Source organism: Micromonospora sp. NPDC047074 (genome assembly GCF_040643815.1).
GTDB lineage: Bacteria > Actinomycetota > Actinomycetes > Mycobacteriales > Micromonosporaceae > Micromonospora.
This window is the reverse complement of the sequence record NZ_JBEYVB010000015.1, coordinates 1-115,343: the sequence shown is the minus strand read 5'-3', so window position 1 is coordinate 115,343 and position 115,343 is coordinate 1. Positions and strand designations below refer to the sequence as shown.

Genomic DNA, 115,343 nt, shown 5'->3' with positions numbered 1-115,343 from the left:
ACCTACGCCGGTCACCGGTCGGTCGGCGGCATGAGCGGAAGTCGGTTGTCCCAGCGTCGTGGCTCCCGACGCTGACGGCACATAAGATCGTTTGCGTGCCTGCTGCGTCCGGGAGGTTCCGACCCATCGGTGATGTCCGGCGAGTCTTGTCCACTGATGTCGAGGTGGATTTTGGTGCTGGTCCGAAGCGTCTGGCCCGCTCGACGAGGGTGCTCAACCTGCGCCGAGCCGCTGGCATGGTGTCGGTGGACGGCCCGGTCGACTGGTCACAACTGGATGCGTTGCCACATTGCATGACGGTGGAGTGGGCTGGTCCGGAGCGCGGGATCATCGATGAGGTTGCCGCTCGTCCAGGCATCCGTTTCCTCTACTGGGACGATGCGGTCGGCGACATCGATCTCGCCTCGACCAGCCTCGGCACGGTACGCCTGGAGGGCCCCGGGCTTCGTAGCGTTCGTCTGCCTGAGTCGGTCGAGACGCTGTTGCTCCGCAGGCCACCGGCGGCGCTTCACGTCGATGCGCCCGACATGGGCCACGGGCTGGATCTCCGGCTGTTCCAGTACGCGTCGGACGTGGTGTTACCAGACGGTCTGCGGCGCACGCGCAAGGTCTGGCTCTGGGTCGCGGGTGAGATGTCGGCCGCCGTGTTGGCGGGCCTGACTGACCTGGAGGACCTGAGACTCACGTTCGGCGAGCCTCCCGGTGTCCTGACCGACCTACCCGAGTTACGCAGGCACCACCGGCTGTGCAGCCTCCAGCTTGACGACGCCTATGGCTTGGACCCGGAGAGCTTGCCGGAGTTGCCATCGTTGCGGCATCTCACCCTCAACGGGACCAGACGCACGACGGCCGCCGCGGTGAAAGCACGTTTGAAGGGCAGCGCGGTTACGGTATCGGTCAACGGGGCGAAATCGCAGGCATGGCTCTCAGCCCATATGGACAACCCGTTCCGCGACTGGGTGGAGGACTCCAAGGCATTCGGGCAGGCGGCGTGCGCGGCCTACAACCGGGCACGGCGCGCCGTCGACGCCATCGCACCCGAGGCACCCGATCGGCTGGACGCTGCCGAACGTGCTCTGCGCGGCCTCCTCGCTGACCTCAACGTGGTCAACGACGAGCACGGTCTGATTGACACGATCTACCGCGAGCAGGCCTGGGACACCTTCTGCGACCTGGCAAAACGGCTTCGTGTACCCGAGACCCGGGTCACGAGTTGGTTTGACGAAGGCCGGCGTTTCTGAACCCGGGCGGAATCTCCGGACGGTGCCGGCCTTACGATCCATCGCGCATCCCGGTAGCGATCGGCACCTCCGAGCAGTCAGCCATGAGCGGACGTCCGCCGAGCGGCCAAGCGCGGGGGTGTTCCTCGGCGGTTCGCCGCCGGCCGCGTCACCATGCGCTGGTCCCCGCACGCGCGGGGGTGTTCCGGTGGGCTCGTTGAGGGTTGGCGGATCATCCCCCCGCAATTGGTGACGCCTGCTCCTCGCGCACGCGGGGGTGGTCCCAGGGTTTTGTGCTGGTGGTGCGTGGTGTTGTCTGCTCCCCACGCATGCGGTAACGGGTGTCCCTATGGGTTTCGTCAAGAAGTTCACCACTGTGCGTCTAGCTCGGTGAGGCGTCGGCGGAGTTGGCGGGCGTCGTGCCGAGGCAGGGCATGGATGATGACGTGCAGGATGCGGCGGAGTTCTAGCGGGTCAGGGCAGCACGCGAGGACGCCGCAGCCGTATGCGGGGTCGAAGAGTCGGTGGGCTGGGTCGTGGAGGAACCGGTCCCAGGCGGTCAAGGCCTCGTGTGCGGCTCCTGGCCAAAGTCGCGTGCGTTCGAGCTGGGCGATGCTGGCTCTGCCGCGTGCTGTTAGGCCGGGCAAGGTAGAGACGGCATGATCGAGTCGGCGGTGTGCGGCGGCGCGCACTCTCGCTGGTGACCTACGCGCCATGACCCTTTCTGATGATCGTCATGGCTGACATGGTGACACACCAGCGTGTCGGTCGTGTGTGGCGTGGAGTCGTCATGCAGCGGCTGGTCGGATGTTGTCGCGGAGCATGGCGAACAGGACGTCGCAGCGGCGTCGGGCGAGGCAGATGAGGGCGGCGTAGTGGCGTCTGCCTTCAGCGCGTTTGCGGTCGTAGTAGGACCTGCTGACGGGGTCGGCGAGGGCGGCGAACGCGGCGAGGAAGAGCGCACGCTTCAGGTTTTTGTTGCCGCCTCTGGGTGGGTGCTCGCCGCGGATGCTGCTGCCCGATCGTCGGGTGACGGGGGCGCCCGCGTAGGCGGCGAGGTGCCCAGGCGTGGCGAAGCTGCTGCCGTCACCGACTTCGAGCAGGATCCGGGCTGCGGTCCTGACGCCGATGCCGGGCATCGAGGTCAGGACCGGGGCAAGAGGGTGCGCCCAAGGATCCTCTCGACTTCTTTGGCGACCTGGTCGCGTTGCCGAAGGGTCTCGCGGAGGCTGTCAGCAAGACGGGGCAGGATCGTCTCGGCAGCCTGGGTGCCGGGGACGGTGACGGTCTGTTCGTCGAGGGCGGTCGTGATCTGCTCGATCAGGCGTTCACCCATGCGCGGTGCGTGGACGGCAGCGATCGAGAGCAGGTTGCGGCGGCCGGCCTTGCGCAGACCAGCCGGTCCACCGCAGCGCGACAGCAGCTCCAGCACGGCCTTGTACTGGACTTTCGGGCCGAGGACGCGTTCCAGAGCAGGGTGGATCTGGGTGAGCAGACCCCGGATGCGGTTGGGCACCCGGGTGGCTTCCCCGGCGAGGTCGTCGTCGAAGCCGACCAGGACTTCCAGCTCGGCCAGGGCCTCGTCGCCGGTGTCGACCCGGCGCAGCGTGTGGGGCAGGGTGCGGGCGGCGTCAGCGATGACACAGGCGTCGCGAGCGTCGGTCTTCGCCGAGCCGGGGTGCAGGTCGGCGATTCGGCGCATGGCCATGCCGGGCAGGTAGGCCACCTGATGCCCGGCCGCCCGGGCGACCGCGACCGGCAGGGCGCCGATCGAGGCGGGCTGGTCGACCACCACCAGCACCGCACCACGGCGGGCGAGTTTGTCGAACAGCTGCCGCAGCCGGGCCTCGGTGTTCGGCGCGTCGTGCAGCCGCTTGCCGTCCGGGGCCAACCCGACCGCGTGATGACCGTCCTTGCCGACGTCCAAGGCGAGAAAGACGCCATTTCCGTCGTGCAGATGACGGCATCGGTGCCGATGCCGCGCTGCCGCCCGTGAACGCGGGTAGTACTCAGCGGCTGATGGGCCCCATGGGGAGGCGTTCTGCTCCCCGCGCATGCATCGCGGATCGCGGGATCGCGCCGCCCCGCGTTCGCGTGACGGCCGGTCCTGCTTCCCGCGCACGGGATGCCAACAGTCCGTCGAACTGTCATACCTACCGCTGCACGTCGGGCATACAGGGGTCCTCTCGGACCGGACTCGCCCGATCAGCTACATGTCGCATTCTCGCCGTCGACTGAGGCATCGATCACCTTGCCTGTTGGCATTCCCTACGCTGGTCGTCCACGGCGCCCGAACCGACGGCGCTTGGCCGCCTTGCTCCACCCCGCAGAGACCGCAGGGTTGACCATCGGGTCAGCGGGACGCCGCATCAGGGTCACTCCATCCACATCTACAGGAATCCAGTGATGGTCGTGAGCCACGAACGAGAGCCGCTGTTCCCCGCGAACCTGGAAGACCATCAGCGCCCGGCCCGCACCAGCCATGTCGATAACGCGAGTCCACAGCCTGTCGCGTACGCGGGTGCTCAGGTGCCGACGTACACACCAGCGGAAATCTCAAACAACCGCTGCGTCAGATGCCGTACGTCAGGAGATCCCTTCGTGTCGTGTCGGCCAGCCGTGGCCACTGTCAGCCGCCTCCCGGTGGGCCGACTGGCTGGCCGGTGATGGCCTGCGTCTCCCGCCGGAGGATCTCCTGTATCGGCACGTCGTCGTAGTTGCTGAGGACGACGCCGACCCAACCGGTATCCGGGTAGACGTTCCAGTTGGCGACGCTGCCGCCGTTGGCCCCACCGCGGCCGAACACCCACTGGCGTCCGTTGACGAGGTGGAGCGGGCCCGAGTACGCCTTGAACGACGTGGGCGCACGCCCGGGGATCTTGGCCCCAGTCAACAGCTCGACGAAGGGCCGGTCCAGCACCGTGCCGTCGCGCAGCGCGTGCGCGAACCGGACCAGGTCCGGCGCGGTGGCGAACCCGTCGCCCGCGGCGTGACCGATAAAGGCGCGGCCCGGATTCCTGCCTGGCATCTGCGGGCTCGGACTGCCCTTGTCCAGGTTGCGGACGGCGTCCACCCGGCTGCCGTCGGCCAGCCGCATGTACGAGTGCGCGATGTGCTCGTCTGTAAGCCACTGCGGCCTGGTGTAGAACGCTGAACCGGTCATGCCGCAGCGGCCGAACACGTGCTCATGCACGTAGTCCCAGAACGTCAGGCCGGTCACGGCCGCCACGATCTGCGCCGCGATGGCCAGGCCGGCACCGCCGCCGGCAAGGTGGGCCTGGTCGCCCGAACCGGGGGGAACCACCAGCGTCGCCTGCCGGGTCCACTGCTCGTAGTACGTGTGCACCTCCTCCTTGCTGTTGAAGACGCGTTGCCAGTCCGGCATCGGGGCGTCCAGCCCCGCCGTGACGGTGAGCAGGTGGTGGATGGTCACCTGCTCGGCGATTTCCGTGGCGAAGCCCGTCAGGTGGGTGCCCACCTTGTCGGACAGGCTCACCTTGCCCTGCTGCGCCAACTGCAAGACGGCCACCGCCAGGAACGGCTGGCTCGCCGAGGCGAGGTTGACCGCGACGCCCTCGTGGTTGCGGATCCCCTTCTCCTTGTCGGCCATGCCGTAGCTGCGCGACAACACGGTCCGGCCCCGGTGCGACAGCAGCACCACGCCGGAGAACCTGTCCTCGGCGGCCAGCTGCGCCACGTACCGGTCGTAGGCACCGCCGGGCCGGGTATCCGGCGGGATCCGGTGGTGCCCGGACGGCCCGGGTGCGAGGAGTGCGTCGGAGTCGGTCGGGGCCGGGGCAGCGTGGCCGGGCTCGGCACCCAGCAGCGGTGCGCCGGCCGCCACGCTGGCGGCCGCCAGCCCGCCCCAGCTGACCAGCCGCCGCCGGTCGATTCCACGTACCGAATCCGAATTCATGATCGCGGTCCTTTCCAATCGGCAACCGGACCGTTGCAGGTATACCGGCGACCGCCTGGCGGCGACCGATCGCCGACCCATACGTCACCCATATGCGGTGCTGGGGATACTGACCGGATGCGGGTGCTGCTGGTCGAGGACGAACAGCCTCTGGCCTCCTACATCGCGGCCGGGCTACGCAAGCACGGCTGCGCCGTGGACGTGGTGCACGACGGTCAGCAGGCACTGGACAAGTGCGACATCATCCCGTATGACGTGGTGGTCCTGGACCGGGACCTTCCGGTGGTGCACGGCGACACCGTGTGCCGGCTGTTGGCGCAGCGCGGCAGCGCCCGCGTGCTGATGCTCACCGCGTCCGGTGCCGTGTCCGATCGGGTGGACGGGCTGGCCCTGGGCGCCGACGACTACCTGGGCAAACCGTTCGCGTTCTCCGAGTTGGTCGCCCGGGTGCGTGCGCTGGCCCGGCGCAGCACCCCTGCCCGCCCTCCGGTACTGCGTGCGCGGGATATCGAACTCGATCCGTCCCGGCGCACCGCCGAACGGGATGGTCGGCTGCTGTCGTTGACCCCGAAGGAGTTCGGGGTGCTGGAACGGCTGCTCGCCGCTGACGGCGCCGTGGTGAGCGCGGAGACGCTGCTGGACAAAGTGTGGGACGAGCACGCCGACCCGTTCACCAACGCCGTGCGGATCACCGTCAGCAGCCTGCGCCGCAAGCTCGGCGATCCACCACTGATCGAAACCGTGACCGGCGCCGGATACCAGATCGTCCCATGATCCGGCGACTGACCGCCCGCAGCCAGCTCACCCTGGTGTACACCGGCCTGGTGCTGGCCGCCGGGTCGCTGCTCACGGCGGTGACCTACCTGCTGCTGTTTCGCAGCCTGCAACTACACATCGACGAGGCGATGTCCAAGCTGCTGACCCAGGCCGCACCGGCGCTGTTGGTCGTGACCGCGCTGGCCGGGCTGACCGGCTGGCTGGTGGCCGGGCGGATACTGCGCCCCATCCGCACGATCTCCGGCACCGCGAACCAGCTCTCCGCAGAAAACCTGTCCGACCGGATACCCGTCCGCCAGCCCACCGACGAACTCGCCACGCTGGCCGCCACCATCAACAGCATGCTCGACCGCATCCAGCACGGCATCGCCGAACGCGATCGGGTCCTGAACAGCCAGCGCCTGTTCGTCGCCAACGCCGCACACGAACTACGCACCCCGCTCACCACCATGCGCACCGCCATCGACGTCACCCTCGACGGCGAACCCGACCGTGCCGAACTCGTCGCCATGGCCGGCGACATAGCCACCGCCGTCGAAACCAGTCAGCGCACTCTGGACGGACTCCTGGTCCTGGCCCGCAGCCAGGCCGGTCCACCCCGCCGGACGCCCGTGGACCTGGCCGCGGTCGCCGCCGCGGCCGTTGCCGACGCCGCCGACTGGGCGGCGAACGGGGCCGTCACCCTGCAGGCCGACCTGCGGCCGGCGCCGGCCAGCGGCGAGCCGGTTCTGCTGGAACGGATGGCCGGCAACCTGCTGGAGAACGCGCTGCGCTACAACCACGCCAGCGGACACGTCACGGTGACCTCCGGCACCGCGAAAGGGCACGCGTTCCTGCGGGTCGTCAACACCGGCCCCCCGGTCACGCCAGAGGAGGAGCGACGGCTGTTCGAACCGTTCGTCCGGGGCACCGGCAACGACAACCGCGGGGCCGGGCTCGGCCTGTCCATCGTCCGGGCGGTCGTCATCGCGCACGACGGAGAGATCTTCAGTACCGCCCGGCCAACCGGTGGCATGGACATCACCGTACAACTGCCGCCGGCCATGGCGACCCCTACTTCCATGTGACGCCTCGGCGCAGCTCGTCGAGGCCGACCACAGTCAGCTCAAACACCGATTACGACCCATGCGCGGGCTCCGGACCGACCAGACCGCCCAAGTGATCATTGCCGGACACGCATTCATCCAGAACCTCCGCCGCGGACACGACGAACTCGGGCTCGACAGCCAACCCAAGTTCCAAGTCGCTTCGGCGTTCAGCGAACTCGCCCGGGCCATCTGAGCGGGACCCGACCCGGGCGTGACGCCTCTCTCGATCAGATAATGCAACGGCACCCCTGGGCGGAACGCCAGCGATGCCCGCACCGAAGAATTACAACGATGAGTTGCGTGAGCATGCGACTCGGTTGGCGGTCGAGGCCCGCCGGAACCCGGCGTCCGCGGTCGGAGCGATCCGGCGGATCGCCGGCCAGCTCGGGGTTCATCCGTACGCGGTTGGGTGAAGAAGGCCGAGACCGACGCCGGACGCATCGCCGCTCTCGAACAGAGGTGGTGAGCTGCGGCGGACGACCCAGATCCTGAAGGGCGCAGCGAGTTTCTTCGCGTTCATGCCAGCCTGAGGTGAGTCAAACTTGACAGACTATTGCGGCAATGGCGGGTGTTACGATCGCGCCAGCGAGCTGTCGAAATGATCGCGCGTCACCGGTCAATCGACGTCGACACCCCAATCCGGGAGCGACAAATGGCGACGTTTTCGCTGATCGATATCGTCAGCCCCTACGTTCTTGGTGGCGCAGCCATCGGGGAACCCTTCCATGAGCTGCTCACGGTGCTGTTCGTCACCGAGGTCGAGACGGCCTTTGACGACAACGGCGTGGTGATCAGCGGTATCGCTCGGTTCAGTGCCGACGTCGCGACCAATCCGCCGGTCTACACGCCGCCGGCGTCGATCACGTGGCAGGGCGCCCTCGCGGTGGACCACGACACGGTCCGTAGTCCCGGGGCCTACTGGGACTTCGCCGACATCGCCATCACCTTCCGGCTCAGCGTGCCCCGCCAGTCCTCCCCGGCGGCTGATGCGGTGCTGGCCGGCGGCCTGGGCAATGCCGGGGTCCAGAATCTGCTGACTGGCCTGGGGCAGGGGCAGCCGGCTCCCGGGGTACCCGCCGCCGATGCCCCCGGCACGGTGTTTCACCTGGATCTGCTGCTCGACGCCGCCACTCTCCACCTGCCGTTCCTCACCGGCGCGCGGCTGCTGCCGGACGGTCGGCTTGCGCCGGACCCCGTCACGCCCGAAGTGACAGTGACCCTGCCCAAGATCAAGCTTTCCTTCGCGCAGACCGCGGGTGGTCCGGCCACCGATCCGCAGTTCACCATCGGTCTGGACTCGTGGGCCGCCCACGACATCGACGATCCGGCTGGAGCCGGATACGGCGAACTGCTGCGGATGAATCCGCCATACGCCCTGCTCGGACCGGCCGACTGGTTCGGATTCGGATTCGCCAGCGTGGTGCTCGACCTGTCGGGAACGTCCACGCCACCCGAGTTGATCGCCAAATTCGGTGTCGGAGAAGACTTCCGCGGGATCTACCTGCCCGACGTGCGGGTCTTCCTGCAACCCGGCGGGGCCACCGGCCTGGCCTTCGACGTCTCCGCCCGGGAACTGCTGATCGGCATCGGGCCGGAGGGCGGGGTGTCCGGCATCTTCGGCCTCGACATCGTCAAACCCGACAGCCCGCAGGCCGGCACGGTGACGATCTACGACGAGTTCGGGATGCTGATCCGCCGCATCGATATCCACGAGTCACCCGGCCCCGGCCCCGCGCCCGCCCTCGTTGTCGATCCCACCCCGGTACCGGCGAAGACCACGTGGGTCGTTGACGTCACCGGCGGTCAGCCGCCGTACAACATCAACGTCGACGGACAGGTGCAGACCACTGCGGCGGTCACCGTAACGATCCCCCCGGGCGCCACCGCCAAGACCGTCGAGGTCGTCATCACCGACGTGCACACCACGCAACAACGGCGCGCGAGCTTCCCGCTGACCCTGACGGCAGGATCGCTCACCGCTCCACAGGGATCCGTGCCGGGAGCCCCGCAGGCCGCGACCATCACCCCGCTCGGGCCGGTCCCGGCAGGTCACAGCATCACCATCGAGGACAATCCCGGGGCCGGGCAGGTCACCATCGTCGTCACCCCCGAGGGCACGGCGCCGCCGCCCACCGTCGCGCTCTCCCCAGGCGGGGTCGTCACCCTCGTCGACGGGCGAGCGGTGGTCCCGCTGGCCCATGGCGCGCAGGTCGACGTCACCGCGACCTGGAACCACGGGGCTACCGGCGCCACCACGCAGTCCTTCGACGCACAGTTCCAGTACGACCAGCCGTTGCGCGACAAGAACAATCCGGACGCCAACGAGTACGACCTCCGCTGGTCGGCCTTCGCCTCGGACCCGAGCAACATCCGCACCATCAGGTCCAAGGACGCCCCCGACCCGTACGGCGGCTGGGAGGGTGAGGACAACTACCTGGTCAACAGCCCAGCCTTCATCGCCTTCGTCGACGCGGCCAAGCAAAACCCCGCCGCGACCATCACCCTCACCGGTTCGGCATCGCGGGAGGGCTCGCCGAACGCCCAGTACAACGTCGAACTGTCCTGGCGACGACTCTGGGTGATCAAGGCGCTGCTGCGCTCCGCCGGCTTCGGGGTGACGAACACCGTCAACACCGTCGCCGCCGGCGAGACCGGACCTGGGTACGGCCAGCCGCAGCGCAGTGAGTACCGCCGGGTGCAAGCGGAGCTGACGGTCCCGGGGACCGCGGCCAGCACGAAGACCGTGGGGGTACGGATCGCCCGGCCACCGCGACCCAGCACACCCGTGCCGGTCGTACCGCCGGTGGTCGAGCGAAAGGCGGTCGGCTCCGACGACGCCCGCTTCAAGGAACTGCACATTCGGGTGCAGATCGACCACAACCGGCTGATCGCCGCGGAGGCTGAACTCAAGATCGACGTCCAGACCGTCCTGGAGTCCTACCTCACCAAGGTGAAGACGCAGAACCCCGGCCAGGTCCCGGGATCCGCGAGCCCCTTGCTGCCGGTCGGCAAGCAGGCCGACCCCGATGACGGCCTGCTCGCCATGCGGTTCCAGCTGACCCTGGACGACACCGTCGGCAGATGGCAGCTGCTACTCAGTCTCTTCGAGAACGACAAGGACGGCTTCCTTCAGACGCCGCCACCCACTGCCCCGACACCGCCACCAGACAACTTCCTGCGGGACTTCTTCGGGCTGATGATCGCGCTCGCGCCACTGGTTGACGCCTCGGCCAACGCGGGTACCACCGAGGGCGCGGTCATCGGGCTGGCGCTGGGCGCCGGACTGCCGCTGGCGGCCGCCGCGCTCGGTGTGGTTCATGTCCCGCGGATCACCCTGTACGGCGGGGAACTCAAGGTCGATGATGACCCCACCGGCACGTCGGCGGCGCTGCTGATGGACGTTGAGGTGGCGATCATCGTCGCGCTGCCCCCGATCATCGACACCGACCCGAAGAACCCGATCACGGTGCGGTACAAGGCCGTCGGCTTCGCCCTGTCCAAGCAGCCGGGCCTGCGCGATCTGCTGCCTGTCTTCGACTCGTCCAAGGGCTACACGATCAATGTGCCCAGTTCCGGTGGGATCCGGGTCCCGGATCCGCTCGGCGACATCATCCAGGTGGCGGGAACCCGGATCGCCCGGTCGAATCCCGTCAACATCGAGCTCGACCTGGAGCTGAAGGCCGACCTCGGCGTCGTGACCGTCGATAAGACCACGGTACGCATCCCGCTGGACGGCAGTTCGGCGCCGACCATCTCCGCGCTCGGGGTGCACATCGACGTCGACGGTGCGATCGAGGGCAGCGGTTACCTCGCGATCTTCGACGACGGGTTCGCCGGGCAGCTCGACGTTTCGCTGCCCGGCCTGGGTATCCGGGTGGCCGCGGGCCTGTCCGTGCGGCACGTCCCCTCGGCGCCGGTGCCGCCGGGAGCCAAGGAGGCGACAGCCATCCTGCTCACGCTGGAGGTCGACTTCCCGGTGCCGATCGCGCTGGGCAGCTCGGGACTGGGCATCTACGGCTTCGGCGGCCTGTTCGCGTTGCACCACAAGCGCAACGAGAACGACAACGATCCGGTGCCCGCCCTGGACTGGCTCACCCGGGTCAACGGCAACCCCATGGACATCACCGGGTGGGTGCCGGACATCGATCACTGGGCGATCGGGCTGGGTGCGCTGCTGGGCACAATGGATGCCGGATTCACCCTGAACGTCAAGGGCATGCTGATCTTCGAGATGCCCGGCCCGCGCATCCTGCTGGTGATGAAGGCGAAGCTCATCTGGGTCCGCCCGCCCCGCAAGGGCAACCCCACGGCGACGATCCTGGCCGTCATCGACATCGACCTCGGCCGCGGACGGATCACCATCGGACTCACCTTCGACTACGAGATCAGGCCGCTGCTGGCCATCCACCTGCCGGTGCGCGCGATCTTCCCGTTCAACGACCTGCCGCACTTCGCGATCGACGTCGGCACCTGGTGGAACCCGGGAACTGTCACCTTCTTCGAGATCTTCAAGGCGCGCGGATATTTCATGATCCGCGGACGCGGCATCCCCGACCTCGGGCCCGGCGGTTACGACGCGTCGGCGAACACCCCGTTCCCGCTTCCTGCGCTGGGTGGCTTCAGTATCGCTACCGGTGTCTCCGTCTCCTACATCTGGGGCAATCGCAGCAGCGGCTTGTACATCTCGGTCGGTTCGTCGTTCGACATGGGCATCGGCTTCGCTCCCATCTTCTTCGCGGGCAAGCTGCGGCTCTGGGGCGAACTGCATCTGTGGGTCATCGGCATCGAGGCGTCCGCACAGCTGACCATCCAGGCCGGGCAGGTTCCCGACGGACCGCCGATACCGGACCCGGAGTACCCGGGTGATCCGACCAAGACGGTCCAGCCCACCAAGAACATGGTGCTCATCGACGGCGAAGTGCGCGGCGAGATCGACTTGTTCTTCTTCACCATCTCCGGTTCGGTGCACGTCACCCTGGGCGCCTCCCCCGGAAGCCCGCCGGCACCGCCGCCGCTGGTGACCGGAGTGAGCCTGCAATCGCGGGCTGCCGCCCTGCTGCAGGGAGTCAACAGCGATCGTCCGATCGACGGCAAGCTCGCCGACGCCCATGCCGACAGCGCCGCGATCCCCTCTGCCGAGGCCGTGCCGATCGACTCGATCATCGTCATCCACTTCGACTGCACTCCCCGCGTCGCCGGTGCCACGACCACCTTCCCGATGCCCGGCGGGCCGCACCCGGAGGCGATCGCCGCTCTTCCCGGACCGAGTGCGCCGGCGGTGCGCCGGGGAGAGCCGTACTACACCTACCGGATCACCTCCATCACGGTGGCCGGCCCCGATCTCACCGAAGGCGCCACCCCGACCGTTTGGTGGCCGAACGTGCCGAATCCGGGAGCGGAGAGCAAGCGCGAGTTCGCCCTGCTCACCCGGGTGCCAGACGCGCACCCCAGTGCCGTCGAGCGCAGCAGGCACGCCGAGCACCTCCTGGAGCAGCACTGGGCGAGCATCTGCGATCCGGTCGCCCCCGCGACGCGGGTGCTGTGGACGTTCCACGACGCCCCACTCGGGCCCTCGTCGATCGGCTGGCTGCTCACCGGCATCGCCTGGCCCGATCCGCCGGGCAGCACCAGGGACTCGACGCCCAACCTGCGCCTGGATGTCGCGGAGGTCTGGCGCAGCGGTTCGCTGCTCGCCGACTCCCTGGTCGATGTCGCGCCGGCCCGGGTCATCGGCTCGCTGGTGGCATGTGGGGAGGGCTGCGGGCAGACGCCGCAGCGCGAGGCGCCAGGCCGGGCCGGGGTCGCGGACACCGGTGAGCGGTTGCCGCTGACGGTGGTCGGTGCCGGCCCCATCGCCAATGCGGTGCCGCGGGCCAGCCGCGCCGAACAGTTGGGCTCGCTGGGGCTGGGGCTGGTGCAGGGCCGCACCACCACGGCCACCGCAACCTCGTCGCGGGCGGTGGCCCGTGGCTGCTCCGCCCGGGCCTTGGAGGCGCCGTTCCTGCGCAGCGCGGACCCCAAGGTGCTGACTGGTCAGCATCCGCTGGGCGACCTGCTCACCGATCTGCTCACGCAGGCTCTGGCGCAGGGGCGCCCGGCGCTCGACGACGTGGTGGCGCTACGCACCCGGGAGATCGTCGCCACCCGGATGCTGCTGTGGGTGCCGCGGGTGGCGCTGGGGGTGGGCGCCCTGGTGCTGCGGTTCTTCGCCGCGGACGGCACAGTCCTCGACGAGGTGGTGCTGGATGGCACCGGACCGAGCATCCAGGTCAGCTCACGCAACGACCTGCCCCGGGACTGGATCGACCCCGAGGGCCCTTGGCACTGCCGGGTCGACGAGGTGTGGACGCTGTTCGAGTCGATGGTGCGGACCGAGCGCGGCATCGTGCTGTTGGTCGACACCGCGGTGCCGCAGGGCACCAGCTACCTGCAGTTGGGGTTGCGCGAGGTCGCCGGGCTGCTGGTCGGCGGCCTGACCCGGCCGAGCTACCTGGTGGGCATCGTCGACACCCTCACCGCCGCCGAGGTGCGCCGCGAGGAAATGGCGACGAAGGTCAAGCAGGACACCGTCACCGTCGTCAACGGGGCCCTCGAGGAGATGCCCGATCCGCCCGCGCTGCTGCGACCGAACAGCGAGTACGCCGTCACCGTCGCCTGGGAGTACGCGCTCACCGACGCCGACGGCACCCCGAAGGCCCCGCAGACCTGGACTGCCGGGACCGCGCAGAAGTTCCGGTTCCGTACCGATGGTGAACCGCTCAAACCGCGGGAGATCGCACCCGCCGACGGCCCTGCCGTGCCGATGCCGGTCAGGTTGGACCCCTGGATCCTCACCAGCGACCCGGACGAGGGCGACCGTTTCCGCTTCCACGCGGCCTCGATCAAGATCGCCTTCTCGGTGGACTACCTGCTCACCATGTTCGAAGCCTACGGCCGAGAGCTCAAGGTCCAGGTGCGCGCGGCGTCGTTCAAGAACTCGACCGGCACGCCCACGTACCCGCTGACCGTCGCCGACCTGGTCACCAAGGGCCCGCAGGCCAACGTCAGGCCTCTGCAGGGCACGGCGGTGCTCACGCCGTGGGAGGGGATGATGACCGATCTGTTGGCCGACAAGCCCTGCGTCGACAGCTCCGGCAGCAAGGTACGCCACCAGATCCTCGACGTGAACCTGCTGCTGCAGCCGCGGACCGACTACATCCTCGACATCGAGGTGAAGGACGCTCCACCGCCGGTCCCCGGCACCCTGGCCCGCCCGTTGTTCCGGCGGAACTTCAGCACCTCGCGGTACGCCGACGAGGCGCAGATGTGCGCCGACGTCGTCAGCAGTCGGGTCACCGAGAGCCCGGCCGACGCTGTGGCCATCGCCGGACTCGTCGCGCTCGCGGCTCCCGGTGCGCTGAACCCGGCCGCGCTGGATTCCGCCCTGCGGGCCGCCGGGCTCCGGCCGGTCGTGAACGTCGAAGGACCGGAGGTGGAGGTGCTGTGGACCGCCATCGGCGGGGTGCAGCAGCCCCGGGTGCTCGTCATCCGCACGCCGGAGCCGTTGCTGCGCACCCGCGCCCAACCGGAGAACTACAGCCCACCCGGCAACGACCGGCTCTACCGCGAGGTCATCAGGATGGCGCCCAAGCCCTACCTCGACATCGTCGCCACCCCCGGGGCCGCCGGCGCGGCAGCCATCGCCGTGGTGGGCCAGCCGGGGATGTCCACGATTCTCGTGCTGGTGGAGGACGGACGCGGCAAGCCCATCTCGCTGTCACTGCGCCGGTTCTCGGCGGCCATCCTCGGTGAAAGCAACACCACCACCGATCACGCCTTGTTGTCGCTGAATTTCGACGGCCCGAGCTGGGAGTTGGTGTGATGGCCGATCGTATGCCGCTGCCCGGGGAGCTCTACCTCGATGCCATCCTGCTCGACGAGCTGCGCGGCGCCATCTCGCAGCGCGACACCAACCTCGACCGGTCCGACTTCGTGCGGCCGGAGCCATTCGGTGACGACTGCCTGAGGGCGGCGAAGGAACGCGGCCGGTACGTGTCACTGCGCTGGGTGCTCTCGACGTCGGTGGGCATCCCGCTGGAGCCATTCACCGTGTGGCGGCGCCCGGCGGCCAAGCGTGAACGGGCGACACCGATTCCCAACCTGCGCCGGATCGGCGCTGACACCTGGTGGTGGGACGGGCTCACCGAGATGCTCCTCATCGAGGTCGACCTGTCCAGCCCGGCCACCGTGCACGGGCTGTCCCGGCGCGACGACGACCCGGTCGACATTGAGGTGGTGACGACGGGATCCGGCAGGGTGGTGTTGCAGGCAGCGCCGATGCTCGGCGTCAGGGTGAGTCCGCCGGGGGCGATGCAGGCGATCCGCGGACTGTCCGTGGTGACTGCCAGCAACGGCGACGGCTGGGAGCCGATCGAGCGGGTGGGGCTACCGCTGAACCCCGAGCAACTCGGGCGCAGCTACTACGCCGCCGATCCGCAGGGACCGTTGTCCGCACTCACCGACCCGGTCACCGCCGCCGAGCAACGACTGCGGTACTGGGGCCCGGTGCTCGGGTGGCCGGCGCTGTCCGGTCTGCCGCCATGGGAAGCGCCCGATCCGGCGCGCCTCGTGAAGGAGTACGGCGACACGCTCGTCGACGACCTGGTGGGGGTGCTCGCCGGCAACGGCCCTCCCGATGTCGACAAACAGCGGCTCGCCGAAGCGCCACCCCGTCCGCTGTCTCAGCTGATCCAGCGGTCGCTGCCGACGATCGACCTGAACAACGGCGAACCCAACTACAAGTCGGAGATGATCACGCGGCCGCTGCAGGCGGTGGCGACCGGTGTGTCGTCCGACGCCTGGGCCAGTCTGGCCCTGGGATTCGGGACCGGCGCGCCGATCGGCCAGCAGAGCGAATCGCGGGTGGGCCGCGGGGGTGTGGACGACTTCATGGTCACCGCGCCGTGGCGCGGAATGATGGAGGTCGCGGTGCCGATCGACTGGCCTTTCCCGTGGGCCGACGAGTTCGACATTCCGCCGCCGCCTCCGGTGTTCGTACGCAAGGACGTCGATCGCGAGCTCGCGGCGATCGTGTTGTCGCCCCTCGCGCGGCCCGCCCCCGGTGCGCCGGCTCCCGCCACGCCGGCGATCAATTACCTGGAAGGCGCCTTTCCGGTCGATCACCCCTACACGGCAGCCGTCAAGGTCGAGACGCCGCGGCTGCCCGCGCTACCCGATACCACCCGGGTGAGCGGGTACGCCGTCGCCCGCTTCCACGGCCCTGGCCAGGGCAGCTACCGAATGCGGGCCCGGACGACGGCCGGCGGCTGGGTGCCGCTGGGCACGGCCAGACCGGTGCGGCGCCCGCAGGACACCCCCGACCCGGCGCTCACCGACAACACCGTCATGCTCCGCGACAACGGTCTGGTCCTGCCGATCACCGCACCCCAGCTGTCCTATCAGTACGCCGTCGCCGCAGGCGACCTGTTCGGCCAGTGGTCGACGTGGACTGCCAGCTGGTTGACGGCCGGCCCCGCCGACATCCAGGTCCCGGCGGTGACGGTCGTCCGTGCCACACCGCGACCTGGACCGGGCAACACCGATCCCTGCACGGCGGGGGTGGTCGCGGAGATCGTCTGGGATGCCAGCGAACGCACCTGCAGCCGGCTCTGGCTTACCGTCGACGTCACCGCCGCCCCCGCGCCACCGCAGCAGATTCCGGATCCCCCGGGCGCCCCGGTCGCTCCGGCGGCGACAGCGATCATCGACTTCGACGCCGACGGGATGCCGATCGGGGTACCGGCGGGGGTCACCGTCGCCCCGTTGCACAAGGACGACGCGCCGGTGACCGCGGCCGACCCCTGGGACACCGCCGACGGCGACGACCGCCGCTACCGCGTCACGTTCGCCGCCGTGCCGGTGACGTACACGGGCGCCCGGGAAAAGCTCATCACCGTCTACGTCAAGGGCGAGGAGACCGTCCGTCCCGGGGATTGGTCACCGGTGTGGGGCCACGCGAAGGAGTCGGTGCTGGCGCCCAATCCCATTCCCCCGCCGCCACATGTGCCGCCGCCCGTCGTGTACCCGCGGTGGGCGTCGCTTCCGGATGCCGGGGGTGCCTCGTACTCACCGGTGGAGTGGTCGCCGACCGGCGCCTGGGGGTATCGGGTGTTCGAAGCCACCGAGGCGGCACTGCTGTCGGCGTGCGGCCGGCCGGGTCTGGTGCTCACCCAGGGCTTCGGCGAGCGGATGCAGACGCTGTTCGATCTCTACGCCGTGCCGTCGAACCTCGCGAAACTCAGGGCCGCCTACCGCAAGCTCGGCGACGCGGCGGTGCACCCTCCCGTGGTGAACGGGAAGATGCGCTTTGACGCCCTGCTGCCGCGGGGCAGCAGCCTCATCCACTGCTACGTGGTCGTCGGCGTCACCGAGACGAATGTCATCTCCGACTGGCCGGTACCGGACGCGATCGGACGGCAGGGCTTCCTCGCCTACGCCATTCCGCACCCCGTGCAGCCTCCGCAGCCGCAGATCCGGGCGCGGCTGTCCGCATCGGGCATCCCTGAGCTCAGCGTGACCGTGGCCGGAGCCGCCCCGATCACCACCATCCGCCTGTACCGGGCCACCAACCCGGTCCTGGCCCGGTCGGTGGGGACGATGGCCCGGCTGCCCGACAGCGCGCCCAACCCGGCTGGTGACACCACTGTCCTCGCCGATCCGGCCGCGCCGGTCGGCTGGGACCGCCTGCAGTACCGCGCGGTGGTCGTCACCGCTGACGACCCCGACCACGCCGGGATGGGTCTGGCGTCGGTGCCGTCCAACCCGTTCGCCCTCCTGTGCCCGCCACCGGAGGCGCCAGCACTCACTCTGTCGGAGGTCACCGACAGTGCGAGTCTCACGGCCGCGGTGGTGCGGGTCGTCACCGACGCGCCCGCCGCACCGAAGCAGGTCGGGGATCACGCGCTCGCCTGGGTGTACCGGACCGCGTCCGCAGCGCCGGTCAGCCGGCTACGTGCGCTGCCCGCGATCCCCACGTTCGGCACACTGGCCGGCTTCATCGCCGGCACCGCGTCCGAGGGCTATGTCGGCGGGCAGCTGTATCTCAAACTCGACCGGACAGGCGGCGAACCGGTGTCGGTCGCCGTCGACGTGACGGATCCCTTGGGTCGTTCCCGCCATGCCCTCTTGGACATCCCGGAGTTCGTCCCCGATCCGGCCCCCGAGCTCACCGACGTGTCAGTCGTGCGGCACACCGCGCTGCTGGACCGGGCCGTCTGGTTCGCCGTTACCACGAACGTGCCGCTGCCGCCCGATCCGGCCCACGAGTGGAACGGCACCGTCACCTACCGGCGCGCCATCGGGATCACCGTCCAGGCGACGTTCACCTTCGCGATCTCGGCATTGCCGACCATCACGGTGGTCGGGGACCTGCCGACACCGGCCGTCATCAACGCGCAGCACGTCGTCGCCAGGATCGCCGGCACGGGCACGATCGTCGGCTGGTTCCGTGCCACCCAGCCGATGCGCGTCCGTCTCGCGGTCGCCAACCGCGCCGGGCAATCAGCATCCGAGACGAGGGTGACGACATGACGACTCCGATGACCACCTTCACCGTCGCGGGCCAGAACGATATCCGGCAGCGGCTGAACGCCGATGGGGTGGCCGCACTCGGCCAGACGGCACCGCTCATCGCGCAGGCGTGGACCACTGCCGCGCCTACCGTCGCGGTGAACACGCTGAGCTTCACCACGGCCGCCACCTGGTGGTCGCCACTGCCCGGGATGCTCGTCCCGATCCCGGACGGCGGCGAGCTGGGCCTGTCTGCGCTCGACGGCACCCCCGCGGTGGCCGGCGGCACCGCCTGCGAGATCCTACGCGTCCATCCGCTCGCACGGTTGCGACTGGAGCGACTGATCGTGGCGGCACTACAAGCCCCTGGCGGGCCGGTCGATCGGTCGGTGCGGCCGGTGCCCGCGACCATCCTCATCCGCAACCCGGCGGTGACGGTGGACGTGCCCTGGACCGTAACCGCCGGTGAGCAGGTGCTGCCGGCCGGCGTGGTCACCATGTACGACGAACACGGTCTGACCGTGGACCCGTTCGCTTTCGCCGCGGCGATGGCCGCGGTGCTCACCGCCACGCCCGCCGCCGGTGCGCCAATGCCGCAGGGCGGACCTGCGGGCACCCTGGCCGCCTTCGCCACCGCCGCCGGTACAGGACGTTTCGTCCACGCCGTCGACCTGCATGGGCAGCCCTGGCAGGATCCGGGCGGAACGGGCGGACTCGGGGTGTACCTGGGGGCCGCCGGAAGCCGCACCAAGACGACTGCCATCTCCGACGGGTCTCTGGTGGCGGTTCCGCAGGGGCAGGTGATCGCCTCCGACGGCAACCCGGATGACGCGCTGCCCGCGACCGGAACGCCGGGACTGACCCACTTCGGTTGGCACACCGTCGGCCGGATGGGCGTCGCCGGCCTCGGGTGGCCGGCAGCCGGTGCCCAAGCACCCACCCGTGACACCCTGCGACTGATCGCCAGCGATCCCGGGTTCCACCTGCTGGGCAACCGCGGCCAGACGGCTCGGGCCGGGGTCCCCGGCGCGGACAGTGTCACTGCGGCCGAGGCGGCGCCGCTGATCCGGGAGGGCAGCCCGGTGACGCTACTGGCCGAGGGGCGCTCCGTCCTGGGCTTCATGAATCAGGTGTTCCTCGGACTGCAAGGCGGCAACCCGGCCGGGTCGTTCACCACCGGTCCGATCTTCGCCACGTCGGTCGCCTACGACGCGGCGGACTGGCCGCTTCCGGTCGCACCGGGACCCGCCGGCGCGTGGCCGGTGCAGCCGGCGGCGACCCCGGTCCCGGGCACCGTAGCCACGGTGCTGGGCCAGCTCGCCGCGCTGCGCACCGGTGGAACGGCCAACTGGATCGCCGGCACCAACGACGTACTCGTCACCCTGCCCGTGCTGCCGGTGGGGGTGCACGTGCGGCTGTACCCGATTCAGGTACTGATGAGCGTCAGCCCGGACGAGCAGCCGTTGCTGCGACGCGCCGACGGGCCTGGCGTCATCGTCGCTGGCGGCGACACGCTGCGCCTGACCGATCCGTTCGGACTGGGCGCGACGCCCGCCCGCCCCGCCGACGCGGCGGACCTGCGGATGGACGCGGTGGTGAGCTGGGTGGCCGCGCCGAACGCGGTACCGCAGGTGGTGTTCGTGGCACACCTGGACTGGAAGGTGGGAGCCGACGTCCCGCCGCCGCCCGCGGCACCGGCGAACGTCCTCGGCGCCCTGTTCTGGCGGGGACGGGCGACCAATCCGCTGATCGGCGCACCGCCCCGCGGGCCGTTCCCGCTCACCGCGATTCTCGGCGACCCCGTCGCCTGGGTACGGCAGACCGTGCGCGCGGTGTCCAGCGACAGCAACCCGCGCGAGGCTCCCCGACTGCCGACGATGTCGCGCAACGAGTCATTGTGGGCGGTGCAGATGCCGCCGGGCACGCCCGATCTGTACCGCGCGGTACTAACCGGCGGGTGGCTGACCAGCGAGTCGGACGCCTCGTCCTACCGGCTCGGCAACCCCGCTGGCGCTGGCCGGCACGAGGTGCACTCCCCTGGTATCGCCGCGACCAGTCAGCTCGGCTTCGACCTGTGGGTCGCCGCGGCCCACCGCGCCCGGCCGGTGGTGCCGACCGCCGACGCCGGAGGCGTGCTGGCCGGCGGGCCGAACGCCGGACTGCCGCCGAACTGGGTGCTGCTGCAGGCCAATGCGCTGTCTGCTCCGCCCGCGGCGCCCGCGGCACCCACGTCGGTCTCGGCGGCGGTGCTGCAGACGATTCCCGCCTACGTGGAGACACCCGAGCTGGCTCTGGTGCCAGCGGCGAACACCCAGGATGCGGTGGACTGGGTCACGAACGAACTGGGCAACTGGGTGAGCACACCGAACGACCCCGAGTTGCACCGGCAGATCGGACGGGAGATCCGCAGTGCCAAGTTCGGCCGTCGGGACACCCAGTGGGCGCTGCGCCGGGCCCTGCGCCACGCGCGGGAGCTGGTCTATATCGAGACGCCGCTGTTCGGCGGCACCGCACACAACGACGGCGCACCCGCAGACTCCGCCGCCGCGGTCGACCTGGTGGCGGAACTGGCCAATCGGCTGACGATCGAACCCCGACTGCGGGTGGTGATCCTGGTCCCTCGCGAGACGCCGTTCGTTCCCGGCTACGAGCCGTTCGCGATGTACCACTACGCACGGCGACGGCTGGCGGCGCAGGCCCTGGCACTGGCCGGCGAAACCGTGGACGGCCTCAACGCCCGACGGCCCCGCGTGGTGATCGCCCACCCCATGGGCGTGCCCGGACGCCCCTTGGTGATCCGGTCGACGACCGTGATCGTGGACGACGTCTGGTGCCTGACCGGGGCGTCATCGTTCAGCCGGCGGGGCCTGACGTTCGACGGCTCCAACGACGTCGTGATGACCGACTGGACCATCGATCGCGGCGCATCCGTCGCCATTCGCGCCCACCGCAAGGCGCTCATGGCCATGCACCTCGGAGTGGGACCGCAGCCGGTCGGCGGCGGAGCGCAGGCGTCCCCGGTCGGAGCGCCTGCCGGCGACTGGGTGCGCCTGCACCAGGGCGTCAGCGCACACGAGGCCTTCGCTGACCTGCTGCTGTCCGGGGGCCGGGGCAAGTTGCTCCCCCTGTGGAGCGGTCCCGATCCCAACGCCCCCGACGCGGTGATCCCCCACTCGGCTGAGGTGGCCGACCCGGACGGCCGCGACGGCGCCTCCCTCATCACCTCGGTCATCGACGCGCTCGGCGGCAACGCGGTCATCTGAGAGGGCGGTTCGGAGGTTTAGGTCCTTTTCGGGTAAGGGTGAACACTCCGGGTTCGTCTTCGGTCAGGACGTGGCGGTGACCATGCGTCTCAGAGGAGCTCCGCCGGCGTCGTAGAGACCGACTGCAGCAGGCTGGCGCCCGCGGTGATGGTCGCGAGCCGCCCTTCGGCGTCCCCGGTGAGGTTCTGCGATCCGGCGCCGGAGCCAGGTACACCATTTCTGGTGTCGCCGTCGCTGAATTACGACGTGGCGCTGAATGGGTTCTTCCTTGATCCTCCATGCGGGCGGCGGCGGTGACGACGCAAGCAGGTATGCGCGGGATCTGGCAGGGATCCTGTCGTTTCTGTGGTCGGCGCGGGGGAAGCGGTCGTGGCGGGAGGCCACCGAAGCTGATCACGTCGCCTACCTCGTGTGGCGGCGCCGGGACTCAGATGGGCCGCGCGTGGCCGGTGCGACGTGGGACCGGGAGGTCGCTGCGGTGAACCGCTTGTGAGTTCGCCGAGAAGTGGCCGTGAGTGCCGGCCTGGCCGCACAGGTCTTGCATGGCGACCGTACTTCTCGGCGATGTGCGGCCCGCTGGCAGACGCTGAATAGCGGCGGGCTACAGGTTGTTGATTCGGGCCAGTAGCTCTGCCTCGGTCAGGTTTTCCAGGACCGCGTCCTGCTTGCGGCCCAGGACCGCCAGCAACTTCTCCTTCTCCAGCTTCTTGGCCGCCGCCGCCTTCGCCGCCTGGTCCTCCGTGAGGCGAACGGCGATGACGTGCTTGACGACCTCCAGCTTGGTTTCCAAGGTTGCCTTGGCCGGATTGGCCTCGGTGGCCACGAACGACTCGGTGTCGACGGCCTTGAGCTCGGCGTTGACCGCCTTGGCCACATCATCGAGGCTGAAGCCGGACCTGGCGGTAAGCGGAAGCTCCCACAGCTGTTCCGTGGTCAGCAGTCCCTTGGCCGACGGATAGCGGAACTTCTCCCGTGTGGCCTTCTCGAAAATGCTCACGGTAGCCTCTCTGGAATATCTGGGTAGGGAATCAGAACTGGATGCTGATGAGGCGGCGCCGGCCGCCGGTCATGGTCACCTTGGCGACCACAGAGCTGCGGACCGTGGAGCTGAAGCCGAGGCCGGACAGCTGATCCGGAGACGGCTCGCACTTGGTGCGATCGCCGAGAACCTCGAACACCTTGCGGTGCGGTTGCAGGTCGCTGCGGAGGAACTCGTTGTAGATCCCCCGCGTCGGCTGGTCGTTCACGCACCCCTTCAGGATGAAGAAGTAGTGCCGGTTGCCGACCTCGTTGTCGTCAAAGTAGTTCGGCGAGTACATGATGGTGGACACCGGTACGAACTGTTCGGTGGTGATGCCCCACAACTCCCTGCCCGCACTGCCCGGCTGCACGTCCTTACCCGGCCGGAAAGCGGTGATCACCCCGCCGGCAACCGTCATCCGGCCCACCTCGACGGTCTCCTTGTGGCCGACCGCGCGCTCGTGGCTGTAATGCTCGATCTTCCCGTTGCTCTCGGTCTCGATCACGAAGCCGACCTGGGCGCTGTCCCGCTTGCGGTACTGGTTCACCTCGATCCGGTACTCACCGTCGGGGACACGGTCGGTCCAGGTGACGTTCTCCACCGGCTCGCGGGAGAGCGTCCCGCCGGCGTTCATGTCGACGTCCAGCTTGTTGCGCTTCTCCTGGTACCAGATGTGGTCGCCGTTGGGTTCGTACACATGCAGGTCCAGGTCGTCGTGGTTGAACCAGGACAGGCTCACCCGCAGCTTGCCGCTGACGTTGCCGCCGGCCCGCTTGACCTTCTCCCTGATCGAGTCGGTGACGTTGCCGCCGTACGACCAGCCGAAATCGTTGTCCCACTTGAACAACCGCGGAGCAGCCGGGCACCTGCCGGTGGTGAGGCTGACGAGATGTGGCTCGTAGGTGTTGGCGACCCACAGGTCGATGGTGGCGGCGCCGGGCAGGATGTCCTTCATGAAGGAGACCACGGGAATCTCCTCCGGCTTGGCGTCGCGAAGGCGCACACCTGACGACCGGATGGTGGCCGCCTGCATGAGCAGCCCTTCGATGCCGTCCTTCATCCGTGCCTGGGTGTCGTTGTCGACCCACAGCACGTTGGTGACCGACACGTCGGACAGCCGGGCGAACCGTCGCTGCAACGACTCCTCGATGCCCAGCTCCGCAATGGTCCTCATGGCGGCCTTGACCATGCCCGGGGTGATCAACGCCGTGGGGCGCTGGTAATTCTGCGGCGCCACCTTCGCCTCGAACGACCGGACCGCCTGCTCCAGGTCGACGCCCGCAGAGAGATCCTGGACGAGGGTGCCGATCACTGTGTTGCGGAGCCGGGCCGCCGGGTTCATGGCGTTGGCGAAGACGAAGGCACGTCGATCGGTCGCCTGGGTCCACCGGTTCTGCAGCGAGCGGAACTCGGTCACCGCCCGACGATGCTCCGCGCCGCGGTAGAGGGCGTTGTCGTCGACGAGGTCGACGACGGTGTCCAGAGCGTGCCGGGTCAGCTCGGCCAGGCCACGCTGGAAGACCTGCACCGCGGCGTCGAAGTTGCCCTGTGCCGCGCCGACGTCCTCGATGCGATGCCGATTCTCCACCCGGCCGTGCAGGTGGTGCCACACCTCGACCTGGCCGTCGCGCAGCGTTCGGGTGGTCTTCGTCCCGTACTGCGCCTGAGTGGACCGGAAGATGGTGGACAACGGCAGCGAAAGAACGAACTCGTCCAGAGCGGCGGCGACGACGGAGAAGACCGGGTCGGATGCCGACACCCCGGACCAGAGAGTACGGACCCGCCCATCGTGGATCTCGACGACGTTGCCGAAGTGCTTGATGAAACCGCGGCAGGTCGAGCAGTCGTACTCGGATCGCTCACGGAACCGCAGATTGGTGCCGGCGGGGAAGGAATCGAGAAAGGTGAGCCAGAGTGAGTCCCGGTCGAGGCCGTCGCCGACGACGTACAGCTCGCCCTTGGACATCGTGGACAGACGCGAGGTCACATCCGTCACGAACTGCTGGAAATCGCCCACCGTTTCATCCCCCCTGATCGCCGGAGATCCTACGCAGCGATCGCCAAGCGGAGAAGCGCGTTTCCGGCTGTCCGCACGGTCACAGACGGGCGCCGGTGGCCGGCGGTCAGTCGACCGGAGTGCGTACGGCGGTGGGGTGCCCGGGGAGGCAACCACAGCGTGAACCGGGATGTACTCAACGGCGCCACCGGCCAACTGGCGGAAACTGCTGACGGCCGGGCCATCACCAACTCCTGGCCTCAAGTCCTGAGTTGGCGCGAACTGATCCGCCTCAACCGCCACGTGCCCTCAGCCAGCCCGCAACGGGTTAACGAACGCCGCCAATGCTCCGAGCGGCCACGATCCTTGAAGACCTCTAGCTGTGGTGACTGCGGGGGAAGCAGTCCTATGACTACAAGCGATTCGGTACTCGGAAGTGTCCCTGAGCGCTACTACGTCCACAACGAGGACCGCGGTGAAGCCCTGCACCGATCCGCGGCCGAGGCCATCCACCGCGACGTGACCGCCTGGCCAACGGCGCTTCCCACGCCGGCCGGCTTCATCCCTGACTCCCGCGACAGGAGTCGAACCTGCACACGGCGGCACTGTAGGGCGGGCGTCCCCCGTACATGATGAAGGAGTGTGGCGCGACGACTCCTGGAGATCTCTGCGGTGGGGCCTGGCGGTACTGGCCCTCCTGCTGACCCTCGGCGCCGGGGTGAGCTGCGTGGCGCAGCTGTCAGAGCGGGGGCTGGACCGGGCCGACAAGATCGCCAGCGTCGGCAGCCTACTGGTAGGGATAACAGCGCTGTTGCTCAGCGGGATGGCGCTGCGGTCGGGAGCCCGGACCGACGGTCAGTCCACGTCGGCGACGAACGATCCGACGACGACGTCGGACCGGGCTGTCGCCAGCCTGGCCGAGGCGGTACGGCGGCAGTGGGCCACCGAAGTGGAGCTGCGACAACTGCGCCAACCACACCCGCTGCGACTGCGCTGGTCGAGCAGCGGACGACCGGTGTCACCGCGTCCGGATGTGGTGCTGGGTGGCGGACCGGTCGCCGGCCGACCGACCCGCCTGCGGCTGCACGGCGACCTGGAGACGATGGTGTCCGCGTTCCACCAGTTGCCCCGCCGGCAACTGGTGGTGCTGGGCGAGCCGGGCGCGGGCAAGACCGTCCTGGCCATCCTGTTCACCCTGGGCCTGCTGGACAGCCGACCCCCGGCCGGGCCGGTACCGGTGTTGGTGGCGCTGTCGTCATGGAACCCGGACACCGAGCACCTGTACGGCTGGCTGGCCCGACGCCTCGTCGAGGACTACCCCGCCCTGGGCAACGTGCGCCGGTTCGGGCCGGACGCCGCTGACCGCCTGGTCCGCAACGGGCGACTCGTTCCGGTCCTCGACGGCCTGGACGAGCTGCCCCCGGCCCTACACACCGCCGCGCTCGCGGCGCTCGACCAGGCTCTTAACGACGGTGCCGCGCTGGTACTGACCTGCCGCAGCGCCGAGTACCAGGCAGCGGTGCTCGGCAGCGGCAGGTTCCTGAGCCGGGCCGCGGTGGTGGAGATCGAACCCGTCGACGCTGTCGACAGCATCGCTTTCCTCGCCGCCGCGCAGCCGGTCGGAGACCGACGCTGGAAACCGGTCTTCGACCGGCTCGCGGTGCCGGGTGACCCGCTCGCCCGAGCCCTGTCCACACCGTTGATGGTCTACCTGGCCCGCGTCGCGTACACCCATCCGTCCACTGATCCGGCCGAACTCTGCGACCGCGACCGCTTCGGCACCGTCGCGGCCCTCGAAGGGCACCTGCTGGACGCCTATCTGCCCGCCGTCTACCGCCACCACCCGAACCTGCCGCAGGCGGGTGGCACCCGACCCGCCGCCGTCACCGGGTACCGCCCCGAGCAGGCCCACCGGTGGCTGGCGTGGTTGGCCCGACACCTGCACCACCAGCAGACCGGCGACCTGGCCTGGTGGCAGCTGCACCGGGCGCTGCCGCAGCGCGGCCTCCGCCCGCTCGGTGGGGCCGCACTCGGCCTGGTCGACGGCCTGGCCACCGCGGTCGCGGTGGGGATCGGGCTCGGGCCCGGCGGTTTCGTCGCCGGCCTCGCCGGCGGACTGACAGCCGAGTTCGTGGCCGGGGCGATCGCCGGGCCGCCGGCACAACCCAGGCAGGTCGACACCAGGCTCCGGTGGCGGCAGCGACCAGCGGGGCGTGAGTTCACCGCCGGCCTCACGATCGGCCTGGGAATCGGCCTGAGCATCGGCCTGGTCGCCGGGCTCTCCGGCGGAATCGACGTCCGCACCGGGGTGACCGCCGGGCTGCTGGGCGGGCTGGCGACCGGGCTGACCGGCGGAGTCACCCAGTGGTTGAACACCCCGGCGGACACCATCCGGTCGCCCAGCCCACCGGCCAGCCTGCGCGACGACCGGACCGCCAGCGTCCTGCGCACCTTCGTCGCGGTCTTTCTGACCTGGCTGGCGGTGGGCCTGGTGATCGGGACGGTGGTGCCGGTCGTGGTCGACCCCTACGCCGGGCTCGCGGTCGGGCTCGCCGGTGGGCTGGTGGCCGGCGTCGCGGCCGGTCTCGCCGACCGCCACGCGGCCGGCAACCGGGACGGGTTCTCCGCCGGACTGGTGGGCAGCGGATGGGCCTGGTCACTGGTCAGCCGCAGCTGGCTGGCAGCCACCGGCAAGCTGCCCTGGAATTTGACCGGGTTCCTCGACGACGCCCATCGGCGCGGTGTGCTGCGCCAGGCCGGCGCGGTCTACCAGTTCCGCCACGCGAGCCTGCAGGAGCGACTGCGCACGGGAAGCGACGACGCGCGCCTACCGGACAGCTGACCCGGCTGAGGACTGCCACTGGGCGTACCAACGTCCCGAAGCGCCGACGGTGAAGCGGTGGGCGCTGCGCTATGCCGAGCTCGGCGAGGCCGGCCCGCCTCGACGGTGCATGCGGTGCTGATTCGCTGTCGGGTCAACCGCCTGTCACACATCGACCGGCGCACCGGCGAACCGGTGCGCCGCTACGAACCCGACCAGCCCGGCGACATGCTGCACATCGACATCAAGAAGCTCGGCCAGATTCCCGACGGCGGCGGGTGGCGCTACGTCGGCCACGCCCAGGGCAAACGCCACCGGGAGGCCACCGCCCGCCGCACCGGTTGCCCGCAACGGCCTATGGCAACCACAGGTCGGGACCGCGTTCGTGCACACCGTCGTCGACGACCACTCCCGGGTCGCGTACGCCGAAATCTGCGCCGACGAGAAAGCCGCCACCGCCACCGCCGTGTTACGCCGCGCCGTCGCCTGGTTCACCAACCGAGGGGCGGGACAGCCGCGCTTCTCGAGAGCGGCATGCCGAGGGGGATCCGTGGTTGCGGGTCGTGCTGAAGGTCGTTGCGCGTCGGGAGCCGGGTCAGTCGGTGTGCGCGATCGGCTTTGGTGTGCGCGGTGCGTCGCGGTCGGTCGGCAGGCACCGCGGCGGTCGCCGGGACGGCCGGGTGGTGCGAGTGCGAGCGGCCGCGACGCACCGCGCACGTCGGGGAGTTACGGGGAGAAGGCCTTCACTTCGAGGAGGCCGACCGAGGCGGTCCCGTTGGCCTGCATCACGACACGGAGTCGGGTGGTGCTGACCGGGGAGAAGGTGACGGTGTTGTAGGTGTTGGCATTCGTCGGGTGTCCGCTGGTGGCGGGCACGTCGGCGTAGGCGCTGCCGGTCCAGTACTGGAGTTTCCAGGAGGTGGGTAGCCGAACGCCGCCGTTGTCGTCGAACAGGTAGACCTGCGCCCGGTTCAACGTGAGCGTGCTCGGCCACGTCAGCTCCGCCCACTGTTGGCCGGTTTCCGGCCAGGTGCCCCAGCGGGGATTGGCGGTGTCGTTGGACGAGGCCGGCTCCATGCCGTCGTTGATGGCGTTCACCGATTCCCACGGGGAGGTGTAGGAAGCCGAGGCGACCGCCGTACGGGCCTTGTTGTCACCGGTCGGCGGGGGCGGGGTGGTGCCGTTGATCGCCAGGTCGGCGCTGGGGAATGCGCTGAACGACGGGTTGATGTCAGCCTCACCGCCGGCGCCGTCACACCGGCGGTCCGGGTTGAACAGCAGGTAGGTGCCGGACGAGCAGGCGAACGCCACCTCCGCGTCGCCACCGACCACGACGGTACCGGACAGGTTGGCACCGCCCTGGATGAGGGCGTTGTCCTTGACGACGGCGTTGCCGCCGACGGTGCCGCCATTGACCCAACCGAGGCCTTCGACGCGGGCGTTGCCGGTGACGGTGCCGGCCATCACGGCCGCCGTCGGTCCGACGTACGCGGTGGACGCGACACTGGCGTTGCCGGCCACCCAGCCGCCACCGTTGGAGTGCCAGCGGCCACCGTTGGTCGCGGCCGGCTTGACGTAGCCCGGTTCGAAGCCGGACGGGGTCGCCCCGGAGACCCGGAACTCGTAGGGGAAGCGGCGCGACTTGGTGTAGCCGTCGAGGAAGGCGTAGTGCGGCACCGTGGTCGGCGTGGCGGTGACGACCAGCCACACCTCGTTCTCGCCGGACTGGAGCTGGAAGTCGACCTGCCCGTCGGTGCCGGTCTGCAGCGGCGAGTAGCGCGGCGTACCGTTGCGGACCGCGACCAGGCCGAACGTCCAGCCGGTGGCACCGGTCTCGGCGTGCCCCTTGAGACGGAGCCGAACCATCCCGCCGTCGGCCGACGGGACCAGCTTGATCTTGTTGAAGCCGTAGTCGGAGGGCGCCTGCCGAGGGTTCATCCGGTAGTGGCTCTGCCCCTGGTCGACGGCCTCGACGTTGCCCCCGTTGTAGGCGGTGAGGAAGCCGCGCCCGTACACGTTGTTGATGAACGGCATCAGGGTGGACCGGTTGCCGAAGTCGTAGGTGACCGTGTGGGTGGCGTACTCGCCGAGGCGGCGGTTCAGCTCGGTCTGGGTGATGCCGGCGATCCGCCGGTACGTTTCGAGTGGGTGTTCGGTGTTGCGGGCCTCGTTCCAGATCCGGTTGAACATGGCCAGGCCGTCGCGGTCCTTGATGTACTGCGCGAGCATCCAGGCGCCGTAATGATGCCGGCTGGAGCTGTAGTAGAGATTCTCCGAGCGCAGCCAGCGGGTGAGATCGCCCGCTGCCGTGGTGGGAAGCGCCTGCATGGCCATGAACTCGGCGCTGGCTTCCCAGAAGGTGCCGGCCCAGGCGGCGGTGAACCCGTAGCCGGGTCTGCCGAGGAACGTGTAGTTCTGGAAGACGTGGGCGAGCTCGTGGGCCAGTCCCCACGAGCCGGGCAGGGCCGCGCCGGGTGCCACGTTGATCACGCCGACCCGGCCGTCCACCGAGCCGCCGGTGGCCCAGGCGTTCAGCTCGGTGCGGTTCCAGGTGTTCGTGATGATCACGATGATCTTGTGCTGGGCGAGGAGTCCGGTCTCCGGCGTGAACTGCATGGTGTTCACGTAGAAGTTGTAGAGGTTCTCCAGCTGGGTCAGGATGTTCGCCGGGTCGAAGTTGTAGGGCGAAGGCGCCGACTGCGGGTTGGTACCTGATTTCTCACCCCAGAGCAGGATGAAGTTGGTCGACTCCCGGGTGCGGTTGGCGGCCCACGGCACCTCGCCGGTCTGGGTCCAGCGGGCGGGGATGTAGACGGTCTTGGCAGCCGCGGAGGCCGGGGTGGAGAGTTGCGGCGTGAAGGATGCGCCGGCGAGCAGCGTGATTGCGAGGAGGGCGACCAGCCAGGGGTGCCGTGTTCGCGCACGGGGAAGCAGCATTGTGGTGATACCACCTGTCGGAGAGTCGGTGATCCACGGCGTTTCAGACGTTTCGGTGACCGTCGGATCACGGTTGGCGCAGACATCCGCGACCGTTGGGGTCGCTCAAAATCAATAGTCGGATATCGATGCAGCTACCATGCACCACGAAAACGATTTCGGCAATATTTCGGGGAGCTGACGTCGGGAAGTGCCCGGCCGCCACGTCAGGCTGGTAGCGCGCCGGCCCCGTGCCCGCATCTCCGGTCGGACGCCGAGGGGCGTTGTCCACCCGCGACACGGCTCGCGACGACACCCGGTGAGGAGTGCGGCGACTACCGGTCGTCAGCGAGCTGCAACAGGCCCCGATCCGTCATCAGGCGAGGCTTGTCAGCCGGGGTCCGGCGGTATCCGAGCCGATGCATGTACCAGGCGTCGAGAGCGTCCGTCCGGCTCGTCAGCAGCTCCAGCCTGCTGCTCGCGGTACTTTCGCCGGTCCCTGATCCGGGGCGCGCCAAGCTGTGTGGGCTCGCGATGCACGACATCGGGATCGGTTCGGCTGCCTGACCCGACACCACGGGTGGACGCGGGCATGGAACGGGCTCCCGGCCGTGGCAGCGGGAGCCCCGTTCTCATCACGACCGGGCACGGGGAACACCGCCACTCGAACCCGACCGGATCTATCAACCATCCTTCCCCAGGCCGAGCCCCACAAACCACACCAACGCCGCCGGGGTTGCTTGTCCCAGCGACACTAATCACCGCTCGGTAAACGCCCACTCCACCGAGTAGTTGTCAAGGGGTTCGTCGTGGTGATGGCCTTGGCCGGACTGGCCGCATGTGCGGGTGCGCCCACGGCGACCGAGGCACCCGCCGATGGGCGTGGCCAGGACGAGGATCGCGTGGAAGTGCCTACCGCACGACTTCCCGCCGGCGAAGACGGTCTACGACTTCTACGCCAAGTGGGAAGCAGACGGAGCCACGCAGCGGATCCGTGGCCAAGGGGTGGGGGTCGATGGTGGCTACGACACCGCCGTACGAGCGCACGGCGCCCGCCTCGGCATCGACGTTGAGGCCGTACCCCGCCACGCCCGCAAGGGCTTCCACGTCCAGCCCCGCCGGTGGGGACGCAGCCTGCGCGTTCGCCAGGTTGGGGTGGATTCTCCGGTGAGGTAGCGGCTCATTGTGTAGCCATCATCGCCCGGGCGCGTTGGGAAGGGCCTCGTAGTCACGGACGAGTCGTCGATGCTGCATGAGCCAGTCCAAGGTCCGTTCCACGACCCCCAGCGTTCGACGATGATGTCAGCACTTGTCGATACCTTGACTCATTCCGACCGGATCCTCGCGCCGGCAATGATTTTCCATGTATAGACCTCTGGCGAAACTTCCCTCCAGGCGGGACAGTGAACGGCAACGATGCCTCACTCTGTGGAGCTGCCATGCCCATGACACCGCTGCGTGCCGTCGCCCTCGCGGGTGCCACTGCGCTCGTCCTTCTCGGGACCGCCGCCCCCGCAGGGGCCACCAGGCCGGCCACCGGAGCCAGCACGGTCACCCACGACGAGCAGATCACCTGGCAGGGCTGGTCCGGCCCCACCCTGTCAGCCGGCGCCACCGCCGGCACTACCGTCACCGCCGCCGGGCTCACCCTCGGCACCCCGGCCGGCACCACCGTCTACAAGGACCCGCACACCAGCATCAGGCGGACCTGGGCGTACGGCACCTGGACCTCGCCGCTGACCGAGGTCGGGTTCGGCGCCAGTGAGCTGGTCGCCTCCTGGAACGCCGACACCCCGGCCGGCACCTGGCTCCAGGTCGAACTCCAGGGCACCTACACCACCGGCACCCGCACCCCGTGGTACGTGCTGGGGCGCTGGGCCTCCGGCGACACCGACGTCAAACGGACCAGCGTCGACAGGCAGGGCGACAAGACGTCCAGCATCTGGACCGACACCTTCGCCATCGACAACGCGAGCGCCGGGGTGCTGCTGCGGGCGTACCAGCTCCGGCTGACCCTCTACCGCGACCCGGCGCAGACCGCCTCCCCGCTGGTCCGCTCGGTCGGCGCGATGAGCTCGAACGTGCCGGACCGGTTCACCGTCACCCCCAGCGCCGGCCACATCGCCTGGGGCACCGAGCTGGCGGTCCCGCGCTACTCGCAGAACGTCCACGCCGGCCACTACAGCCAGTACGGCGGCGGCGGTGAGGCCTGGTGCTCGCCGACCTCCGTCGAAATGGTGATCGAATACTGGGGCCGGAAGCCCTCCGCCGCCGACACATCCTGGGTGAACCCCGACCACGCGGACCCAACGGTCGACCACGCCGCCCGGATGACCTACGACTACCAGTACAAGGGCACCGGCAACTGGCCGTTCAACACCGCGTACGCGGCCAGTTTTCCCGGGCTGGAGGCGAAGGTGACCCGGCTGCACTCACTCGACGAGATCGAGCACTTCATCGCCGCCGGCATCCCTGTGGTGACCAGTCAATCCTTCCTCGCCAGTGAGCTGACCGGGGCGGGCTACGGCACCGCCGGGCACCTGATGGTGGTTGTCGGCTTCACCGCCACCGGTGACGTGATCGCCAACGATCCGGCCTCCCCCAGCAACGACGCGGTACGGCACATCTACTCCCGGACGCAGTTCGAGCAGATCTGGCTGCGGACCAAGCGGACCACGGCCAGCGGCGGCACAGGCAGCAGCTCCGGCGGCATGGTCTACCTCATCAAGCCGACCGGGGTGGCCTGGCCGCAGGTGCCGGACTCCACCGCCTGGTAGCGACGGTCGGCACCGTAGCCGTCGGGCACCGACACCGACCCTCCATCGATCGTCCCTTCCGAAGCTCCTGCCGCGCCTGACAGCAGCCGGCAGGTATGTCCCGCCCGCCTCACTCCGGGGAGTTCCCATAGTCAGAGGAAACCTGCGCGTGGTCGCCCTCGCCGGCGTCACCGTGCTGGCCATGCTCGGCAACACCAGACGCGCAAACCGCGGCGGCGGTGGCCCAGGCGTTCGACGGCACGCTGGCCGAGCTCCTCGGCGCCCTCGGCGTGACCGGTGCCGGAGGCGAGGCGGTCAAGCCGGCCGACGTCGCGGATCGTGCGACCGGAGCCGAGCACCAACGCAGCGGCTGGGCGGCGGAACTCCTCGGGTACTTCCAGCACCAGATCGAGCCCGACGCCCCCCGACGACCGCCGGCACCACGTCTACCCCGTCGATCGGTCGTCCGGCTGAGCCGCGGCGACGTACCGGGCGGCCAGGGCCCGCAGGAAATCGCGTAGCTCCGGCGGGTCCAGCACGGTGAACGGCGCCTCGAACTTGCCCAGGTAGGTCACCAGGTCGTGCAGCGAGTCCGTGCCGGTCGCCAGCTCGCACTCGTCGTCGCCGTGGGGCGTGAGCCGGCCCGATGTCGGCGTGCTGCGCTCGGCGATCACCGCGGCCGGCGCGGCGAACCGGACCCGCACCCGGTAGCGGAACGGGGCGGTCGTCACGCCCCGTAGCACGTGCGCGGCGGCGTCGCCGCCCGGCGGCTCCCGCGGTACGAATCGGGGGGTCGGAAGATCCTGCGGCAGCGGCGTGATCCGGTCGGCGCGGAACGTGCGCCAGTCGCCGCGGTCGGTGTCCCAGGCCAGCAGGTACCAGCGGCGGCCCGTGTAGACCAGGGTGTGCGGCTCCACGTCGCGCACGCTGCCCTCGCCGTCGTGCCCGGAGTAGGCGAACCGCAGCCGCTCGTGGCTGTGGGCGGCCGACGCGATGCGGGTCAGCGTGTCCAGGTCCACGGTCGGGCCGCCGCCGGCCGCCGCGACGGTCGTGGACCGCAGCGCGTCGATCCGCGGCCGCAGCCGGCCGGGCAGCGTCCGCTCGAGCTTGGTCAGCGCCCGCAGCGAGGCGTCCTCGATCCCGGCCACGCTGCCGGCCGCTGCCGCCCGCAGCCCGACCGCCACCGCGACCGCCTCGTCGTCGTCGAGGACCAACGGCGGCAGCGCGCTGCCGGGACCGAGCCGATACCCGCCGCCCGGGCCGGTGGCGGCATTGATCTGGTACCCCAGCTGCCGCAGCCGGTCGACGTCGCTGCGTACAGTGCGGGTCGTCACCTCCAGGCGGGCGGCCAGCTCCGCGCCCGCCCACTCGCGCCGCTGCTGCATCAGGGACAGCAACCGCAGCAGCCGCACCGACGTCTCCAACATGTTCCGGATCATAAACGAGTTGAGGAAGCTAATCTTCCGCAACCGTCAGTAGCGTTGCCGGCATGACACTTCGCGGCATGGCCACCGTCAACTACTTCGCCGCCGACTGGGCGGCCGCCCGGGACTGGTACACGCAGGTCACCGGTGTCGAGCCGTACTTCCTGCGGGACGGCTACGCCGAGTGGCGCCTCGGCGATTACCAGGCCGAACTCGGCCTGATCGACGCCCGCTTCCAGCCGGCGGGCACCCCCACCGGCCCGGTCGGCGCGGTCCTCTACTGGCACGTCGATGACATCCACGCCGAGCTGGCCCGCCTCGTCGAGCTCGGCGCCACCGTGCACGAGCCGGCGCAGCACCGCGGCGGCGGGTTCGTCACCGCCTCCGTCGTGGACCCGTTCGGCAACCTGCTCGGCCTCATGTACAACCCGCACTACCTCGAACTGGTGGAGGGCAGGTGAGCCTCGCGTTCGCCACGGTGCGCGAGTGGGACAGCCGCCGGGCCGACGATCTTCTCGTACGACTTCAACCACACGGGATGGCGCGCGGTCCTCGGCAACGACCTCAGCACCGGTGCGGTGCCCGCCGTCGCCGCGCCTGCCCGCAACGACGACCTCGCCGGTCTGGCACCCGCCTGGATCGAGGTCGGCGAGCTGAGCATCTTCCGCGACGAGGACGTGGACTACGCGCGCCGGCTCCGGGCCGCAGGCGTGTCGACCGAGTTGCACGTCCACCCCGGGCTTCCACACGCCTTCGACGTGCTGCTCATCGGCGACGAGGCCGGCGAGCGTCACAAAGCGGAACGCATCCGGGTTCTGCGCGACCTGTGAGGGTCAGCCGGATCGCAGCGCGGCATCCAGCGCCGCCAGATGATCCGCGACCCGGCCGACCGTCAGCGCTCCACTGGCCGCGCCGGCCCACTCCGCCGCCGCCGGTAGCAGCGCCTGCCTGACCCGCATCATGGCGTCCCGGTCACCGGCGGCGATCGCTGCCCGGCCCAGCAGGCACCACAGCGCTTCGGCGAGCAGATCCGCCGGGGGATCCGGCACGTCGGCGAGCCGGACCGGGGGACGCACCCACGGCTCGTACGGGCCCCATTCATCATCCGCGAGGGCGAGCGGCAGACCATGGCGGATACGCAGTCCGAGCAGAGCCAACGGCAACAGTCCGTCGCGCACACCCGGCATCCCCGCGCCCTCCAGTTCGGCCGCCGCCGCCTGGTACAGCCGCTCGGCCCGCTCGGCCGGCACCTGCTCTGCCACGTCGGCGCGCAGCGCCCGGTACCACTGGGTGAACACGCCGACCAGGGGCCGCTCGTGCCGGCCGGCCAGGTCGTCGGCGGCCCGCGCGTGCTGATCGGCTCGGCCGAACGCGGCCACCGCGCAACTCGACTGCAGCCGGATCAGGTGGCCGAGCACCTCCACGCTCGGCAGATCGTGCCGGTTCGCCAGGCCGACCAGCTCGGCGCCGATCCGATCCCGGTCCACCGATCCGCCGGTGCGCCGGCAGCTCTGCATGAACACGCCGTTCAACGCGAACGCCAGCAGCCCGGGGTCGTCCCTCTCGCGGGCGATCGCCTCGGCCTGCCGGGCACACTCCGCCGGCCGCGGGTCGTGGGTGCCGCGCGACTCGATCGCGATGGTGGCCAGCAGCCGGGCCCGGGCCGGATCACGGCTGGTCGGCGGAAGAACCGCGAGGGCCCGTTCCGCGGCGGCGACGATGCCGGCCGCCTGCGCCGCGTCGTCGGCACGGGGCCAGACGGCCGGCACGTCGTAGGCGCCGATCACCCGGGCGGTCAGCTCTGGGTCGCCGAGCTGCTCGGCGGCCGCGACCGCCGCGGCCCGCTGCTCGCGGGCCACCTCCAGACCACCGGCCCCGGTGACCGCGAGGTTGCGCAGCATGCCGACCGCCGACTCCAGCCGCATCCGGGCGCTGCCGCCGACCCGCTCGTAGGCGGAGGCGACCCGGGTCAGCACCTCACCGGCCGGATCCCTACGACCGGGGCCGTCCAGGCCGGGCTCCTGCCGCAGGATGTCGGTCTCCAGCGTGCGCAACGCCGGGCCGGGCTCCACACCCAGGTGGCCGGCGAGCAGCTCACGGGCCCGGCGCAGCACCGCGAGGGCATCGCCCTGGCGACCAGACCGATACAACGCCAGAGCCAGGAGCCGCCATCCCTGCTCCCGCCAGGGGTGCGCGGTGACGTGTCCGTCCAGGTCCGGGACGGCCTCGTCGGCCCGGCCCAGGTCGAGACGGGCCTGCGCCCGCCGTTCGACGGCCTGCAGGCGCAGCTCGGCCAGGCGGGACCGGTCGGCGCGCGGCCAGGCGGCGTCCGGGAAGTCCGCGTACGCGGGACCCCGCCACCAGGACAGCGCCTCGTCCAGCCGGGCCAGCGCGGTGGCCGGGGCCTCCGTTGCGGAGTCGGCGACCGCCTGCTCGAACCGCCAGGCGTCCACCTGATCGGGTGCGCACGTCAACGCGTACCCCAGGCCTCGGGTGACCAGCAAAGTAGCCGGCGCCCGCGCCGGGCGGTCCGGCTCGATCGCCTTGCGCAGCGCCGCCACGAACGTCCGCACCGCGGCCACCGCGCCCTCCGGCGGCGAAATCCACAAATCATCAATAAGATCATTTACGGGTACGACCCGGCCTCGCGCCACCAGAAGCCGGCCCAGTACCGCACGATGCATCGGACCCTTCAACGCGACCGGCCGCCGCTGCGCGTCCTGGGCGATCACCGGCCCGAGAACGCCGAAAGTGATCCGACCGCCGTGCACGCCGCCACGCTATCGCGATTCCCTGGGTCAGATGGTCAGCAGCGTCTTGCCGACAGCCGTCCGGTTCTCGTCGCGGCGTGCGCCTCGGCCGCCTGCTCCAGCCCGAACCTGCTCCTCCGGAGATCCGAAGACACCTCGCTGCACCCGGATCCCACGTCGTGCGGCTCCCTCGTCCGGCACGCCGGGCCAGCCGGCGCCGCCGCTGAAGCCGAAACCGATCATCCGGCCACCCGCGCCGAACAGGCCGAAGAGCAGCCTCGGCGACGGCACCGCCGGCACCGTCCAGGCCCACCTCCACGCCACCCGCCGCGGCACGGACCTCATCGGCCCAGCCGGCGACGCGGTAGTCGACCCACGGCGTACGCACCGAACTCGCGGGCCATCTCCAGCTAGCCTCAGTGTCTCGAAACCCGTGTGATGCCGCGCGGGCTCACAACAGCGTCGTCAGCACGCCTCCGTCGACGCGCACAGCCGACCCGTTGATGGCGGACGCGACAGGGCTCGCGATGAAGGTCACCGCATTCGCGATCTCCTCCGGCTCGATGAAGCGTCCCAGCAGGGACGTCTGGTTGGTGCCGATGATCGCCGCCTTCATCTGCTCCTCAGGGAGAGACTGTGCACTGGCCAGCGTCGTGACCGTCTGTGCGACGCCGTCGGAGTACGTCGGGCCACCCAGCACCGAGTTGACGGTCACCGCAGTGCCCTTGGTGAGCTTCGCCAGGCCGTTGCCAACCGAGAGCATCGCCGTCTTGGACGTGCCGTAGTGGATCATGTCAGCCGGGATGTTGACGCCCGACTCGCTGCTGACGAACACGATCCGGCCCCACCCCCGATCGAGCATCGCCGGCATCAGGCGCCGCGCGAGGCGGACTCCGCTGAGCACGTTGACATCGAAGTAGCGCCGCCAGTCGTCGTCGGAGATCTGCTGGAAGGGCTTGAGCTCGAAGAGCCCGACGTTGTTGATCAGGATGTCGACGCTCGGAATCTGTCCGCACAGCCGGTCGACGTCGTCGGCGACCGCGAAGTCGGCGGGCAGGCCACTGACGGATACGCCGGGCACCTCGCGACGCAACGCTTCGACGGCCTCGATCAACTTCACCGGATCGCGACCGTTGAGGATCACGTCGACGCCCTCGGCGGCGAGAACCTTCGCGGTCGCGTATCCAATGCCTCGACTGGATCCGCTGATGAACGCGGTCTTGCCGGTGAGCTGCAGGTCCATTCGTCCCCCTCGTGACTGGCCGCCGGCCGGAGCCGGGACCTCGTACCCTGCCGGACTGTCCGGCAGCGGTTGGTTATGAGGTTGCCGCGAACGAATGAGCATTCGATGAGCAAGGCTTGGCTACCGAGGTACGTCGAAGCCCCGGGCAGCCGTGGTGTGGGGTAGGACCGCCTCCTTACAGGTCGGCCACCACACCCCGGCGGACCAGGCGGTCACCGAGCGCCGCGAACGCCCGCTCCAGCTCGGCCCGGTCGACGTGGCCCGCCTCGACGCCGCTGGCCGGGTAGCGGCCGTCCGCTGCTGCGCGCCCTGGGTCGGATTCCTGGCCTCGCCCTGCGCGCCGACGTCGTGCACGCGCGGTGCTCGTCCCCGTTACCTTTGGCCGTCCCCGGTCGGGGACTCCTCGGTCGCCCGGCCCGGTATGACTTCCTGCCCCTGTCGTTCGGATGGTCCGGGGGTGTCGTCGCCGGGTCGGGTGGCGTCGGTGGACCGCTGACAGGGACCCGGCCATTTCCTGGTGCGTCTGTCGCAGGCAACCTACGCAGCCGCACCTGCCATCGGGGTCACGGCATGGCCGGGAAGCTGATTTCGACGGTGAACCCACCCCTGGGACGTGCGTGGGCCGTGAGTACGGCGCCGTGAGCGACGGCGATCGCCCGTACGATCGACAGGCCCAGCCCGTGGTGGGCGTCGTCAGCCACCCGCCGCATGCGCTGGAAGGGCTCGAACAGCCGGTCCACCTCCTCGGGTGGTACCACCGGACCCGTGTTCGTGACGGCCAGGAGCGCCTGACCGGCGGCGAGGCGGGTGGCCACCTCGACCTTTCCGTCGGGAACGTTGTGGTGCAGGGCGTCGCGTTTCCAGCGTCGTGGGCGGGGCCCCAGCCGGGGACTCCTCGGTCGCCCGGCCCGGTGATGAGCCTTGGCCCGGGAAGATCCCAGGCCAAGGCCGTTCGCTACCCTAACTCCGTGGTCACGTGCGTGGGCTTTCGGAGCGCCGTCGCACCGCGCTATTCGGCGGTGGAACTCTCCGCCGTATCCGGTGCTTCCGTCTTCGCCTCGGTCTCCCGGGCGGCCCCCGTCTCGGCGGAGGGCTCGACCGCCTCGACGGTCCGCGGGTTGACCCAGGAGAACTCGATCTCGACCGAGAACTCGTCCTTACCCTCTTGCTCGATCTCCAGCTCGCACCGCACCTGGTCGGCGACGGCGATCGTACCCGCAGCGCCGTAGAAGAGGTGCCCGGTGGTCTCCAGTTGGCCCGCCAGTTGGCGAAGCCAGGCGGCCAGATCCGCCCGAGACACGGTCCGGGCGTCCTCGTAGATATCCATGCCGTCATGCTTTCATCCGACAAAGGGCGGGCCGAGTGAGGGGCGTCCCGATCGACCTGGATTCCTCCGCTCGGGCAGAAGGCCCAGTACGAGCGCTGCGGCGGCGAGGGCCGTGACGCCAGTAGCGTCACGCCGTCGGGTGCGGCATCAGCTCTGGTCGACGTTGAAGATCGAACTGGTGTACCGCACTCGTGGCGTACCCGTGACGAGGCGGAGAACACGACCTGGCACACCCACCAGGCTATCGTTCAGCCTGAGCCTGGCGCCGGGTAAACCGACCCTCCGGCGAACCGGGGGAACCTCAGGTCGCCACACGATGGGCCACCAGGTTGGTCGGCGCCTTACGTAGCAGGAAACAAGAGGCGCCGTCATCGCTGGCAGGGAAGACTGCGTGTCGATGAACTGCGATACCAAAGGTTGTGACCACGACTGGCACTACGCCGACCCACGAACGCTGGCGGGGGCGCTGCAACATGGTCTTGGCCGCGGCGCTCATCGAGCCCTGGTCGACCCCACCGCGCCCGAACTCATCGCCGATTGCCTTCGGCGTGACTACCGCTGGTTCTGGCATGTGGATGAGCGGGAGGTGTACCTGGCCCGACTGGTGCGCGACCTGCGGCTCCCGGTTTCCCCGATCACAGCGCGCCTGCACGCAGCCGCTCCCGAGGAGGCAGACGCCCTCTGAGCACCGGTCGGCCCCGACGAAGGACTTCCAGGCCACCCTGATCAGGCTCGGCATGCGGCCGTCGATAGCCGGACCGGGTCGTGCTTCGACAACGCGGTCGCCGAGTCGCGTTTTTGCCAGCCTCGAAGCCGAGATCTGTACCCGCGTCTTCACCAGCCGTGCGCAGGCCCCGCCGCGAGGTGTTCACCTGCATCAATCACGACAACAAAAGGTTGCATTCCGCTGTGAAAATCCACACACCACGCGAAGCACTTATTTGCTATCGTCAATCAATTGCCCTCGCGGCATGAAACTCCGGCGTCCGGCCCCGGGGTGAAACCTCGCTGAAAGGAACGGGGACATGAAGAAGAAGGTTCTTGGCGCCGTCGCCGCCGCCGTCATGCTGGTGCCCGCCCTGGCGGCTAGCCCGGCTCACGCGGCGGGACGTGTCCTGCACGTCTGGGACGGGACCGGCTGGTCAGGTATCTCCGCATGGCTGTACACGGGCGAGGACAACTACTGCACATCCGTCGGTGCGTGGAACGACGGAATCCGGTCCGCTCGCACGGAGAGCAGCGGCACAGTGGAGCTGTGGGAGCACATCAACTGCACCGGCTACTCCATCACCGTTGACAGCAGCGGCTACAGCAACATCGGCCCCTGGGTCAGCGCCATCAAATCCCACAGCTAGCACCCAGCGAAGCTGGCGGACGCCCCCGCACCAGGCCGGTACGGGGGCGTCGTGCCGTTCGGTCAGCGGCGGGCGGTCAGCTCGCTCCTCGGCTCCCGCAACGGAAGGCTGACTGGCCGGCCCGGCCCGTGTTGGGCCGGGCCGGCCCTTGAGGACTATTGCTCGCCAGAGTCACGGTAACGGTGATCTTGATGTGGGATTCAAGGCACCTCGCGAGGGCCGGGTTTGCGGATGACCTGGGAAAAGATGGAGCTGCCAGGCATTGCACATCAACAGCCGTCTTGGCCGTCCCACGGCTCTGTCACCACCGCCGCAGAGGTCAGTGTGTGCACGTATCCGTTGGTAAACGCCGTTTGATCTTGATCAACGTGACTTTCCCGAGAGATAGTCCCCACGGGCCGGCGCAGCCCGGATCAGGCCTTGGCGGTAGTGGCGGGTGTAGGACTCCCGGTAGCTGGCCTGCACCTTCGTCTGGATCACCGTGCGCCCGGCCTTGAACTCCGCCGCCAGGTTCCGCAAGGTCTCCGAGCCGACCAGCGGGAACACCACCTGCCGCACTGTCTCGTCGGGCCGGCGCAACGCGGCGTCGGCAACCTTCAAGAGCAGATTCTCCTTGCCGCCCACCCTGGTGAACTCCGCCGCCAGCTGCCGGAAAACCCTCTTCTCCGCGCGCAGCCCGATCCGGTGCACCGTCGAGATCAGCAGCTGCACCAGCTGGCCGGTGATTTCCTGCCGCCGGGTCACCATCAGCGCGGCCAGCATCGCCGCCTGCACCGGATCCGAGCGCCGGCGCACGTGGCTGGGTGACTCGATCAGCGCAGGTGCCGCCACTCCGCGACCACCTTGGGCGCCACATCGGTGAACAGGCCCGCCGGCAGCGTCTCAGCGCTGCCCAGCGACCCCACCGAGAAGGTCGATCGTGGCCAGTCACCAGATGCCTCCATGGCAGGACCTTGACCCGGCGAGAGCGGCACCTTAACTTCCTGGATCAGGAAAGTTTGTTCACTGTTTCGCATCGCCAACCGCCCGGGAGGGCACATGCGCGGAACGATCCCCCGCCGGCTCGCCACCTTCGTCACCGCTCTGACCGTCCTCGCCGCCGGCATCCCGGTCGCCGCCGCCCAGGCATCGCCGTCCAGAGCGTCCCAGCGGGACGGCTTCTACCAGGTCGGCTACTTCACCCAGTGGGGCATCTACGGCCGGGCCTTCCCGGTCAAGAAGCTCGACACCTCCGGGGCCGCCGCGAGGCTGACCCACATCAACTACGCGTTCGGCGACGTCACCGCCGAAGGGCTCTGCGCCTCGGGCGACGTATGGGCGGACTACCAACGCCCGGTGTCGGCCGAGGAGAGCGTCGACGGGGTCGCCGACGCGGCCGGCGAGTCGCTGAACGGCAACTTCGACCAGCTGCGCAAGCTCAAGGCGAAGCACCCCGGGCTGCGGGTGCTCCTCTCGCTCGGCGGCTGGAGCTGGTCGACGTACTTCTCCGACGCGGCCCTGACGCCGGAGTCCCGGCGGGCCTTCGTCACCTCCTGTGTGGACCAGTTCATCAAGGGCGACCTGCCGGAGGTCGGCGAGGTCGGCGGGGCCGGCTCGGCCGCCGGTGTCTTCGACGGCATCGACCTGGACTGGGAGTGGCCCGGCTCGGCGGGCGAGCCCGGCAACATCATCCGCCCCGAGGACAAGCAGAACTTCACCGCGCTGGTCGCCGAGTTCCGCCGCCAGCTCGACGGCTACGGCCGGGTCACCCGCAAGCACTACGAGCTGACCGCGTTCCTGCCGGCCAACCCGGCCGCGATGGACGCCGGCTTCGAGACCAAGAAGATCTTCGAGGACTTCGACTTCGCCACCATCCAGGGCTACGACTTCCACGGCACCTGGGAGGCGGTGACCAACCAGCAGTCCGCGCTGCGCCGGTCGGCCGCCGCCCCGGACAACCCGGACTTCACCGTCGAACGAGCCATCAACGGCTGGCTCGACCGGGGCGCGCCGCGCGGCAAACTGGTGCTCGGCATCCCCTACTACGGCCAGGGCTGGACCGGCGTGACCGGCGGCGGCAACGGCCTGTTCAAGCCGGCCACCGGCCCGGCGCAGGGCACCTGGGCGCCCGGCAACGAGGACTACAAGGTGCTGAAGAACCTGCCCGCGCAGGGCTACCGGGTGCACCGCGACCTGCGCACCGGGCACGCCTGGCTCTTCGACGGCACCACCTTCTGGACCTACGACGACCCGGCCACAGTGCTGCAGAAGACGCTCTACATCCGCAAGGAGCGCCTCGGCGGGGCGATGGTCTGGTCACTCGACGGTGACGACGACCGGGCCACCCTGACCCGGACGATCGCCGCCGGCCTCTGGACCCCCTGACCCACCCGCACCAACGCGCCGCCGCGCCTCCCCGATCGGGGGACGCGGCGGCGCGGCTTCGGTTGGTCCCGCCTCCTTCGGGTACGAGTCGATCCGTGGGCGGCTCTGCGTCCGGCCCGGGGCTGATCGACCAGGCAGATCGAAGACGCGGACTCGCCGATTGAGCAGCCGGACAGAACGATCCTCACGACTGCCCGGGTAGGCCAACCTCATTGAGTTAGGGGTTGTGAGGTCACTGAACGGTGCGGTGACCGGTTCGGCCGGTGAGCCGGATCCCGGGTGCCCGCTCCGGCCGGGAAGGTGCACCCGGGGATCCGCACGGATCAGAAGGCGGTCCGGCGCAGGCCGGTGATCTGGAGGGCGGCGAATCCGGCGACCACCACCGCCTGCGCGATCACGAGCGCGACGCCGAGGGTGGTCAACGGGAACCAGCCGGCGACGAGCAGCTCAACGCTCGCGGCGACCCAGGCGATGTTGACGGCGATCACGACTCCCACGGCCGGTCGGCTCACCGTCGGCTTCGACGCGAGGACGAGCAGGGCGGCCGCGAAGGCGACCAAGAAGGCGCCTACGGGGTAGAGAAGACCGGTGGGAAGGCCGAACAGCCGGCCGAAGATCGCCGCGGCGGCGAGGTAGACCACGCCGTTGGCGCCTGAGCCGATCGCGTCCTGCCTGAGGGCGAAGCGGAGCAGCTTGGCGTCGTCGGCGGTCCGGATGGTGCTGGCGATGGTGGCCATCTCGAAGTCCCTTCGTGGTGCTGACGTGCGTCTGATCACGAAGCTACGGAGCTGGCGGCCATGCCGAATCCGTCATGGTGACGGTAGGTTGCCAGTCGTGCTGTACGGGCGGGCCGAGGAACAGGCGGAGATCGACCGACTGGTGGACGGCGCCCGGGAAGGTCGCAGCGGCGCCCTGGTCTTCCGGGGTCCGGCCGGGATCGGCAAGTCGGCGCTGCTGGAGTACGCCGCGCTGCGGGCGACCGGCATGCAGGTGGTGCGGGGTGTCGGTATCGAGTCCGAGGCGGCGTTGCCGTTCGCCGCACTGCACCTGCTCCTGCGGACCGGGCTCGACCGGATCCACGCGCTGCCCGACGCACAGGCGAGGGCGCTCGGCGCCGCCCTGGGGCTGCGCAACGCGCCACCGGAGAGCCGGTTCCTGGTGGGCCTGGCCACTCTCAGCCTCCTGTCCGAGCTGGCCGGGGACGGTGGGCTGCTCTGCCTTGTGGACGACGCGCAATGGTGCGACGAGGCGTCCGTCGACGCCCTGGTGTTCGCGGCGCGCCGGCTCGGGGCCGAGGGCGTCGCCATGATCTTCGCCGCCCGTCCGGACCTCCCGGTCACCGGCCTTCCCGCACACCGTCTCGCCGGGCTGGACGACACGGCGGCCGCCGCCCTGCTCCCCGCTGATCTTCCGCCGCAGGTCCGGGAGCGCCTCGTCCAGGAGTCGGCCGGCAACCCGCTGGCGCTCATCGAGCTGCCGGCCGCGCTGACTCCCGAACAGCGGACCGGGCGGTTGTCGCCGGTGGGCGCGATGCCGGTGGCGGTGCGGGTCCAGGAGGCGTTCCTTTCACAGTTGGCCGCGCTGCCGGAGGCCGCGCGCACCGCGCTCCTAGTCGCGGCGGCGGACGGTTCCGGCGAACTCGCGACACTGGTCGCCGGCGGCGCTTCGCTCGACGGTCTGGAAGCCGCCGAGCGGAGCCGGCTGATTGGAATCAACGGGACGGCCGTCGGTTTCCGTCATCCCCTCATCCGGGCGGCCGTGTATCAGAGCGCGTCCGTGAGCCGACGCCTCGCCGTACACCGGGCGCTCGCCGACGCGCTGATCAGCTCGACCTCGCCCGACGCCGCCGACCGGCGCATCTGGCACTTGGCCGCCGCCGCGCTCGGTCCCGATGAGGATGTCGCGCGGCAACTGGAGGAGGCGGCGGGCCGGGCCCGTACGCGGGGCGGCCACGCCGCAGTGGCGGCCGCCTACCAGCGGGCCGCCGAGCTCACCGTCGATCCGGTACGCCGATCCGCTCGGCTGGCGACGGCGGCGCTGGCCGCAAGCGACGCCGGTCTGACCGACCGCGCCGCCGCGCTCGCCGGAAGCGCCACGCCCGACGTGGACGAGCCGGCGATGATCGTGGCGTTGACCCAGGTCCGCGCCCACCGCGAGGTCGAGCTGGGCACCCCGCTGGCCGCCGGCCGGATCATCCTCGACGCCGCCCCCCGGGTGGCGGCGCGCGACCCCGAGCAGGCGACCTGGCTGCTGGTGGAGGCGGTCCGCTGCGCCTGGTTCGCCGGCGACGCGCCGCTGGCCGGACAGGCGGCGACGGCGCTCCACGAGCTGCCGGCGATCGGTTCGCCGCTGGTCAACCAGGCGGTCGGGCTGGCCCGACTGCTGGCCGGCGACCTCGCAGGTGGGCTGCCGTTCACTGGCGACGCGCTGGACCCGTCCGGGCTCGCCGGGCTGGGCGTCCCGGGGCTGACCTTCACTGCCGGCGCCGCCCTCGCGACGGGCCGCGCTGCCCTATGCGAGGAACTCACCGGGCGGGTCGTGGCGGACTGCCGAAGGAGCGGGATGATCGGCTGGCTGGCGTTCGCCCTCCAGGACCAGGGGTTCGCGCAGGGGCTACAGGGCCGTTACGGGGACGCGAGGGCGACCCTCGACGCGGGGCTACGGCTGGCGACGGACCTGGGACACGAGCACCGGGTCATCCACCTCACCTGCTGCCTCGCCTGGGTGCTCGCCCATCAGAAGGACGTGGCGGGGTGCCGCGCGAGGGCCGAGGACGGCGTCCGGCGGGCCGACGACCGCAAGCTGGTCCTCGCGGCGACCCTCGGTCGCTGGGCGCTCGGCCGGCTCGAACTCGGCCTGGGAAACGCGGACGCCGCTCTGGAGCAGTTGGAACGGATCCCGCTGAGCGGGTTCGGGGCGCTCGCCGCCGCCGATCTCGTCGAGGCGGCGGTCCGCAGTGGCCGGCCGGAGCGGGCCGGCGAGCCGCTGGAGTGCTACCTGACCTGGGCGCGGCATGTCCGTCAACCGGCCTCGGACGCGGTCGCCCTGCGCTGCCGGGCCCTGATGGACCAGGACGAGGCGCACTTCGTTGCCGCCGTCCGCGCCCACGACGGCGCCGACCAGCCGTACGAACAGGCGAGGACGCGACTCGCCTACGGCGAGTGGCTGCGACGGGCCCGGAGGCGGGCGGATGCGCGCACGCAGCTCCGCGCCGCGCTGGAGGTCTTCGACCGGCTGGGCGCGGAGTCGTGGGCCCGGCGGGCCCGCGCCGAGCTGCGCGCGACCGGGGACGTCCCGGCCGCGCCGCGCCGGGCCGGCGACCCGCTCAGCGTGCTCACCGCGCAGGAACGCGAGGTCGTGCGGCTGGCGGCTGCCGGCGCCTCCAACCGCGACATCGCCGCCCAGCTCTTCCTCAGCCCACGGACCGTGGGCTACCACCTCTACAAGGCGTTCCCCAAGCTGGGCATCACGTCGCGGGCTCAGCTGGCGACGCTGGCCGGGGTCGCGGCCGCCGAGTGACGACGGCCGCCCGCAGGAGCGGGCGGCGTCCGGGCCGGCACCGGGAGGTGACGGACGGCGGGACCGGTGCGACCCGGCCCCGCCGTCCCCGGCTCGCGGGGCGCGTCCCGTCACGCCGAGAGCAGCGGGAACGTCAGGCAGGGGCGCGAGGTGACGCCGAAGGTCAGCAGCGCCTGCCCGGCGGCCGTCCCCTCGCTGGTGAGCACCGTCCACTGGCCGAACCCGTTGTCGAACAGGGGCCGCAGCGTCAGGCAGCCGTCGGGGGTGAACCGGTACGTCGTCCACTTCTGCCGGTCGTCGTCCGCGGCGCCGGGCAGCATGCGGATTTCGCTGTTGACGAACTCGTCGGCCAGGGCGAGGCAGCGGCCGGCCAGGGCTGAGCCGCCCGTTCGTGACCCGCTTGGTCAGCGGGGTCGAAGATCTACCGTTGCGGCAGGCTCAGCACGTCGCAGTCCGCGCCCCGAATCCGGTACAGGCTGCCGGCGTCCGTAGCGCCGCAGGTGCCGTAGAGCTCCGAGCGCAGCTGAAAAAGCAGCGGCGGGTCCGCGGCCCGCGCCGGGGCGGCCAACACGCCCCCGTCGCGGCCACCGCCACCACCACCGCCAGGACCCTCGCCAACCAGCTCCGTCGCATCACGACAGTCCTCTCCTCGCGGTCATGCCAGGGATACCGCGAGCCGCTGCGGCAACGATGCCGGCCGGCAGCACCGCACCTCGGCGACGACCAACATCCGCGTCGTGGCAGTCAACGGCGTGGTGACGGCGCTCGTCGCGAACCTGGGCATCGCGGTGAGCAAGTTCGTCGCCGCAGCGGCCACCGGCTCGGCGCCGATGCTCGCGAAGGGCGTGCACTCCGCGGCGGACTCCACGAACCAGGCACTGATGCTCGGCGGCAGACGCGCCCTCCGCGGCCCGTGGGCGCCGCACCCGTTCGGGTACACCCGCGAACGCTACGTCTACGCCTTCACCACTGCGATCATCCTGGTCACACTCGGTGACCTGAACGTGCGCTCCACATGACGTGACGGTTACGACGGCACGAGCCGTCGTGGCCATTCAGCGGTTGCCGGTCGACCCAGCAGCAGCCCGGCGTGGGCGTCCCGAGTCGCAGTTCAGCCCAGCCCGGCGAGGTGGACGGCCACGATCACCGTTGCGATCACCACCACCCCGACGGTGACCAGCACCCCGCCGCGCCCGGACGGGGGCAGGTCACCGGCCCGGATCGCCTCGCCTGCGGCTCGGTAGCGCAGGTAGCCGATGATCGCTGTGACGATGCCGAGCGCGAAGATCCCCAACGCCGTCGCGGTCGCCACCGGGCGCGTGTCCGACAGGTGCAGCAGCGCCACTCCCCCGGCCAACATCGTCAGCGCCGTACGCAGCCAGGCGAGCAGGGTGCGCTCGTTGGCGAGCAGGAACCGCACGTCCACGTCCAGGCGTTCGGAGTTCATCGGACCGGTCCCGGCTCGTCGGCGACGCGGCGGAAACCGGTGTTGCCGCTGGTGCTGTCGGGGGTCGACATGGTGCGAGCGGCGACCCGGTAGCGATTGCAGTACGAGCCGTGGCGCTTGTTCACGTGCGGCAGCTTCCGTCGGTGCTCCGGGTCGACGCGGATCGCATCGGTGACGTCCTGGTCGATCTGGAAGTTTCCGGACCGGACCCGCCGTCCCGATGACGTCTCCTCAAACCGTGACATCCGTCCGCATCGCGATCAGCTCGAGCAAGCGCGCGGCCTCGTCCGCGACAGCCGAACGTCCCTGCGCCAGATACTTGCGGGTGTCCACGGTGCCTGGCTCGTCATCCAGGTATCCACGGACCGCACGGGTGAACACCTTGTTCAGGTGGGTAGCTATGTTGATCTTCGTCATGCCCGCGGCCACCGCCGCCCGTAACTGGTCATCGGCCACTCCGGACGACCCGTGCAACACCAACGGGACCGGCACCCGCGCGCGGATGGCCGCCACCAGATCAAGATCGAGGTGGGCCGTTCGACTGGTCATGGCATGCGACGAGCCGACGGCGACCGCCAGCGCGTCCACTCCCGTGTCCGCGACGAACCGCGCGGCGGCGTCGGGGTCCGTGCGTACGCCCGGGGCGTGCACGCCATCCTTGCCACCCACCTCACCCAGCTCGGCCTCGACGCTCACCCCGGCCCCGCGGCACCGCCGCACCACCGACCGGGTCACCGCCCGGTTCGTCTCGTCGTCCAGCCGCGAGCCGTCGAACATGACCGACGTGAACCCCAGGGCGACCGCCTCGTCGACGAGCTGTTCACTCGTTGCGTGGTCGAGGTGGAGGACGCACACGACCTCCGACTGCTGTGCAATCGCCTTTGTGGCCAGCGCGATCGGCGCCAGCGAGCCGTGGTACCGCACCGCGTTCTCGCTGATCTGCAACACCACCGGCAGGCGTGCACGCTCGGCAGCCGCCACCAGAGCCTCGGCATGCTCTATCTGGATCACGTTGAACGCGCCCACACCGCGCCCATCCCGCAGCGCGTCCCGGAGCACCTCGTCAAGCCTTGCCAGCGTCATCTGTCTCCTCGATTCGTACCATTGCCGCCAACCGCGCCGCCTCGACAGGGCGGACCTCGCCCGCGACCCGGCTGAGCACCGCAGCGGCGGACCACCCCACAACCTCACCCATCACCCGCGGCCAGTCGTGTCCCCGCGCGAGCCCGGCGGCGATCGCGGCGACCGCCGCGTCACCGGCGCCCGTCGGGTTGCCCGCCAGCCGCTGGCCGGCGGCGGCGCGGTAGGCCGGCCCGTCAGCGGGCACCACGAGCACACCGTCCGCGCCCAGGGACACCACGACGTCGCGGGCCCCGAGCCGCCGCAGCACCGCCGCGCCGCGCAGCGGCGCGGCGACGCCGGTCACCGCGCGTAGTTCGGCGAGGTTGGGTTTGACGACATCGGGCCCGGCAGCCAGTGCGCGCCGCAGCGGTTCCCCGTCGGCGTCGACGACGCAACGCGCGTTGCGCGCGCGGACAAGCTCGACGATCTGGGCGTACGCGTCGACCGGCGCGCCCGGGGGAAGGCTGCCGGAGGCCACGACGACGTCCGCGCCGGACTCACGGACCAGCCCGTCCAGCCACGACGTAAAGGATCGCCACTCGCCGGCTGTGACGACGGGGCCAGGTTCGTTGAAGATCGTGGCGTCGCCAGAGGCGGTCGAGACCACGTTCACCGTGCGCCGGCTCTCCCCCGCGCAGTCCCCGAACGCGTGACGCACCCCTCTGGCATCGAGGTCCGCGCGGATCGCCGCCCCGGTTCCGCCGCCCACCAGCCCGGTCGCGGTCACGGCGATCCCGAACGTGGAGAGCACCGACGCGACGTTGACCCCCTTGCCACCAGCCCGCTGACGAACCGCGCTGACCCGGTGACTGCCCCACAGCGCCAGGTCGGCCACTTCGTAGGTGATGTCGAGCGCGGCGTTCAGCGTCACCGTGATGATCACAGCGCCTCCCAGGCGAGGCAGGCGGCTCCCAGGCAGCCCGCGCGGTCGCCGAGCGCGGCCCGTTCCAGGCGGGGGCGGCGCTGGAAGGTGAGCAGGTCGTCGACGGCCCGCCGCAGCGGCGCCAGCAGCATGTCCCCGCTCTCGGCCAGCCCGCCCCCGATCAGCACCAGCTCGACACCGGTGATGCTGACCGTCGTGGCGATCGCCCGGGCCAGGGCGTCGACGGCGCGCGCCCATACCGCGCCGGCAAGCGGATCACCGTCGGCCGCGCGAGCGGCCACGACCTCGGCGGAGACCCGCTGCCCGCTCCCGCTGGCGTACTCCCGTTCGACGGCTGCCGCCGAACTGATCGCCTCCAGGCATCCCCGACCGCCGCAACCACACCGCGGTCCGCGCGGATCCGCCACGACATGGCCGAGCTCGCCCGCCCACCCGCCGGCGGCGACCAGACGACCGTCGAGCATCAGCGCTCCGGCGATCCCGGTGCCGACGGGAACGAACACCACGTCAGGAGCGCCGCGCGCGGCACCCAGCCGGGCCTCGGCCAACAGCCCCGCCCGCACGTCGTGTCCCGCCACCGTCGGGACGCCGAGGGCGGCACCGACCGACTCGGCGACCGGCAGGTCACGCCATCCCAGATTGACCGACAACCGGCCGACCCCACGCCGCTCGTCGACCAACCCCGGCACGACGACGCCGCACCCCACCAGCATCGGCCGCACACCCCCGCCGGGAACGCCGTCGAGCAACTCCGACACGACATCGGCCGCCACCGCTCCAACTCGCTGGGCGATGTCGGGCGGCGTCGGGCAGGTCAGTCGGGCCACCTGCCCGAAGGACCGGTCGACCAGTGCGGCCTTGACCCGGGTGCCACCGACGTCGATGGCCGCGACCACCTCGAGGGTGTCGGCCACGCTACCGCCCCGCCGACGGATCGAGGATGACCGAACGGGTCAGGTGCCGGGGACGGTCCGGATCGAGCCCGGCCCGGGCGGCCTTGGCCAGGCACAGCCGGTGCACCCGCACCAACTCCGCCATCGGGTCGATGTCCCGATGCTCGAACCGCGCCCCGGTCGCGCGCACCTGCTCCGCCAACCCGTCCGGAACGGCACCCAGCGCCCACGTCACCCGCCCCGGCTCGGCCACGCTGATCGGCCCGTGCCGGTACTCCATGGCCGGGTACGACTCGGTCCAGCACTGCGCCGACTCCCGCAACTTCAGCGCCGCCTCCTCGGCGAGCCCCACCGTCCAACCCGACCCCAGGAAGGTGATCTGCCCGGCGTCGACCAACCCGGCCAACGCCTGCTCCTCCTCAGCCAGCACCGCCGCCACGTCCGCGACCGCACCGGTGAGGTCCTCCCCCAACGACGCCCGCAGCAGAGCCAGAGCGGAGGTGGCGAACCGGGTCTGCACGACGGACGACTCATCCACCTCGCTGAGCAGGATCACCTGGTCCGCCAGCCGGGTCACCGGCGTTCCGTCGGTCGCCACGATCGCCGACGTCCGCACGCCACGCTCCCGAAGCGATTTCAGAATCTCGATCACCTCGGTCGTCGTACCCGACCGGCTGATCACCAGCACCGCGTCGTAACCCCGACCAAGCCGGTGCTCACTCGCCGCGAACGCGTCGGTCTCGCCCAGCCCCGCCCGCTCCCGCAACGCCGCGTACGCCTGCGCCATGTAGAACGACGTCCCACAACCGACGACCGCCGTCCGAACACCGGGACGCGGAAGAGCGCCGGCGAATTCAGCCACCCGCGACACCACGCCCGACCAGTCGTCCGGCTGACCGAACACCTCGCGGAGAAGATGACATCCCACACCACCAGCCATGACCACTCTCTCCGACATAGAAGATCGACAAACGCCTTGCACATTTCCGGAACTCGGCGGACGGCCGATCCGGTGGACCGGGTGAAAATCGAGACGGTCACTCGCCGACCGGGCCGACCCGGAATCGGAGAGAAATTGTCACTTGCCCATGCCCAGGGTCAGTCCCTCGGTCAACCGCCGGCCGAGCCACACGTAGACGGCGAGCATGGGAATGACGATGATGCACAGCCCCGCGAAAAGGCCTCCCCAGTCGGCACCGCTGTACGTCTGCTGCTGGACGAACGATATGAGTGCAACCGGCAGGGTGTAGTTCTCGGTCGAGTGCAGCAGCGTCACGGACAACAGCGTTTCGTTCCAGTGCCCGATGACCTGGAGGACGAACGCGGTCAGCATGCCGCCCTTCGCGACCGGCAGCATGACCTGCCAGAAGACCCGCGCCGGCGACGCGCCGTCCAGTGCGGCGGCCTCCTCCAACTCCAGGGGCAGCGAGCGGAAGAACCCGGTCAGCAGGAAGACCGTGAACGGCATGGAGAGGCCGATGTAGACCAGGTTGAGACCGACGAGGCTGTCGACCAGCTCTACCGAGTTGAGCATGACGAACAGGGGGATCAGGATGACCTGGACGGGGACCCCGAGTCCCAGGACGAAGAACAGCGTGAGCCCCCGGCTGAGCGAGGATTCCTGCCTGCTCAGGTAGTAGGCGGCGGGGGCCGCCACGGCGACCGTCAGCACCGAGGACACCAGGGTGACCCAGGTGCTGTTCCACGCCGCCGTGGCGAAGTCGCTGACGGTCCAGGCTTCGACGAAGTTCTCGAGCGAGAACGTCTTCGGCAGCCCCCAGGGCGTGGCGAGGATCGACCGGGTGTCGCGGAACGCCTGCAGGACCATCCAGGCGAGGAAGGCGACATTGAGCAGCACGATCAACCACATGAGCCCGGCCCCGAGGCGGCGCATGGGTCCCGTCCCGCTCAGTGAGACGGGACCTCGCCGGCGGGCCCGCCACCGGCGGGTGGACGGGGACGCGGAGGGTGTACGCATCTCGTGCCCTTCAGAACTCGATGACGTCACGACGCATCACGCGCCGGAGCAGGACGACAAGCACGGTCACCAGGAAGAGGGAGACAACCGCCGATGCCGTGGCAGCGCCATAGGCCGGAATGGAGTCGCCGGAGAACGCGGTCACATAGGTGTAGACCGCCGCCGTCCAGGTCTGGGTCGGCGGAACTCCGCTTCCGTTGCTGGCGCCGAAGATCCAGATGATCTCGAAGATCTTCACCGAGGAGATCGTCCACAACACCGCGCAGACGCCGAACACGTCCCAGGTCAGCGGGAGGACGACGTGCCGCAGTCGCTGCCACGCGTTCGCGCCCGCCAGCGCGCAGTCCTCGTAGTAGTAGACCGGGATCCGGTCCACCCCCGCCATCAGGATGGTGGTGTAGTAACCGGTGGTCATCCACACCATGGTCACCATGATGAGCGGAAACAAATTCTCCTGCGCCAGCCACTGCGGCGGGTTGTTGACTCCGAGAGGCTTGAGCAGTGAGTTGGTCAAACCGTCCGGATTGAAGATGAAGCCGACGAGGATGCCGTAGACCAGGGCGTTGACCAGGTGCGGGAAGAAGATGACGGAACGTACGATCTTGCGGCCCGCCATGTCCCGCAGGATCAGCGCCATCGCGAAGCTGAGCACGAAGATCGCGATGCCCACCACGAACAGCAGCTTCAACGTGTTGCCGAGGGACTGCCGGAACAGCGGGTCCTGCACCAGTTGCCGGTAGTTGTCGATCCCGGTCCAGGCCATCGGCCCCGATCCGGCCCACTTGTGGAAGCTGATCCACACCGCCCCGAAGATCGGAATGACGAACAGGACGAGGTAGAGCAGCAGGGCCGGACCCACGAACGGAACCAGCAGGCGCCGTCGCTGATCGGCGAGGGACCCCCCGCGTCGGGCCGACTTCGGACGGGTTTCGGGCGAGCTCGCGCGCGGCAGGACCCTCGTCGCCATCAGCCCTGCGTCTTCCAGTACGCGACCTGCGCGGCCTTCATCTTGCTCACGAACTGCTCCGCCGAGATCTTGCCCAGGAACAGCTCGTCGTCATTGGGGTAGAGGACCTTCTCGTTGTACCCGGGGAAGGCGACCCCATCCACCTGCTGGTGGTACGACGAGGCACCGTCGAGCGCCTTCTTCACGCTGGCCAGCTCGGGCGCGGTGCTCGCGTCACTGCGGATCGGCAGGAACTTGGCCTCGACGCCGCTCGCGTCCTGGTACTTCTTGCTCAGGAAGAACGCGGCGAACTCCTGTGCCAGCTCGGCGTTCTTCGCCTTCTTCGGAACGGCGAAACCGGTGACGTCGGAGCGCACGCTGTCCTGGGTACCGGTGGTCGGGAACTGGAAGGACCCGAACTGGAATCCGTCGGCGGCGTAGCTGGCCGACTCGGTGGGCATCCAGGAGCCCATGAACGAGAGGGCAGCCTCGTCGCTCGCCCACTTCTGCTGCTGGGCCGGCCACTTGCTGGCCTGGTAGCCCTTGATGAGGTAGCCGCCCTTGACCAACTGCTCGACCTTCTTGGCGGCGTCCAGCACCGCCGGGTCGTCCCACGCCGCGCCCGACTTGTCCGACGCCAGCTTCATCAGCGCTCCGGGCCCACCGTTTCGGACCATGAGGGTCATGAAGTAGAAGATGTTGTAGCCGGCCACGTCACCGTCGGCGGCGAGCGGCACCTCGCCCGCGGCCTTGAGCCGGTCCAGCAGGGCGATGAACTCGTCCCAGGTCTTGGGCGGGTTGGTCGTCAACTCGGGGTGCTTCGCCGCGTTGAACCAGATCGCGTCCGACTGGATCTGGTAGGGCAGCATCCACGGCTGGCCGTCGGGGTACTTGATGTTGACGTTCTGCAGCAACTTCGCGGGAAGCAGATCGCCAACGGGCTTGCCGTCGACGCTCGCCGCGTACGCCTCGCCCAGGCCGCGGGCCTGCTCCGTCGCCACCAGCGCGGGGTACATCTTGACGTACGGGCCGTCGACGAGGTCCGGCACGTCGTTCGTGTTGAGCGCGGGCACCAGCTTCTGCAGGTTGGTCCGGCCCTGCCACTGCACCTTGACCTTGACGTCGTGCTGCTTCTCGAAGTCGGCGATGGCGTCGGCGAGCACCGCCTGCTGCGGCTCGCCGCTCTTCCACATGGACCAGTACGTGAACTCCTGGCCCGACTGCTCCCCGGCCGACCCGGAGCAACCGGTCACCGCCAGCGCGACGGCCGTCGCGACACCAGCCGCGAGCATCGCGGACCATCGCGCTCTACCAACTCGGGTTGCCACGAACTACACCTCCCGTACACAGGGCAGCCAGCATGCTGCGGTTCACGAAATGTTCCGGCTCACAAAGAGAGGATTCAAGAAGTAATTCTGCCGACACACGGGCATCGAACCAGCAAGACATTTCTCCGGCCGACGCGCCGGACCTGCCGATTAACGGCCAGAGACGCCGTAACAGGCTTCGGTTGCCCGAGAATGGACAACCAACTCCACACCCTTCAGACCACCCGACGAGGCAGAAACCGCCCAGAAGTCCTTCGCTATTGCGTCTTTAATCCTTCCTCGGATGCGGAGAGAATGGGCGGACGCATGACCCGCGACGACGGGTCCAGGTTCCACTGAGGAGGGGGGCGGGAAACGGCATGACGGCGACGCAACCAGATACCGCTCCCCGCAGAAGCCGGGCGCGCGACGCCGTCACCCGGGACCTCAAGTTCCAGCAGCTCGCCGGCGACCTGCGACGCGGGATTCTGGCCGGGGACTGGGCGGCGGGCACCAAATTGCCGACTGAGAGCCAACTGGCGAGGGACACCGGGCTCTCCATCACCACCGTCCGTCGCGCGTACGAGGAACTGGTCGGGCAGGGGCTCGTCGTTCGCCGGCAGGGTGCCGGGAGTTTCGTGGCCGTCCCCCACCGGCGGGAACCACGTGCCCGGTGGTCCATCGGCGTGCTCGTGCCCGACACCCAGAGCTACTACCCGCGCGTCCTGCAGGGCATCGAAGAGGCCCTGTCCGCGGCCGGCGCCCGCCTCCAGTTGTCCACCTACCACTACGACCAGCGGGAAGAGGAGCTCGACCTGCGGTTCCTGCTCGACTCCGGCGTCGACGGTCTGCTCCTGGTGCCGACGCTGCTGGGGCTCGACGACCCGGGCGGACGGGCCGACCAGCTGATGTCCCTGCCCGTCCCGGCTGTCCTGCTGGAGCGGCGGCTGGCTGACGCCGGCCCCGGTGATCGGACCGAACACGTGTGTTCCGACCACCAGGCCGGTGCCTACGACGCGGTCGCACACCTCCACCGGCTCGGACACGACCGGATCGCCCTCCTCTCGCGCAGCAACAACCCCACCGGGACCGCCGTGAAGGCGGGCTTCGAACGGGGCATGCACGACCTGGGACTGCCGGCCGACCAGCAGCACTGCGCGGTGAAGGAGCGGTGGAGTCCCGGGTTGGCGGACGAACTCGTCTCCAGGTTGCTGGACTCGGCCGTGACCGCCGCCCTCGTCTTCGGCGACCGGGAAGCCACCCTCATCGAGGGCGCGGCCCATCGCCGTGGCCTCCGCATCCCCGAGCAACTGGCGCTGGTCTCGTACGACGACGAGACCGCCGATGTCGCCGAGGTGCCGCTGACCGCGGTGTCCCCTCCGAAGTACCGCGTGGGCCGGATGGCCGCCGAAGTGCTGCTACGCCGGCTGGCTGAGGGGGACGCCTGTCCCCTGCACCAGATACGTCTGCGGCCACGCATCGTCGTCCGCGCCTCCTGCGGCGCCCTCCTGGCCGGGCGCCCATGAACACGATCGCGAATCAAGGAGCTTCATGCGTATCGGGCTGATCGGTGCCGGCGCCGTCGCGAGTCTGCACGCGCACGCCGCCGAGTCCCTGCCACACGTACGTCTCACCGCGGTCTGTGACCTGGTCGAGGAGGCCGCCCGTAAGGTGGCCGCGCCCCTGGGGGCCGCGACCTTCACCGACTACCGGGACCTGATCGGCAGCGGCCTGGTCGATGCCGTCATCGTCAACACGCCGCACGCGCTGCACCGCCAGATGGTGTTGGACGCCGCGGAGCTGGGCCTGCACGTGCTGGTCGAGAAACCGATGGCGACCACGCTGGCCGACTGCGACGCGATGCGGGCCGCGTGCGACAGCGCCGGGGTCACCATGGTCATCGGCCACATCCAGCACTTCCTGCCCGAGAAGGTGGCCGCGGACGCGTTGCTGGCACAGGGCGAGTGCGGCGCTCCGGTGATGGTGCACGACTACCGCAGTACCGATTACCGGCCGGGTGCGCGTTCCGCGTGGTTCTTCTCCTCGGCGATCGCCGGCGGGGGCGCGCTGATGAACATCGGTGCGCACTGTCTGGACCGGTCGGTCTGGCTCGGCGGGGCGACCGCGGTGAGCGTGACCGCGACCACCGCACAGCGTTTCGGGGTCGCGGTGGAGACGGACGGCGTCATCCAGCTCGAGTTGGCGAACGAGCTGTCCGCGTCGATATCGGTGGTCTCCGACGCGCCGCGCAGGATCGACGAACTGATGGTGGTCTGCGAGCGCGGCGTGATCACCGCCGATCCCCGGCGCGGCACCTTCCTCCGTCGGGACGGTCACACCCGCGTGATCCTGGAACCCAGCAGCTCGGACATCCCGAACGCCTTCCGCGCCCAGCTCGCCGACTTCGTGGCCGCCGTGGCCGGTGAGCCGTCCCGCGTCAGCCTCGACCACAGCCGGCACGTGGTCGAGCTGGTCCTGGCCGCGTACGAGTCGGCGATGCTCGGCAGGCCGGTGGCGGTCGCGGAACGGCCCCGCACCTCAGCCGCCCTCGCGTAAGGCGAATCGTGCCGGCGCCCCCGCCTCTCGAACAGGCGCACTCGGTGGGCATCCATCGACCCCCGCGCATCCGGCGCCGAGACGACCGGGGCCGCCGCCGTACTCCTACGGCGGCGGCCCCGGTCGTCTGATCACGCCGGTCGCAGCCGGAACCGCACCCCTTCACCGTGCTGGCAGAGCACGCGAAGGACGGTCGTCGCGGAGACCGACTCGACGGTCACCCGTGGGTGCTCCTCGGTCAGCTGCCAGCGGCCGTGCAGGGTGAGCCGCAGGGGTCGGGGAAGACTCGGCGACCGGCGCCACGGACGCGAGTACGACGTGACCCGGCCCACGAACTGCCCGGACGAGTCGTACTGGTCGGGATCCAGACCGCTGTAGAGCCGCAGGTCCGGGTCGGTGACCGAGACCACGAGATCGGCGTCGTCGTGGTAGGTCAGCAGCAACGAGGGGGTGTCCACCGCCGCCAACCGCCCCTCGGCGAGCCGGTCCTGCGGCTCGAACACCACGTAGCCCGTGATCCCGGTTTCCCGGTCCCAGACGACGTGTGCCTGTTCGTCGGCGCGCAGCACCCGGTACGGGGCCCGGCCCGGGTCGGCCATCCGGAGCGCGAAGTCGGCCATCGTGTCCTGGTCAGCGCGGATGACCATGGCGTACTCGTATGACTTCGCGTCGGGCGCCGTGCCGTGGTCGAGCCATGCCGTGGCGAAGTCCGCCGATCCCTGGCCGGTGTCGCCCTCGTCGGGGCCGGTCTGCGTGGCCCGGGTGAGGGCGAGTCGTTGGCCGGCGGGGAGGTAGTAGCCGATGCCCTGGGGATCGACCATCCAGACCGGCCGGTCCAGGTCACGGACCTCCCGGTAGGGCAGCGCGCGGATCTCGCCCAGTTCGCCGTCGTACTGCGGGGTGGTGGTCTGCGGTAGCAGGGTCTGGAACAGGGTGGTCTCGGTCGGGTGCAGGCCGTCGGTGTTGGTGATGGCGGTGCCGATCGCGACCAACCGGTCGTCGAAGAGGAAGACCGACTTGCGGGCCCGGTGCGACTCGTCGTACTTGGGGTGCTCATGCAGGTCCATGCCGAACACGCCGTTCCGGTCGCCGATCGATCCGGCCCCGGCGAACCGGGAGTCGGACAGCAGCATCTCCTCGATGGTGCCGGTCATGTCCGCCCTGAGCTCGGAGAAGGGCAGGTTGATCGTCGTGGTACCGGGCCACCGGTTCCAGTCCCAGCCAGGTTGCGCGAAGCCACTGCCACGGTTGTCCACCGGGTTGCCGCCGCTCATCACCTGGATCTGGCCGTACGTGACGTAGCGGCCGTAGAGATTGTCGGCCTCGTAGATCTCGGTGCTCCACAGGTACCGGTTGTGTCCCCGTACGGCGACCAGCCAGTTGTCCCGGCGCTGCACCGCCAGGGCGGCATAGTTCATCGCCCAGTTCCCCGCCGGATCGGCCTCCGCCGTCACCCCGGCCGCGGCCAGCTTCCGGGCCAACGCCTGCTGCGCCGAACTCGGCTTCTCGGGTAGCAGGCGCAGGAAGGCGGCCCCGATCTCGGGATCGAGTGCCGAGGAGCCGTCCGGCGAGCCTGCCTCGGTCATCGTCTGGAACGGGGCGATGTTGAGCCCGGTGAGGCCGGTGGGGTGTCGCATGGCGATGGACAGCGGCCACTGGGTCTTGTTGGCGTACACGCGCATCCGCAGCAACGCCTGCTTCCATCGCTCGTGCGCGGCCTTCGAGACGGCGAACGCCGTGCCACCGAGCATGACCAGGGTCGGCGAGCCGCCGGACATGCCGTCCCGGGCGTAGTCAGGGTAGAAACCGACATGGTGGAACACGGTTCCGTCGACCTTGAACCCGTCCTCGATACCCGGCGACGGGGTGAGCGCGTGGTCGAGCCAGTCCTTGAGCAGCTTGAGGTTGGCGACCTGCTCCGCCGGCGTGGGTGCGAGCAGTGCGGTGCCCAGCAGCCCCTGGATCGTCGTGTTGACGATGTCGAAGACCCCACCGTAGAGGTGGCCGTCGGTCCAGTCGTCGCGGAGCCGGCCGAACCCGGTCAACCAGGCCAGGTCGGCCCGGGCGGCATCGAGCAGGCCTGACCCGGCGAGCATGTCGCGCACCAGGTACACGGAGTTGTAGAACCCGCGCGCCTGGTAGCCGACGTGGTGGATCGTGCCCTGCGCGCTGCCGTCCGTCCAGCCCTGGTCGCGGAGGTGGGCGAACATCCGCAGGTAGAGCGCGGCCAGGGTGGCGCGGTGCCCGGCCCCGGTCGCCGCGTCGTAGGCGGTGGCCAACTGGTACATGAGGTCCGTGTACTTGCGCAGCTCCACCCCGTCGACGAAGGTGGTCAGCTCGGCGGCGATCGGCGCGGGATAGACGGCGGCCTGGTACCCGATGATCGGACGTCCCCGCCCGCGCTCACCTCGCGCCGGCACGCCCAGCGCCTCCACCGAAGTGGCGAGGGTCGCCACCGACGCGTCGGTGACCGCACCGGCCTTTCGCACCGCGGCGTAGTAGGCCGCGCGCACCCGGGCGAGGGAGGCGAGTTCGTCTGCGGTGGGCTCGGGCGCGGGCGGCGCGGCGGCCAGGAGCCGGGAGAACCGCAGCAGGCCGAGCCAGTGGTCGTTGTCGGCCTGCGCCGACTCGGCGTTGACGAAGGGAACCTGACGGTCCGGCGTGGGGTGGTCGGGACGCAGCTCGTTGTTGAGGATGAGCTGGTCCAGGTACAGGGTCCCGGCGGGCACCCGCCGCGGTGCGACGAGACGCACCGTGTTCATGCCCTGATGGGGACGCCCCGACAGGTCGTACTGGTAGCGGATCCAGGCGGTACGCCAGCCCTGGAAACCGAGGTGGATCTCGCACCAGGCGTCCACGCCCGAGCCCCGGCCGAACTCGATGCGCAGGACATCGTCGACCGGCTGGTCGTTGTAGAGCCAGAGGGAGAACGTGTCGACCGTCCCCATGAAGCCCTGGTCCCCGCCGCGCTGGTAGGCGCTCGGCGCGTAGCGCAGCGGCGCGCGCATCTCGACGACTCCGGCGGGCTGGTAGTCCCAGCGCAGGGAGTGCTGTCCGGTCCGCGCCACGTCGGCACTTATGCTCAGGCGTGAGCCAGCCCGTGCGCGTACCTGCTCGGGGACGTGTGTCTCGAAGAGAAACACCGGTGGTTCCAGCGCGAGGGCCCGCGACTCCAGCGTCGACGGGTCGACGCCGACGGTGCGGGTCGGCTCTGCGGTCGGCCCGGCTGCCCGGGCAACCGACGGCAGGCCGACAATGGCGACACCCGCCGCGACGGTGGAGAGGACATGACGTCGCGACAGACCCGACGAATGCTCTGGCATCGTTCCTCCTGAAATGAAAGCTCAAAGGCATCACAACCGTTCGGAAAAGGACCATTCAAGAAGGATTTCTGGGAGGACACCGCACATGCCACTGGCCTTCTCGACCCTCGGCTGCCCAGGCATGACGCTGTCGAGCGTTGTCGAAATCGCCGCCGATCAGGGCTACGACGGCGTCGAGCTACGCGCGGGCCCGGACGAGCCCGTACACACCGGTCTGGACGGCCCGCAGCGGCAGCTCGTCTCCCGCCAGCTCACTGCGGCGGGCGTCGCGGCCCTCAGCGTCGCGAGCTACGTCCGCGTCTGCGATCCGGACGCGGACGACGACGGGATCGTCTCGGCCGGGCTCGCCCACGCCCGGCTGGCGCACGACGTCGGCGCCAGCTACCTGCGGGTGTTTCCCGGCGGCCAGCGCGCCCCCGGTGCCACCGACGCCGACGACCTGCGCGGAGCGCGGCGACTGGCGCAGATCATCGCGGCCTCTGCCGGGCTCGGCGTCCGCGTGGCGCTGGAGACGCACGACAGCCACGGCCGGGCCGCCGACGTACGGCGAATAATCGATCAGCCGGGGTGCGCCGAAGCCGTGGTCATCTGGGACGTCCTGCACTCGTGGCTCGGCGCGGAGGATCCGGCCGCCTCGTTCGACCTGCTCGCGGACCGGCTGGCGTACGTGCAGATCAAGGACGTGGTCAGTCGCGCGGACCTGACACCCCGACCGCCCGCCACCGGTGCGCTCCCCCTCGCGGAGGTCGCCGCAGCGATCCGGGACCGCGGATCCGGCGGATGGCTCTCCTGGGAGTACGAGCGGGCGTGGCACCCGCGCGAACCGTCGCTGGCGACGTTGGCGCCGGGCGTCCGGCGATGGGTTCAGTCGCAGCGGTTGCTGCCGTCGTGACCTTCCCCTCGACCGGGTCGCCGCGGCGCTCCCGCTGAAAGGCCGGTGACCGCCTCCCAGCTCGGCGGCAGGAAGGCGGCGGAGGTGTCCCGCCCCACCGGCCCGACCTGCCCGGCTCCGACGACCGGCAGGTGGCGGCCGTCGAGCCGGGGATCCGCGTGCGTGGTGAACCATCCTTCGAGGTCGGCGCGCATCCGGGTGACGACGGCCCGGCTGTCGGGGTCGTCGACCCGGTTGACCCGTTCCCCCGGATCGCGCACGAGGTCGTACAGCTCGTGCGGACCGTCGGGGTAGCGGTGCACGTACTTCCAGTCGGCGGTGCGGATCATCCGCACGGGACCGTACTCGTCGTAGACCACGATCGGGCGGTCCGCGGCGTCGTCGTCCTGGTCCGCTCCGGTGAGCAGCCCCGCGAACGACCGGCCGGGGCCCCGCTCGAACGGACGCGCGTCCAACCCGGCCAGCTCCAGCAGGGTCGCGCCCAGGTCATAGGCCGAGAGCAGTTCTGGCCGTACCTGTCCGGCCACGATCCGGCCAGGCTGGGCGATGATCGCCGGAACCTTCACGGAGGTGTCGTACATGTTCTGCGGGTAGGTGCCGTTGCCCTTGCCCCAGATGCCGTGGTGACCGGTGTTGAACCCGTTGTCGCTGCTGAACACCACCAGGGTGCTGCCGGTCAGCCCCAGTTCCCCGATGAGATCGAGCACCCGACCGATGGCGGCGTCCATCGCGGTGACCGCGGCGAAGTAGCCCACGAGCGCGGCCCGGGTGTCCGCCTCACCCCCGATCGGTACGCCGTCCACCAGCGGGACCCAGGGATGCGGGGACTCCTGGGGACACGACGTGAAGGCGCAGTCCTGGTAGAGGCTCTCGACCTCCGGTGGATGCTGGCCCTTCCACGGCTTGTGCGGGGCGGTGAAGTGCAGCGACAGGTAGAAAGGCTCGGGCCGCCCGGCCTCATCCCGCAGGAACGCCATCGCGTCGTCGGCCAGGACATCGGTGAGGTAGCCGTCCGTCGGTTCCAGCCGTCCGTCGCGGTACATCGGTGCCCCGTGGTACGGGCTGCCACCGCTCTCGTGCGCGTACCAGTGGACGAAACCGGGCCGTGGTCGTTCGTTGGCACCCAGATGCCATTTGCCGCTCAGCCCCAGGCGGTAACCGGCCTGCGCCAGCTCATCGGTGAACAGTCGTCGCGCGGCGAGGTAGTCCACCGCGTCCGGGCCGACGTGCACCCCGTCGAGGTAGTCGTGGACCCCGTGTCGGGAGGGTATCTGGCCGGTGAACAGGCTCGCCCTGGCCGGGGAGCACACCGGGGACGTGCAGAAGAAGTTGTCCAGCCTGGTTCCGGACGCCGCGAGGGCGTCCAGCCGTGGCGTCTGGATCTCGTCGTTGCCGGCGCAGCCCAGGGCCCATGGTCCCTGGTCGTCGCTGAGCACGAAGAGGATGTTCGGTCGCCGAGGGTTTCGGCTCGCCATGAATCACGCTCCTGAGCGTCCCGCTCCGGTGAAGCGGCAATCACCTGCCGCCGGTCAGCGCAGGTCGACGATAGCTGGGCCCGCTGTCGTACCGGGCGTTTTCCGTACCCGTCGGTCCGGGGTTCCCCTGCCGGGACGGGTGCTGTGCGGGCCCGACGCAACTGGGCCGCAGTGGCCAAGAAGACCGTCGTGCGGAGCGAGGAATCAAGCAGGATTCCATGAGCCGGGGCGCGCAAACCTGCCCCGGCTCTTGCCCCCGACCCCTCCGGTCAGCGCGTCGGCCGGCCGGAGCCGGAATCCTGCTGGAATGCTTCCCTCGACAGCGCCGAGACTGGCATCCGAATCACCCGGCCATCACGCTGACCAACGTCAGCGGCATCGGAAAGGATGCGTCGGCCTTGCCCGACCACGCACGTCCCCGCGCCCCGCACCTCCGACCCCTGCCGGATGAAGGCAACTGCTGCACGCCCGGCATCCAGCGGCGGCGCGTTGCCCGGTCGTCCGGAACCCTTCTGACTCCGCACAGCTCCCACCGTTCGCAGGTACGCGTGCCCGGGGGCACGTTCCTGATGGGCGACGCCTTCGCGGAGGGCTATCCCCGAGACGGGGAGGGTCCGGTCCACGAGGTGGAACTGTCGACCTTCCACCTGGACACGACAGCCGTCACCAACGCGGCATTCGCCAGCTTCGTCGACGCGACCGGATACGTCACCGACGCGGAGCGATTCGGAAGCTCAGCGGTCTTCCACCTGCTCGTGGACGCGGCGGCCGACGTGGTCGGGACCGTTCCCGGCGCGCCCTGGTGGGCCGAGGTACGCGGTGCGTGCTGGCGTCGGCCCGGTGGCGGACGCTCCGGCATCGGCCACCTGCACGACCATCCGGTGGTCCAGGTGTCCTGGAACGACGCGCAGGCGTACTGCTCGTGGGCCGGCAAGCGCCTGCCCACCGAAGCCGAGTGGGAGTACGCCGCCCGCGGCACGTTGGCTGGTCAGCGGTTCGTGTGGGGAAACGAGCTGACGCCCGGCGGAGTCTGGCAGTGCAACATCTGGCAGGGCCGGTTCCCGCTCGCCAACTCCGAGGAGGACGGCTTTCTCGGGACCGCTCCGGTGAATTCGTTCAGTCCCAACGGGTACGGCCTCTGGTGCATGGCGGGGAATGTATGGGAGTGGTGCGCCGACTGGTTCGACCCCAGCTACTACGTCACCTCGCCGAAGGTGGATCCGCAAGGACCGGGCACCGGCGTCTCGCGGGTGATGCGGGGCGGGTCGTACCTGTGCCACGACTCGTACTGCAACCGCTACCGGGTCGCCGCGCGCTCCGCCAACACACCCGACTCCTCGTCCGGCAACCTCGGCTTCAGATGCGCCAACAACGACTCCCTCAACGGCTCGGCGTGACCCGCTGTCCTTAGGGTCCGACGCACAAGCACGCCTCGACCCCTGACGAACGGTCCGCTGCGGCAGCGGTAGTGCCACCACTCGCGGTCGTAGTTGGCGAAGCCGCCGTCGGTCATCCGCTGGCTCACCCATGTGACCGGAGAAACCACCGAATTCACAGCCGTAGTTGTGGGTGCATTCCGTGATGGCGCGATGGCGGAAGGTGAGGCTTCCGTACGGTCCGCAGTCCTGAAATGTTGCTGCTGTCGACATAGGTCGATGTCTTGGCGTGGTCGTAGGGGCGGTGGTGGTGGGTGCGGTGGCACACGGCAGCGCGGTGACGGTGGACTGCTTGACCGTCAGAAGGAAGTACGCGGTGAGGTTACGGTTGTAGGTGCGGGTCTCACACTTCTCATCGCCGGGGCTGGCGGCGACGCCGTTGTCCTGGGTCTTATCCACCGTGCCGTAGGTGTCGGAGAACCAGGTTTGGCTGCTGGTGATACGCCATCCTCGGGCAACGTCAACGCCCAGGGCTGTCGCCTTGTAGGTCTTTTGCTCGCGGACGAAGCGGGCGGTGACCGTATCGCCGTTGATGGTCCGTGAGGCAGTCGCTGAAGATCGCCACGGCACGTTGACGGTCTTGGCGACGGGTTTGGTTTCGGTGCCGTACATCTCGCAAATGGCAGACCACCGTGTCGAGCACCCGTCCGAGGTCGTCAACGTGGGTGAGACGGTCACCGTGCAGATCCTCGACGTCGATATCGCGCGCGAGCGGGTATCGCTGTCGCTGAAGGCGCGGCCTCCGCCAGCTCTGAACCGGGCCGGCCGGGACCTGAGCCGCCAGCCTCGCCCTCGAAGACACGTCGTTCCCGCTGATGCAGCCCTGCCCGGCTGCGGGCTGCTGTCCGGCTCAGGCAGAGGCCGACCGGCAAACGGTGCAGCCTAGTACTCCAGCCGCACTTGGCTGAGTCGTTGTCGTCGCTGGTAGTGGCTTGTTCTGGCTCGGAACTGATGGCGGCGCCCCACCATGACCATCGATTGATGTGGTCGCGGGTTCGTCTGTGAGTGATCAGGTGTGCCAGGAGACGTCGAGTCTCGGCGAGGCTGAGGGGGACAAGTCCGCCCGGTCGGCGGTGCCCCTTCTTGAGCCCCGGTGACGGCGAGGAAGGCGTGGGCGCACATAGCGAGGGTTATGTGGCGGTACCAGGCGTCGTAGCGGCGCACCTGATAGTCGCCCAGGCCGACCTGAGGTTCCCCCGACAGCTCGGAGACTTTTGATCATGGCCTGACACACCCGACCAGGAGATTCTCTGTGCTCGCCCCTCGTAAGTATCGCCCCGCGGTCGACCGCACCGTCCGGGTGTCGGTCGGCTGCGGAAATCGTCACTGAACGCCGTGGTCGCGGCGGTGCGCCGCCAACGCCCGCCGGTCCGGCCGGTGCGCGGGATCCGCCGTCAGCGGCAGTTCGACCCCGGCGAACTCGCCGTAGTGGTCGAGTCCTTCCGCAACCCGGACTCGATACGAGTCGTCGATCCAGAGCAGCCCTTGGTCGAAGAGGTTGTGTAGGTCCGCTCGGAGTAGAAGGCCGTTGGAAACCCGGTTGGTGGCCGGCCCGTCGTACGGCTCGATGTGCGCGGCCTGCAGTGCCGCCTCCACGCCGCAACCGCTGATGACACAGCGGCCCTGGTATGCCTCGATGAGCCGGCGACGGAAGTCGGCCTGCCCCTGTCGGGCCGTCACCTGCGCCAGCCGCCGACGGCGGCCCTCCGGCAGAACCTCGGGTTCGGGCGCCCGGGCCTCACCCAGGATTTTGGCCAGGCGGTCCGATTCCACCGGCTGTATGGCGCGAACGCCCTGCACGACCTTCTCCAACACGTCTGTCCCCGCCACGCCGCGTCGCAGCAGGAAGCGGGTCAGCGGCACTTCCCAGCGGATTTCCAGCCGCCACTCCGAACAGTCGCCGTCGGCGTAGAGGTAGGGGTCGGCCCAGGCGGTCCCGGCGGCCACGATCCGTCGGTGCGGGGTGCTGGCGTAGACCCAGATTCGGTCTCCGGCGCGGATCTGATGGAAGCAGGAGGAGAGGTGCCAGTCGTCGTATGCGCCGTCGGCTGGCAGGCTCCCGAACATGTCCAGCACGTCCTGGTCGTAGCCCCACGCCTCGGTCCGGTCGTTCACCGGATAGATCCACTCAGCGGCTGGGCGTGCGCGGCCCAGTACCTCGTCGACAAGCCGAGGGCTGTGCCCGGCGCCCTGCATGGTCCGCGCGGTGAGGAGGGTGGAGGTCAGGTGCCGGACTGCGGCGGCGAAGCGCTCGTCGGCGAGCGCCGCGACCAACTGGTCGTACGGACCGCACACTCGAACCTGGTCCGGTCCCGCGTCCTGGTAGTCCGACGGCTCCTCGGTGAGGCCTGGAAACTCCCGGGCCAGGGCACGGCTGGTCGACCAGTGCCGGCGGAGCACGGACCGCCGGACGACGATGAACCCCTCGGCTAGGTCCTGGTTCTCCGGATCGATCGGTTGGTGCAGAACGAAAGTCTCCATCGTTCGCATGCACACCGCGGACAGCCGGCGCGGGTTGCTCTTGGTGTTCGGTAGGCAGGATAGGGTCCAGTACTCCCGCTCCGTGCCGGCCGGGTCGGTCACCGCGACGTTTAGGTATGCCCGGTTCGCCTCGACCACGGCGGCGTAGTACCCGCTCTCGCTCAGCCGTTCGAACTGGCTCTTGCCGTTGGCCACCATGCGCTTCGTCGACTCCTCGTCCCGGCCTTGAGGCCGACGACCCGAGCGCCCCCAAGTGGGCGATGAAGGAATGGTGATGCTAGTAAATGCGCTAGGCGAATCGATGCCGTCGGCGAGAGCCGCGTCCAGAATGGGACCAACACCCGACGCGGAACGACCCGCTCGGGTAGCTGTCGTCACCGGAGCGCTCCTCTCGGTGGCACCCGCAGAGGTTGTCACGGTTTAGGAAGGCGACCGCGGCGGGTTGGTGCGCATGCCCTTGACCTGGACGTCCACGTCGGCCGCGGGCCGGACGATTTAAGATCATTGCACGTACTCTGCACGAAGCACTGCCGGCGCCCGAAGACGGCCGAGGACCACCCGCATGGGCGGTCCCGCAAGCGTGGTGCCCGCCCTGCCTTCGCAGAAGAGCCGCCGCTGATCATGCACGCCTGTCGGCCGGCCTGGCTGCACAGCCGAGCACTCTCGCGCCCTTGCGTCCAGCCCCGCTTGGGCAACATGATCCGCTCACCGCGCATGTAGAGGGAGGAGCGCATGGGCACCTGGGATGACGGTCCGTTTGACAACGACACTGCTGCCGACTGGTGCGTTGACCTCCACGATGCCGATCCGTCTGCGCGGTCGGCAATGGTTCGTGCTGCCCTGACGACGGCAGCGCTCAACACCGGATACCTCGACCATGACGATGCCGTCTATGCCATCGCTGCGGCAGCGATCGTGGCGTCTCACATGCCCGACGGTGACCCGATAACCTCGCCATACGCACCGGACTTCCTGCTTGCTGGCGAATCCCTTGACCTTGACGACGACCTTCCACAGTTGGCAGTCGACGCACTCGACCGGGTTTTCAGCGACGACTCGGAGTGGCGGGACTCATGGGGAAAGGCCGAATCCAGGGACTTCCCGCAGATCCACAAGCTCCGTGCGGTGCTGTCCGGTCCGCCTGAACTGCCAGGTCAACTCGCGCTGCTCTAGCTGCCCACAGCGATACACCCCTACGTGGGCGCCGGAATGCACCTGCAGTTTGGAAGATCGTTTCCGGCTGGTCTGATCTGTCCGGAACGCCTCGTCAGCGGGAGTGCCGTGGTACCCGATCATGACCGCTGTGACCGCCTGGAACACCGGCTACTGGCACGTGGATGGCACGGCGGTTGGCGCGCGGCCGTCCGGCGTGCGTGCGGGTTACGCCCCCCGGCCTCTCGGGCCGGGGCGGGTTGCCGTGTAGCCAGCTTTCCGCGCGACTGAACCCCGGCACCCCGATGGCAAGCCGCGAAGCGGCGCGGCAGCGATCGCCCCAGATACAACGACAGCCAACCACCCACGCGATCGTCACGGCATTGCGCGTTCCGGCCATGCCGCCGGTACAGGATCCGGACGAGGACCGGAATATGCGCGGGCTGCGGCTCGGCAACGGGCCGTGGACTTCAATCGCCGGGCCGCCGTCGGCTAGACGTCCTCGCCGGCCACGAACGGGCTGTATCCGTGCGGCAGTTCACTGACCTGCAAGTCAGAGAAGATCAGGGTGAGGGCGTGAGCATTGGACTCGATCCGCACCTCATGGAACTCGATACCGATCGCTTCGGCCCAACTGTGCGCCACAGGCGATTCGTCCACCACCTGCGCGCCCGGGTAGAGAGAGTGCCACTTCACGCCCCATACGTAGCCGTCCAGGTCGACGCCGGTCTCATGGTCGATGAGGCGGTCGTCCAGGGACTCCCGCCAAGTGGGCGGCGCTACAGTCGTTTTGCAGCTCGCCTCGACGCAGTACCGGAACAGGTAACGAAGGTAGGCAGGCGTGATTCCGGTGCGCGGGTCCGCAGTGGCATACACGATGACCTCATAGTCACGCATGTAGTCGGTAAACCCGTGGTACACCAATGCCTGGTCGAAAACGTCGTCCAGCGCCTGCCTCAGCACCGCAGTATCCACGACGTAGTTGTACATCCACGATGAGGAGGCATACCCGCCGCGTCGGCCGATGCCGGCCGGAGGCCGCCAGCAGGCCGAACTCGAGCGGACGCGCCGCGCTTGCGCGGCGCCTTGATCCAGAAGACGAACAACTCGGCAGATGACCCGGGTAGCCACCTGAAAATTGACCAACCGTCAAGCAGCGCTAGGCACGCTCCAACTTGACTGATCTTGGTCCCCAGAACGGCGAAAGGGCCGACCCGATTTCCGGGTCAGCCCTTTGACCTGAGTCGGGACGGCCGGATTCGAACCGACGACCCCTTGACCCCCAGTTACCTAACAGTTCTGTCACGCCGTGTTGGACCATGCCGATAAATGCAGAATTCGGGACAGTTTGACAGTGGTCGGCACCGCGATGCCGACCCATTCGGCAGCTTTCCCTTCTGTGACATCAAGCCTGTGACCAGGGCCGTGACCACAACCAGTCAAGTGCCCAGGCTGCCGTTTGATGCCAACAGGACCATCCGAGCCCACTGCGCTCGTCGCCACGCCGACCTGTCGCCGACGACCGCGTGCGCAGCAGGGTCGCGTTGATGAAGAACGTGGTGCAGCGGTCGGCACGACGGATACCTGGGGCTGACGGCTGGTCGTGACGCGGCTGCCGCTACGGCCCGGTTGACGTAGCGCGCAGGTAACGCAGCTCCACGATCTGGGTGTCGATCAGTGTGCGGGTCGGGTTCCGGATGAGGTGAGTCTCGCCGGGATGGAGGTAGCGCACTGCGGGTCGTGGCGGTGTGTCGACGTCCATGCCGCCGGTGAGGTCGACGACGAGCATGGGTACCAGTCCGGCGCGCCATACGTGATCGTCATCGGGCCGAGTCGTGAGGCGCTGGACGCGTACGTCGTCGGTGTCCAGGACCGTGGTCAGGGCTACGCCCTCGGGCGTTTCCTCGGGCCAGCCGTCGCTCGTGTCTAGCGGGGTTTCGAGTGCTTGTCCCGAGGCTTCCTCGCCGAGGTCGAGGAGTTCGATGAGGCGGTTGCGGTACAGGCTGTGGCCCTGGTTGGTGAGCATGTGTACCGGGGAGACGGGCCGGTAGATGGCGCCGCCCACCTGTTCGTTGATGTGTCGGGGTGGGCTGCCGTCGAGCCAGTCCATGCGGCAGGCCGAGGTGTCGAGGCAGAGCACGAGGTACGGGTTGTGGTGCAGGTGCCAGGGCTGGCACTCGCCTGGAGCAAGGGCCACTTCCCAGACCCGTACCCGGGAGTTGGCGAGCAGGACCCGCTGGCCGACCTCGCCGAGCACGACCTCGCTGCCATCGGGGGAACTAACGACGGTGCCGGCGCTCATGGGTTCCTTTCGGCGGGTGCCCGACCTGTGGCGACGGCACCGGGGGTGGTGGGTGCGGGCGGTCAGTCGGCGGCGGCGAGGGCGGCGATGCGCAGGGAGATCTCCCGGACGATGGTGGGCAGGTCCCTACCAGTGTGGTCGCTGGTGATGGTGAGGGCGAGTTCGGTGAGCAGGAGGAAGGCGTGGGCGCGTTCGGCGTCGTCGGTGAACGCGTCGGCGAGCGCCCGGGCGCCGGGGAGGTCGCCGCGGTGGCGGGCCGCGACGATCCCGACGGCGCGTTGCATCCCGGTCAGCAGGTTCGCGGCGTCAGGTGTCATGTCGCGTGGGTGAGGTCCCGGAGCCGGTCGAGCAGTTCGGTCGGTTCCGCGTTGGCCTTGCCCTGGGCGGACCCGGCGTTGCCGCCGCCTTTCCCGGCCAGGAGGTGTTTGATCAGGTCGTTGGCGGACAGGCCGCGTTGCACGCCGGCGGGGGTGACGGCGACGACGATGCTCGCGCCGGCGACGACACCGACGACGCCGGGGCGGCGGCCGAGGCGGTCGCGGACCTTCTCGGCGAGGCGGCGGGCGTCGCCGGTGGTGGTGATGCCGGCGTACGCGATGCCGTCGAGGTCGGTGGCGTTGGCGGCGTAGGTGTCGGCGTCGAGGTCGATGAGCCGGCCGCGTAGGTCGTTGGCTTCGCGTTCGGTCTGCTTGAGTCGTGCCAGCAGGGTGGTGATGCGGTCGGGCAGTTCCTCGGGACGGGCTTTGAGCTGGGCGGCGAGCTGGGTGACGAGGTCGCGTTCGCGGGCGAGGTAGCGGAACGCCTCGATCCCGGTGACGGCTTCGATGCGGCGTTGGCCGGCGCCGACCGACGATTCACCGGTGACGGCGAGGGAGCCGATTTGCGCGGAGTGCGTGACGTGGGTGCCGCCGCACAGCTCGCGGGACCATGCGCCGCCGATCTCGACGACCCGAACGGAGTCGTCGTAGGTTTCGCCGAACAGGGCCAGGGCGCCTTCGCTGCGGGCCTGCTCCAGCGGCAGGTAGCGGACGTTGACGGGCAGGTCGCGGCGGATCGCCAGGTTCGAGACTTCCTCGATCTCGCTGCGGGTGGCGTCGGAGAGTCCGCCGCGCCAGGCGAAGTCCAGGCGCAGGTATCCGGGCCGGTTGTACGAGCCGGACTGCAAGGCGTTCGGGCCGAGGACCTGGCGCAGCGCGGCGTGTACGACGTGGGTGCCGGAGTGTGCCTGGCGGGCGCCGACGCGCCATTCGGGGTCGACTGCGGCGTGTACCGCGTCGCCGACGGCGAGGGTGCCGTCGAGGATCCGGACGGTGTGCGCGATCAGGCCCTTGACCGGCCGCTGCACGTCGATGATCTCGGCGCGCAGGTTCGGGCCGGTGAGGGTGCCGGCGTCGGAGTCCTGGCCGCCGCTCTCGGCGTAGAACGGGGTCTGGTCCAAGGCGACGGTGACGATGTCGCCGGCGTGGGCGGCGCCGACCGCCGCACCGCCGGACCAGAGCGCGACGATCCGGGAGTCGGTGTCGAGCGTCTCGTAGGCCAACCACCGGGTGGGCCCGTTCGCGTCGAGCACCGTCCGGTACGCCGACAGGTCGGCGTGGCCGGTCTTGCGGGCCTTCGCGTCGGCCTTCGCGCGGGCGCGCTGCTCCGTCATCAGGGCCCGGAACCCGTCGGCGTCCACGGTGAGGCCCTGCTCGTTGGCGATCTCCAGGGTGAGGTCGATCGGGAAGCCGTACGTGTCGTGCAGTTGGAAGGCCTTGTCGGCGGCAAGGGCGGAGCGGCCGGCCTTCTTGGTTTCCGTGATGGCGGTGTCGAGGATGGTGGTGCCGGCGCGCAGCGTGCCGAGAAAGGTGTCCTCCTCGGCGTAGGCGGCCGAGGAGATCCGGTCGAAGTCGGCGGCGAGTTCGGGGTACGACGGGGCCATGCAGTCGCGGGCGACGGGCAGCAGTTCAGGCAGGGCCCTGTCGTGCCAGCCGAGCAGCCGCATGGCGCGGATGGCGCGTCGCATGATCCGCCGCAGCACGTACCCGCGGCCCTCGTTGGACGGGGTGACCCCGTCGCCGATCAGCATGAGCGAGGTGCGGACGTGGTCGGCGATGACCCGCAGGCGTACGTCGTCGGGGTGGGACTGGGTGGCGGCCTGCCCGGAGTGCACGCCGTACTGCTTGCCGGTCAAGTCGGCGGCCCTGGCCAGGATGGGACGGACCTCGTCGATCTCGTAGAGGTTGTCCACGCCCTGCAGGATGGAGGCGATGCGCTCCAGGCCCATACCGGTGTCGATGTTCTTGTTCGGCAGGTCGCCGACGATGCGGAAGTCGGTCTTCGACGCCACGTCGGCGATCTCGTACTGCATGAACACGAGGTTCCAGAACTCCAGGTACCGGTCCTCGTCGACCTCCGGGCCGCCCTCGGGGCCGTAGGCGGGGCCGCGGTCGTAGTACAGCTCGGAGCAGGGGCCGGCCGGACCGGGGATGCCCATCGACCAGAAGTTGTCCGCCTTGCCGCGGCGCACGATCCGCTCCGCCGGCACGCCTGTCTTGAGCCACAGGTCGTACGCCTCGTCGTCGTCGAGGTAGACCGTCGCCCAGATGCGCTGCGGGTCCAGCCCGAAGCCGCCCTGCTCGACCGGTGTGGTGGACAGCTCCCAGGCCAGGGGGATCGCGCCGGCCTTGAAGTAGTCGCCGAACGAGAAGTTGCCGTTCATCTGGAAGAACGTGCCGTGCCGGGAGGTCTTGCCGACCTCGTCGATGTCCGGCGTCCGGATGCACTTCTGCACGGACGTCGCGGCCCGGTAGGGCGCGGCGCGCTGGCCGAGGAAGTAGGGGACGAACTGCACCATGCCGGCGTTGATGAACAGCAGGTTCGGGTCCGCGATCGCCGGCAGCGGCGCCGACGGCACCACCGTGTGTCCGTTGGCCTCGAAGTGCGCCAGGAAGCGTCGCTTAATCTCCGCCGTCCGCACCAACGCCCCCTTGTTGCCTATAGTTTGCAGCTACAGCTTATTGGCAGCAGGGTGAGGGTGTTTCGGGTACCCCACAGTAGGTCAGCCGTGCGGGCGCCTGGGCTGCAGGGTCGGTGATCCGGTCGGTGTCGCCGGCATGGCGTGCCGGCGACACCGACCGGTGGACCAGTTCCCGGGGTCAGGTCTCGGGTGGTGCGGCGGTGGCGGTGGAGGCGACGAGCAGGGACAACTCTCGTACGAGGTTGTCCATGGACTGGCCGCTCTGCGCCCGGAGCAGTCCGAGACTCAGGTCTGCCAGCAGGTAGAAGCCGAGGGTCTTGGCCTGCTCGGTGCCGAACGCGGCGAGCAGTTCCTCGGCGCCGCCGAGGTCACCGCGGTGCTTGGCCGCGATGACCCCGGCGGCCCGTTGGAGCAGCTCCGCCGCAGCCGGGGTGGGCCCGGTCACGCCCGCTCAGATCTTCGGCGTCGTGGCGCGGGCGGCGTCGAAGCGGGCGATCACGTCCGACCAGTTGACCAGGTTCCACAGCCGGTCCACGTAGTCGGGCCGCACGTTCTTGTACTGCAGGTAGTAGGCATGCTCCCAGGCGTCGAAGACCAGCAGCGGCGTGGAGCCCTGCCCGACGTTGCCGTGGTGGTCGTACACCTGCTCCACGATCAGCCGCTGGCTCAGCGGCTCCCAGGCCAGGACTCCCCATCCGGAGCCCTGCACGCTCTTCGTGGCGGCGGAGAGCTGCCCGGCGAACGCGTCGAACGAGCCGAAATGCTCGTCGATCGCGGCGGCGAGTTCCCCGCCCGGGCGGTCGCCGCCGTCCGGGGACAGGTTGCCCCAGAAGATCGTGTGCAGCACGTGACCCGACAGGTTGAAGGCGAACGTCTTCTCCAGGCCGACGAGCGTCGAGAAGTCGCCCTTGTCGCGGGCTTCGGCGAGCTGGTCCAGGCCGTCGTTGGCGCCCTTGACGTACGCGGCGTGGTGCTTGTCGTGGTGCAGCTCCAGGATCTGCCCCGACATGGCCGGCTCCAGCGCGCCGTAGTCGTAGGGCAGATCCGGCAGGTTGTAGACCGCCATCAGAACTCCTCCAGGTTGCTGCCAAGCTGATGCTGTTGCCACTATCTTGCAACACTAGGGGTGCGTGTGCGCGGAGGAGTGGCGATTGAGCACATCGGGAGCCGACCGGGTGGACGCCGCGCTGAGGCGCTCGCGTCGTGCGGGCCTGCGCAACACCGCAGCACGCCGGGCGATACTTGACGAGCTCGCCCGCGCGGTCGGCGACCAGGGGCATCTCACCGCGACCCGACTGCACCACGCGCTACTCGCCCGCGGCCTGACGGTGGAGCTTTCCACGGTGCACCGGGTGCTGGCCCAACTGGTCGAGCTCGGCATCGCACACACCGTGCCGGTCGGCAGGACAGTCACCTTCGGGCTCGCCGACGACGCGCACCACCACGCCGTCTGCGCGGGCTGCGGCGACATCCGACAACTGCCAGCCGCGGCGGTCGCGGCGAGCGTCGCCGCCGCACGAGCCGCCGGCATCGAGGCGGATCCCAGTGGGCATCCCACGGGTGTCGTCGTCTACGGACGGTGTAGGCGGTGCCGGACAACGACTCACTGACAACCCGGCTAGCCGGGCAACGGTCAACCACGGCTGCGGCGTCGGTCGGGCCGACACGCCCGTCGAACTCACGCGGGACAGGGGTGAGCAACCGCAGCGGCCTGGCCGACAGCCACCGACTGGCCATGCGGGCGGTAGCCCTGGCGAACGCGCGACTCGACGATCTCCGCAGCATGTGAGCGCTGCTGGCGGACCAGCCTCGGCTACGCGACGCCGTCACGGAAGCCGACCTGTCCGCGCTGCGGATAGCCTCGCGTCACCTGCGCGAGGTGTTCGACAACGTGGCGGCGGGGCGAGAGCCGCAGGCGGTAGACCGGCTCAACGACATGCTGGGCAGGTACCGGGTCCGGCCATCGAACTCCGGCACCTCGGCAGACGACTGGCACATGCACGTCGCCGCCCCCGGCACCCCCTACTCGGCCGAGTATCTTGCCGCCGCCGTGTGAGGACTCGCCACGTGGCTGTGCGAGCGGGGCATCAACAGGCTCGGCGTCTGCGCGGAACCGCGATGCCGGACCGCGTTCCTCGACGACAGCAGCAACCGAGTCCGCCGATTCTGCTCCGCGCGGTGCGCCACCCGCACCCATGTACGCGCCCACCGCGCCAGACAGCAGGCGCCCCCGCCCGGACCGACACCCCCGCTGGCCCAGCTCTGGCACTCGGCCAGGTGCCACCGACGCCACACTCCTTCCCAGCCTTACTGCCATGTATATGTAACTGCATAGAATGGGCAGCTATGGAGAGGCATGCCGGCGGCACCGCGAGGCCGATCACCCGCTACGGCACCCCGGTGCTGCACCGCCGGTGCGCCCCGGTGACCGTGTTCGACGACGCGCTCGCCGCGCTCGTCGCCGACATGTTCGCCAGCATGTACGCCGCCCACGGGGTCGGACTGGCCGCCAACCAGGTCGGCGTCGACGCCCGGATCTTCGTCGTCGACTGCCCCGACGCCACCGGCGCCCACACCATCGCCCACGTGGTCAACCCCGTGCTCCACCTACCCGAGCACCGGGAACTCGTGACCGACACCGAGGGATGCCTGTCCGTCCCGGGACAACAGGCCGACCTGGCCCGCTCCGCCACCGCCGCCGTCACCGGAGTCGACCTGCACGGCGAGCCGATCCGCCTGGACGGCACCGGCACCCTCGCCCGCTGCTTCCAGCACGAGGTCGACCACCTCGACGGCCTCGCCTACGTCGACCGACTCCCCGTCAAACAGCGCAAACAGATCCTCGCCGCCAGCACCGAACACCCCGGCGTCGGCGTCAGCGCCCGCGAGGGCAACTGACGATGCCGGTCGTCCTCGGCATCGAAACGTCCTGCGACGAGACCGGCGTCGGCATCGTCGCCGACGGCGTCCTGCTCGGCGATGCCCTGGCCACCAGCATGGACGAGCACGCCCGCTTCGGCGGCGTCGTACCCGAGATCGCCGCCCGCGCCCACCTGCACGCCATCACCCCGATGGTCCGGCACGCCCTCGACCGCGCCGGCATCGGCTTCGGCGACATCGACGCCGTCGCAGCGACCGCCGGCCCGGGCCTCGCCACCGCCGTGCAGGTCGGCCTCGCCGCCGGCAAGGCCTACGCCCTCAGCCTCGGCGTGCCCCTCTACGGCGTGCACCATCTCGCCGGCCACGCCGCCGTCGACATCCTCGAACACGGCCCCCTACCCGCCCGCTGCGTCGCACTGATCGTCTCCGGCGGCCACACCAGCCTGCTGCTCCTCGGTGACCTCGCCCACGACCCGGTCATCCACCTCGGCGACACCGTCGACGACGCCGCCGGAGAGGCCTTCGACAAGGTCGCCCGTCTGCTCGGCCTGCCCTACCCCGGCGGCCCAGCCATCGACCGCATCGCCCGCGACGGCGACCCCCAAGCGATCACCTTCCCGCGACCGATGACCGGCCCACACGACCCGCCCTACCGGTTCTCCTTCTCCGGCCTGAAGACCGCGGTGGCCCGCTGGGTCGAACAACGCCGCGACCAGCCAGTTCCGACAGCCGACGTCGCCGCCTCCTTCCAGGAGGCCGTCGCCGACACCCTCACCCGCAAGGCCCTCGCCGCCTGCCGCGACCACCACGCCGACACCCTCCTGCTCGTCGGCGGCGTCGCCGCCAACAGCCGCGTGCGCGCACTCGCCGAACAACGCTGCCGCACGGCCGGCGTACGGCTACGAGTCCCCTCACCACGACTCTGCACCGACAACGGCGCCATGATCGCCACCCTCGGCGACCTCCTCGCCGCAGCCAACGTCACACCGGACCCACTCACCCTCGGCGCCGCCCCGTCCGCCGTCCTACACGGCGCACTCCTGCACGGCCCACGCTGACGACACGACCGGGGCGGCGGCGGCACTACCGCCGTTGACGGCTGTCAGGTCGGTACGGACTGGAGTGTGTCCACGACCGGGCGCCGTGTGGCAACCATCGCGGGGATGGTGGTGAGCGCGGCGATGGCGAGCAGGACTCCGAGTGCGGTGGCGAGCAGCCAGGAACCGGGTAGGTACTGGACCTCGCCGGTGCTGACGGACGCAACAAGCCCGATGCCGGCCGGAATCCCTACGGCGACGCCAGGTATGGCGGGAAGCAGTTGCGCTAGCGCCAGGCCCACGCCGGCCTGCGCGGGCGTGGCGCCGAGCGCCCGCGCTACGGCCAGCGGCTGCCGGGCGTCGAGGACCGCGGTCCAGGTGCTCACGACGGCGTTGATGAGCGCAAGAATGCACAGCACGACGGCGAGCACGAGCGTGGCCTGCTCGCCCCGTTCCACCCGGGGATTGGCGAGCTCCGTGTAGCCGAGGTCGAACTGCACCACCTGGGTGTTTACCGTGAGGATGGCGACGAGCGCGGTCGTGGTGATCAGGGTGTTCACCGTGACCAGCCGGGCGCGGCGCGGCCGGCGCGCGTTGATGCGTACCCCGATCAGCAGGGCGGTGGGCAGCCGCCGCGACAGCCAGATACGCCACCGCCGGCGTCGCGGTGGCGTTGCAGCGTCGGCCAGCGCGTGGACGGTGCTGGTGGTGGCGGCGCGCACCACCGGTACCAGAGTCGCCGCCACAGCGATCGTGAGGGCGAGGGCCGTGACGGCGATCGCCGTGCGCAGCCCGGGCGGCTGGGCGTTGACGGAGCCGATGAGTCCGGCGCTGGGGCGGATGAGCACCGGTGCGGCGAACCAGCCTGCGGCCAAACCGGTGACGGCGGCGGTAAGCCCGATCACGAGATACTCGGCGAGGTGGACGGCGGCGATCATGGCCGGTCCGGCGCCGGCGGCCTTGAGCAGTCCCACCCGACGGCGCTGGCCGATGATCCGGCCCGCGACGATGCCGGCGACGCCCGCCAGCGCAAGGCCGTTGAGAAGCCAGCTGCCGACGAGCAGCACCATCCGCGCGTCGCTGTACAGCCGACCGTTGAGATGGCCGATCTCCTGCCAGGTGGTGAGGTGGGGGCCGACGGTGTACGTGGAGCTGGCCGCCGGGTCGGCGAGTTTGAGGTTGAGGGTGTACGACAGCGGCTGGCTGCCCGCAAGCGTGGCGATGTCACTGCGGTCGACCCAGACCAAGCCGCCGCGTTCGACCAGGACGCTGTTCGGGTAGTGCCATCTGGCGTACGGGTACGTCGCTCTCGCGGCGGTGACTGCGGTCCCGATCACGCGCAGCGGATGGCCGTCGACGCTGACCGTGTCGCCGGTGCGGATGCCGAGGGCGTCGGCGAAGAAGCGCTCGACGACCACACCGCCGGGGCGTACCCAGGTGCCGTCGGTAACAGCGGGCCGGTCGACCGATACGGGTGCGTCGTCCCGGCCCTCGACGACGACGTGCGCGGACCTGCCGTGGGCCGTCATCGTCAGGTAGGCAATCGGAAAGGGGCCGCTGTGGTCGGTGACGCCGGCTGCGGTGGTCATCGATGCGAGCTCGTCCAGCGCGGCCTGGCTGGTGGCACGGGGTGTCACGATCACGTCCGGGCCCGCGGTGGCGGTCCGGGTCTGCTGGTATGACCGGTGGGCTATTTCGTTGAGGGCCAGACCGAGGGTCAGCGTGGCGGTGGCGGCGGTGATGGCGGCCAGGAGCAGGACGGTTTCGGTTCGGCGTCGGCGCAGGTCCCGCATCAGCAGCCGGCAGACGAGCAAGAGGCGGCCGGACATTCAGCGCCGCCCGTCGTAAACGGTGCCGGTGGCGGTGCTGGCGAATCGATTGTCGTCGGCGAACGCGCCGTCACGCATGGAGATCACCCGGTCGGCGACCGCAGCGATGCGAGCGTCGTGGGTGACCACCACGAGGGTCTGTCCTGCGGCGCGCAACTCTTCGAACAACCGCAGCACCTCCAGGGTGGCGGCGCTGTCAAGGTTGCCGGTGGGTTCGTCGGCCAGCACGACCAGCGGCTCGTTGCTCAACGCGCGGGCGATGGCGACGCGCTGGCGCTGCCCACCGGACAGCGCCGAGGGCAGGTGCGCGGCGCGGTCGGCCAGCCCGACCTGGTCGAGCAGGTACATTGCCCGCTTGCGGGCCCGCCCCGGTGACTGGCCGGTTAGCAGCGCGGCCAGTTCGACGTTCTCCACCGCGGTGAGCTCGTCCATGAGATGGAACGACTGGAAGACGAACCCGACGTGATCGCGCCGCAGCCGGGCCAGGGCCCGTTCGCTCATCGTGTCGATCCGGTGCTCAGCCAGCCACACCTGCCCGCCGGTCGGGCGTTGCAGCCCGCCGAGCAGGTGTAGCAGGGTGGACTTGCCGCAGCCGCTCGGGCCCATGATCGCCAACGTCTGTCCGGCGGGTACGTCCAGGTCGACCTCGTCTACCGCGCGCACCAGCCCGCTGTCGCGGCCATACTGCCTGGTCAGTCCGCGCGCTCGCAGTACCGTCGATCCGGTCACGCTTCCGCCCTCCGCCCAGGCCGATCACCCACGGTCCACATGCGTTCGCACGCCTCCAACCACTCCAGGTCGGCCCGCAGTCGCAGCACGACACCCTCCAGCAGCAATCCGGCAACCGGGTCCACCGACCGGTCCAGTGCGGCCCGCTGGGTGTCGCGCAGCCGGCGCAGCACCTCGCGCCGCTGAGCGTCGACCAGGGCCACTGGATCGGCCAACCGGGCGGCTGCGGCGGCCACCAGCTTGAGATGGAATTCCGTGAGGTCGGGCTTCGGCCAGCTCACCTCGGTCAGCCAGGCGGCGACTCGCTGTTGCCCTGCCGGGGTCAGCGCGTAGACCCGCCGGTCGGGCCGGTCCGGCAGGCCCTCGGCCCGCTCCGAGGTCACCAGTCCGGCCTTGGCCAGCCGGTTCAGCGTCACGTAGATCTGCCCGGCGTTCATCGCCTCGCCGAGTGGGCCGAGCGCGTCGCGCATCCGGCTGCGCAGCTCGTATCCGTGCGCTGGCTCCTTCGCCAGCATGGCCAGCACCACGTCCTGCACCCGGGCAACCCTTCCAGATGGATCGCTAATAGATAACCGCTATCTATAGGGCTGTCAAATTCGGCGCGGATGCGGATGCGGATGCGGCCGCGACCAACCTGGGTGGTGTTCTGCGCGCAGTGCCAGGGTGGCTGCCGCAACCCGGCTCGCCGGTAACGGAACGTCACGACAGCCGCACGCCCGTTCCCGTGGGTCCGCGGAACCCGCCAGCCTGCTCGCGGCTCGGTAGTGCCTGCCATCTCTTACGACGCTGTGCACGTTTGGCTGTACCTGGCGGTGCACGTTGACCCGCACGCCGACACTGCTCGCCGGATACGTCATCGTCGTGGCCATGTCCCACAGCCACGGAGCGCCGGGCGGCCCCGCCGAGCGGGTCCGCCCGGCGGGCGTCGGTGGCGGCTTACGGAGGGCGAGGTGCCGGTGCCCGGACTGCGGCTGCTGCCGCCACCGTCCACGGGATCGACCCGCCACCGTCAGGACGCGGCGGCCTGACCTTCCCGTGTAGGTGACAAAGAGTTACCGCGGCGGCGGGAACCATCTGCCGCGCCGCAGCATCGGCCAGTTCGCCGCCCAGTCCCTGGCACTGGCACTGCTGTGCACCCTCTTCGGCGCCATCGCGATCACCATCGGCGCCGCCACCGGCAGCCGCGCCACGGCACTCGCCGGCAGCACCGTCGTCGGCGTCCTCGCCTACGCCGCCAACACCTTCGCCACCCAACTCGACGCCGACGGCCTCCGCCACCTCTCCCCGTTCCACTACTACATCGGCAACGAGCCGCTACGTAACGGCTTCCAATGGACCGACCTCGGCATCCTCGCCGCAACCATCGGCGTACTCGTCGTCCTCGCCACCGCCGCCTTCAACCGCCGCGACCTGACCAGCTGAACCCTCAGCCCGTCTTCGCCGACCGATCCCCGGCGGGACGGGAGGGGGGCGAAGTCCAGCACGTGGCCCGGTTTGCCGACCCGCCCACCTTCATCCGGTCGGGTCGGCGCCACCATCAGCCGGCCGCCATGCTCCGGCTGCCGTCGAGGACCCGCGCCAGCGACGCCGACGGCGTCCGCCGCGTCTACCCGACACATGCTTCCTGATGGTGGCTTGCGGGCGTACGCTCCGTTGAGGAGCGCCGGGAAGTCTGGTCGGCAGTCGTGGTGTCGCGTCGACCGAAGAGGGCTCCCATGGATGCGTTCGCTGTTCGCACCGAAGGTCTCACCAAACGCTACGGGCGGCTCCTCGCGCTCGACGCGCTCGACCTCGCTGTGCCGACCGGGTCGGTGTTCGGGTTTCTCGGCCCGAACGGCGCCGGCAAGTCGACCACCATCCGCCTGCTGCTCGGCATGGCCCGACCGACCGCGGGGCACGCCCGGATCTTCGACACCGACGCCCAGGACGTACGCACCGCACACCGGTCGTTGGCGTACGTGCCCGCCGATGTGGCGCTGTGGCCGCAACTGACCGGCGCCGAGACCCTGGAGCTGCTGGGGCGCACCGGTCCCGGTGTCGATCGGGGCTACCGCGACGAGTTGGTCGAGCGGTTCGCGCTGGACGTGTCGAAACCCGGCCGGACCTACTCGACCGGGAACCGGCAGAAGGTGGCCCTGGTGTCGGCCTTCGCCACCCGCGCCCCCCTGCTGGTGCTCGACGAGCCGACCAGCGGCCTGGACCCGTTGATGGAACGGGAGTTCCAGCGGGCGGTCGCCCAGGCCCGCGAGCGGGGGCAGACGGTGTTCCTCAGCTCCCACCAACTCGCCGAGGTCGAAGCCGTGTGCGACCGGGTCGCGATCCTACGCGCCGGCAAGCTCGTGGAGATCGCCGACGTCGCGGACCTCCGACGACTGCACCGCGGCCAGGTCGAGGTCACCTTCGCCGGCACCGCACCCCGGCTGGACGAGGTGCCGGGTGTCGAGGCGGTCGAACGGGTCGGGCCCGCGCGGCTGCGGTTCACCCTCACCGGCCCGCCCGCGTCGGCCCTGCGGGCGCTGGCCACGGCGGACGTGACCGCGCTGACGATCCACGAGCCGACACTTGAGGAGATCTTCCTCGACTACTACGACGAGGTGTCCCGGTGACCGCCGTTGACGCGCGGGCGCCGCAGGCCGCCCGGGCAGCCGGGGACGCCAGCGCGAGGAACGCGGTGACCTGGCTGGCTGTCCGTCAGATGCGGCGCGGGGCGCTCATCGTCATCGTCCTCGTCGGCGGCATGTCGGCGATGGTCGCCACCACCTACGCCAGCACCGTCGGCGACGCCATGGACGCCGACGCCCTCGCCGCACTGGCCGAGAACCCGGCGATCCGTACCCTGTTCGGTCAGCCGGTCGCCCTCGACACCGCCGGCGGCTTCACCGTGTGGCGCACCGGCACCATCCTCGCCGTCCTGGTCGGGGCCTGGGCGCTGCTCACCGCCACCCGCATCACCCGCGGCGCCGAAGACGCCGGCCACTGGGACCTGCTGCTGTCCGGCAAGATCCCCCTGCCCACCATCGTGATGCGCCACGCCACCGTGACCGTCACCGCCGCGCTGCTCGTCGGAGGCACCACCGCGACCGCCCTCACCGCCGCCGGCACCCCACCGGATGGTGCCGTGCTGCACGGCGCCGGCCTCGCGCTGGTCGGCGTGTTCTTCACCGCCGCCGGAACCCTCGCGGCACAGACCTTCCCGAACCGCGCCGCCGCGAGCGGAGCCACCGTCGCGCTGCTCGGCGCCGGGCTGCTCCTGCGCATGATCGGTGACGGCGTCGACGCACTCGGATGGCTGCGCTGGCTGTCCCCGTTCGGCCTCACCGCGCTCTCCCGTCCGTACCACGACAACCGGGTCCTCCCGCTGGTCGTGCTGGCCCTGGCCGCTTCCGCCGTACTCGCCGCCATTCCCGCGACGGCCGCGCGCCGGGATGCCCGGGGCAGCTGGCTCGCACCTCGCACCAGCCGCGCGCCACGGCTGCGGCTCCTCGGCTCGATCCCCGCGTTCGCCCTCCGGCGACTGCTGCGCCCGCTCGCCGGCTGGACCGCCGGCGTCGGCGCCTACTTCCTGCTCATCGGGCTGCTCGCGGTGTCCATGACCGACTTCCTCGCCGACAACCCGCAGTTCGCCGACCTCGCCGCGCAGGCCGGGTTCGCCGGTCTCGGCTCGGTCGAGGGCTACGTGGCGGCTATGTTCGCGCTGCTCGCCATCCCGGCCGGGATCTTCACGCCGTACACGTCGCCGCCATCGCCGCCGCCGAAGCCGACCGCCGGCTCACCCTCATCTACGCCGGACCCGTCACCCGGCTCCGACTCCTCACCGCAGAAGCCGCCACCACCGCAACCGGTGCCGCGGCACTCACCAGCACGGCCGGGCTGGCCACCTGGATCGGAGCGAGAAGCATAGGCGCACCCCTGCACCTCGGGGCGGCACTCGCGGGCGCGGTGAACGTCCTGCCGATAGCGGCGCTCTGCCTCGGGGCCGCGATCTTCGCTCTCGGCTGGCTACCCCGCGCCGTCGCGCTCGTCGGCGCCCTACCCGCCGCAGGCGGTTTCCTCCTCCAGGTCATCGCCGACAGCACCAACGCCCCCCACTGGGTCGGCACGCTGTCCCCTTTCACACACCTCGCCGCAGTGCCCGACGCAGCACCCGACTGGCCCGGAGTCATCGGCATGCTCACCGCTGCCACCGCCCTCGCCGCCCTTGGCGCCATCGGATACCAACACCGCGACCAACGCACCTGACCAGCCACGGCACGACCGCCCTGCGTTGGTCAGCGGGCCCGGGAGTGGTACCGCCCGGGCGGGGAGCGCCGCCTGCCGCAGTGTCGCAGCGGCGTCTACCCAATCGACCGCAAGATACCGATGCGGCCTCCGAGCAGCATCAGAGATGCCGGACGAGCGGGCCGATCAGGGCGACAAGCTGGTGTGCGCCGAAGATGGCCCGGATCTGCGCGCTCGCGTCGGCCGGTCAGCCGAATGTCTACTGGCTCCGGCGGGACAACGTAATCAGCTTGAGGAGCGTCGAGCCGAGATTCAGCGTCGCCGCTCGTAAAGGTCTTACGACCCGACGAGAGCTTCGTCGCCGTCCCACTGGTCATGTGGCTCGTCCTGCTCGGTGCCGGTGTCGCACGAACGATGTGCTCCGACGTCCTCGTGCCCGTACGAGGCGTAGCGACGTGACGGGCCGCCTGATACTATTTCGGTGTGACGCGAAATACCGAAGAAGCGACGAGCGGCATCTTCGCCGCGCTCGCGCACGGTGGCAGGCGCGACATCCTGCGCTTCCTGCGCGACCGGGACTTCGTGCGCGCCGGCGACATCGGCGAGGCGCTGTCGATCAGCCCGAGCACCCTGTCGGGGCACCTCAAGGTGCTCCGACAGGCAGGGCTCGTCGAGTCCCGTCGCCGAGGCACCGAGATCCAGTACCGGCTCCGGATGAGCCTCGTGGACGAGGCGATCCTGGCCCTGTCCTCGCTGCGCCGGGAACAGCCGCAGGGCGAGCTCGGCAGTGCCGGGAGCACCACACCGACGACGAACGACCGAGAGGAACCTTTCCGATGAGCACCACGCAGAGGACCGCGACCGCGCAGGGCGACGCCGCACCGCCATCGTGGGTGACGATCCCCTGGCCGGGAGCCGCGGTCGCACTGGGCGCCGTCGCCGCCATGGTGACGACCTCGATCGTCGCCTGGCCCGAGATGTCCGCCGAGATCGTCACGCGAGCGGCCGACGGCCGCCACGGCGAGAGCGTGTCGAACCGTGCCGTGACGGCCGTCGCGCTTCCCCTGGCACTGCTCGGGCTGACGGCGCTCCTGTCGGTGGTGCTCCGCCTCGATCACGAGCTGCTACACCGGACGTCGCTCGGTCGGGACCGCGACCCGGAGCGGGCGCGGCGGGTCCTCAGCTGGACGCTGTCCGGGGTGTCGGTCGTCCTGCTGGTCCTGCACGTCGGGCTGGTCTCGCTCCACACGGGTGACGAATTCCCCCTGGAACAGGCGGTGGCGGGCGCCGTCGGCGTCCTCCTAGCCTGCCTCGGAGCGGCGCTGCCACTTGCCGCACCCGGCGGACGCTTCGACGGCCGTCTTGAGCACTTCCGGGCCGCACTGGGGCCGGCCTATCGCCTCGCAGCATTCGTCCTCGTCGTGGGTGGGGTGGCCACGATCGCGGCCGCGACGATCTCCGCCGGGGCCGCCCTCGTGGCCGCGGCATCCGCCGTGGCGGGCGCGTTCCTCGTGGTGATCGGCGTGGCGCTCCACCGGCGGTCCAACACCGGCGGGCGGCGCTGAGGGAGCGACGAGCCCAGCCGGCCGGGTACGTGGGCGGCCTCGCACCGCCCGGACAGAGTTGCTGGTCAGCGAGGGTAGGTTCTCCCACCGGCGCGCGGCCCGGTCCCGGCCGTGGTCGCCGTCACCGTGTCGGTGCGGCGGCGTAGACAGCCCGCTATGATCGCTGCGATCTGTGGAGCGCCGGGAAGTCTGGTCGGCACCGTGACGAACCGTTCCCTCCGGAGGTCTCCGTGCTGCTGCTCTGCTTCGCCGTCGTCCTGCTGGCTGCCGTGCTGGTGTCGGCGCTGGCCCACCGGACGATCCTCTCCACGGCGGCTCTGTTCCTGGTGGCCGGGTTCGTCCTGGGTGAGGACACCACGGGCGTGCTACATCTGCGGGCCGACTCGCCGATCGTGGCCCAACTCGCGGAACTCGCGCTGTTCGCCGTGCTGTTCACCGACGGCATGCGGGTCGGCTGGGCCGACCTGCGCTCGGCATGGCGGCTACCGGGACGGGCGCTCGGCTGGGGCCTGCCGCTGACCCTGCTGATCACCGCGGCGCTGGCGCACTACATTGCCGGGCTGGACTGGCCCGAAGCCCTCCTGATCGGCGCGATCCTCGCCCCGACCGACCCGGTGTTCGCCGCCGCGCTGGTCGGCAACGACAAGGTCCCCGCCCGGTTACGGCACCTACTCAACGTCGAGTCCGGAGTCAACGACGGCCTGGCGCTGCCGTTCGTGGTGGTGCTGCTCGCCGTGGCCGCCGGTTCCGACGACCTGCATCTCGGTGAGCTCGCCACGGAACTGGCTCTCGGACTCCTGATCGGAGTGTTGGTGCCGCTGGCGGCGATCGCGCTGGAACGGACCCGCTGGTTCGCCGCCTCGGCCGCCTACGCCCCCCTCAACGGGGTCGCGATCGGGCTGCTGGTGCTGGCGTTGGGCAAGGCCACCCACGGCAACCTCTTCCTGGCCGCGTTCGCCGCCGGGATCACCGTCGCCACCTTCGGACCTCGACAGCGGGCCACCTTCGAACACTTCGGAGAGAACGTCGCCGAACTGCTGAAGCTCGCCGCGCTCCTGGTGTTCGGGGCGCTGATCTCGGTGCAGTTCCTCGGCGAGATCTCCTGGGCCGGGTGGGTGTTCGCGGTGCTCGCGATCGTGGTGGCTCGTCCGGTCGCCCTGGGGATATCGTTCCTCCGCTCGGGGCTCGGCCTACGGGAGCAGGCTGCCGCGATGTGGTTCGGCCCCAAGGGCTTCGCGTCAGTGGTCTATGGGCTGCTCGTCCTGGAATCCGGCATCGCTGCCGCAGACGAGGTGTTCCACCTCGTGGCGCTGACGATCGTCATCTCGATCATGGCGCACTCGTCGACCGACGTCCTCGTCGCCCGGGCGTTCGACGAAGGCCGAGAGACCCCGAACTGGCACGGCGTACTACGACGCGCACGGCGGCGCGGTCGCGACAGCGCCGTCGAAGCAGCCCTCCCTCTCGCCAACCAACCCGGCGACGAACGGGACCAGGGGACCTCGCCGACCTGCTGACCCGAGTGAGGGTCGCCTCCTCCGGCACGTGACAGGTCACCGGGCCACGAGGGAAAGGGTACGACCGTGACGGGACCACTGACACCTGCGTCGTACGCGCTGCCGCTGGTGGAGGTACGCATCACTCAGCTCGACCTGGCCTGCCTGCCGGAGACCGGAGCCGTATTCGACCGGCTGTTGGCCTGCGACAGGAGCAGGTCGTGGTCGATCTGGCAGGGCGCGCACGAACCGCGGACAGCCGTGCCGGCGCCAGTGAGGACCGACGACCGCCGCCGTGTCCTAACGCTGCGGCTGGCGGGATCGCCCGAGGCTCAGAGAACGCCGTCGAGTCGGCCACGCCAGCCGCCGAGCACCGCGCCTGGGTCGGTGTCGAGCACCCGCGCGAGCAGCGTGGCGTAGATGTCCCGGAAGTCGGTGGTGAATCGGAGGTCGCCGTCGTCGAGGTCGGTGAGGCTCGGCGCTTCTCCGTACAGCCCGCCCCGCACTCCGGAGCCGAGCAGCAGCACGTTCGAGGCGGTGCCGTGGTCGGTGCCGTCCGAGGCGTTCGCCCGTACGCGGCGGCCGAACTCCGAGTAGACGGCCACCACCACCTTGCGGCCCGCCTCCGTGCGCGCCATCCGGTCCGCGAATCCGCTGACCGCCCTGTCCACCTGACCGAGTAGGACCTCTTGCAGTTGCTTCTCGTCGGCGTGGGTGTCGAAGCCGCCCAGGGACACCGAGAAGACCCGGGTCGAGACCTCTGCCTCGACACACTGGGCGACCAGGTCCAGCTGGGCGTCGAGCGGGGTACGCGAGCCACCGGTCGCGGTGGCCGGGGCCCCTTCGCCGTCCGGCTCCTGTTCGGCGGCCGCCTCGGAGTCGCGTACCTCGCGGATCATCTCCTCGACGCTGCGCAGGTCGGCGAAGCACGCCGCCGCGCGGGCCCGGGCCGGGGTGTCCTCCGGCGCGGCGGCGGCGAACTCGGCGAGCGTGGCTTGCGGCAGCACGCGGGACGCCTTGCGTTCGGCCGCCGGCACCGCCGCTCCCGCACTGCGTTCCCCGGCCAGTAGCGGGGGCATGGCCGGTTCGAAGGAGACCGCGAGCCGCGGGTCGCCTCCGGCCCGATCGAGCCAGCGCCCGAGCCATCCGGTGTTGCCGGGCCGCTCGGGTTCGGCGGTCTGCCAGATGTCCATCGAGCGGAAGTGACTGCGGTCCGGCTTCGGGTAGCCGACGCCCCGGACCACCGCCAGCCGCCCCTCGCCGTGCAACCGGTGCAGGCCGGCCAGCGCCGGGTTGAGCCCAACCTCGTCGTCCAGCCGCTTGACCTCCTCGCCGGTGTACGCCAACTCCGGGCGGGCGTCGTGGTAGGCAGGATCGGCATACGGGATGACCGTGTTCAGGCCGTCATTGCCGCCGTAGAGGGTGACCAGCACCAGGGTGCGTGCCCGCGGGTCCCGGTCGCCCGAGGTGGCGAGCAGGTCGCTCAGGCGGTAACCGGTGGCTCCGGCCGCCAGGGCGCTCGCGCCGACCACCCCGCTGGCCACCAGGAACCGCCGTCGGGTCAGGGTGTCCATGCTCTCGTCTCCTCCCGGTCAGCAGACCGCGTACTCGGGGCTGACCAGGCCGGCCACGATCAGCTTGCGCGGTTGGCCGGCCAGCGGGGTCAGGGCGGCCCGGGTGCGTTCGCTCCAGCCGTCGACCACCAACAGCCGGGCCAGCGCGTCCGGCCGGCCAGCAGGTGGCGCGGCCGTCAACCGGGCCAGCACCGGTCGTGCTGCCGCACCCGCGACCGTGTCGGCCAGGCGTAGTTTGGCCTGCACCGACGAGGTGGTCAGCCAGGCGGTACCCGCTGGCCAGCCGCCGACGCTCGGTGGCCGCAGCGGCACCTGGTCCATCGCGGTCAGGCCGGCGAGCAGCCGCCGCTGGACCGCCTCGGGCAGGTCCGCGGGCCGCACGCCGAGCTGCCTCAGCGCACCGACCAGCCACTCGACCGGCTGCTTGACCAGGGTGTCCCGGGTCTGCGCGAAGGCCGGGGCGGTGAAGATCCGGCGCAGCGTGGTCGCCGTGTCCGGGCCGGCCAGATCGGCCGGCGGCTCCTGCGCTCCAGCGAAACGGAACCAGAGCCGGCCGGCCACGAACCGCGCCGTCTCCGGCCGCCCCGCCAGCAGCTTCGCGTACGACGCGGCGTCGAACTCGCCGCGCTCACCGAGGATGGTCTTCGGGCCGGGATCGTGCCGGCGGGGCTCGAACCGGGCCACCCCGGTGCCCCGGTCCACCACCCAGCCGGTGAGCGCCCGGGCGCCCTCCTTCACGTCCGCCTCGGTGTAGCCGTTGCCATGGCCGAGCGTGAACAGTTCCATCAGCTCACGGGCCAGGTTCTCGTTGGGCGCCTTGCGGCTGTTGCGCTGCCCGTCGAGCCAGAGGATCAGCGCCGGATCCCGCAGCATCGCGTCGACCAGCGGCGGCAACGGCCCCAGCCCGTGACGGCGCAGCGTCTCCAGGTGGCGAAGCATCAGGGAGGCTGACCTGACCTTCCGCTCGCTCGTGGCCCAGTGTCCGTGCCAGAAGAAGAGCAACTTCTCGCCCAGTTGGTCCCCGGCGGTGACCATGCGGTCCAGCCACCAGTGGATGAGCCGCAGCGTCTGCTCCCGGCGCTGCTGGTTGGCCTGCTGACGCTGCTCCCGGGTGGAATCCCGCGTCAGCCGCGCGGCCGGGTCGGCGCCGAGGTCCGGCAACGGGATGGCCGTCCCGCCCTGGCCGTCGCCGGGCGGCGCCAGCAACCGGTCGAGGGTGGCCGCCACCCCGGCCCGCTCCGCGTCGTCCACCTCGTCGGCAGTCGGCCCGAACGTCGCCCGGCGCAGCAGGTGCGCCACCGCTTCCCGCTCAGTCATGTGAGCCGACCTTAGTCGAATCATGTTCGAGAACGGTAAATGCCCGGTACGGGCACGATCCGGGCTGGTCCCGTGCCACACGCGCCAACGGTTGGTCAGCCTGTCGGGGCGGCCATCAAGTGCCCGTCAGCGCGGAACGCCTCGTGGCCAGGCTGTGGATACTGTCGTACGCGGCCAGGGACCTGCGTGCTTCCAGCCCGAGAGCAGGTCCTGGCCGGCGCAGTCGACCATCAGGATGGCGCGGGGTGCGTCCGCCGCTCGCCGGCCGGCCGGCGACGGTCAGGACCACACCATGGCGCGGGCGCATTCTCGTGACTCGACGTGGGCGACAGCGCCAGACGAACGACCCGTGTCGCGACAGCGGCTCCGCCGCTCACCTTGAACATTCTATGCCTCGGGCCAGCAGGTAGAGGACGAGCCGAATCCTGGAACCCCGCTATTCCTGGTACGCCCTCGAAGCAACATCCTGACGGTGCTCGGCTTCGGGTTTACTCAGTCCTGTGGCACGCATAACGTTGACGCTCATGACTTTTATTTGCCCTACGGCGGTGGCGCCAGCCGTCCCGAGCCCCGCTTTCAGCGCCGCCTCGGCCTGGCCGGCAGCCTGCATGGCGGCACGTTGAACGGCGATGGCAGGCTTACTCTGCGGTGAGAATCCGTCGCGCACATGGCGGACAGCGAAGGCAAGGCACCGCAGGGCATCGACCAGACTGTCCGGCAGCGGCTCCTGATATCGGATCGAGGTTCTGAGGCTCATCCCCAACGGGCGGCTCACCTCCAGAGTCCGCAACAACAAGCCGGCACCATGTTGCCAACCCTGCAATTCCCTGCGTTGGCGCCAGCGCAGCGGCGAAACCGCGACGACCTCTGCCGCACCCGCCAGCGTCGCTTCCAGTTCGTCGACCTTGACGGCACGCAACCGGTCGATCACGTCCTTGGCGAGAGCCGCGTCCCGCGTGGCCACGGCGTCGCTGGCCCGGACGAGTTGTTCGGCGAGTTGACTCAACGGCGGGCCGGCGGCCCGCCGGACACGATAGATCGGGTCCAGCGGCAGCACGATCAGCGACACGACGACACCGACCACGCCGCCGACCGTCCCGTCAACGAGGCGCGGAACCGCGACGTCGGTCGAGGCGGGAGCCAGCACTGCGATTACCATGGCGCTACCGCCCACCTGGGCGAGAAATCCTCCCTCACCACTGAGTCTCCCGGCCAGAAGAATCGCTACCGCCACGATGAGGCCGATCGTGAGGTAACCGGTGCCGATCAACGCCACCAGGAGGTCCGCCACGACGATGCCCACGGTCACCCCGGCGATGACATACACCGTGCGGCGGATGCGGTGCCCGATCGAACTCGCGATGGTGCTGACCGCGATCGCGGGGGCGAACACCGGTTGCGGGTTGTGGAGCACATCCTTCGCGACATACCAGGCCAGAGCGGCGGCGAGACCCGCCTGCGCGGCCACGAGCAGACTCGGTCGCAACTTGCGCAGCTGGTCCGTAACGGTATCGCGACCCCGCCGCCCCAGGGACGCCACCGCATCGTCGAACCGCTCGCCGGAACGCGCACTCATCCGGACACCTCAGCCCAGATGCCTGCCCGTCGAACTGACACACACGGGGCTACCCGTCCGACCACACCCCAAACCAGGAGGGTTGCGCCCACAGGGAGCGTGGCGCGGGTGGTGGCGGCTGAACGGCGCCACGGATCGCACACCGGCGACCAGCGCGCCAGGGGTGCCTTTCACCTGGCGAAAACGGCTGCGAGCGCGATGCGTAGCGGAATGGTCACCCCATTCACCTTGACTCGGCGACAGTGATTGCCCTAAATGCCATAAATGGGCTGAGGCTTGCTGGCGCGACCAGCTGACCAGCAGCCAGCCGCACCAACGACATTGGGAGTGCTGAATGCTCAGACAGGGTCCTCCGACTCTTGGTCGCCGCAGCGATGACTATCGGCATCTCGGCCGTCACGGTCGCCACCGTGAGCGCGCCGGCACAGGCCGACGCCTGCTACACCTGGAACCGGGTCCTGAAAGAGGGCACCAGCGGCGAAGACGTCCGGCAGCTGCAGATTCGCGTCTCCGGCTATCCGGGCTACAACGCCAGGATCGTCCTCGACGGCAAGTTCGGCCCCGCCACGAAGGCGGCGGTCATCCGGTTCCAAAAGGCGTACGGACTGGCTGCCGACGGAGTGGCCGGGACAAACACGTACAGCAAGATCTACGCCCTGCAGGACGCCGACTGCACCCCGGTCAACTTCAGCTACGCCGGGTTGAACAGGTGCAACTCCGACTGGTCCGGAGGGCCCGTCTCGGCCAAGCAGGCGAAGGCGAACGCCCTGGTCACCATGTGGAAGCTACAGGCGCTACGCAAGGCACTGGGTAACCAGCCGATCCAGATCAGCAGCGGCTTCCGCAGCCACGCCTGCAACAACGCGGTGGGCGGCGCGTCGACCAGCCGCCACCTGTACGGCGACTCGGCCGACATGACCGGATCGCCGTCGCTCTGCACCCTGGTCCGGCAGGCCCGCTACCACGGCTTCCGGGAGATCCTCGGCCCCGGTTACAGCGGCCACGGCGACCGCGGACGGGCGCGCCCCGACGTGCCCGTCCGGACCCGGCTCGCCCGACCGGCTCCGGCGGCGATACCACCGATGAAGCCGTGGATTCCAACCCGCGCTCAGCCCCATGGCCTGGGGGCACGCCACCTACCTCACCGAACGCGGCTCGCACTGGATCCTCGGGGTGCGTCCTGCCGACAGGGGTCACGTCAACCAGACAACCGACGCCGGACAGTCGGGCGTGACCGAGGTGTCCTCTCCGGAGCTGCCGGCGTCGTTCCGTCTGTGGAACTCCTCGAACCGGCAGCAGCGGCGTGCGGGCGGTATGCGTCCTTGCGGCGGCGTACCAACCCGCTCATGCGCACACCCGGGGCCGGCGAACCGGTCGATCGAATTCGACGACCCCGTGGTCGGTAGCGCCATGAACGCCGCCGTCGGCGGTGCGCGCAGCGGCGATAGAAACACCTGCGCACGGCTCGCCGCCTGTCCGTCAGGACCGGCGTCGTCGCGGTGCGTGAAGTCGCACAGCGTAGGGCAGCGCGCTGCCGGCGAAGAGCGTCGCGCTGACCGCGAGCGCGGGGACCCGGACGTGATTCAGCGCAGATCGGTGTCCGGGGCGTGCGGCCCGGCGCGTAGCGCCCGATCGACCTGGGCGTAGGTCGGAAACAGGATCAGGTCGTGGGCGATGACCGCGCCGACGAACCAGAGCAGCATCCGGCCTTTGGTCGGCTCCCCGGACAGCCGCAACGCGGCCCAGCCGGCCACGGTCCACCTCCATCGTGCGGTCGCCAAGATCTTGGCCAGCGGCCCAGCCGCCGTCGGGGCGTTGCGCTGGCCCGATAGGGCGTTGCCGGGGCGGGGCGGGTGCGAGGGTCGCCGGGAAAGCTCGACGGCCATCGCTGGTTGCGCTCCGGCGGAGCCCGGTTGTCGGCATTGTCCAGGGCGATCGGGACACCGCGTCGTTGCCGGCCGGTTGTACCTTTGCTCATCGGTGAGCGGCACTGGCTCAGCGGCCCCGATCGGCTGCCCCGCTGGCATGGTGGCCGCCCAGCACCTCGGCGAGTTCTGCGCGGCTGCTGATGCCCAGCTTGGTGTTGATCCTGTACAGGTGGTTCTCGACCGTGCGCACCGATACGACCAGCCGGTGTGCGATCTCCCGGTTGGACATGCCCTGCACGGCGAGCGCGCCGATCTCCCGCTCCCGGCCGGTGAGGGGCAGCGGATGGACCGCGGCTCTTGTCGTGGGGGACCCGACCCCCTCGCAGTCCTGGATCAACCGTCGCACCCGTGCCTCAGCTTGGTGCGAGGCCCCGCGATACCGCACCCCGCGGTACGCGACGGCCGCCTGCGCGGCCGCGTCGGCGGCAGCCAACAGGTCGCCCATTCGTTCCAGCATGTCCGACACCTTCAGGAGGGCGTCGCCGTCGCCTGAAGCCAACGCGGTCGCGTGCGCGGCGGCGCCCCGTGCGCGTGGACCGTCCACCAGATGGGTCAACGTGGTGATCCGCTCGGCTGCCGACCGATCGCCGAGGCATGTCGCCGCGTGCAGGGCCAAGACCTCGTGGGCGGCCTGTCCGGATGCCGCCGCCACCGACGCGGCCTCCCGCGCGAAGGTGACCGCCTCGCTCGGCACACCCTGCGCCGCCGCGAGCCAGGCGTACGACAGCAGCGTGTCCGGTCGGAGGCACCGGATCATCGGGTGCGCCCGAACACGCAGCTTCGCTGCCACCTCGGTGGCTGCCGCCAGTTCACCGGTGAGGGCCAGTGCGCGGACGAGTGGTATCAGGCATACATATTCGAAACCGCCGGCCTGGTCGAACGGCTCGAGCCCGGCATACGCCTCACGCAGCCAGCGCAGGGCGGTGACCGGCCGCCCCTGGGCCAGGAGCACCTCGCCCATCAGCATGCCGGCGATCGCCGTCGGGAGCTCCAGTCCCTGGACCGACTCCCAACAGTCGCGTGCCACGACCGCGGCCTCCCCGAGGTAGCCTGCCAGACGTAGCGCGAGTAACTGTCCGGCCACCAAAGGAAGCCGCAGGAAGGCATACTGCGCCGCGTGGCCGGCCGCAGCCGCACCCCGCGCCACCGGGATGGCGAGTTCGTCGGCCCGGCCGGCAGTGGCCAGGCCGATGACGCATCCGGTGGCGGCCAGGAGGACGGACTCGTCGGGTAGCAGCGGGCATTCGAGTGCCGTCATCGCAGCCTCGATTGCCCGGACCGGGCGGGCAAGTTGTCCGTGGAACAGCGCGCGTAGCGCCAAGAGCTGCATTTGGCCGTCGTCCCCGAGAAGCTGGGACTCAGCGGCGTCAAGGATCGCCTCCGCCTCGGCCGGCTGTGCTGCGATCCACGCCAGGTCGATCGCCCGGGCCACCGTGGCCCGGACCAACTCGGCGGCCGTCCCGGCAGTCGCCGTCAGCGCCGCGAAGTCGGCGCCGGAGGGTCGACTCAGCCCATTGAAGGCACCCATCAGGATCATCGATGCTTCGAAGCCGCCGCCGGCGGCTTGCGCCGCCTGCCCGAGCCGTACCGCAGTTGGCAGGTCACACAGTTGGCCGGCACGGCGGCCGGCCTCGATCAGCAGCCGCCAGTCCGGGGCGAGATCCGAGTCCACGGCCAGCACGGCGCGACGCAGGAGGTCATCGGCCTGGCAATACCCGGCGTCGGCGAGCGCCTGACTGACCTGCCCGCGTAGTCGTCGTGCCCGCAGTGTCCCCATGCGGGCCCGCCTGACCTCGCCGAAGAGGGGGTGCGCCAGCCAGGCTTCGAGTCGTCGCCCCGCAACATCGACGCGGATCAGCCCGCTCTCCTCGGCCCGTTCGACCGCCGACAGTTCGGTGAGGCCGGCGAGCAGGCGAACATCCAGCGGTTCCGCGAGGGCGAGCAGGTCGACCACCAGAACCTCCGGCTCCGTCAACTCGCCCATCCGGGTCGTCACCAGATCCGTCAGTTCGGGGGACATCAGCGCCCCACCGGACCACCGCCAGATTCCCCGGACCGGCTGCAGTCGGCGGGCCTCGACCTCTCCGGCGACGAAGTGCCGCAGGTACAACAGGTTGCCCCGGGTGAACTTCCATACGCTATCCACCGTTGCCCGTTCCACAGGACCGCCCAGTGCCGCCTCCAACAACGATCCGGTCTGTGGCCGCCCGAGCGGCCTCACCTCGAACCGCTTGACGTGGCCGTCCGTCCACAGCCGGGTGACAAGGTCCGGCACTGCTTCGCCGGCACGCATGGTGGCCACCACCACGGCCGCGCGCTGCACGACGAGTTGATGCACCACGAGCATCGACAGGTCGTCCAGCAGGTGGGCATCGTCGACCCCGAGTACCACGCGGTTATCGGGCACACGCGACAGGAACGCCCGGACCGCTTCGAACACGAGCCCGGCCGGGTCACCGCGCAGCGCACCGAGCAGTCCCGCGAAGACACCCAGGGCGAGTCCGCGCGACGCCGCGGTGCCGACAACCCATCGGGTGGTGGCGCCCTGCCGCTCCGCCAGCGCGACCGCCTCACGAGCCAGTCTGGTCTTTCCCACCCCAGCCGGCCCGGCCAGCAGAATGCCGTGTCCCGCCCCCGCCCGAACAACAGTCTCGATCGAACGCAGCTCGTCCTGGCGCCCCGCGAGAGGCCACGCCCGCCCCATACGCGGAGGCCAATGTCAGCGAAGGCGACACAACAGAGCCGGGCACGGAAGTGTCCGATGTCTGCCATCCCTCAGCCTCGATGCCGATGCCTTCGGGGCCGACAATCGCGTCCCGGCCTTCCCGGCAGGACGGCCCGCGATCTCTCGATCACTTCGTGGCCCAGAGCGCGTGAGTACGGCACTACTCACGACATCGACCATTGCCATAGGTAGGTTCCGATCTGCGCGTGGCTGGGGGTGTCGCGAGAGGACAGGCAGGGCCGACCAGTCCACATCCGCGCACGGTGTCGTCCCGGATCGACGCCATCGTTGTTGGAGAGTGAGGAGTGTCGCGAACACCATGACCAGAATCCAAAAACCGCTGGGGATCGTCGCGATGGCGATGGCGATGATTGTGGCTTTCGGCGCAGTCAGCGCCCCTTCGGCCCAGGCGAGCAGCACGACGGTTTCACCGATGCTCGTTCCCGCACCCAATCAATACTACGAGGTCAGGTCCCAGCTCGTTCCCTTTCGGTGCCTGGACGTCGCGCACGCCGGAAACGGCGATGGAGTGGCGGTCGTGGTGGCGAACTGTTGGGGTGGCGCCAACCAGAAGTGGCGGTTCGTGGACGTCGGTAACGAGTACTACGAGCTTCATCCGCTCAACAGTCAGCGTTGTCTCGACGTGGCGGGTTCGGGTCTCGACCAGGGTGCTCTCGGCATGCAGTGGGCGTGTTGGGGTGGCGCCAAGCAGCATTGGCGACTCGTGGACATCCCAGGTGGTTACCTCGAGATCAGAAATCAGCTCAATCAGCGGTGCCTGGACATCACCGGCAGCGGCGAGGAGCACGCCGCCCGAACAATGATCTGGGACTGCTGGGGCGGCGCCAAGCAGCGATGGTACCTGGTTCCGGTCAACCCGTGATCTTCTGATGCCGTACGGCTGACGGACCGGTCGTTGACCGGTCCGTCAGTTTCCTCGCCGCAGGCAGGGGTCGCGCGCTAGCTGATCGGCTACGTACGCGCGCCCCTGCCGTCGAGCCGCCCAGACGCTGCGGACCTGCCACCGCGGCCGGTGAGCCGGCAACGTCCTGCCGACCACGGACGGTGGCGTGTGTCATCGAATGGAACAACAGCGGACCCGCCGATCGGGAAGATTCGCGGGGTGCGATTGCGCGTCAGGCTGGGCGGGTGACGGGCTCCGGGTCGTTGACCTGGCTCGGGTCGGCGTCGTGATGTTGCGGCGATGGCGGTCGACAACCGCCCGGAGATGGGGCCGTGTGCGCTGCGGTGACCCGGCGCTGCTGGGGTTCGCCCTCAACGCCGTGTTCATGCAGAGCTGTCACACCACCGGAAGGTCGGCAGACCGGGACGCGATCGGCGCCGAACTGGTCGGGCTGGCCGCCCGGCACGCTCGGCTGTTGTCGTGACCTGCTGCTGAGGGTCAGAGGCGGAAGGAGGCAAGTTCGTCGTCATCGGGAGGCAGTTGGCGGGCGTTGCGGTATGCGGGGCATCGGCGGAGGTTCGAAGCAGAACGGCAGGTCCGGCGGACAGTGCTGATCCGCCCAGCCGGACGTCCGGCTCCACGCCTACGCCGATACGCCCGAGGAGTTGAGCGAGGGACACCGCCTCAGCCTTGGTCATCTTCTCGGGCTCAGCGGTCGGCCAGAAGGCAACGAGTGCCGGCGCGTCGACGACAACATGGTGCTCGTCTGCCAGGCGCGCGTCGCACCAAGCGCGCAGGACGCCGACCTGCCCTGCTTGCTGGTCAAGACGACCCTGGCCATCGACCTCACCGACGGCGACACCAAGGTCATCCGACGCACCACCACCCAGCCAGTCCGTAGCATCAAAGGCCAGCGACCGCAGATCGCTACCTCAGTTTCCTAGACCACCCGTCGCACATCACCCGGCGGAGCCACGTCGGACATCAGCTGACGGATCACAACAAGCCTGGATGCTTGGGCTTGACCAGCGGTCAAGAAGCGCTACCGGGCGGCGGACTTGACCGGCGTGGTCCCCAGAACGCAGAAAAGAGCCGACCCGATATCCGGATCAGCCCTTTGACCTGCGTCGGGACGGCCGGATTCGAACCGACGACCCCTTGACCCCCAGTCAAGTGCGCTACCAAGCTGCGCCACGTCCCGATGCTCTCGCCGGATCTCCCTGCGACAGCCGGTACAGCTTAGCGCAGGATCTTCGTGCCGTCCGCACTGGCCCCTCCCGTGCCAAGCCGCGTTGTCCGGGTCACCACCTCTCGGGCGTCCTAGGAGGATAGGGAAGTTGGTGGGCGCGAAAATGCCGGGTGGGTCGAGTCCCACCCGGCATTTGTGCCTGACGTCAGGGTCAGCCGTGCGCCTTGCCGCGGCCGCCGGGGCCGAGCTTCTTGCGGGGGCGTACGGAGATCTCGATCGGGCTGCCCTCGAAGCCGAACTCCTCGCGCAGCTTGCGCTCGACGAACCGCTGGTAGCCCGCGTCCAGCGGACCGGTGGTGAACAGCACGAAGCGCGGCGGGGCCACGCCCGCCTGGGTGGCGAAGAGGATCTTCGGGGCCCGGCCGCCGCGCACCGGGTGCGGGGTGGCCTGCACCAGCGCGGTCAGCCACGAGTTGAGCTGCGCGGTCGGCACCCGCGTCTCCCAGCTGGCCAGGGCGGTGCGCAGCGCCGGCGCGAGCTTGTCGACGGCACGGCCGGTGCGCGCCGACAGGTTGAGCCGGATCGCCCACGGGATCCGCCGCAGCTCGCGGTCGATCTCCTTGTCCAGGTAGTACCGACGGTCGGCGTCGACCAGGTCCCACTTGTTGAAGGCGATCACCAGCGCCCGGCCGGCCTCGGTGACCATGGACAGGATCCGCTGGTCCTGCTCGCTGATGACCTCGCTGGAGTCGAGCAGCACCACGGCGACCTCCGCGGCCTCGATCGCCGAGGCGGTCCGCAGGCTGGCGTAGTACTCGGTGCCGCTGGCCTTGCCCACCCGCTTGCGCAGGCCCGCCGTGTCGACCAGTTGCCAGGTCTCCCCGCCGATCTCGACCAGGCTGTCGACCGGGTCGACGGTGGTGCCGGCGACCGCGTCGACGACCGCCCGCTCCTCCCCGGAGAAGCGGTTGAGCAGGCTGGACTTGCCGACGTTCGGCCGGCCCACCAGAGCCACCCGACGCGGGCCGCGGGGGCGGTTCTCGACGATCTTCGGGGCCTCCGGCAGCGCGTCCATGATGGCGTCGAGCAGGTCGCCGGAGCCCCGGCCGTGCAGCGCCGACACGGGGTACGGCTCGCCCAGGCCCAACGACCACAGCGAGGTGGCCTCCATCTCGATGGAGGTGTTGTCGGCCTTGTTCGCGACCAGGATCACCGGCTTGGCGCTGCGGCGCAGCATCCGTACCGCCGCCTCGTCCACGTCGGTCGAGCCGACCATCGCGTCCACCACGAACAGCACCACGTCGGCGGTGGCCACCGCCGCCTCGGCCTGCGCCGCGATCGCGGCCGCCCGGTCCTTGGCGTCGGGCTCCCAGCCGCCGGTGTCCACCACGGTGAACTGCCGGCCGGCCCACTGCGCGTCGTACGGGACGCGGTCCCGGGTCACCCCCGGGATGTCCTCGACGACCGCCTGGCGGCGGCCGATGATCCGGTTGACCAGCGTCGACTTGCCCACGTTGGGGCGGCCGACCACGGCAACGACCGGCTGCGGACCGGTCGGCTCCTCGGTGTCGGCGTCCGGTTCCCGCAATTCCACCCATCCGTCGCTCATGCCACTCCCCGCTCGCTCAGCAGGTCACGCAGCCGCGCGACGACCTCGTCGATGCCCAGCTCGGTGGTGTCCAGCACCACGGCGTCGGCGGCCTGGGCCAGCGGGTCGGCCTTGCGGGTCGAGTCGAGCCGGTCCCGCCGGGCCAGGTCGGCCGCCGTGGCCGCCACGTCGGTGGCGTCCTCGGCGCTGCGCCGGGCCGCCCGGGCGGCCTCGGAGGCGGTCAGGTAGACCTTCAGGTCGGCGGCCGGCGCCACCACGGACCCGATGTCCCGGCCCTCGACCACGATCCGGCCGGCGTTCGCGATCATCTCGCGCTGCCGGTTGACCAGCAGCGCGCGTACCGCCGGCACCGCCGCCACGGCGGAAACCGCCCCGGTCACCTCCGGCCCGCGGATCTCGGCGTCGACGTTCACGCCGTCCGCCGTCACGCCGTACCCCTGGGGGTCGGTGCCGATGCGCAGGTCGACCTCGCCGGCGACCTTGGCCACCGACTCCGCGTCGGCCAGGTCGACCCCCGAGCGCAGCACCGCCCAGGTGATGGCCCGGTACATGGCACCGGTGTCGAGATAGCGGGCACCGAGGCCGACGGCGAGCCGCCGGGAGACGGTGGACTTACCCGAACCGGACGGCCCGTCCACAGCGACCACGCAGCGCCCGGCCCGTACGTTTTCCTCCACCGTCGTCCTCCTCAGCCCGTACCTCACGAAACGTCCATCGCGTCCCGCGAGCGGTTGTCACACGTTCTCCATGATGCCCGGCCCCACGCGCGGCCGAACGCCCGCGGCGTCGCGCCGCCGCCGGGCCGCCACGGAGCCTACCGGCAGCCGTACCCCGAACCTGGGGGTCAGTCACCCACGGCCTTGAACAGGCCGGCGACCTCCGCGTTGGTCAGCCGCCGCGTCCGCCCCGCGCGCAGGTCACCCAGCCGGATCGGCCCGATGGCGGTACGCACCAGCCGGCTCACCGGGTGGCCCACCTCGCCGAGCAGGCGGCGGACGATGTGTTTGCGCCCCTCGTGCAGGCTCACCTCCACCTGGGCGGAACGCCCCAGCGTGTCCACCACCCGGAAGGAGTCGACCTTCGCCGGACCGTCCTCCAACTCCACGCCGGCCATCAGCCGCTTGCCGAGGTTGCGCGGGATCGGCCCGGACACCTCGCACAGGTACGTCTTCTGCACCCCGTACGACGGGTGCATCAGCTTGTGCGCGAGGGTGCCGTCGTTGGTGAGCAGCAGCAGGCCCTCGCTGTCCGCGTCGAGCCGCCCGACGTGGTAGACCCGCTGTTCCACCCGGTTGCCGAGGAAGTCGGCGAGCGCCGTCCGCCCCTTCTCGTCGGCCATGGTGGAGACCACCCCACGCGGCTTGTTCATGGCCAGGTAGACCAGCCGGTTGTCGGCGACGAGGCGCTCGCCGTCGATGTGGATCACCGCGGTGGCCGGGTCGACCTTGTCGCCGAGTTGGGCGACCCGCCCGTCGACGGTGACCCGGCGGCGGAAGATCAGGTCCTCGCAGGCGCGCCGGGAGCCCACGCCGGCGGCGGCCAGCACCTTCTGCAGGCGCTCGGCCCCCTCGAAGACGGGCGCGTCGGGGCGGGGCGTGCGGTCATCGCGTGGCATCGGCAAGCTCTTCTACGTCGTCGGGGAGGAACGGGGCCAGTGGCGGGAGGTCGTGGACGCTGTTGAGCCCCAGCTTTTCCAGGAACATCGTGGTGGTCCGGTAGAGGAACGCCCCGCTGTCCGGTTCGGTGCCGCACTCCTCGACCAGGCCGCGGGAGACCAGGGTACGGATCACCCCGTCGCAGTTGACACCCCGGATGGCGGAGATCCGGGACCGGGTGACGGGCTGCTTGTAGGCGATCACGGCCAGTGTCTCCAGCGCGGCCTGGGTCAGTCGCACGGACTGCCCGTCCAAAACGAACCGTTCCACATAGGTGGCGTATTCCGGCCGGGTGTAGAGACGCCAGCCACCCGCGGCCCGGCGCAGCTCGAAGCCGTGCCCGGCGGCCGTGTAGCCCGCGGCGATCTCGTCCAGCACCGGCCCGATCCGCTCGGCGGGCTGCTCCAGCACCTGGGCGAGGGTCAACTCGCTGACCGGCTCGTCCACCACCAGCAGGATCGCCTCCAGCGCTCCGCGCAGCTCCGCGTCGTCGAGCTCGGGCGCCGGCTCGGGTGCCGGCCGCCGCCGCCCCACCGACCGCTTCGCCGACCCACCTTCCGCCGGACTCTCCCCCGGCGGCACACCCCCCGCCGGTCCTACCCCTGCCGGCGTGCCTTCCGCCAGGCTCTTCCCGGCCAATGCGCCTTCCGCCGGCACCTCTTCGGCCGGCGCACCGTCAACCGGGCTCTCCCCCGCCGATGTGGCCCCGTCCTCGGCCCCCGCCTCGCACGCGGCGTCGGGTCCGTCGGAGATCTTGGGGAGTTCCGGCCCCTCCGGGGGCACGGAGTTGCCAAGATCTACGGGGGCGGCGGAGGGGGGCGTGGGGCGCTGCCAGGGCGGCACCCAGGCGGCGGCCTGGTCGGCCAGGGAGTCCCGGCGCTCGTCACTGCTCATTCCGCTCGCTCCTCCGCCGTCGTCATCGCCCCACTCCCGTCCGGCGCCGCCCCGCTCCCGTCTGGCGCCGCCCCGCTCCCATCTGGCGCCGGCTCGCTCCTGGCCGGGGCTACCCCTTCCCCGTCGGGCACCGGCCCGCTTCCGGCCGGTTCGATCCGCGTGGGCGAGGGTGGCGCCGGGGAAGCGCTCTCGTCCGGCGCCGGGCGCTGCCCAGCCGACTCCGTCGACGGCGGGACGCCGCCGAGCGGATCGGACAGGGCCGAATCGGACAGGGCCGGGGACGGCTCCGACGGGGTGCCGGCGTACTCGTCGATGTGCAGGTCGGGGCCGCCGTCGGCGGGGCCGGTCCAGCGTACGGTCAGCTCCTCCAGGGCCTGCTCCTGCACGAAGGCGACCAGGCCCTCCCGGTAGAGCTCCAGCAGGGCCAGGAACCGGGCCACCACCTCCAGGGTCGCCTCGCAGTCGGCGCAGAGCAGCGAGAAGGTGGCCGTGCCGGCCCGGCGCAGCCGTTCGGTGAGGATGCCCGCGTGTTCCCGGACGCTGACCCGGACCATGTGCACGTGCGCGATGGACACCTCGGGCACCGGCTTCGGCGTCATCGCCCTGATCGCCAGCTTCAGCAGCCGTTCCGGGCCGATGCCGAGCACCAGGTCGGGCAGCGCCTCGGCGTACCGGGGCTCCAGGGTGACCGCACGCGGGTAGCGCCTCCCGCCGACCTCCTCCAGCGCGGCGATGTGCGCCGCCGCCTCCTTGTACGCCTTGTACTGCAGCAGCCGGGCGAAGAGCAGGTCCCGCGCCTCCAGCAGGGCGAGGTCCTCCTCGTCCTCGACCTCGGCGGCGGGCAGCAGCCGGGCCGCCTTCAGGTCGAGCAGGGTCGCGGCGATGAGCAGGAACTCGCTGGCCTCGTCCAGGTCCCACTGGTCGCCCATCGCGCGGATGTAGGCGATGAACTCGTCGGTGACCCGGTGCAGCGCCACCTCGGTGACGTCGAGCTTGTGCTTGCCGATCAACTGGAGCAGGAGGTCGAACGGGCCGGTGAAGTTCGCCAGCCGGACGGTGAAACCGCCGCTCTCCTCCACCGCCCCGGGCACGCCCGCCGGATCCGTCGGCACCTCGGCGACGGCCTCGGCAGCCCGTACGGGCGGCTGCTCCGGCGTCGTCGGCGGATCGAGGGGTGGCGCGGTCACCGGAAGACCGTAGTCCACGCCCCGGACGGCTCGGCGCGAAGGTGCACCCCGGCCTACCGCTCCGACTGGGCGGCGATCACCTCGCGGGCCAGTTGGCGGTAGTTGCGGGCGCCCGACGACGCCGGGTCGAGCGTGGTGATCGGAGCGCCGGCGACGGTGGACTCGGGGAACTTCACGGTCTTGGTGATGACCGTCTGGTAGACCTTGTCGCCGAACGCCTCCACCACCCGCTGGAGCACCTGCCGGCAGTGGGTGGTGCGGCTGTCGTACATGGTGGCGAGGATGCCTTCGAGCTCCAGGTCGAAGTTGAGCCGCTCGCGCACCTTGTCGATGGTGTCCAGCAGCAGGGCGACACCGCGCAGGCTGAAGAACTCGCACTCCAGCGGGATGAGCACGCCGTGCGCCACGGTCAGCGCGTTGATCGCCAGCAGGCCCAGCGAGGGCTGGCAGTCGATCAGGATGTAGTCGTACTCCTTGCGGATCGACCGGAGCACCCGGGCCAGGGCCATCTCCCGGGCGACCTCGTTCACGAGCTGGATCTCGGCCGCGGAGAGGTCGATGTTGGCCGGCAGCAGGTGCAGCCCGGCCACGTCGGTCTTGATCAGGACGTCCTCGGCGGTGACGTCGTCCTGCATGAGCAGGTTGTAGACCGACAGGTCGAGGTTGTGCGGGTTGACGCCCAGCCCGACCGAGAGGGCGCCCTGCGGGTCGAAGTCGACGAGCAGTACCTTGCGGCCGTACTCGGCGAGCGCCGCGCCCAGGTTGATGGTCGTGGTGGTCTTGCCGACGCCACCCTTCTGGTTGGCCATCGCGATGATCCGGGCGGGGCCGTGCCGGTCGGTCGGCATCGGCTCGGGGATCGGCTTGCGCATCGTGTACGCCGCCGGATCCGCCGGGCCCAGATCCGTCCCGAGCGCGGCCTGCTGCTCACGGAGCTCCGACGTCCAGGTCTCGGCACGGTCACCGTTGCCAGCCATGTCCTCGTTGCCCCCTCCCGACGACCACCCGGCGTCGGAGCCGTCCGACGTCCTTTCGCGGCGCCGCTGCGCACCCCGGTCCCGAATACCGCCCCAGGAGGTCCGCGCCGATGCCGACTGTACGCCACCGCCCGGCGGGCCGGTCGCACGCGCTCGGCGTGTCGCCGCCCCGCCGACCAGGCAAGCCGCCGGCGAGGTCGGGGACGGGGACGGTCGCCGGGACCGGTGGCGCTCAGCGCGCCCGGGGGTGTGCGGTGGCGTAGACCTCCCGCAGCCGCTCGACGGTGACCAGAGTGTAGACCTGGGTGGTGGTCACCGAGGCGTGGCCGAGGAGCTCCTGCACCACTCGCACGTCCGCGCCGCCGTCGAGCAGGTGGGTGGCGTAGGAGTGGCGCAGGGTGTGCGGGGAGACCGCCTCCGCCCCCTGCACCGGCAGGCCGGCCCGCTCGGCCGCGCGGCGCAGGATGGCCCAGGCCCCCTGCCGCGACAGCGCGCCGCCGCGGGCGTTGAGGAAGACCGCCGGGGTGCCCCGGCCGGCGGCGGCCAGCACCGGCCGGGCCCGGACCAGCCAGGCACGCACCGCCTCGACCGCGTACCCGCCGATGGGGACCAGCCGGGTGCGGCCGCCCTTGCCGCGCAGGAGCACGGTGCCCTCGTCGACGTCGAGGTCGTCCACGGCCGCGCCGACCGCCTCGGAGATCCGCGCCCCGGTGCCGTACAGAAACTCCAGCAGTGCCCGGTCGCGCAGCGTGAGCGGCGCGCCCTCCCCGACGACCGTGTCGGCGCCGGCGGTCTCCAGCAGCCGCACCACGGCGTCGACCGGCAGCGCGCGGGGCAGCCGGCGCGGCGGGGTGGGCGGGCGGACGTCGCGGCTCGGGTCGGCGCCCGCCAGCCCCTCGCGCTGCGCGAACCGGTGCAGCCCGCGCACCGCGCTGGCCGCCCGCGCGGCGGAGGAGGCCGCGAGCGGTGGATGCTCATCGTCGCCGGCGCGCAGCCGGGCCAGGTGCGCCTCGACCTGCCCCGGGCCGACGGCGGCCAGGTCCGGCACCCCGGCCGCCGCCAGGGTGCTCAGGTACCGCTGAAGGTCCCGCCGGTACGACGAGAGCGTGTTCGCCGACAGTCCCCGCTCGACGGTGAGGTGGTCGAGGTAGCCGCGGACGGCACGGCGCAGGGCCGGCGCGGGTTCGCCACCCGCGCCGGCCCCGTCCACCGTGCCGGTCAGTTCGCCGCCGCTCAGGCCAGCGCGTCGGCCAGCGCGAGGGGCGTCATGCCGTGCGCCTCGGCGACCGGGCCGTAGGTGACCTGGCCGTCGTGGGTGTTCAGGCCCAGTGCCAGCGCCGGGTCGCGGCGCAGCGCCTCGCGCCAGCCGTGGTTGGCCAGTTCCAGGGCGTACGGGAGGGTGACGTTGGTCAGCGCGTAGGTGCTGGTGTGCGGCACCGCGCCCGGCATGTTCGCCACGCAGTAGAAGATCGAGCCGTGCACCTGGTAGGTCGGGTCGGCGTGCGTGGTGGGACGGGAGTCCTCGAAGCAGCCGCCCTGGTCGATGGAGATGTCGACGAGCACGCTGCCCGGCTTCATCCGGGAGACCAGCTCGTTGGAGATCAGGGTCGGGGCCTTCGCGCCGGGCACCAGCACGGCTCCGATGACGAGGTCCGCGTCGAGCACGGCCCGCTCGATCTCATACGCGTTGGAGGCCACCGTCTGGAGGTGGCCCCGGTAGATGGCGTCGGCCTGGCGCAGCCGGGAGACGTTCTTGTCCAGCAGCAGCACCTCGGCCTGGAGGCCGAGCGCGATCGCGGCGGCGTTCATGCCGGACACGCCCGCGCCGATGACGACCGTCTTCGCCGCGTAGACGCCGGAGACACCGCCCATGAGGATGCCGCGCCCGCCGCCCTGCCGCTGGAGGTGGTAGGCGCCCACCTGCGGGGCGAGCCGGCCGGCCACCTCGGACATCGGGGCGAGCAGCGGCAGCGACCGGTCGGGCAGCTCGACGGTCTCGTACGCGATGCCGGTGACCTTGCGGTCGACCAGCGCGTCGGTGCACGCCTTCGAGGCGGCCAGGTGCAGGTAGGTGAAGAGCACCTGCCCCTCGCGCATCCGGTGGTACTCCTCGGCGATCGGCTCCTTGACCTTGAGCACCAGCTCGGCGGTGTCCCACACCTCGTCGGCGGTGGCCAGGATCCTGGCCCCGGCGGCGGCGAACTCGTCGTCGCTGATGCTGGACCCGACCCCGGCGCCGGACTCGACGAAGACCTGGTGACCGCTGCGGACGAACTCGTTGACGCCCGCCGGCGTGATCGCCACGCGGTACTCGTGGTTCTTGACCTCGCGGGGGATTCCGACCTTCACGATGCAGACACCTCTCTTCGGGGCTGCGCTCCCCCGACTGCGCGGTGCCACGGCGGCCCCTTTGCCGCCGCGGTCCACCGGTCCCGCCGGCGGCAGTCTAGGCGCGCCGCCGCCCTCGCCGAGGCAGCACAGTGACATCCGGTGCCCGCTCGCCCTGACGATGTGTCAGGCGTCAACCGGGCCGGCGGTGGGAAGTCGCATCAGCCGTCAGGACAGTGTTCATCCATTATCGTCCCACTCTCTGGGTGCCGCTGCGGACAGGAGACGAGTCGATCACTAGGGTGTCGCCTCATGACCACTCCTCAATACCAGCCCGGCTACCCGTCGGGCGTCTCCGACAAGAGCAAGCTCGTTGCGGGTCTGCTCGGCATCCTCCTCGGCACCTTCGGTGCCGGTCGGTTCTACACGGGCCACACCAAGGTCGCCGTCCTCCAGCTCGTGGTGAGCCTGGTGACCTGCGGCGCCGGCGGGCTCTGGGGCCTCATCGACGGCATCCTGATCCTCGTCAACGGTGGCACCGACGCGCAGGGACGCCCGCTGCGCGACTGATCCGACAGCGACGACGAGAAGGGGCCGTGCGAAGACGCACGGCCCCTTCTCGTCGTATCCCGTCGGTGGGCCCCGCCGGGCTCGGCTTCTGCTGGTCCCGCCGGTGGCCCGCTCAGCCGGGCAGCGGTGCGTCGGCCCGGCGCAGCGCCGACCAGCCGGTGTCGCGGGCCCGGGCGGTGGCCAGCAGCCCCGCCACGCAGGAGGCGTTGGTGATCTCGCCCGCGAGGACCATGCCGACCGCCTCGTCCAGGTCGATCCGGACGACCTGGAGGTCGGCCTCCTCGTCGCGGCGCTCGTGCCGCGACTCCGCCGCCACGTCCGTCAGGTCCCGGGCCAGGAACACCCGGACGAGCTCGTTGGTGAAGCCCGGCGAGCTGTGCAGGTCCACCAGGACGTCGATCCGCCCGGCGGTCAGGTCGACCTCCTCGGCCAGCTCCCGCAGGGCGGCGGCGGCCAGATCCTCCCCGGAGACGTCGGTCAGCCCGGCGGGCAGCTCCCACAGGTGCCGCCCGACCGCGTGCCGGTACTGGCGGATCAGCACCACCTGACCGGCGGAGTCGAGCGCCACCACGGCGACCGCGCCGACGTGCCGGACGAAGTCACGGACCCCCGTCCCGCCGCCCGGCATGGTCACCTCCTCGCTGACCACGTCGAAGATCCGCCCCCGGTAGCGCTCGGTGCGGGAGCGCACCTCGTAGCGGTGCTCGACGGCGCTCACGCCGCCGCCCCGCTCCGCGTGTCGGAGCTGCGGTGCCCGGCGGTTCGCTCGCTACGTCCGCTCACGACGCCGACGCCGCCTTCGCGGTGGCGCCGCCGTTGCTGGCGGCCTTCTTCGCCGCCGCGTCCTCCGCCGCGCCCAGGTCGACCGGGAGCTGGTCGGCCTCCGAGTAGGCCACCGCCGCCCTGACGAACGAGGCGAACAGCGGGTGCGGCCGGGTCGGCCGGCTCTTCAGCTCCGGGTGCGCCTGGGTGGCGACGAAGAACGGGTGCAGGTCCCGGTCCAGCTCGACGAACTCGACGAGCCGGCCGTCGGGCGAGGTGCCGGAGATGCGCAGGCCCGCCTTGGTCAGCGCGTCGCGGTAGGCGTTGTTCACCTCGTACCGGTGCCGGTGCCGCTCGCTGACCTCGGTGCTGCCGTACGCCTCGGCGACCAGCGAACCCTCGGCCAGCGTCGCCGGGTACGCCCCGAGCCGCATCGTGCCCCCCAGGTCACCCCGGCCGGCGACGATGTCCTCCTGGTCCGCCATGGTGGCGATGACCGGGTGCGCGGCCTCCTCGTCGAACTCCAGCGAGTTGGCGCCCTCTAGGCCGGCCAGGTGCCGGGCCGCGTCGATGGTCATGCACTGCAACCCGAGGCAGAGGCCGAGCAGCGGGATGCCGTTCTCCCGGGCGTACCGGGCGGTGCCGATCTTGCCCTCGATGCCGCGGACCCCGAAGCCGCCGGGGATGACGACGCCGTCCACGCCGGCCAGGGCGGCCGCCGCGCCGGACGGGGTGACGCACTCGTCGCTGGGCACCCAGCGCAGCTGCACCCGGGACCGGTGGCCGAAGCCGGCAGCCCGGATCGCCTCGCTCACCGACAGGTACGCGTCGGGCAGGTCGACGTACTTGCCGACCACGGCGACGGTGACGGTGTGCCGGGGCTGGTGCACCCGGTCCAGCAGGTCGTCCCAGCTGGTCCAGTCGACGTCCCGGAAGGCGAGGCCGAGCCGGCGCACCACGTACGCGTCGAGGCCCTCGCGGTGCAGCACCTTGGGGATGTCGTAGATGCTCGGCGCGTCCGGGGCGGCCGTGACGGCCTCGCGGTCGACGTCGCAGTAGAGCGACAGCTTCTGCTTGACCTTGTCGGGGATCTCCCGGTCGCAGCGCAGCACCAGCGCGTCCGGCTGGATACCGATGCTGCGCAGCTGGGCCACCGAGTGCTGGGTCGGCTTCGTCTTCAGCTCCCCGGAGGGCGCCAGGTACGGCACCAGCGAGACGTGCAGGTAGAAGCAGTTGTCCCGGCCCAGGTCGTGACGGACCTGACGGATCGCCTCCAGGAACGGCAGCGACTCGATGTCGCCGACCGTGCCGCCGACCTCGGTGATCACCACGTCCGGCACCTGGCCGTCGTCGTCCGGGTCGGCCATCGCCAGGATCCGCGACTTGATCTCGTTGGTGATGTGCGGGATGACCTGGACGGTGTCACCCAGGTACTCGCCGCGCCGCTCCTTGGCGATCACGTCCGAGTAGATCTGACCGGTGGTGACGTTCGCCTTGCCGGAGAGCGCCCGGTCCAGGAACCGCTCGTAGTGCCCGACGTCGAGGTCGGTCTCGGCGCCGTCCTCGGTCACGAAGACCTCGCCGTGCTGGAACGGGTTCATCGTGCCGGGGTCGACGTTGAGGTAGGGGTCGAGCTTCTGCATGACCACGCGCATGCCGCGCGCGGTGAGCAGGTTGCCGAGGCTGGAGGCGGTGAGGCCCTTACCCAGCGAGGAGGCGACTCCCCCGGTGACGAAAATGTGCCTGGTCGTCCGTGCTGATGGGGCCAAGGCCTGCTCCCGTGTCGTCCGTCGCGGTCGTGCAGACCGCCGTGCCGATCAGCAAAGTGATCACGCGATCCACGGGATTCCACGGTAACACCTCATCCGGCCTCGTCGCCGGGCGCACCCGGACCGGGCGGTGGGTCGTTCCGCCGCCAGCTCAGGAGGTCGTGACCTCGGTCGATGATTGGTTGGCCATCGTCCGGGCCCCGGTGGCGGTCCCGGCCGTCGGCCCGTCCGCCCCGGCCGGTGGGCCCGGGGCGCGCGGAGCCGGGGTCGCCGGCGGGGTGTCCGGTGCCGTGCCCGGCTCCGCGCCACGGGCCGGGCCCGCCCCCGCGCCGCTCGGCGCCGGGCCCTCGGGGCCGGTCCCGTCCGGGCCGCCGCCGGGTCCGTCGCCGGTTCCGCCAGGCCCGTCGCCGGTTCCGCCGGATCCCTCGTCGCGCTGACGGGCCGACTCGGGCTGGGTGCGGTCGGTGGAGTGGTCGAGCACCCGCAGCGCGGCCAGCGCCGCCATCGGCACCACCAGGGCGGCGGCGGCACCGGCCACGTCCAGGGCGTCGCCGCCCAGCGCCCCGCCGATCACCGCGGCGACGCCGGTGCCGGCCATGGCCGCCCGCATCGCCGGGTAGATGCCGAACAGCCGCATCAGCCCGCCCCACGGCTGGAGCAGGGCGAACCAGACCAGCAGGGCACCGGCCAGCGCCAGCACCGTCAGCGGGCTGTTGACCAGGGTCTCGAAGTTGGCCGTGTTGGCGCGGTGCACGGTCAGTCCGCCGGTGCCGTCGCCGACGGCGGCCAGGAACCGGCCGAGGCTGCCCCGCTCGGTGGGGGGCCGGCGCAGGTCGAGCACCGCGAAGCCGATGGTCAGCGCGAGCCCGGCCATGGTGGCCCAGGCCAGCCGGCTGATCGTCAGCCAGCCGCCGGCGCTGATCGCCGCGGCCACGCTCAGCCCGGCGGTCAACGCGATCGCGCCGATCGGGTCGGCGCCCAGGTACGGGCTGCCGACGATCAGCACGGCGGCACCGCCGACGGCCACCATCACGGGGGGCCGCCAGGAGCGGCGGACCCGCTGGGCCAGCCAGCCCGCGCTCAGCAGGGCGCCGGCCAGGAACGCCCCGAGCCCGACGGTGCCCAGCCCCGAGTACCGGCCACCCTCCAGGGCCGAGTAGCCGACCACCCCGTTGAGCTGGAGGCGGGCGCCGGTCAGCACGTCCACCCCCACGGCCAGCGTGGTCAGGCCGGCCACGGCGCCGAGCGGGCCGAGGGTGCTCGCGTAGCCCGGCGCGAGCCGGACCACAGCGGTCGCGGCGACCAGCAGCAACACGGTCACCCCGGCGAAGTACGCGCCGGCGTGGTCCCCGCGCCACCAGGGCACGGCGTCGGCGAGCAGTGCGGCCGGGACGGCGAGGGCCGCCGCGATCAGCAGCAGCTCCACGACCGCCACCACGCGCCGCGACACCGGTTCCGGTCCGTACGGGCCGGCGTGCCGGCGGGCCCGGCGCAGCAGCGGCAGCACCGCCACGGCCAGCAGCACCTGGGCGCCGGCCAGCAGGGCGAAGAACCAGTCCGCCACCCGGCGCTGGGCGGCGGCCTCCCGGTCGGCGTCGGCGGGCACGGCGACCGCGGTGGCGAGGTCTGCCGGCCGGCCGCCGACCGACTCGGCCGGCCGGCCGAGGAAGAGCCGCTCCGGCATCGGGCGGCCCAGTGCGGTGAGCGCGGTCGGCGCGAGGTCGACCAGTTGCAGGTAGCCGTCCCGGCCGGTGCTGGCCGAGGTGAGCCAGCCGCGTTCCCACCCCGGCCCGTCGGCGACGGCGACGTGCAGCCGGGACGGCGCGTCGGTGTCGGACACCCCGGCGACCAGCACCAGGGAGCGGGGCGGTCGGGCGGCCAGTACCCGGGCCAGCCGCGTGTCGGCCTCGCGGGCCGCCGCGGCCCGCGCCGCCGGGTCCTCGCCGGCGACCGCGCCGAGGTCGACGATGCTCAGCACGCAGGAGCCGAGCAGCTCCGCCGGGTCCTCGGGGAGCGCGGGAGCATACCGGTCGACGCGGCCGAACGGCCGGGCGGCGGCCACGGCCGCGCCGGGGCCGATCGCCACCGAGCAGCGCACCGACTCCGACAGCGCGCCGGGCACCGCGCCCCAGGGCAGCCGTTCCTGGTTGTGCAGGACGGTGCTCTCCTGGTCGGGCAGGTTCGCGCCGATGCCGTCGGGCTGTTCCACCGTCACCGCGGTCGGCGGGCAGCCCCCCGGCTGCCGGCTGCCGTTCCACGCGGAGTAGCTACCCGCGCCAAGGGTGAGCCAGCCGTCGACCGGGCAGGTCGGCCGGTGCGCGGAACGGACCGCCAGCGAGCCGATCGAGCCGTCCTGGGCCATCCGCCACAGCGTCGGCGTGGTCTGCGGATCGACGTCCTCCCAGCGCAGCCCCGGCACCCCGACCAGCACCACGAAGTCGGCGGTGCGTTCGGGCGTCGCCCGTTCGGGCCGGGCGGTCAGCGCCGTGATGCCGAGCGCCACCACGACCAGGGTCAGCATGATCGGGGCGATTCTGCGCAGCATCACCGGCGTCCCGTCGACGGAGCGTCGGCGCCGGGCGCCGGCGGCCCGGCGGGGTCCGGCGCCAGCTCGGCGTAGAGCGCCGCGAGTTGGGCGATGGTGTCCGCCTCGGTGGGCCAGCCCGCGGCCCGCTCGGCGCCGCGCCGCCCCAGCTCGGCACGGCCGGCCCCGTCGTCGAGCAGGGTGCGCACGGCCGCGTCGACCGCGTCCACGTCACCAGGCGGCACCAGCACCGCCGCGTCGCCGACCAGCTCCGGCAGCCCGCCGACCGCGGTCGCCACCAGCGGTACGCCGACCCGCATCGCCTCCTGCGCGAAGAGCTGACGGGCCTCCCAGTCGCTGGTCACCAGTGCCAGGTCGGCCCCGGCCAGCAGGTCGGCCACGTCGGTGCGGTGCCCGAGCAGGGTCACCGGGGCCCGGGCGGCGGAGATCCGGGCGGCCAGCGGCAGGTAGGCGGGGCCACTGCCGGCGATCACCACGACCGGTGGCGGGGTCCGGCCGCGCCACCGGGCGGCCGCGTCGATCAGGATGTCGTACCGCTTCTGCGGGTGCAGCCGGCCGACGGAGAGGATCAACGGCTGGTCCTGGCCGACCTCGAACTCGGCGCGGACGGCGGCCCGGCGGCGGCGTGGCGCGGGCAGCGCCGGCGCGGCGACCGGGGCGAGCCGGGCGTCCGTCGCGCCCAGCGCGGCGGCCCGGGTGACCAGGTCGGCGGAGGCCCCGAGCGCCACCCGCACGCCCCTGGCCACGACCCGCTCGACGAGGCGGGACACGCCGCCGCGCAGCCCGCCCGCGAGGACCGCGTTGTGCCAGGTGACCACCAGCGGGGCGGCCGGCCGGGCGAGTACGGCGACCAGGCCGGCACGCAGCCCGTGGGCGTGCAGCACGTCGACCCGTTCGGTGGCGAGCGCCCGGCGCAACGCGGTCACCGCGCGGGCGTCGGCCGGGGTCGGGCTGGCCGGGATCTCCACCGGCAGGAAGCGGGCGCCGACACCGGTGAAGTCGAACTGCTCCTGCGTCGCGGCGGGGCCGCAGACCAGCACGTGGGTGCCTGCGGCCGTCAGGCCCCGGGCGAGCGACCGGATGTGTTGCCCGACGCCGCCGGTGCTGGAGGCGAGCAGCAGGGCGACCGTGCCGTGCCATCCGGGGACCGGTGCCGGTGGGGTCACCACGCCCGCCTCCGCCCGTCGGTCGCCGTCGGCCGGTCACCCGTCCTGCACCCGCTCACCGGGACACCGTCTCCTTCCCGTCGCCCCGTTCCGGGGGGACGCCACCCTCGCCCGTCCCTTCGGCGGGGGCCGCCGGCGCCCGCCGGCCCGCCCGGCCCAGCCGCCGGAGCACCCCGGCGAGCAGCGGCGTCACGTCCCGCCGGTCGACCAGCCAGACGACGGTGAGGAACACGACGCCGACCAGGACTCCGGACAGCATGCCCTGCACGAGTGCGCCGGCTGTCGTCGGGGTGCCGCCGACGGCCGTGTCCAGCCAGCGGGCGGCGGCCGCCCCGGCGACGGCGGCCAGGGCACCGGCGAGCAGTCCGCCGTCGAGCCGGCCCCCGGCCGGGTGGTTGGGGAGCGGCATACCGACGAGTTGCCTGACCGGACGCTGTACAAGGCGTGCGGCAACCGCCG

General features: G+C 70.6%; 93 protein-coding genes, 1 tRNA gene and 5 pseudogenes (1 of these 99 running past the window's edge). 42 read left to right on the top strand and 57 right to left on the bottom strand.

Annotated elements, in window-relative coordinates; translation table 11 throughout:
* Position 1: a 1-nt sliver of an oxidoreductase gene (locus ABZ809_RS19915; protein ID WP_357564030.1), read on the top strand. It extends 905 nt beyond the left edge of the window; a 1-nt sliver of its 906-nt coding sequence is all that appears in the window; the start codon falls outside the window, past its left edge; only part of the stop codon is in view: it crosses the left edge, with 1 base visible at position 1.
* A 145-nt stretch (positions 2-146) separates the two neighbouring features.
* Positions 147-1,241 carry a hypothetical protein gene (locus tag ABZ809_RS19910; protein ID WP_357564029.1) on the top strand — a complete coding sequence of 365 codons (1,095 nt, stop codon included), beginning with the start codon at positions 147-149 and terminating at the stop codon, positions 1,239-1,241.
* 767 nt (positions 1,242-2,008) lie between these two features.
* Here ABZ809_RS19910 and ABZ809_RS19905 read toward each other — a convergent pair.
* The 3 genes and pseudogenes from ABZ809_RS19905 to ABZ809_RS19895 all read right to left on the bottom strand — a co-directional run bounded on the left by ABZ809_RS19905 (position 2,009) and on the right by ABZ809_RS19895 (position 5,136).
* Positions 2,009-3,177 (bottom strand): annotated as a pseudogene (locus tag ABZ809_RS19905) (IS110 family transposase).
* 311 nt (positions 3,178-3,488) lie between these two features.
* The gene (locus ABZ809_RS19900) at positions 3,489-3,704 is read right to left on the bottom strand and encodes a hypothetical protein (protein WP_357564028.1); all 216 of its coding nucleotides are present in this window, start codon (positions 3,702-3,704) and stop codon (positions 3,489-3,491) included.
* A 145-nt stretch (positions 3,705-3,849) separates the two neighbouring features.
* The gene (locus tag ABZ809_RS19895; RefSeq protein WP_357564027.1) at positions 3,850-5,136 is read right to left on the bottom strand and encodes a serine hydrolase domain-containing protein; all 1,287 of its coding nucleotides are present in this window, start codon (positions 5,134-5,136) and stop codon (positions 3,850-3,852) included.
* A 117-nt stretch (positions 5,137-5,253) separates the two neighbouring features.
* On the opposite strand from ABZ809_RS19895, the gene ABZ809_RS19890 reads away from it, so the two are divergent.
* From ABZ809_RS19890 to ABZ809_RS19865, 6 genes are all read left to right on the top strand, one after another.
* Entirely contained in the window at positions 5,254-5,910 is a 657-nt protein-coding gene (locus tag ABZ809_RS19890) for a response regulator transcription factor (RefSeq protein ID WP_357564026.1), read from the top strand.
* Complete coding sequence (locus ABZ809_RS19885) at positions 5,907-6,980, top strand: HAMP domain-containing sensor histidine kinase (RefSeq protein ID WP_357564025.1); 1,074 nt, start codon at positions 5,907-5,909, stop codon at positions 6,978-6,980. The genes ABZ809_RS19890 and ABZ809_RS19885 overlap by 4 nt, the downstream gene beginning before the upstream one ends.
* The gene (locus ABZ809_RS19880; protein ID WP_357564024.1) at positions 6,922-7,194 is read left to right on the top strand and encodes a DDE-type integrase/transposase/recombinase; all 273 of its coding nucleotides are present in this window, start codon (positions 6,922-6,924) and stop codon (positions 7,192-7,194) included. Before ABZ809_RS19885 ends, ABZ809_RS19880 begins: the two co-directional genes overlap by 59 nt.
* A 459-nt stretch (positions 7,195-7,653) precedes the next feature.
* Complete coding sequence (locus tag ABZ809_RS19875) at positions 7,654-14,862, top strand: hypothetical protein (protein WP_357564023.1); 7,209 nt, start codon at positions 7,654-7,656, stop codon at positions 14,860-14,862.
* Complete coding sequence (locus ABZ809_RS19870; RefSeq protein WP_357564022.1) at positions 14,862-18,569, top strand: hypothetical protein; 3,708 nt, start codon at positions 14,862-14,864, stop codon at positions 18,567-18,569. The genes ABZ809_RS19875 and ABZ809_RS19870 overlap by 1 nt, the downstream gene beginning before the upstream one ends.
* The gene (locus ABZ809_RS19865; protein ID WP_357564021.1) at positions 18,566-21,811 is read left to right on the top strand and encodes a hypothetical protein; all 3,246 of its coding nucleotides are present in this window, start codon (positions 18,566-18,568) and stop codon (positions 21,809-21,811) included. The genes ABZ809_RS19870 and ABZ809_RS19865 overlap by 4 nt, the downstream gene beginning before the upstream one ends.
* A 601-nt stretch (positions 21,812-22,412) precedes the next feature.
* Here the strand turns inward: ABZ809_RS19865 and ABZ809_RS19860 are convergent.
* Together ABZ809_RS19860 and ABZ809_RS19855 are read right to left on the bottom strand one after the other, a co-directional pair.
* The gene (locus ABZ809_RS19860; protein ID WP_357564020.1) at positions 22,413-22,808 is read right to left on the bottom strand and encodes a hypothetical protein; all 396 of its coding nucleotides are present in this window, start codon (positions 22,806-22,808) and stop codon (positions 22,413-22,415) included.
* 31 nt (positions 22,809-22,839) lie between these two features.
* Positions 22,840-24,849 carry a hypothetical protein gene (locus ABZ809_RS19855; protein WP_357564019.1) on the bottom strand — a complete coding sequence of 670 codons (2,010 nt, stop codon included), beginning with the start codon at positions 24,847-24,849 and terminating at the stop codon, positions 22,840-22,842.
* 619 nt (positions 24,850-25,468) lie between these two features.
* Here ABZ809_RS19855 and ABZ809_RS19850 point away from each other — a divergent pair.
* A complete protein-coding gene (locus ABZ809_RS19850; RefSeq protein ID WP_357564018.1) occupies positions 25,469-27,670 on the top strand; it encodes an NACHT domain-containing protein in 2,202 nt (733 codons plus the stop codon).
* A 99-nt stretch (positions 27,671-27,769) separates the two neighbouring features.
* Positions 27,770-28,154 (top strand): annotated as a pseudogene (locus ABZ809_RS19845) (IS481 family transposase); the annotation flags it as partial.
* A 221-nt stretch (positions 28,155-28,375) separates the two neighbouring features.
* Here ABZ809_RS19845 and ABZ809_RS19840 read toward each other — a convergent pair.
* Complete coding sequence (locus ABZ809_RS19840) at positions 28,376-30,586, bottom strand: DUF6055 domain-containing protein (RefSeq protein WP_357564017.1); 2,211 nt, start codon at positions 30,584-30,586, stop codon at positions 28,376-28,378.
* Between the two features lie 855 nt (positions 30,587-31,441).
* On the opposite strand from ABZ809_RS19840, the gene ABZ809_RS19835 reads away from it, so the two are divergent.
* Both ABZ809_RS19835 and ABZ809_RS19830 read left to right on the top strand, forming a co-directional pair.
* Complete coding sequence (locus tag ABZ809_RS19835) at positions 31,442-31,741, top strand: transposase (RefSeq protein ID WP_357564016.1); 300 nt, start codon at positions 31,442-31,444, stop codon at positions 31,739-31,741.
* Positions 31,742-32,004: 263 nt separating this feature from the next.
* A complete protein-coding gene (locus tag ABZ809_RS19830; protein ID WP_357564015.1) occupies positions 32,005-33,342 on the top strand; it encodes a peptidase C39 family protein in 1,338 nt (445 codons plus the stop codon).
* 425 nt (positions 33,343-33,767) lie between these two features.
* On the opposite strand, the gene ABZ809_RS19825 is transcribed toward ABZ809_RS19830, so the two are convergent.
* The gene (locus ABZ809_RS19825; protein WP_357564014.1) at positions 33,768-34,748 is read right to left on the bottom strand and encodes a YafY family protein; all 981 of its coding nucleotides are present in this window, start codon (positions 34,746-34,748) and stop codon (positions 33,768-33,770) included.
* Between the two features lie 62 nt (positions 34,749-34,810).
* Between ABZ809_RS19825 and ABZ809_RS19820 the strand changes: the two genes are divergently transcribed.
* Both ABZ809_RS19820 and ABZ809_RS19815 read left to right on the top strand, forming a co-directional pair.
* Positions 34,811-35,206: a VOC family protein gene (locus tag ABZ809_RS19820; protein ID WP_357564013.1), complete on the top strand. Its 396-nt coding sequence runs from the start codon at positions 34,811-34,813 to the stop codon at positions 35,204-35,206.
* Positions 35,207-35,254: 48 nt separating this feature from the next.
* Entirely contained in the window at positions 35,255-35,575 is a 321-nt protein-coding gene (locus ABZ809_RS19815; RefSeq protein ID WP_357564064.1) for an alpha/beta hydrolase fold domain-containing protein, read from the top strand.
* 3 nt (positions 35,576-35,578) lie between these two features.
* Here ABZ809_RS19815 and ABZ809_RS19810 read toward each other — a convergent pair whose 3' ends face one another.
* From ABZ809_RS19810 to ABZ809_RS19790, 5 genes are all read right to left on the bottom strand, one after another.
* A complete protein-coding gene (locus tag ABZ809_RS19810; protein WP_357564063.1) occupies positions 35,579-37,477 on the bottom strand; it encodes a BTAD domain-containing putative transcriptional regulator in 1,899 nt (632 codons plus the stop codon).
* A gap of 66 nt (positions 37,478-37,543) precedes the next feature.
* The gene (locus ABZ809_RS19805; RefSeq protein ID WP_357564012.1) at positions 37,544-37,840 is read right to left on the bottom strand and encodes a hypothetical protein; all 297 of its coding nucleotides are present in this window, start codon (positions 37,838-37,840) and stop codon (positions 37,544-37,546) included.
* A 106-nt stretch (positions 37,841-37,946) separates the two neighbouring features.
* Positions 37,947-38,738 (bottom strand): SDR family oxidoreductase, encoded by a 792-nt coding sequence (locus tag ABZ809_RS19800; RefSeq protein WP_357564011.1) that lies wholly within the window; start codon positions 38,736-38,738, stop codon positions 37,947-37,949.
* A gap of 563 nt (positions 38,739-39,301) precedes the next feature.
* Positions 39,302-39,586, bottom strand: coding sequence for an ATP-binding protein (locus ABZ809_RS19795; protein ID WP_357564062.1), 285 nt, complete (start codon positions 39,584-39,586; stop codon positions 39,302-39,304).
* Positions 39,587-39,747: 161 nt separating this feature from the next.
* Positions 39,748-40,065: an amphi-Trp domain-containing protein gene (locus tag ABZ809_RS19790; RefSeq protein WP_357564010.1), complete on the bottom strand. Its 318-nt coding sequence runs from the start codon at positions 40,063-40,065 to the stop codon at positions 39,748-39,750.
* Between the two features lie 391 nt (positions 40,066-40,456).
* Between ABZ809_RS19790 and ABZ809_RS19785 the strand changes: the two genes are divergently transcribed.
* Both ABZ809_RS19785 and ABZ809_RS19780 read left to right on the top strand, forming a co-directional pair.
* Complete coding sequence (locus ABZ809_RS19785) at positions 40,457-40,750, top strand: hypothetical protein (RefSeq protein ID WP_357564009.1); 294 nt, start codon at positions 40,457-40,459, stop codon at positions 40,748-40,750.
* A 340-nt stretch (positions 40,751-41,090) separates the two neighbouring features.
* The gene (locus ABZ809_RS19780) at positions 41,091-41,420 is read left to right on the top strand and encodes a hypothetical protein (protein ID WP_357564008.1); all 330 of its coding nucleotides are present in this window, start codon (positions 41,091-41,093) and stop codon (positions 41,418-41,420) included.
* Positions 41,421-41,783: 363 nt separating this feature from the next.
* Here the strand turns inward: ABZ809_RS19780 and ABZ809_RS19775 are convergent, their stop codons facing one another.
* Both ABZ809_RS19775 and ABZ809_RS19770 read right to left on the bottom strand, forming a co-directional pair.
* A complete protein-coding gene (locus ABZ809_RS19775) occupies positions 41,784-42,251 on the bottom strand; it encodes a hypothetical protein (protein ID WP_357564007.1) in 468 nt (155 codons plus the stop codon).
* Positions 42,233-42,364 (bottom strand): hypothetical protein, encoded by a 132-nt coding sequence (locus ABZ809_RS19770; protein ID WP_357564006.1) that lies wholly within the window; start codon positions 42,362-42,364, stop codon positions 42,233-42,235. Before ABZ809_RS19770 ends, ABZ809_RS19775 begins: the two co-directional genes overlap by 19 nt.
* Before the next feature lie 94 nt (positions 42,365-42,458).
* On the opposite strand from ABZ809_RS19770, the gene ABZ809_RS19765 reads away from it, so the two are divergent.
* Positions 42,459-43,784, top strand: a complete 1,326-nt coding sequence (locus tag ABZ809_RS19765; protein ID WP_357564005.1) for a glycoside hydrolase family 18 protein — start codon at positions 42,459-42,461, stop codon at positions 43,782-43,784.
* 323 nt (positions 43,785-44,107) lie between these two features.
* Here ABZ809_RS19765 and ABZ809_RS19760 read toward each other — a convergent pair whose 3' ends face one another.
* The gene (locus ABZ809_RS19760) at positions 44,108-44,521 is read right to left on the bottom strand and encodes a hypothetical protein (RefSeq protein ID WP_357564004.1); all 414 of its coding nucleotides are present in this window, start codon (positions 44,519-44,521) and stop codon (positions 44,108-44,110) included.
* A 97-nt stretch (positions 44,522-44,618) separates the two neighbouring features.
* Between ABZ809_RS19760 and ABZ809_RS19755 the strand changes: the two genes are divergently transcribed.
* Positions 44,619-47,303 carry an AAA family ATPase gene (locus ABZ809_RS19755; RefSeq protein ID WP_357564061.1) on the top strand — a complete coding sequence of 895 codons (2,685 nt, stop codon included), beginning with the start codon at positions 44,619-44,621 and terminating at the stop codon, positions 47,301-47,303.
* Between the two features lie 110 nt (positions 47,304-47,413).
* Here ABZ809_RS19755 and ABZ809_RS19750 read toward each other — a convergent pair whose 3' ends face one another.
* Positions 47,414-47,623 carry a hypothetical protein gene (locus tag ABZ809_RS19750; protein WP_357564003.1) on the bottom strand — a complete coding sequence of 70 codons (210 nt, stop codon included), beginning with the start codon at positions 47,621-47,623 and terminating at the stop codon, positions 47,414-47,416.
* Between the two features lie 417 nt (positions 47,624-48,040).
* Here ABZ809_RS19750 and ABZ809_RS19745 point away from each other — a divergent pair, with 417 nt between their 5' ends.
* Positions 48,041-48,322, top strand: a complete 282-nt coding sequence (locus ABZ809_RS19745; RefSeq protein ID WP_357564002.1) for a cation transporter — start codon at positions 48,041-48,043, stop codon at positions 48,320-48,322.
* Between the two features lie 92 nt (positions 48,323-48,414).
* Here ABZ809_RS19745 and ABZ809_RS19740 read toward each other — a convergent pair whose 3' ends face one another.
* The 9 genes from ABZ809_RS19740 to ABZ809_RS19700 all read right to left on the bottom strand — a co-directional run bounded on the left by ABZ809_RS19740 (position 48,415) and on the right by ABZ809_RS19700 (position 55,864).
* Complete coding sequence (locus ABZ809_RS19740; protein WP_357564001.1) at positions 48,415-48,750, bottom strand: DUF202 domain-containing protein; 336 nt, start codon at positions 48,748-48,750, stop codon at positions 48,415-48,417.
* Positions 48,747-48,995 (bottom strand): hypothetical protein, encoded by a 249-nt coding sequence (locus tag ABZ809_RS19735; RefSeq protein ID WP_357564000.1) that lies wholly within the window; start codon positions 48,993-48,995, stop codon positions 48,747-48,749. Before ABZ809_RS19735 ends, ABZ809_RS19740 begins: the two co-directional genes overlap by 4 nt.
* The gene (locus tag ABZ809_RS19730) at positions 48,982-49,833 is read right to left on the bottom strand and encodes a class II fructose-bisphosphate aldolase (RefSeq protein WP_357563999.1); all 852 of its coding nucleotides are present in this window, start codon (positions 49,831-49,833) and stop codon (positions 48,982-48,984) included. The genes ABZ809_RS19735 and ABZ809_RS19730 overlap by 14 nt, the downstream gene beginning before the upstream one ends.
* Positions 49,814-50,755, bottom strand: coding sequence for a hexose kinase (locus ABZ809_RS19725; protein WP_357563998.1), 942 nt, complete (start codon positions 50,753-50,755; stop codon positions 49,814-49,816). Before ABZ809_RS19725 ends, ABZ809_RS19730 begins: the two co-directional genes overlap by 20 nt.
* Positions 50,752-51,669, bottom strand: coding sequence for an ROK family protein (locus tag ABZ809_RS19720; RefSeq protein ID WP_357563997.1), 918 nt, complete (start codon positions 51,667-51,669; stop codon positions 50,752-50,754). Before ABZ809_RS19720 ends, ABZ809_RS19725 begins: the two co-directional genes overlap by 4 nt.
* A 1-nt stretch (position 51,670) precedes the next feature.
* On the bottom strand, positions 51,671-52,588 hold the full coding sequence (locus ABZ809_RS19715; RefSeq protein ID WP_357563996.1) for an SIS domain-containing protein: 918 nt from the start codon (positions 52,586-52,588) through the stop codon (positions 51,671-51,673).
* A gap of 138 nt (positions 52,589-52,726) precedes the next feature.
* Positions 52,727-53,542 carry a carbohydrate ABC transporter permease gene (locus ABZ809_RS19710; RefSeq protein WP_357563995.1) on the bottom strand — a complete coding sequence of 272 codons (816 nt, stop codon included), beginning with the start codon at positions 53,540-53,542 and terminating at the stop codon, positions 52,727-52,729.
* A 94-nt stretch (positions 53,543-53,636) separates the two neighbouring features.
* Complete coding sequence (locus ABZ809_RS19705) at positions 53,637-54,485, bottom strand: sugar ABC transporter permease (RefSeq protein ID WP_357563994.1); 849 nt, start codon at positions 54,483-54,485, stop codon at positions 53,637-53,639.
* A 107-nt stretch (positions 54,486-54,592) separates the two neighbouring features.
* Complete coding sequence (locus tag ABZ809_RS19700; protein ID WP_357563993.1) at positions 54,593-55,864, bottom strand: ABC transporter substrate-binding protein; 1,272 nt, start codon at positions 55,862-55,864, stop codon at positions 54,593-54,595.
* Positions 55,865-56,259: 395 nt separating this feature from the next.
* On the opposite strand from ABZ809_RS19700, the gene ABZ809_RS19695 reads away from it, so the two are divergent.
* Together ABZ809_RS19695 and ABZ809_RS19690 are read left to right on the top strand one after the other, a co-directional pair.
* Entirely contained in the window at positions 56,260-57,405 is a 1,146-nt protein-coding gene (locus ABZ809_RS19695; RefSeq protein WP_357563992.1) for a substrate-binding domain-containing protein, read from the top strand.
* Between the two features lie 25 nt (positions 57,406-57,430).
* On the top strand, positions 57,431-58,435 hold the full coding sequence (locus ABZ809_RS19690; protein ID WP_357563991.1) for a Gfo/Idh/MocA family oxidoreductase: 1,005 nt from the start codon (positions 57,431-57,433) through the stop codon (positions 58,433-58,435).
* A gap of 131 nt (positions 58,436-58,566) precedes the next feature.
* Here ABZ809_RS19690 and ABZ809_RS19685 read toward each other — a convergent pair whose 3' ends face one another.
* Complete coding sequence (locus tag ABZ809_RS19685; RefSeq protein WP_357563989.1) at positions 58,567-61,758, bottom strand: chondroitinase family polysaccharide lyase; 3,192 nt, start codon at positions 61,756-61,758, stop codon at positions 58,567-58,569.
* Positions 61,759-61,843: 85 nt separating this feature from the next.
* Here ABZ809_RS19685 and ABZ809_RS19680 point away from each other — a divergent pair, with 85 nt between their 5' ends.
* Entirely contained in the window at positions 61,844-62,650 is an 807-nt protein-coding gene (locus ABZ809_RS19680) for a sugar phosphate isomerase/epimerase family protein (protein ID WP_357563987.1), read from the top strand.
* Here ABZ809_RS19680 and ABZ809_RS19675 read toward each other — a convergent pair.
* Entirely contained in the window at positions 62,623-64,125 is a 1,503-nt protein-coding gene (locus ABZ809_RS19675; protein ID WP_357563985.1) for a sulfatase-like hydrolase/transferase, read from the bottom strand. The two genes, ABZ809_RS19680 and ABZ809_RS19675, sit on opposite strands and share 28 nt — an antisense overlap.
* Positions 64,126-64,343: 218 nt before the next feature.
* Here ABZ809_RS19675 and ABZ809_RS19670 point away from each other — a divergent pair, with 218 nt between their 5' ends.
* The gene (locus ABZ809_RS19670) at positions 64,344-65,522 is read left to right on the top strand and encodes a formylglycine-generating enzyme family protein (RefSeq protein WP_357563984.1); all 1,179 of its coding nucleotides are present in this window, start codon (positions 64,344-64,346) and stop codon (positions 65,520-65,522) included.
* Positions 65,523-66,075: 553 nt separating this feature from the next.
* Complete coding sequence (locus tag ABZ809_RS19665) at positions 66,076-66,447, top strand: S1 RNA-binding domain-containing protein (protein WP_357563982.1); 372 nt, start codon at positions 66,076-66,078, stop codon at positions 66,445-66,447.
* Here ABZ809_RS19665 and ABZ809_RS19660 read toward each other — a convergent pair.
* Together ABZ809_RS19660 and ABZ809_RS19655 are read right to left on the bottom strand one after the other, a co-directional pair.
* A pseudogene (locus ABZ809_RS19660) lies at positions 66,444-66,758 on the bottom strand (hypothetical protein); the annotation flags it as partial. The gene ABZ809_RS19665 and the pseudogene ABZ809_RS19660 sit on opposite strands and share 4 nt — an antisense overlap.
* A 126-nt stretch (positions 66,759-66,884) precedes the next feature.
* Entirely contained in the window at positions 66,885-68,420 is a 1,536-nt protein-coding gene (locus ABZ809_RS19655; protein WP_357563980.1) for an HNH endonuclease, read from the bottom strand.
* Between the two features lie 354 nt (positions 68,421-68,774).
* Here ABZ809_RS19655 and ABZ809_RS19650 point away from each other — a divergent pair, with 354 nt between their 5' ends.
* Positions 68,775-69,215, top strand: coding sequence for a DUF4259 domain-containing protein (locus ABZ809_RS19650; RefSeq protein ID WP_357563979.1), 441 nt, complete (start codon positions 68,775-68,777; stop codon positions 69,213-69,215).
* A 471-nt stretch (positions 69,216-69,686) separates the two neighbouring features.
* Here ABZ809_RS19650 and ABZ809_RS19645 read toward each other — a convergent pair whose 3' ends face one another.
* The 6 genes from ABZ809_RS19645 to ABZ809_RS19620 form a co-directional block, all read right to left on the bottom strand.
* The gene (locus ABZ809_RS19645) at positions 69,687-70,184 is read right to left on the bottom strand and encodes a hypothetical protein (protein ID WP_357563978.1); all 498 of its coding nucleotides are present in this window, start codon (positions 70,182-70,184) and stop codon (positions 69,687-69,689) included.
* 628 nt (positions 70,185-70,812) lie between these two features.
* Positions 70,813-71,496: a hypothetical protein gene (locus ABZ809_RS19640; protein ID WP_357563977.1), complete on the bottom strand. Its 684-nt coding sequence runs from the start codon at positions 71,494-71,496 to the stop codon at positions 70,813-70,815.
* Between the two features lie 62 nt (positions 71,497-71,558).
* Positions 71,559-71,813, bottom strand: coding sequence for a superoxide dismutase (locus ABZ809_RS19635; protein WP_357563974.1), 255 nt, complete (start codon positions 71,811-71,813; stop codon positions 71,559-71,561).
* Positions 71,810-74,455, bottom strand: a complete 2,646-nt coding sequence (alaS, locus tag ABZ809_RS19630; RefSeq protein ID WP_357563973.1) for an alanine--tRNA ligase — start codon at positions 74,453-74,455, stop codon at positions 71,810-71,812. Before alaS ends, ABZ809_RS19635 begins: the two co-directional genes overlap by 4 nt.
* A gap of 178 nt (positions 74,456-74,633) precedes the next feature.
* Positions 74,634-74,900 (bottom strand): superoxide dismutase, encoded by a 267-nt coding sequence (locus ABZ809_RS19625; protein ID WP_357563972.1) that lies wholly within the window; start codon positions 74,898-74,900, stop codon positions 74,634-74,636.
* 6 nt (positions 74,901-74,906) lie between these two features.
* The gene (locus ABZ809_RS19620; protein WP_357563971.1) at positions 74,907-75,521 is read right to left on the bottom strand and encodes a superoxide dismutase; all 615 of its coding nucleotides are present in this window, start codon (positions 75,519-75,521) and stop codon (positions 74,907-74,909) included.
* 85 nt (positions 75,522-75,606) lie between these two features.
* Here ABZ809_RS19620 and ABZ809_RS19615 point away from each other — a divergent pair, with 85 nt between their 5' ends.
* The 5 genes from ABZ809_RS19615 (at position 75,607) to tsaD (ending at position 78,393) form a co-directional block, all read left to right on the top strand.
* Positions 75,607-76,065: a transcriptional repressor gene (locus tag ABZ809_RS19615; protein WP_357563969.1), complete on the top strand. Its 459-nt coding sequence runs from the start codon at positions 75,607-75,609 to the stop codon at positions 76,063-76,065.
* A gap of 269 nt (positions 76,066-76,334) precedes the next feature.
* Entirely contained in the window at positions 76,335-76,511 is a 177-nt protein-coding gene (locus ABZ809_RS19610) for a hypothetical protein (RefSeq protein WP_357563968.1), read from the top strand.
* A gap of 15 nt (positions 76,512-76,526) precedes the next feature.
* Entirely contained in the window at positions 76,527-76,790 is a 264-nt protein-coding gene (locus ABZ809_RS19605; RefSeq protein ID WP_357564060.1) for a CGNR zinc finger domain-containing protein, read from the top strand.
* Positions 76,791-76,801: 11 nt separating this feature from the next.
* Entirely contained in the window at positions 76,802-77,353 is a 552-nt protein-coding gene (gene def, locus ABZ809_RS19600; RefSeq protein ID WP_357563967.1) for a peptide deformylase, read from the top strand.
* Between the two features lie 2 nt (positions 77,354-77,355).
* Positions 77,356-78,393: a tRNA (adenosine(37)-N6)-threonylcarbamoyltransferase complex transferase subunit TsaD gene (gene tsaD / locus ABZ809_RS19595; protein ID WP_357563965.1), complete on the top strand. Its 1,038-nt coding sequence runs from the start codon at positions 77,356-77,358 to the stop codon at positions 78,391-78,393.
* Between the two features lie 44 nt (positions 78,394-78,437).
* Here tsaD and ABZ809_RS19590 read toward each other — a convergent pair whose 3' ends face one another.
* The 3 genes from ABZ809_RS19590 to ABZ809_RS19580 form a co-directional block, all read right to left on the bottom strand.
* A complete protein-coding gene (locus ABZ809_RS19590; protein WP_357563963.1) occupies positions 78,438-80,201 on the bottom strand; it encodes an FtsX-like permease family protein in 1,764 nt (587 codons plus the stop codon).
* A complete protein-coding gene (locus ABZ809_RS19585; protein WP_357563961.1) occupies positions 80,202-80,864 on the bottom strand; it encodes an ABC transporter ATP-binding protein in 663 nt (220 codons plus the stop codon). It abuts the gene before it with no gap.
* 62 nt (positions 80,865-80,926) lie between these two features.
* The gene (locus ABZ809_RS19580; protein WP_357563959.1) at positions 80,927-81,466 is read right to left on the bottom strand and encodes a PadR family transcriptional regulator; all 540 of its coding nucleotides are present in this window, start codon (positions 81,464-81,466) and stop codon (positions 80,927-80,929) included.
* Positions 81,467-81,971: 505 nt separating this feature from the next.
* On the opposite strand from ABZ809_RS19580, the gene ABZ809_RS19575 reads away from it, so the two are divergent.
* The 7 genes from ABZ809_RS19575 to ABZ809_RS19545 all read left to right on the top strand — a co-directional run bounded on the left by ABZ809_RS19575 (position 81,972) and on the right by ABZ809_RS19545 (position 88,230).
* Positions 81,972-82,352, top strand: coding sequence for a hypothetical protein (locus ABZ809_RS19575; RefSeq protein WP_357563958.1), 381 nt, complete (start codon positions 81,972-81,974; stop codon positions 82,350-82,352).
* A gap of 293 nt (positions 82,353-82,645) precedes the next feature.
* Positions 82,646-83,536: an ABC transporter ATP-binding protein gene (locus tag ABZ809_RS19570; protein WP_357563957.1), complete on the top strand. Its 891-nt coding sequence runs from the start codon at positions 82,646-82,648 to the stop codon at positions 83,534-83,536.
* The gene (locus tag ABZ809_RS19565) at positions 83,533-84,831 is read left to right on the top strand and encodes a hypothetical protein (protein ID WP_357563956.1); all 1,299 of its coding nucleotides are present in this window, start codon (positions 83,533-83,535) and stop codon (positions 84,829-84,831) included. Before ABZ809_RS19570 ends, ABZ809_RS19565 begins: the two co-directional genes overlap by 4 nt.
* A 38-nt stretch (positions 84,832-84,869) precedes the next feature.
* Positions 84,870-85,169: a hypothetical protein gene (locus ABZ809_RS19560; RefSeq protein WP_357563955.1), complete on the top strand. Its 300-nt coding sequence runs from the start codon at positions 84,870-84,872 to the stop codon at positions 85,167-85,169.
* Positions 85,170-85,631: 462 nt separating this feature from the next.
* Positions 85,632-85,988, top strand: coding sequence for a metalloregulator ArsR/SmtB family transcription factor (locus tag ABZ809_RS19555; RefSeq protein WP_357563953.1), 357 nt, complete (start codon positions 85,632-85,634; stop codon positions 85,986-85,988).
* Positions 85,985-86,713, top strand: a complete 729-nt coding sequence (locus tag ABZ809_RS19550) for a hypothetical protein (protein WP_357563952.1) — start codon at positions 85,985-85,987, stop codon at positions 86,711-86,713. Before ABZ809_RS19555 ends, ABZ809_RS19550 begins: the two co-directional genes overlap by 4 nt.
* A gap of 230 nt (positions 86,714-86,943) precedes the next feature.
* A complete protein-coding gene (locus ABZ809_RS19545; RefSeq protein WP_357563951.1) occupies positions 86,944-88,230 on the top strand; it encodes a cation:proton antiporter in 1,287 nt (428 codons plus the stop codon).
* 311 nt (positions 88,231-88,541) lie between these two features.
* Here ABZ809_RS19545 and ABZ809_RS19540 read toward each other — a convergent pair whose 3' ends face one another.
* The 3 genes from ABZ809_RS19540 to ABZ809_RS19530 form a co-directional block, all read right to left on the bottom strand.
* Entirely contained in the window at positions 88,542-89,783 is a 1,242-nt protein-coding gene (locus tag ABZ809_RS19540) for a DUF1501 domain-containing protein (protein ID WP_357563949.1), read from the bottom strand.
* 18 nt (positions 89,784-89,801) lie between these two features.
* A complete protein-coding gene (locus ABZ809_RS19535) occupies positions 89,802-91,100 on the bottom strand; it encodes a DUF1800 domain-containing protein (RefSeq protein WP_357563948.1) in 1,299 nt (432 codons plus the stop codon).
* Between the two features lie 436 nt (positions 91,101-91,536).
* Positions 91,537-92,676, bottom strand: a complete 1,140-nt coding sequence (locus tag ABZ809_RS19530) for an FUSC family protein (RefSeq protein WP_357563947.1) — start codon at positions 92,674-92,676, stop codon at positions 91,537-91,539.
* Positions 92,677-93,035: 359 nt separating this feature from the next.
* On the opposite strand from ABZ809_RS19530, the gene ABZ809_RS19525 reads away from it, so the two are divergent.
* The gene (locus ABZ809_RS19525; protein WP_357563946.1) at positions 93,036-94,082 is read left to right on the top strand and encodes a D-Ala-D-Ala carboxypeptidase family metallohydrolase; all 1,047 of its coding nucleotides are present in this window, start codon (positions 93,036-93,038) and stop codon (positions 94,080-94,082) included.
* A gap of 133 nt (positions 94,083-94,215) precedes the next feature.
* On the opposite strand, the pseudogene ABZ809_RS19520 reads toward ABZ809_RS19525, so the two are convergent.
* Positions 94,216-94,436: pseudogene (locus ABZ809_RS19520) on the bottom strand (hypothetical protein); the annotation flags it as partial.
* Between the two features lie 235 nt (positions 94,437-94,671).
* On the bottom strand, positions 94,672-97,308 hold the full coding sequence (locus ABZ809_RS19515; protein ID WP_357563945.1) for a LuxR C-terminal-related transcriptional regulator: 2,637 nt from the start codon (positions 97,306-97,308) through the stop codon (positions 94,672-94,674).
* 340 nt (positions 97,309-97,648) lie between these two features.
* Between ABZ809_RS19515 and ABZ809_RS19510 the strand changes: the two genes are divergently transcribed.
* The 3 genes from ABZ809_RS19510 (at position 97,649) to ABZ809_RS19500 (ending at position 99,177) form a co-directional block, all read left to right on the top strand.
* A complete protein-coding gene (locus ABZ809_RS19510) occupies positions 97,649-98,212 on the top strand; it encodes an RICIN domain-containing protein (protein WP_357563944.1) in 564 nt (187 codons plus the stop codon).
* A 355-nt stretch (positions 98,213-98,567) separates the two neighbouring features.
* Positions 98,568-98,717: a hypothetical protein gene (locus tag ABZ809_RS19505; protein WP_357563943.1), complete on the top strand. Its 150-nt coding sequence runs from the start codon at positions 98,568-98,570 to the stop codon at positions 98,715-98,717.
* Positions 98,718-98,898: 181 nt separating this feature from the next.
* A complete protein-coding gene (locus ABZ809_RS19500) occupies positions 98,899-99,177 on the top strand; it encodes a hypothetical protein (protein WP_357563941.1) in 279 nt (92 codons plus the stop codon).
* 183 nt (positions 99,178-99,360) lie between these two features.
* Here ABZ809_RS19500 and ABZ809_RS19495 read toward each other — a convergent pair.
* From ABZ809_RS19495 to ald, 9 genes are all read right to left on the bottom strand, one after another.
* Positions 99,361-99,434: transfer RNA gene (locus tag ABZ809_RS19495), tRNA-Pro, on the bottom strand.
* 199 nt (positions 99,435-99,633) lie between these two features.
* On the bottom strand, positions 99,634-101,031 hold the full coding sequence (der, locus tag ABZ809_RS19490) for a ribosome biogenesis GTPase Der (protein WP_357563940.1): 1,398 nt from the start codon (positions 101,029-101,031) through the stop codon (positions 99,634-99,636).
* Positions 101,028-101,708: a (d)CMP kinase gene (gene cmk, locus ABZ809_RS19485; protein ID WP_357563939.1), complete on the bottom strand. Its 681-nt coding sequence runs from the start codon at positions 101,706-101,708 to the stop codon at positions 101,028-101,030. The genes der and cmk overlap by 4 nt, the downstream gene beginning before the upstream one ends.
* Positions 101,709-101,875: 167 nt before the next feature.
* Positions 101,876-102,646, bottom strand: a complete 771-nt coding sequence (locus tag ABZ809_RS19480) for a pseudouridine synthase (protein WP_357563938.1) — start codon at positions 102,644-102,646, stop codon at positions 101,876-101,878.
* Entirely contained in the window at positions 102,633-103,580 is a 948-nt protein-coding gene (gene scpB / locus ABZ809_RS19475; protein ID WP_357563937.1) for an SMC-Scp complex subunit ScpB, read from the bottom strand. The genes ABZ809_RS19480 and scpB overlap by 14 nt, the downstream gene beginning before the upstream one ends.
* A complete protein-coding gene (locus ABZ809_RS19470; protein ID WP_357563936.1) occupies positions 103,577-104,767 on the bottom strand; it encodes a segregation/condensation protein A in 1,191 nt (396 codons plus the stop codon). Before ABZ809_RS19470 ends, scpB begins: the two co-directional genes overlap by 4 nt.
* Positions 104,768-104,820: 53 nt before the next feature.
* A complete protein-coding gene (locus ABZ809_RS19465; protein WP_357563935.1) occupies positions 104,821-105,744 on the bottom strand; it encodes an AAA family ATPase in 924 nt (307 codons plus the stop codon).
* Positions 105,745-105,976: 232 nt separating this feature from the next.
* Positions 105,977-106,954 (bottom strand): site-specific tyrosine recombinase XerD, encoded by a 978-nt coding sequence (locus tag ABZ809_RS19460; RefSeq protein WP_357563934.1) that lies wholly within the window; start codon positions 106,952-106,954, stop codon positions 105,977-105,979.
* Between the two features lie 23 nt (positions 106,955-106,977).
* Positions 106,978-108,093 carry an alanine dehydrogenase gene (gene ald, locus ABZ809_RS19455; protein ID WP_357563933.1) on the bottom strand — a complete coding sequence of 372 codons (1,116 nt, stop codon included), beginning with the start codon at positions 108,091-108,093 and terminating at the stop codon, positions 106,978-106,980.
* Between the two features lie 225 nt (positions 108,094-108,318).
* On the opposite strand from ald, the gene ABZ809_RS19450 reads away from it, so the two are divergent.
* Positions 108,319-108,642 (top strand): TM2 domain-containing protein, encoded by a 324-nt coding sequence (locus ABZ809_RS19450; RefSeq protein ID WP_357564059.1) that lies wholly within the window; start codon positions 108,319-108,321, stop codon positions 108,640-108,642.
* Between the two features lie 112 nt (positions 108,643-108,754).
* Here ABZ809_RS19450 and ABZ809_RS19445 read toward each other — a convergent pair whose 3' ends face one another.
* The 5 genes and pseudogenes from ABZ809_RS19445 to ABZ809_RS19425 form a co-directional block, all read right to left on the bottom strand.
* The gene (locus tag ABZ809_RS19445) at positions 108,755-109,360 is read right to left on the bottom strand and encodes an NUDIX hydrolase (RefSeq protein ID WP_357563931.1); all 606 of its coding nucleotides are present in this window, start codon (positions 109,358-109,360) and stop codon (positions 108,755-108,757) included.
* Positions 109,361-109,421: 61 nt separating this feature from the next.
* Positions 109,422-111,173: a CTP synthase gene (locus ABZ809_RS19440; RefSeq protein WP_357563929.1), complete on the bottom strand. Its 1,752-nt coding sequence runs from the start codon at positions 111,171-111,173 to the stop codon at positions 109,422-109,424.
* A gap of 151 nt (positions 111,174-111,324) precedes the next feature.
* Positions 111,325-113,718 carry a hypothetical protein gene (locus ABZ809_RS19435; protein WP_357563927.1) on the bottom strand — a complete coding sequence of 798 codons (2,394 nt, stop codon included), beginning with the start codon at positions 113,716-113,718 and terminating at the stop codon, positions 111,325-111,327.
* On the bottom strand, positions 113,718-114,884 hold the full coding sequence (locus tag ABZ809_RS19430) for a glycosyltransferase family 4 protein (protein WP_357564058.1): 1,167 nt from the start codon (positions 114,882-114,884) through the stop codon (positions 113,718-113,720). The genes ABZ809_RS19435 and ABZ809_RS19430 overlap by 1 nt, the downstream gene beginning before the upstream one ends.
* A gap of 55 nt (positions 114,885-114,939) precedes the next feature.
* A pseudogene (locus ABZ809_RS19425) lies at positions 114,940-115,343 on the bottom strand (hypothetical protein); the annotation flags it as partial.

What these genes read in the sequence shown, in the direction of transcription:
- ABZ809_RS19900 (WP_357564028.1), bottom strand. Translation starts at nt 3,704, where the DNA reads ATGGCTGGTGCGGGCCGGGCGCTGATGGTCTTCCAGGTTCGCGGGGAA.
- ABZ809_RS19895 (WP_357564027.1), bottom strand. Translation starts at nt 5,136, where the DNA reads ATGAATTCGGATTCGGTACGTGGAATCGACCGGCGGCGGCTGGTCAGC.
- ABZ809_RS19890 (WP_357564026.1), top strand. Translation starts at nt 5,254, where the DNA reads ATGCGGGTGCTGCTGGTCGAGGACGAACAGCCTCTGGCCTCCTACATC.
- ABZ809_RS19885 (WP_357564025.1), top strand. Translation starts at nt 5,907, where the DNA reads ATGATCCGGCGACTGACCGCCCGCAGCCAGCTCACCCTGGTGTACACC.
- ABZ809_RS19875 (WP_357564023.1), top strand. Translation starts at nt 7,654, where the DNA reads ATGGCGACGTTTTCGCTGATCGATATCGTCAGCCCCTACGTTCTTGGT.
- ABZ809_RS19870 (WP_357564022.1), top strand. Translation starts at nt 14,862, where the DNA reads ATGGCCGATCGTATGCCGCTGCCCGGGGAGCTCTACCTCGATGCCATC.
- ABZ809_RS19865 (WP_357564021.1), top strand. Translation starts at nt 18,566, where the DNA reads ATGACGACTCCGATGACCACCTTCACCGTCGCGGGCCAGAACGATATC.
- ABZ809_RS19840 (WP_357564017.1), bottom strand. Translation starts at nt 30,586, where the DNA reads ATGCTGCTTCCCCGTGCGCGAACACGGCACCCCTGGCTGGTCGCCCTC.
- ABZ809_RS19835 (WP_357564016.1), top strand. Translation starts at nt 31,442, where the DNA reads ATGGGCGTGGCCAGGACGAGGATCGCGTGGAAGTGCCTACCGCACGAC.
- ABZ809_RS19830 (WP_357564015.1), top strand. Translation starts at nt 32,005, where the DNA reads ATGCCCATGACACCGCTGCGTGCCGTCGCCCTCGCGGGTGCCACTGCG.
- ABZ809_RS19825 (WP_357564014.1), bottom strand. Translation starts at nt 34,748, where the DNA reads ATGTTGGAGACGTCGGTGCGGCTGCTGCGGTTGCTGTCCCTGATGCAG.
- ABZ809_RS19820 (WP_357564013.1), top strand. Translation starts at nt 34,811, where the DNA reads ATGACACTTCGCGGCATGGCCACCGTCAACTACTTCGCCGCCGACTGG.
- ABZ809_RS19805 (WP_357564012.1), bottom strand. Translation starts at nt 37,840, where the DNA reads ATGAGGTCCGTGCCGCGGCGGGTGGCGTGGAGGTGGGCCTGGACGGTG.
- ABZ809_RS19800 (WP_357564011.1), bottom strand. Translation starts at nt 38,738, where the DNA reads ATGGACCTGCAGCTCACCGGCAAGACCGCGTTCATCAGCGGATCCAGT.
- ABZ809_RS19790 (WP_357564010.1), bottom strand. Translation starts at nt 40,065, where the DNA reads ATGGATATCTACGAGGACGCCCGGACCGTGTCTCGGGCGGATCTGGCC.
- ABZ809_RS19780 (WP_357564008.1), top strand. Translation starts at nt 41,091, where the DNA reads ATGAAGAAGAAGGTTCTTGGCGCCGTCGCCGCCGCCGTCATGCTGGTG.
- ABZ809_RS19770 (WP_357564006.1), bottom strand. Translation starts at nt 42,364, where the DNA reads ATGGAGGCATCTGGTGACTGGCCACGATCGACCTTCTCGGTGGGGTCG.
- ABZ809_RS19765 (WP_357564005.1), top strand. Translation starts at nt 42,459, where the DNA reads ATGCGCGGAACGATCCCCCGCCGGCTCGCCACCTTCGTCACCGCTCTG.
- ABZ809_RS19760 (WP_357564004.1), bottom strand. Translation starts at nt 44,521, where the DNA reads ATGGCCACCATCGCCAGCACCATCCGGACCGCCGACGACGCCAAGCTG.
- ABZ809_RS19750 (WP_357564003.1), bottom strand. Translation starts at nt 47,623, where the DNA reads ATGCTGCCCGGCGCCGCGGACGACGACCGGCAGAAGTGGACGACGTAC.
- ABZ809_RS19740 (WP_357564001.1), bottom strand. Translation starts at nt 48,750, where the DNA reads ATGAACTCCGAACGCCTGGACGTGGACGTGCGGTTCCTGCTCGCCAAC.
- ABZ809_RS19735 (WP_357564000.1), bottom strand. Translation starts at nt 48,995, where the DNA reads ATGTCACGGTTTGAGGAGACGTCATCGGGACGGCGGGTCCGGTCCGGA.
- ABZ809_RS19730 (WP_357563999.1), bottom strand. Translation starts at nt 49,833, where the DNA reads ATGACGCTGGCAAGGCTTGACGAGGTGCTCCGGGACGCGCTGCGGGAT.
- ABZ809_RS19715 (WP_357563996.1), bottom strand. Translation starts at nt 52,588, where the DNA reads ATGGCTGGTGGTGTGGGATGTCATCTTCTCCGCGAGGTGTTCGGTCAG.
- ABZ809_RS19710 (WP_357563995.1), bottom strand. Translation starts at nt 53,542, where the DNA reads ATGCGCCGCCTCGGGGCCGGGCTCATGTGGTTGATCGTGCTGCTCAAT.
- ABZ809_RS19700 (WP_357563993.1), bottom strand. Translation starts at nt 55,864, where the DNA reads ATGCTCGCGGCTGGTGTCGCGACGGCCGTCGCGCTGGCGGTGACCGGT.
- ABZ809_RS19695 (WP_357563992.1), top strand. Translation starts at nt 56,260, where the DNA reads ATGACGGCGACGCAACCAGATACCGCTCCCCGCAGAAGCCGGGCGCGC.
- ABZ809_RS19690 (WP_357563991.1), top strand. Translation starts at nt 57,431, where the DNA reads ATGCGTATCGGGCTGATCGGTGCCGGCGCCGTCGCGAGTCTGCACGCG.
- ABZ809_RS19685 (WP_357563989.1), bottom strand. Translation starts at nt 61,758, where the DNA reads ATGCCAGAGCATTCGTCGGGTCTGTCGCGACGTCATGTCCTCTCCACC.
- ABZ809_RS19680 (WP_357563987.1), top strand. Translation starts at nt 61,844, where the DNA reads ATGCCACTGGCCTTCTCGACCCTCGGCTGCCCAGGCATGACGCTGTCG.
- ABZ809_RS19675 (WP_357563985.1), bottom strand. Translation starts at nt 64,125, where the DNA reads ATGGCGAGCCGAAACCCTCGGCGACCGAACATCCTCTTCGTGCTCAGC.
- ABZ809_RS19670 (WP_357563984.1), top strand. Translation starts at nt 64,344, where the DNA reads ATGAGCCGGGGCGCGCAAACCTGCCCCGGCTCTTGCCCCCGACCCCTC.
- ABZ809_RS19650 (WP_357563979.1), top strand. Translation starts at nt 68,775, where the DNA reads ATGGGCACCTGGGATGACGGTCCGTTTGACAACGACACTGCTGCCGAC.
- ABZ809_RS19645 (WP_357563978.1), bottom strand. Translation starts at nt 70,184, where the DNA reads ATGTACAACTACGTCGTGGATACTGCGGTGCTGAGGCAGGCGCTGGAC.
- ABZ809_RS19640 (WP_357563977.1), bottom strand. Translation starts at nt 71,496, where the DNA reads ATGAGCGCCGGCACCGTCGTTAGTTCCCCCGATGGCAGCGAGGTCGTG.
- ABZ809_RS19635 (WP_357563974.1), bottom strand. Translation starts at nt 71,813, where the DNA reads ATGACACCTGACGCCGCGAACCTGCTGACCGGGATGCAACGCGCCGTC.
- ABZ809_RS19620 (WP_357563971.1), bottom strand. Translation starts at nt 75,521, where the DNA reads ATGGCGGTCTACAACCTGCCGGATCTGCCCTACGACTACGGCGCGCTG.
- def (WP_357563967.1), top strand. Translation starts at nt 76,802, where the DNA reads ATGGAGAGGCATGCCGGCGGCACCGCGAGGCCGATCACCCGCTACGGC.
- tsaD (WP_357563965.1), top strand. Translation starts at nt 77,356, where the DNA reads ATGCCGGTCGTCCTCGGCATCGAAACGTCCTGCGACGAGACCGGCGTC.
- ABZ809_RS19590 (WP_357563963.1), bottom strand. Translation starts at nt 80,201, where the DNA reads ATGTCCGGCCGCCTCTTGCTCGTCTGCCGGCTGCTGATGCGGGACCTG.
- ABZ809_RS19570 (WP_357563957.1), top strand. Translation starts at nt 82,646, where the DNA reads ATGGATGCGTTCGCTGTTCGCACCGAAGGTCTCACCAAACGCTACGGG.
- ABZ809_RS19550 (WP_357563952.1), top strand. Translation starts at nt 85,985, where the DNA reads ATGAGCACCACGCAGAGGACCGCGACCGCGCAGGGCGACGCCGCACCG.
- ABZ809_RS19540 (WP_357563949.1), bottom strand. Translation starts at nt 89,783, where the DNA reads ATGGACACCCTGACCCGACGGCGGTTCCTGGTGGCCAGCGGGGTGGTC.
- ABZ809_RS19535 (WP_357563948.1), bottom strand. Translation starts at nt 91,100, where the DNA reads ATGACTGAGCGGGAAGCGGTGGCGCACCTGCTGCGCCGGGCGACGTTC.
- ABZ809_RS19530 (WP_357563947.1), bottom strand. Translation starts at nt 92,676, where the DNA reads ATGAGTGCGCGTTCCGGCGAGCGGTTCGACGATGCGGTGGCGTCCCTG.
- ABZ809_RS19515 (WP_357563945.1), bottom strand. Translation starts at nt 97,308, where the DNA reads ATGGGGCGGGCGTGGCCTCTCGCGGGGCGCCAGGACGAGCTGCGTTCG.
- ABZ809_RS19510 (WP_357563944.1), top strand. Translation starts at nt 97,649, where the DNA reads ATGACCAGAATCCAAAAACCGCTGGGGATCGTCGCGATGGCGATGGCG.
- der (WP_357563940.1), bottom strand. Translation starts at nt 101,031, where the DNA reads ATGAGCGACGGATGGGTGGAATTGCGGGAACCGGACGCCGACACCGAG.
- ABZ809_RS19480 (WP_357563938.1), bottom strand. Translation starts at nt 102,646, where the DNA reads ATGCCACGCGATGACCGCACGCCCCGCCCCGACGCGCCCGTCTTCGAG.
- scpB (WP_357563937.1), bottom strand. Translation starts at nt 103,580, where the DNA reads ATGAGCAGTGACGAGCGCCGGGACTCCCTGGCCGACCAGGCCGCCGCC.
- ABZ809_RS19465 (WP_357563935.1), bottom strand. Translation starts at nt 105,744, where the DNA reads ATGGCTGGCAACGGTGACCGTGCCGAGACCTGGACGTCGGAGCTCCGT.
- ABZ809_RS19435 (WP_357563927.1), bottom strand. Translation starts at nt 113,718, where the DNA reads ATGCTGCGCAGAATCGCCCCGATCATGCTGACCCTGGTCGTGGTGGCG.